At 72.2% G+C, this 102,401-nt stretch carries 92 protein-coding genes (1 of these 92 cut by a window edge); 51 read left to right on the plus strand and 41 right to left on the minus strand.

What is annotated here, in order from left to right:
• On the plus strand, positions 1-144 hold the final stretch of the coding sequence (gene arfB, locus ACFQW6_RS18705; protein ID WP_378548901.1) for an alternative ribosome rescue aminoacyl-tRNA hydrolase ArfB. Its footprint begins 300 nt before the window's first position; the window shows 144 of its 444 coding nt (coding positions 301-444); its start codon lies off the left edge, out of view; it ends in the stop codon at positions 142-144.
• Here the strand turns inward: arfB and purE are convergent.
• The 6 genes from purE to ACFQW6_RS18735 all read right to left on the minus strand — a co-directional run bounded on the left by purE (position 141) and on the right by ACFQW6_RS18735 (position 4,721).
• A complete protein-coding gene (gene purE, locus ACFQW6_RS18710; RefSeq protein WP_378548904.1) occupies positions 141-692 on the minus strand; it encodes a 5-(carboxyamino)imidazole ribonucleotide mutase in 552 nt (183 codons plus the stop codon). The two genes, arfB and purE, sit on opposite strands and share 4 nt — an antisense overlap.
• Positions 693-696: 4 nt before the next feature.
• A complete protein-coding gene (locus ACFQW6_RS18715) occupies positions 697-1,866 on the minus strand; it encodes a 5-(carboxyamino)imidazole ribonucleotide synthase (RefSeq protein ID WP_378548907.1) in 1,170 nt (389 codons plus the stop codon).
• Positions 1,867-1,964: 98 nt separating this feature from the next.
• Entirely contained in the window at positions 1,965-2,282 is a 318-nt protein-coding gene (locus ACFQW6_RS18720; protein WP_378548910.1) for a winged helix-turn-helix domain-containing protein, read from the minus strand.
• A 96-nt stretch (positions 2,283-2,378) separates the two neighbouring features.
• Positions 2,379-3,398 (minus strand): adenylate/guanylate cyclase domain-containing protein, encoded by a 1,020-nt coding sequence (locus ACFQW6_RS18725; RefSeq protein WP_378548913.1) that lies wholly within the window; start codon positions 3,396-3,398, stop codon positions 2,379-2,381.
• The gene (locus tag ACFQW6_RS18730; RefSeq protein WP_378548916.1) at positions 3,388-3,891 is read right to left on the minus strand and encodes a PH domain-containing protein; all 504 of its coding nucleotides are present in this window, start codon (positions 3,889-3,891) and stop codon (positions 3,388-3,390) included. The genes ACFQW6_RS18725 and ACFQW6_RS18730 overlap by 11 nt, the downstream gene beginning before the upstream one ends.
• 32 nt (positions 3,892-3,923) lie before the next feature.
• Positions 3,924-4,721 carry a biotin--[acetyl-CoA-carboxylase] ligase gene (locus tag ACFQW6_RS18735; RefSeq protein ID WP_378548919.1) on the minus strand — a complete coding sequence of 266 codons (798 nt, stop codon included), beginning with the start codon at positions 4,719-4,721 and terminating at the stop codon, positions 3,924-3,926.
• Between the two features lie 76 nt (positions 4,722-4,797).
• Between ACFQW6_RS18735 and ACFQW6_RS18740 the strand changes: the two genes are divergently transcribed.
• From ACFQW6_RS18740 to ACFQW6_RS18765, 6 genes are read left to right on the plus strand one after another with little or no spacing between them, the layout of a single operon-like run.
• Complete coding sequence (locus ACFQW6_RS18740) at positions 4,798-6,426, plus strand: acyl-CoA carboxylase subunit beta (protein WP_378548922.1); 1,629 nt, start codon at positions 4,798-4,800, stop codon at positions 6,424-6,426.
• A complete protein-coding gene (locus ACFQW6_RS18745; protein WP_378548925.1) occupies positions 6,423-6,662 on the plus strand; it encodes an acyl-CoA carboxylase epsilon subunit in 240 nt (79 codons plus the stop codon). Before ACFQW6_RS18740 ends, ACFQW6_RS18745 begins: the two co-directional genes overlap by 4 nt.
• A gap of 58 nt (positions 6,663-6,720) precedes the next feature.
• Complete coding sequence (locus ACFQW6_RS18750) at positions 6,721-8,409, plus strand: DUF885 domain-containing protein (protein ID WP_378548928.1); 1,689 nt, start codon at positions 6,721-6,723, stop codon at positions 8,407-8,409.
• Positions 8,406-9,038 (plus strand): Maf family protein, encoded by a 633-nt coding sequence (locus ACFQW6_RS18755; RefSeq protein ID WP_378548931.1) that lies wholly within the window; start codon positions 8,406-8,408, stop codon positions 9,036-9,038. The genes ACFQW6_RS18750 and ACFQW6_RS18755 overlap by 4 nt, the downstream gene beginning before the upstream one ends.
• Positions 9,039-9,056: 18 nt before the next feature.
• Entirely contained in the window at positions 9,057-9,695 is a 639-nt protein-coding gene (locus ACFQW6_RS18760; protein ID WP_378548934.1) for a CDP-alcohol phosphatidyltransferase family protein, read from the plus strand.
• Entirely contained in the window at positions 9,695-10,153 is a 459-nt protein-coding gene (locus tag ACFQW6_RS18765) for a VTT domain-containing protein (RefSeq protein ID WP_378548937.1), read from the plus strand. Before ACFQW6_RS18760 ends, ACFQW6_RS18765 begins: the two co-directional genes overlap by 1 nt.
• A gap of 28 nt (positions 10,154-10,181) precedes the next feature.
• On the opposite strand, the gene ACFQW6_RS18770 is transcribed toward ACFQW6_RS18765, so the two are convergent.
• From ACFQW6_RS18770 to ACFQW6_RS18785, 4 genes are all read right to left on the minus strand, one after another.
• Positions 10,182-11,393 (minus strand): ABC transporter permease, encoded by a 1,212-nt coding sequence (locus ACFQW6_RS18770; protein WP_378548940.1) that lies wholly within the window; start codon positions 11,391-11,393, stop codon positions 10,182-10,184.
• Positions 11,390-12,271 (minus strand): ABC transporter ATP-binding protein, encoded by an 882-nt coding sequence (locus tag ACFQW6_RS18775; RefSeq protein ID WP_378548943.1) that lies wholly within the window; start codon positions 12,269-12,271, stop codon positions 11,390-11,392. The genes ACFQW6_RS18770 and ACFQW6_RS18775 overlap by 4 nt, the downstream gene beginning before the upstream one ends.
• Before the next feature lie 92 nt (positions 12,272-12,363).
• Positions 12,364-13,050 carry a response regulator gene (locus ACFQW6_RS18780; protein ID WP_378548946.1) on the minus strand — a complete coding sequence of 229 codons (687 nt, stop codon included), beginning with the start codon at positions 13,048-13,050 and terminating at the stop codon, positions 12,364-12,366.
• Positions 13,050-14,390 carry a sensor histidine kinase gene (locus ACFQW6_RS18785; RefSeq protein ID WP_378548949.1) on the minus strand — a complete coding sequence of 447 codons (1,341 nt, stop codon included), beginning with the start codon at positions 14,388-14,390 and terminating at the stop codon, positions 13,050-13,052. Before ACFQW6_RS18785 ends, ACFQW6_RS18780 begins: the two co-directional genes overlap by 1 nt.
• A 155-nt stretch (positions 14,391-14,545) precedes the next feature.
• Here ACFQW6_RS18785 and ACFQW6_RS18790 point away from each other — a divergent pair, with 155 nt between their 5' ends.
• Entirely contained in the window at positions 14,546-15,877 is a 1,332-nt protein-coding gene (locus ACFQW6_RS18790; protein ID WP_378548952.1) for a DUF222 domain-containing protein, read from the plus strand.
• A gap of 27 nt (positions 15,878-15,904) precedes the next feature.
• Positions 15,905-16,240, plus strand: a complete 336-nt coding sequence (locus ACFQW6_RS18795) for a YnfA family protein (RefSeq protein WP_378548955.1) — start codon at positions 15,905-15,907, stop codon at positions 16,238-16,240.
• A 7-nt stretch (positions 16,241-16,247) separates the two neighbouring features.
• Here ACFQW6_RS18795 and ACFQW6_RS18800 read toward each other — a convergent pair whose 3' ends face one another.
• On the minus strand, positions 16,248-17,447 hold the full coding sequence (locus ACFQW6_RS18800; RefSeq protein ID WP_378548958.1) for an acyl-CoA dehydrogenase family protein: 1,200 nt from the start codon (positions 17,445-17,447) through the stop codon (positions 16,248-16,250).
• Positions 17,448-17,518: 71 nt separating this feature from the next.
• Here ACFQW6_RS18800 and ACFQW6_RS18805 point away from each other — a divergent pair, with 71 nt between their 5' ends.
• Positions 17,519-18,451, plus strand: coding sequence for an LLM class flavin-dependent oxidoreductase (locus tag ACFQW6_RS18805; protein ID WP_378548961.1), 933 nt, complete (start codon positions 17,519-17,521; stop codon positions 18,449-18,451).
• A 29-nt stretch (positions 18,452-18,480) separates the two neighbouring features.
• Here the strand turns inward: ACFQW6_RS18805 and ACFQW6_RS18810 are convergent, their stop codons facing one another.
• Entirely contained in the window at positions 18,481-19,395 is a 915-nt protein-coding gene (locus ACFQW6_RS18810; RefSeq protein WP_378548964.1) for a LysR family transcriptional regulator, read from the minus strand.
• An 82-nt stretch (positions 19,396-19,477) separates the two neighbouring features.
• On the opposite strand from ACFQW6_RS18810, the gene ACFQW6_RS18815 reads away from it, so the two are divergent.
• From ACFQW6_RS18815 to ACFQW6_RS18860, 10 genes are all read left to right on the plus strand, one after another.
• The gene (locus ACFQW6_RS18815; protein WP_378548967.1) at positions 19,478-20,578 is read left to right on the plus strand and encodes a class I SAM-dependent methyltransferase; all 1,101 of its coding nucleotides are present in this window, start codon (positions 19,478-19,480) and stop codon (positions 20,576-20,578) included.
• Between the two features lie 72 nt (positions 20,579-20,650).
• Complete coding sequence (locus tag ACFQW6_RS18820; protein ID WP_378548970.1) at positions 20,651-21,679, plus strand: iron ABC transporter substrate-binding protein; 1,029 nt, start codon at positions 20,651-20,653, stop codon at positions 21,677-21,679.
• 80 nt (positions 21,680-21,759) lie between these two features.
• On the plus strand, positions 21,760-23,235 hold the full coding sequence (locus tag ACFQW6_RS18825; RefSeq protein ID WP_378548974.1) for an ABC transporter permease: 1,476 nt from the start codon (positions 21,760-21,762) through the stop codon (positions 23,233-23,235).
• Entirely contained in the window at positions 23,232-24,296 is a 1,065-nt protein-coding gene (locus ACFQW6_RS18830) for an ABC transporter ATP-binding protein (protein ID WP_378548977.1), read from the plus strand. Before ACFQW6_RS18825 ends, ACFQW6_RS18830 begins: the two co-directional genes overlap by 4 nt.
• Positions 24,293-26,920, plus strand: coding sequence for an AMP-binding protein (locus ACFQW6_RS18835; protein WP_378548980.1), 2,628 nt, complete (start codon positions 24,293-24,295; stop codon positions 26,918-26,920). Before ACFQW6_RS18830 ends, ACFQW6_RS18835 begins: the two co-directional genes overlap by 4 nt.
• A gap of 69 nt (positions 26,921-26,989) precedes the next feature.
• Entirely contained in the window at positions 26,990-28,771 is a 1,782-nt protein-coding gene (locus tag ACFQW6_RS18840; protein WP_378548983.1) for an acetyl/propionyl/methylcrotonyl-CoA carboxylase subunit alpha, read from the plus strand.
• A 98-nt stretch (positions 28,772-28,869) separates the two neighbouring features.
• Positions 28,870-30,855 (plus strand): hypothetical protein, encoded by a 1,986-nt coding sequence (locus tag ACFQW6_RS18845; RefSeq protein WP_378548986.1) that lies wholly within the window; start codon positions 28,870-28,872, stop codon positions 30,853-30,855.
• A gap of 45 nt (positions 30,856-30,900) precedes the next feature.
• Positions 30,901-31,542, plus strand: a complete 642-nt coding sequence (locus tag ACFQW6_RS18850) for a TetR/AcrR family transcriptional regulator (RefSeq protein ID WP_378548989.1) — start codon at positions 30,901-30,903, stop codon at positions 31,540-31,542.
• Complete coding sequence (locus ACFQW6_RS18855; protein ID WP_378548992.1) at positions 31,539-33,245, plus strand: FAD-binding dehydrogenase; 1,707 nt, start codon at positions 31,539-31,541, stop codon at positions 33,243-33,245. The genes ACFQW6_RS18850 and ACFQW6_RS18855 overlap by 4 nt, the downstream gene beginning before the upstream one ends.
• A 60-nt stretch (positions 33,246-33,305) precedes the next feature.
• A complete protein-coding gene (locus tag ACFQW6_RS18860) occupies positions 33,306-34,172 on the plus strand; it encodes an ERCC4 domain-containing protein (RefSeq protein WP_378548995.1) in 867 nt (288 codons plus the stop codon).
• A 14-nt stretch (positions 34,173-34,186) separates the two neighbouring features.
• Here ACFQW6_RS18860 and ACFQW6_RS18865 read toward each other — a convergent pair whose 3' ends face one another.
• Complete coding sequence (locus tag ACFQW6_RS18865) at positions 34,187-34,909, minus strand: TetR/AcrR family transcriptional regulator (RefSeq protein ID WP_378548998.1); 723 nt, start codon at positions 34,907-34,909, stop codon at positions 34,187-34,189.
• Between the two features lie 125 nt (positions 34,910-35,034).
• Here ACFQW6_RS18865 and ACFQW6_RS18870 point away from each other — a divergent pair, with 125 nt between their 5' ends.
• Positions 35,035-35,973 carry an NAD-dependent epimerase/dehydratase family protein gene (locus ACFQW6_RS18870; RefSeq protein ID WP_378549001.1) on the plus strand — a complete coding sequence of 313 codons (939 nt, stop codon included), beginning with the start codon at positions 35,035-35,037 and terminating at the stop codon, positions 35,971-35,973.
• A 76-nt stretch (positions 35,974-36,049) separates the two neighbouring features.
• Entirely contained in the window at positions 36,050-39,442 is a 3,393-nt protein-coding gene (locus tag ACFQW6_RS18875; RefSeq protein ID WP_378549004.1) for a pyruvate carboxylase, read from the plus strand.
• Here the strand turns inward: ACFQW6_RS18875 and ACFQW6_RS18880 are convergent.
• Positions 39,429-40,373, minus strand: a complete 945-nt coding sequence (locus ACFQW6_RS18880) for an SGNH/GDSL hydrolase family protein (protein WP_378549009.1) — start codon at positions 40,371-40,373, stop codon at positions 39,429-39,431. The genes ACFQW6_RS18875 and ACFQW6_RS18880 overlap by 14 nt on opposite strands.
• Positions 40,370-41,611 carry a SpoIID/LytB domain-containing protein gene (locus ACFQW6_RS18885; RefSeq protein ID WP_378549012.1) on the minus strand — a complete coding sequence of 414 codons (1,242 nt, stop codon included), beginning with the start codon at positions 41,609-41,611 and terminating at the stop codon, positions 40,370-40,372. Before ACFQW6_RS18885 ends, ACFQW6_RS18880 begins: the two co-directional genes overlap by 4 nt.
• A 98-nt stretch (positions 41,612-41,709) precedes the next feature.
• Here ACFQW6_RS18885 and ACFQW6_RS18890 point away from each other — a divergent pair, with 98 nt between their 5' ends.
• Together ACFQW6_RS18890 and ACFQW6_RS18895 are read left to right on the plus strand one after the other, a co-directional pair.
• Complete coding sequence (locus ACFQW6_RS18890; protein WP_378549015.1) at positions 41,710-42,525, plus strand: hypothetical protein; 816 nt, start codon at positions 41,710-41,712, stop codon at positions 42,523-42,525.
• Between the two features lie 56 nt (positions 42,526-42,581).
• Positions 42,582-43,490 (plus strand): DNA-formamidopyrimidine glycosylase family protein, encoded by a 909-nt coding sequence (locus tag ACFQW6_RS18895; RefSeq protein WP_378549019.1) that lies wholly within the window; start codon positions 42,582-42,584, stop codon positions 43,488-43,490.
• Here ACFQW6_RS18895 and ACFQW6_RS18900 read toward each other — a convergent pair.
• Together ACFQW6_RS18900 and lpdA are read right to left on the minus strand one after the other, a co-directional pair.
• The gene (locus tag ACFQW6_RS18900; RefSeq protein ID WP_378549022.1) at positions 43,426-44,817 is read right to left on the minus strand and encodes an NAD(P)H-quinone dehydrogenase; all 1,392 of its coding nucleotides are present in this window, start codon (positions 44,815-44,817) and stop codon (positions 43,426-43,428) included. The genes ACFQW6_RS18895 and ACFQW6_RS18900 overlap by 65 nt on opposite strands.
• A complete protein-coding gene (gene lpdA / locus ACFQW6_RS18905; RefSeq protein ID WP_378549025.1) occupies positions 44,817-46,220 on the minus strand; it encodes a dihydrolipoyl dehydrogenase in 1,404 nt (467 codons plus the stop codon). Before lpdA ends, ACFQW6_RS18900 begins: the two co-directional genes overlap by 1 nt.
• Before the next feature lie 67 nt (positions 46,221-46,287).
• Between lpdA and ACFQW6_RS18910 the strand changes: the two genes are divergently transcribed.
• Genes ACFQW6_RS18910 through ACFQW6_RS18930 form a run of 5 tightly spaced genes read left to right on the plus strand, consistent with a single transcriptional unit; the run spans position 46,288 to position 49,879 of the window.
• Positions 46,288-46,740 carry a gamma-glutamylcyclotransferase gene (locus tag ACFQW6_RS18910; RefSeq protein WP_378549028.1) on the plus strand — a complete coding sequence of 151 codons (453 nt, stop codon included), beginning with the start codon at positions 46,288-46,290 and terminating at the stop codon, positions 46,738-46,740.
• 49 nt (positions 46,741-46,789) lie between these two features.
• On the plus strand, positions 46,790-47,614 hold the full coding sequence (locus ACFQW6_RS18915; RefSeq protein ID WP_378549030.1) for a purine-nucleoside phosphorylase: 825 nt from the start codon (positions 46,790-46,792) through the stop codon (positions 47,612-47,614).
• 8 nt (positions 47,615-47,622) lie between these two features.
• Positions 47,623-48,420, plus strand: coding sequence for an NAD-dependent epimerase/dehydratase family protein (locus ACFQW6_RS18920; RefSeq protein ID WP_378549033.1), 798 nt, complete (start codon positions 47,623-47,625; stop codon positions 48,418-48,420).
• Between the two features lie 33 nt (positions 48,421-48,453).
• Complete coding sequence (locus ACFQW6_RS18925; protein WP_378549036.1) at positions 48,454-48,828, plus strand: MerR family transcriptional regulator; 375 nt, start codon at positions 48,454-48,456, stop codon at positions 48,826-48,828.
• 58 nt (positions 48,829-48,886) lie between these two features.
• A complete protein-coding gene (locus ACFQW6_RS18930) occupies positions 48,887-49,879 on the plus strand; it encodes an aldo/keto reductase (protein ID WP_378549039.1) in 993 nt (330 codons plus the stop codon).
• Positions 49,880-49,914: 35 nt separating this feature from the next.
• Here the strand turns inward: ACFQW6_RS18930 and ACFQW6_RS18935 are convergent, their stop codons facing one another.
• Positions 49,915-51,234, minus strand: a complete 1,320-nt coding sequence (locus tag ACFQW6_RS18935) for a DUF2252 domain-containing protein (protein WP_378549042.1) — start codon at positions 51,232-51,234, stop codon at positions 49,915-49,917.
• A gap of 39 nt (positions 51,235-51,273) precedes the next feature.
• Between ACFQW6_RS18935 and tpx the strand changes: the two genes are divergently transcribed.
• A complete protein-coding gene (gene tpx, locus ACFQW6_RS18940; RefSeq protein ID WP_378549045.1) occupies positions 51,274-51,771 on the plus strand; it encodes a thiol peroxidase in 498 nt (165 codons plus the stop codon).
• A 65-nt stretch (positions 51,772-51,836) separates the two neighbouring features.
• Here the strand turns inward: tpx and ACFQW6_RS18945 are convergent, their stop codons facing one another.
• Both ACFQW6_RS18945 and ACFQW6_RS18950 read right to left on the minus strand, forming a co-directional pair.
• Positions 51,837-52,481, minus strand: a complete 645-nt coding sequence (locus tag ACFQW6_RS18945; protein ID WP_378549048.1) for an MOSC domain-containing protein — start codon at positions 52,479-52,481, stop codon at positions 51,837-51,839.
• A 16-nt stretch (positions 52,482-52,497) separates the two neighbouring features.
• Positions 52,498-52,869 carry a VOC family protein gene (locus ACFQW6_RS18950; RefSeq protein WP_378549051.1) on the minus strand — a complete coding sequence of 124 codons (372 nt, stop codon included), beginning with the start codon at positions 52,867-52,869 and terminating at the stop codon, positions 52,498-52,500.
• Between the two features lie 59 nt (positions 52,870-52,928).
• Between ACFQW6_RS18950 and ACFQW6_RS18955 the strand changes: the two genes are divergently transcribed.
• The 4 genes from ACFQW6_RS18955 to yidC are packed head-to-tail and all read left to right on the plus strand — an operon-like array spanning position 52,929 to position 56,950.
• Positions 52,929-54,593, plus strand: coding sequence for a phospho-sugar mutase (locus tag ACFQW6_RS18955; protein ID WP_378549054.1), 1,665 nt, complete (start codon positions 52,929-52,931; stop codon positions 54,591-54,593).
• A 1-nt stretch (position 54,594) separates the two neighbouring features.
• Positions 54,595-55,764, plus strand: a complete 1,170-nt coding sequence (locus ACFQW6_RS18960) for a right-handed parallel beta-helix repeat-containing protein (RefSeq protein WP_378549057.1) — start codon at positions 54,595-54,597, stop codon at positions 55,762-55,764.
• 20 nt (positions 55,765-55,784) lie between these two features.
• On the plus strand, positions 55,785-56,096 hold the full coding sequence (locus ACFQW6_RS18965) for a hypothetical protein (protein WP_378549060.1): 312 nt from the start codon (positions 55,785-55,787) through the stop codon (positions 56,094-56,096).
• Between the two features lie 56 nt (positions 56,097-56,152).
• Positions 56,153-56,950: a membrane protein insertase YidC gene (gene yidC, locus ACFQW6_RS18970; RefSeq protein WP_378549062.1), complete on the plus strand. Its 798-nt coding sequence runs from the start codon at positions 56,153-56,155 to the stop codon at positions 56,948-56,950.
• Between the two features lie 11 nt (positions 56,951-56,961).
• On the opposite strand, the gene ACFQW6_RS18975 is transcribed toward yidC, so the two are convergent.
• Positions 56,962-57,573, minus strand: coding sequence for a hypothetical protein (locus ACFQW6_RS18975; RefSeq protein ID WP_378549065.1), 612 nt, complete (start codon positions 57,571-57,573; stop codon positions 56,962-56,964).
• A gap of 78 nt (positions 57,574-57,651) precedes the next feature.
• Between ACFQW6_RS18975 and deoC the strand changes: the two genes are divergently transcribed.
• Genes deoC through ACFQW6_RS18990 form a run of 3 tightly spaced genes read left to right on the plus strand, consistent with a single transcriptional unit; the run spans position 57,652 to position 60,955 of the window.
• Entirely contained in the window at positions 57,652-58,644 is a 993-nt protein-coding gene (deoC, locus tag ACFQW6_RS18980; RefSeq protein ID WP_378549068.1) for a deoxyribose-phosphate aldolase, read from the plus strand.
• A gap of 5 nt (positions 58,645-58,649) precedes the next feature.
• Complete coding sequence (locus ACFQW6_RS18985; protein ID WP_378549071.1) at positions 58,650-60,098, plus strand: aldehyde dehydrogenase family protein; 1,449 nt, start codon at positions 58,650-58,652, stop codon at positions 60,096-60,098.
• A complete protein-coding gene (locus ACFQW6_RS18990) occupies positions 60,095-60,955 on the plus strand; it encodes an aldehyde dehydrogenase family protein (protein WP_378549074.1) in 861 nt (286 codons plus the stop codon). The genes ACFQW6_RS18985 and ACFQW6_RS18990 overlap by 4 nt, the downstream gene beginning before the upstream one ends.
• Positions 60,956-61,113: 158 nt before the next feature.
• On the opposite strand, the gene ACFQW6_RS18995 is transcribed toward ACFQW6_RS18990, so the two are convergent.
• Entirely contained in the window at positions 61,114-62,790 is a 1,677-nt protein-coding gene (locus ACFQW6_RS18995) for a substrate-binding domain-containing protein (protein WP_378549077.1), read from the minus strand.
• A gap of 97 nt (positions 62,791-62,887) precedes the next feature.
• Here ACFQW6_RS18995 and ACFQW6_RS19000 point away from each other — a divergent pair, with 97 nt between their 5' ends.
• Entirely contained in the window at positions 62,888-63,499 is a 612-nt protein-coding gene (locus ACFQW6_RS19000; RefSeq protein WP_378549080.1) for an ATP-binding protein, read from the plus strand.
• Here ACFQW6_RS19000 and ACFQW6_RS19005 read toward each other — a convergent pair.
• A complete protein-coding gene (locus tag ACFQW6_RS19005) occupies positions 63,489-64,565 on the minus strand; it encodes an adenosine deaminase (RefSeq protein WP_378549084.1) in 1,077 nt (358 codons plus the stop codon). The genes ACFQW6_RS19000 and ACFQW6_RS19005 overlap by 11 nt on opposite strands.
• A gap of 50 nt (positions 64,566-64,615) precedes the next feature.
• Here ACFQW6_RS19005 and ACFQW6_RS19010 point away from each other — a divergent pair, with 50 nt between their 5' ends.
• Positions 64,616-65,068, plus strand: coding sequence for a MaoC family dehydratase (locus ACFQW6_RS19010; RefSeq protein ID WP_378549087.1), 453 nt, complete (start codon positions 64,616-64,618; stop codon positions 65,066-65,068).
• Positions 65,069-65,072: 4 nt separating this feature from the next.
• On the opposite strand, the gene ACFQW6_RS19015 is transcribed toward ACFQW6_RS19010, so the two are convergent.
• The 3 genes from ACFQW6_RS19015 to ACFQW6_RS19025 form a co-directional block, all read right to left on the minus strand.
• Positions 65,073-66,671, minus strand: a complete 1,599-nt coding sequence (locus tag ACFQW6_RS19015; RefSeq protein WP_378549090.1) for a VWA domain-containing protein — start codon at positions 66,669-66,671, stop codon at positions 65,073-65,075.
• Between the two features lie 108 nt (positions 66,672-66,779).
• Positions 66,780-68,063, minus strand: coding sequence for a thymidine phosphorylase (locus tag ACFQW6_RS19020; RefSeq protein ID WP_378549093.1), 1,284 nt, complete (start codon positions 68,061-68,063; stop codon positions 66,780-66,782).
• On the minus strand, positions 68,063-68,506 hold the full coding sequence (locus ACFQW6_RS19025) for a cytidine deaminase (protein WP_378549096.1): 444 nt from the start codon (positions 68,504-68,506) through the stop codon (positions 68,063-68,065). The genes ACFQW6_RS19020 and ACFQW6_RS19025 overlap by 1 nt, the downstream gene beginning before the upstream one ends.
• A 234-nt stretch (positions 68,507-68,740) precedes the next feature.
• Here ACFQW6_RS19025 and ACFQW6_RS19030 point away from each other — a divergent pair, with 234 nt between their 5' ends.
• From ACFQW6_RS19030 to ACFQW6_RS19045, 4 genes are all read left to right on the plus strand, one after another.
• Positions 68,741-69,853: a BMP family protein gene (locus ACFQW6_RS19030; RefSeq protein WP_378549099.1), complete on the plus strand. Its 1,113-nt coding sequence runs from the start codon at positions 68,741-68,743 to the stop codon at positions 69,851-69,853.
• A gap of 140 nt (positions 69,854-69,993) precedes the next feature.
• Positions 69,994-71,517 (plus strand): ABC transporter ATP-binding protein, encoded by a 1,524-nt coding sequence (locus ACFQW6_RS19035; protein WP_378549102.1) that lies wholly within the window; start codon positions 69,994-69,996, stop codon positions 71,515-71,517.
• A gap of 49 nt (positions 71,518-71,566) precedes the next feature.
• Positions 71,567-72,859, plus strand: coding sequence for an ABC transporter permease (locus ACFQW6_RS19040; RefSeq protein WP_378549105.1), 1,293 nt, complete (start codon positions 71,567-71,569; stop codon positions 72,857-72,859).
• Positions 72,856-74,160 (plus strand): ABC transporter permease, encoded by a 1,305-nt coding sequence (locus tag ACFQW6_RS19045; RefSeq protein WP_378549108.1) that lies wholly within the window; start codon positions 72,856-72,858, stop codon positions 74,158-74,160. The genes ACFQW6_RS19040 and ACFQW6_RS19045 overlap by 4 nt, the downstream gene beginning before the upstream one ends.
• Before the next feature lie 46 nt (positions 74,161-74,206).
• Here ACFQW6_RS19045 and ACFQW6_RS19050 read toward each other — a convergent pair whose 3' ends face one another.
• Positions 74,207-75,487, minus strand: a complete 1,281-nt coding sequence (locus tag ACFQW6_RS19050; protein ID WP_378549111.1) for a CynX/NimT family MFS transporter — start codon at positions 75,485-75,487, stop codon at positions 74,207-74,209.
• A gap of 45 nt (positions 75,488-75,532) precedes the next feature.
• Between ACFQW6_RS19050 and ACFQW6_RS19055 the strand changes: the two genes are divergently transcribed.
• Together ACFQW6_RS19055 and ACFQW6_RS19060 are read left to right on the plus strand one after the other, a co-directional pair.
• Positions 75,533-76,171 carry a FadR/GntR family transcriptional regulator gene (locus ACFQW6_RS19055; RefSeq protein ID WP_378549113.1) on the plus strand — a complete coding sequence of 213 codons (639 nt, stop codon included), beginning with the start codon at positions 75,533-75,535 and terminating at the stop codon, positions 76,169-76,171.
• Between the two features lie 94 nt (positions 76,172-76,265).
• Entirely contained in the window at positions 76,266-77,420 is a 1,155-nt protein-coding gene (locus ACFQW6_RS19060) for a sensor histidine kinase (RefSeq protein ID WP_378549116.1), read from the plus strand.
• Positions 77,421-77,424: 4 nt separating this feature from the next.
• Here ACFQW6_RS19060 and ACFQW6_RS19065 read toward each other — a convergent pair whose 3' ends face one another.
• Genes ACFQW6_RS19065 through ACFQW6_RS19080 form a run of 4 tightly spaced genes read right to left on the minus strand, consistent with a single transcriptional unit; the run spans position 77,425 to position 83,686 of the window.
• The gene (locus tag ACFQW6_RS19065; RefSeq protein WP_378549118.1) at positions 77,425-78,612 is read right to left on the minus strand and encodes an amidohydrolase; all 1,188 of its coding nucleotides are present in this window, start codon (positions 78,610-78,612) and stop codon (positions 77,425-77,427) included.
• Between the two features lie 12 nt (positions 78,613-78,624).
• Positions 78,625-79,638: a methylmalonyl Co-A mutase-associated GTPase MeaB gene (meaB, locus tag ACFQW6_RS19070; RefSeq protein WP_378549121.1), complete on the minus strand. Its 1,014-nt coding sequence runs from the start codon at positions 79,636-79,638 to the stop codon at positions 78,625-78,627.
• On the minus strand, positions 79,638-81,857 hold the full coding sequence (scpA, locus tag ACFQW6_RS19075; protein ID WP_378549124.1) for a methylmalonyl-CoA mutase: 2,220 nt from the start codon (positions 81,855-81,857) through the stop codon (positions 79,638-79,640). Before scpA ends, meaB begins: the two co-directional genes overlap by 1 nt.
• Complete coding sequence (locus ACFQW6_RS19080) at positions 81,854-83,686, minus strand: methylmalonyl-CoA mutase family protein (protein ID WP_378549127.1); 1,833 nt, start codon at positions 83,684-83,686, stop codon at positions 81,854-81,856. The genes scpA and ACFQW6_RS19080 overlap by 4 nt, the downstream gene beginning before the upstream one ends.
• A 148-nt stretch (positions 83,687-83,834) precedes the next feature.
• On the opposite strand from ACFQW6_RS19080, the gene ACFQW6_RS19085 reads away from it, so the two are divergent.
• The gene (locus ACFQW6_RS19085) at positions 83,835-85,046 is read left to right on the plus strand and encodes a hypothetical protein (protein ID WP_378549130.1); all 1,212 of its coding nucleotides are present in this window, start codon (positions 83,835-83,837) and stop codon (positions 85,044-85,046) included.
• A 1-nt stretch (position 85,047) separates the two neighbouring features.
• Here ACFQW6_RS19085 and ACFQW6_RS19090 read toward each other — a convergent pair whose 3' ends face one another.
• Genes ACFQW6_RS19090 through ACFQW6_RS19105 form a run of 4 tightly spaced genes read right to left on the minus strand, consistent with a single transcriptional unit; the run spans position 85,048 to position 89,264 of the window.
• Positions 85,048-85,797, minus strand: a complete 750-nt coding sequence (locus ACFQW6_RS19090) for a glycoside hydrolase family 16 protein (RefSeq protein WP_378549133.1) — start codon at positions 85,795-85,797, stop codon at positions 85,048-85,050.
• A 4-nt stretch (positions 85,798-85,801) separates the two neighbouring features.
• Positions 85,802-86,578: a succinate dehydrogenase/fumarate reductase iron-sulfur subunit gene (locus ACFQW6_RS19095; RefSeq protein ID WP_378549136.1), complete on the minus strand. Its 777-nt coding sequence runs from the start codon at positions 86,576-86,578 to the stop codon at positions 85,802-85,804.
• Positions 86,578-88,422, minus strand: coding sequence for a fumarate reductase/succinate dehydrogenase flavoprotein subunit (locus tag ACFQW6_RS19100; protein ID WP_378549139.1), 1,845 nt, complete (start codon positions 88,420-88,422; stop codon positions 86,578-86,580). The genes ACFQW6_RS19095 and ACFQW6_RS19100 overlap by 1 nt, the downstream gene beginning before the upstream one ends.
• Before the next feature lie 20 nt (positions 88,423-88,442).
• Positions 88,443-89,264: a hypothetical protein gene (locus tag ACFQW6_RS19105; RefSeq protein WP_378549142.1), complete on the minus strand. Its 822-nt coding sequence runs from the start codon at positions 89,262-89,264 to the stop codon at positions 88,443-88,445.
• Positions 89,265-89,420: 156 nt separating this feature from the next.
• Here ACFQW6_RS19105 and ACFQW6_RS19110 point away from each other — a divergent pair, with 156 nt between their 5' ends.
• The 3 genes from ACFQW6_RS19110 to ACFQW6_RS19120 are packed head-to-tail and all read left to right on the plus strand — an operon-like array spanning position 89,421 to position 92,936.
• A complete protein-coding gene (locus ACFQW6_RS19110) occupies positions 89,421-90,134 on the plus strand; it encodes a succinate dehydrogenase cytochrome b subunit (RefSeq protein ID WP_378549145.1) in 714 nt (237 codons plus the stop codon).
• 40 nt (positions 90,135-90,174) lie between these two features.
• On the plus strand, positions 90,175-92,196 hold the full coding sequence (locus ACFQW6_RS19115) for a fumarate reductase/succinate dehydrogenase flavoprotein subunit (RefSeq protein ID WP_378549196.1): 2,022 nt from the start codon (positions 90,175-90,177) through the stop codon (positions 92,194-92,196).
• Positions 92,193-92,936 carry a succinate dehydrogenase/fumarate reductase iron-sulfur subunit gene (locus ACFQW6_RS19120; protein WP_378549148.1) on the plus strand — a complete coding sequence of 248 codons (744 nt, stop codon included), beginning with the start codon at positions 92,193-92,195 and terminating at the stop codon, positions 92,934-92,936. Before ACFQW6_RS19115 ends, ACFQW6_RS19120 begins: the two co-directional genes overlap by 4 nt.
• 163 nt (positions 92,937-93,099) lie before the next feature.
• Here the strand turns inward: ACFQW6_RS19120 and ACFQW6_RS19125 are convergent, their stop codons facing one another.
• The 3 genes from ACFQW6_RS19125 to ACFQW6_RS19135 all read right to left on the minus strand — a co-directional run bounded on the left by ACFQW6_RS19125 (position 93,100) and on the right by ACFQW6_RS19135 (position 95,901).
• Entirely contained in the window at positions 93,100-94,041 is a 942-nt protein-coding gene (locus ACFQW6_RS19125; RefSeq protein ID WP_378549151.1) for a hypothetical protein, read from the minus strand.
• 300 nt (positions 94,042-94,341) lie between these two features.
• Complete coding sequence (locus ACFQW6_RS19130; RefSeq protein WP_378549153.1) at positions 94,342-95,388, minus strand: YihY/virulence factor BrkB family protein; 1,047 nt, start codon at positions 95,386-95,388, stop codon at positions 94,342-94,344.
• Between the two features lie 3 nt (positions 95,389-95,391).
• Positions 95,392-95,901: a 2'-5' RNA ligase family protein gene (locus ACFQW6_RS19135; RefSeq protein ID WP_378549156.1), complete on the minus strand. Its 510-nt coding sequence runs from the start codon at positions 95,899-95,901 to the stop codon at positions 95,392-95,394.
• A gap of 51 nt (positions 95,902-95,952) precedes the next feature.
• On the opposite strand from ACFQW6_RS19135, the gene trpS reads away from it, so the two are divergent.
• Positions 95,953-97,017, plus strand: coding sequence for a tryptophan--tRNA ligase (gene trpS / locus ACFQW6_RS19140; protein ID WP_378549199.1), 1,065 nt, complete (start codon positions 95,953-95,955; stop codon positions 97,015-97,017).
• Positions 97,018-97,106: 89 nt separating this feature from the next.
• Here trpS and ACFQW6_RS19145 read toward each other — a convergent pair whose 3' ends face one another.
• From ACFQW6_RS19145 to ACFQW6_RS19155, 3 genes are all read right to left on the minus strand, one after another.
• On the minus strand, positions 97,107-97,265 hold the full coding sequence (locus ACFQW6_RS19145; protein ID WP_378549159.1) for a hypothetical protein: 159 nt from the start codon (positions 97,263-97,265) through the stop codon (positions 97,107-97,109).
• Positions 97,266-97,482: 217 nt separating this feature from the next.
• On the minus strand, positions 97,483-98,718 hold the full coding sequence (locus ACFQW6_RS19150) for an MFS transporter (protein WP_378549162.1): 1,236 nt from the start codon (positions 98,716-98,718) through the stop codon (positions 97,483-97,485).
• Between the two features lie 72 nt (positions 98,719-98,790).
• On the minus strand, positions 98,791-101,004 hold the full coding sequence (locus ACFQW6_RS19155; protein ID WP_378549165.1) for an NADP-dependent isocitrate dehydrogenase: 2,214 nt from the start codon (positions 101,002-101,004) through the stop codon (positions 98,791-98,793).
• Positions 101,005-101,132: 128 nt separating this feature from the next.
• On the opposite strand from ACFQW6_RS19155, the gene ACFQW6_RS19160 reads away from it, so the two are divergent.
• Positions 101,133-102,299 (plus strand): aquaporin, encoded by a 1,167-nt coding sequence (locus tag ACFQW6_RS19160; protein WP_378549168.1) that lies wholly within the window; start codon positions 101,133-101,135, stop codon positions 102,297-102,299.
• Positions 102,300-102,401 lie beyond the last annotated feature (102 nt).

Here is a 102,401-nt window from a genome sequence, read left to right on the forward strand (position 1 = left end):
GAGGCGCTGGCACCGCCCCCGCCACCGCGCCGGCCCACGCGGCCCTCCCGCGGGGCCAAGGAGCGGCGGCTCAAGGCGAAGAAGGAGCGGGGCTCGACCAAGGCCCTCCGCGGCCGGGTGCGGGACCGCGACCAGCCGGGCTAGAAGCCGACGCGGCGGCTGTCGCCGGCCGCGGCACGGCGTACGACGTCGCCCTTCGCGTGCGCGGTCTCGGCGAGCTGCGCCTGGTAGTCGACCAGGCGCTGCTGCAGGTCGGGGTCGCTGGTCGCGAGGATGCGCGCCGCGAGGATGCCGGCGTTCTTGGCGTTGCCGATCGCGACCGTGGCGACCGGGATGCCGCCGGGCATCTGCACGATCGAGAGCAGGGAGTCCATGCCGTCGAGGTACTTCAGCGGGACCGGCACCCCGATGACCGGCAGTGGCGTCACGGAGGCGAGCATGCCCGGCAGGTGGGCCGCTCCCCCGGCGCCGGCGATGACGACCGACAGTCCGCGGGTGTGGGCCTCCCGGCCCCACTCGATCATCTCGGTCGGCATCCGGTGCGCGGAGACGACGTCGGCCTCCCACGCCACGCCGAGCTCGGTGAGGATCTCGCCGGCGGCCTGCATGACCGGCCAGTCGGAGTCCGAGCCCATCACGATGCCGACCTTCACGGCCGCTGCCTCGTCCTGCTGGGGGTGCGTCTGGCTCATGTCCCTACTCGCTCTCGTTGCCCAGGTCGCCGCGGAACCAGGCGGCGGCGTGCCGCGCCCGCTCGAGGCAGTCGTCGAGGTCGTCGCCGTAGGCGTTGACGTGGCCGACCTTGCGCCCGGGGCGCAGGTCCTTGCCGTAGAAGTGGACCCGCAGCCGCGGGTCACGCGCCATCGCGTGCGGCAGGCCGTCGTAGAGCCGGCCGGTGTCGGTGGGGCCGCCGAGGATGTTGACCATCACGGTCCAGCGCTCACGCGGGGCCGGCGAGCCCAGCGGGAGGTCCATGACGGCGCGGAGGTGATTCTCGAACTGGGACGTCACGGCGCCGTCCTGGGACCAGTGGCCGGTGTTGTGGGGGCGCATCGCCAGCTCGTTGACCAGGATCCGGCCGTCGGTCGTCTCGAAGAGCTCGACGGCGAGGATGCCCGTGACGTCGAGCGCACCGGCGATCCGCAGGGCGATCTCCTGCGCCTGACCGGCGAGAGCGGGCGCGAGGTCCGGCGCGGGGGCCACCACCTCGTGGCAGATGCCGTCGAGCTGGGTGGAGGCGACGACGGGGTACACCGCCGCCTGGCCGCTGGGCGAGCGGGCGACGAGGGCGGACAGCTCCCGCCGGAAGTCGACGAGCTCCTCGGCCAGCACCTCCACGCCGGCCGCCGCGGCCGCGTCGAAGGCGACCCGGGACTCGTCGGCCGTGCGGACCACCCACACGCCCTTGCCGTCGTAGCCGCCGCGGGTGGTCTTGAGCACGCACGGGAAGCCGAAGGCCTCCACGTCGGCGGTCGAGGTGACCACCGCGTTGCGCGGGCACGGCACGTCGAGCTCGGCGAGCCGGCGCCGCATCACCGCCTTGTCCTGGGCGTGGACGAGGGCCTCCGGGCCGGGGCGCACGGCGACGCCGGCGTCGGCGAGCGCGTGCAGGTGGGCGGTCGGGACGTGCTCGTGGTCGAAGGTGACCACGGCGGCGCCGTCGGTGACCTTCCGGAGCGTCGGCAGGTCGGTGTAGTCACCCACCAGGTGGTCGGGGATGACCTGGGCGGCCGAGACGCCCTCGGCCTCGGCGAGCAGGCGCAGCGGTAGTCCGAGCGCGATGGCGGGCTGGGCCATCATCCGGGCCAGCTGGCCACCCCCGATGACGGCGAGCGTGGGAGCGCGGTGCGAGCCGGTCGAGGACACGACCGGAGCCTATGCGACCCCGGCTGTCGTCCCTGCTGTGGTCCCGGCCGTCGTCCCTGCTGTGGTCCCGGCCGTGGTCCCGGCTGTGGTCCCGCTGCTCAGCGGGCGACCGGGTCGGCGGCCGGCTCGAAGCGCAGGCCGCGACCGCGGTGGGTGGTGATCAGCGTGGGTCTGCGCGGGTCGTCGCCGAGCTTGCGGCGCAGCCAGCCGAGGTGCACGTCGATGGTCTTGGAGTTGGTGTAGAACGACGTCTGCCACACGTCGGCCATCAGCTCGCCGCGGGTGACGATGTCGCCCGGGCGCGCCATCAGGGCGTGCAACAGCTGGAACTCCTTGCGGGAGAGCCTGATCTCGCGGTCGCCACGCCACACCTGTCGCGAGGTGGGGTCGAGTCGTACGTCCTGCACAGCCAACACGCGGTGAAACGTAGGGACCGCCCGCCCCGCAGGTGGTCCTTATGGGTGAATTGTGGCGAACTGGTCTGGTCCACCTCGAGCGTGGCGTGCGCTGCGTCAGCGGCGGCGTACGGCCACGGGCTCCACGAGGCCGAAGCCGCGCACCGGGCGGGCGGGCAGCCGCCGGTCCTCCCACTCCTCGTCGGGAAGCAGGTCGGCGGTGTTCTGGTCCACGATCAACCGGTTGCGACGAGCGACCTGGGTCAGCCGCGCGGCCATGTTGACCGGCGGGCCGAAGATGTCACCGAGCCGCTGGACGACCGGCCCGCTGGCGAGGCCGAGGCGGACGTCGGGCATCTTCGGGTCGCGCCCGATGACGTTGATGATCCCCTCGGCGACGCCGACCGCCTCCTCGGCGGTGTTGGTGACGAAGAGGACCGAGTCGCCCAGGCTCTTGATGATCCGGCCGCCGTAGCGGGCGACGACGTCCTGGCAGCGGCTCTCGAAGACCTCGACGAGGTCGCCGATCTCGTCGCGGTCGAGGGTGTTGGACAGTGCGGTGAAGGAGACCAGGTCGGCGAACCCGACGCTGACGTCGATCGTGTGGAGGTCCTCGTCCTTCGCTCCCATCGCCTCGATCCGGCCCACCGCCGCGGCGAGGTGGCGGCGCCAGGCGTAGACGAGGAGTCGCTCGAAGGGCGGGTTCACCTCGTCGATGAGCCGCAGCGCCGACCCGATGCGCGAGCCGGTGGCCTCCTCGCCCGCCTCCATCTCCTCGACGCGGCTGACCAGCGTGGAGACCTCCCAGTCGGCGAGGCGGGCCATGGTCTGGCCGACGCCGCGCGTCAGGTTGACGGCCGTGTCGAAGTCGACGGCGCCCGAGTCGACGAAGCCCATGAGGGTGGAGACAGCCTTGATGTCGGCGGCCGTGTAGGCCTTCTCGCCGGTGAACTCGGGGAAGCCCAGCGCGCGCCACAGCCGGCGGGTCTGCTCGATCGTCACGCCGGTCTCGGCCGCGACCTCGAGGGCGTTGAAGGCCGGCTCGCTGCGCAGGATCGCGTGGTCGAGCTGCTCCCCCGGCGCCCCCTGTGGGCCGGTGTCGGGGAGGCCGCCGCGGCGCTTTCGGTCAGGCGCCATCGTCGCGGCGGTCACCACTCGCGAGGCGGTGGAGCTCGTCGGAGACCTGCAGCTGGACCTGCTCGACGTCGGGGATGTCGTGGAGCAGGACGCTGCCGGCGGTGCTGGCGTCGGAGACGACGAGCGTGCCGCAGCCGAAGATCCGGTCGATGACGCCGATCTGGAAGTCGACGCCGCTGATCCGGTTGAGCGGGATCGTGCGACCCTCCTTGGCGATGAAGCCGGAGCGCTTGACGAAGCGGCGGTTGGTGAAGGTGTAGGTCGTGGTCAGCCACGCCACGACGGGCCGCACCACGAACCACAGGAGGACCAGGACGGCCACGACGCCCGCGACCGCGCCCGCCAGGGTCGAGTCGGTGAGCCGGCTGAGCACCACGACGGCCGCGACGAGCAGCACCCCCACCAGAACGGGGCCGATCAGCGCCTTGACGTGGGACCGGGTCGAGACGACGACGTGCTCACCGGGGTTGAGGAGCTTGCTCGGGAACGCCACGCGCCGATCATGTCACCCGGTGTCCCGGGCTGCTAGGCGGGACGGACGTGCACGACGTCGCCCGCGGCGACCGTCAACGTGCCGTCGTCGGTGCCGACGACCAGGGCCCCGGTCGCGTCGATGTCGAGCGCCTCGCCGCGGCGCACGTCGCCCGCCGGCAGGTGGACGTCGACGGTGCGGCCGAGCGTCACGCACACGTCGGCGTACGCCCGGCGCAACGACTCGACGTCGTCGAGCAGGCCCTGGAGGCCGTGGAGCGAGCCGAGGACCTGGCCGAGGAGGCCGGTGCGCTCCACCGGCTCGCCGGTCTCGAGCGAGACCGACGTGGCCAGCGCGACGGGGAGCTCGTCGAGGGTCTGGTCGACGTTGATGCCGATGCCGACGACCGCCACCGGGCCCTCGGGGGTCTCGACCCGCTCGACGAGGATCCCGCAGACCTTGCGACCGACGCCCTCGGCGGCGTCGACCAGCACGTCGTTGGGCCACTTCAGGGCGATGTCGGGGAGCCGGTCGGCCAGCGCGGCCTGGACGGCGTACCCGGTGAGCAGCGGCAGCCACGGCCACGACGTCGCCGGCACGTCGGGGCGCAGCAGCACCGAGAACGTCAGCGACGAGCGGGCGGGCGTCTCCCAGGCCCGGTCGAGCCGACCGCGCCCGGACGTCTGGTGCTCGGTGACCAGCACCAGCCCCGGCTCGTCGCCGGCGCGGGCCCGCTCGGCGACCGCCGCGTTGGTCGAGGGGGTCTCCTCCTGCACCTCCACGCGCCAGCCGACGGGCACCGCGAGGCGCTCGGGGTCGAGGGGTGGGCGCGGTGCCGGGCTCTGCGTCATGGGTCTAGATTGCCCCAGAGGCAGATCCCAGCGCAGCCGACCAGCCAGCCAACAGCCGCCACAAGGAGGCCACCGCGTGAGTGCACAGCCGGGTGAGGGCACCGACGTCCCCGCCGCAGACTCCGACATCGACATCCACACCACCGCCGGCAAGCTGGCGGACCTGGAGCGGCGGCTCGACGAGGCGGTGCACGCGGGCTCGGCGAAGGCGATCGAGAAGCAGCATGCCAAGGGCCGCAAGACCGCCCGCGAGCGCATCGAGATGCTCTTCGACGAGGGCACCTTCGTCGAGCTCGACGAGCTCGCGCGGCACCGGTCCACCGCGTTCGGGCTGGAGAAGAACCGCCCGTACGGCGACGGCGTCGTCACCGGGTACGGCGAGGTCAACGGGCGCATGGTGTGCGTGTTCAGCCAGGACTTCTCGGTCTTCGGCGGCTCGTTGGGCGAGGTCTACGGCGAGAAGATCACCAAGGTGATGGACCTCGCCACCAAGACCGGCTGCCCGATCATCGGCATCAACGAGGGCGCCGGCGCGCGCATCCAGGAGGGCGTGGTCTCCCTCGGCCTCTACGGCGAGATCTTCCGACGCAACGTGCACGCCTCGGGCGTCATCCCGCAGATCAGCCTGATCATGGGCAACTGCGCCGGCGGACACGTCTACTCCCCCGCCGTCACCGACTTCACCGTGATGGTCGACCAGACCTCCGCGATGTTCATCACCGGGCCCGACGTCATCAAGACCGTCACCGGCGAGGACGTCACGATGGAGGACCTCGGCGGCGCCCGGACCCACAACACGAAGTCCGGCAACGCCCACTACATGGCCTCCGACGAGGAGGACGCCATCGAGTACGTCAAGGCGATGCTGTCCTACCTGCCGCAGAACAACCTCGATCCGGCTCCGACCTTCGACGAGGTCCCCGACCTCGGCTTCACCGACACCGACCGGACGCTCGACACCCTGATCCCCGACGGCGCCAACCAGCCCTACGACATGCACGACGTGATCACCGCCGTGCTCGACGACGAGGAGTTCCTCGAGGTCCAGGAGCTGTTCGCGCCCAACATCCTCATCGGCTTCGGCCGCGTCGAGGGCCAGTCGGTCGGCATCGTGGCCAACCAGCCGATGCAGCTCGCCGGCTGCCTCGACATCGACGCCTCCGAGAAGGCCGCGCGGTTCGTCCGGTTCTGCGACGCCTTCAACATCCCCGTGCTGACCTTCGTCGACGTGCCCGGCTTCCTGCCCGGCACCGACCAGGAGTGGGACGGCATCATCCGCCGCGGCGCCAAGCTGATCTACGCCTACGCCGAGGCCACCGTCCCGCTGATCACGGTCATCACCCGCAAGGCCTACGGCGGCGCCTACGACGTCATGGGCTCCAAGCACCTCGGCGCCGACATCAACGTCGCCTGGCCGACCGCGCAGATCGCGGTGATGGGCGCCCAGGGCGCCGCCAACATCGTGCACCGCAAGACCCTGAAGAAGGTCGCCGACGCGGGCGGCGACGTCGAGGCCAGGCGGGCCGAGCTGATCGACGAGTACGAGACCACGCTCGCCAACCCCTACATCGCCGCCGAGCGAGGCTACGTCGACGCGGTCATCGCCCCGCACGAGACCCGTGTCGAGATCGTCCGCTCGCTGCGCCTGCTGCGCTCCAAGCGGGAGACCCTCCCGCCCAAGAAGCACGGGAACATCCCGCTGTGACGGACGAGCAGGAGACCGCGAGGGACGAGCCAGCCGCGCCGGTCCTCCGGATCGTCAACGCCGACGCGACCCCCGAGGAGGTCGCCGCCCTGGTGGCGGTGTTCGCCGCGCTCGGGTCGGGCGGCGGCGGGGCCCCGAAGCGACCCCGCCCGGCGTGGAGCAACCCCGCTCGGGGCGTACGACGCACCCACCGCCACGGCCCCGACGCGTGGCGGGCCAGCGGCCTGCCGCGCTGACGGTGAGCGCGCACCCGGCGATCGTCGTACGTCGGAGCCGCGGTCTAGGGTCGCCCGCGTGACCGCACGCACCATCGACGCCCTCTGCGACGCCTACGTCGAGGACTTCTGCGCCCTCGACCCGCTCACCGCCACCTCGATCGGGGTGGCCGGGCACGAGCACGAGCTGACCGACTTCTCCCCCGCCGGCTTCGACGCCCGCGCGGCGCTGGCCCGGCGCGCGGTCGTCGCCGTCGACGCCGCGACACCCGTCGACGACCGCGAGGCGGCGGCCCGGGACGCGTTCCTCGAGCGGACCCGGCTGGAGATCGAGCTGGAGGAGGCGGGCGTCAACCGCTCGCGCATGTCGGTGCTGTGGAGCCCCCTGCACGAGATCCGCGGTGTCTTCGACCTGATGCCGACCGAGGGCGAGGAGGCCGTCGCGGCCATCGCGTCCCGCCTCTCCGGCGTACCCGCCGCCCTCGAGGGCCTGCGCGTGACGCTCTCCGACGAGGCGCGGAAGGGCAACGTCGTCGCGGCGCGGCAGTACGCCGAGGTGGCCGAGCAGGTGCGCCGCTGGACCGGGCAGTCCGGCGAGGCCGGCGACTTCTACCTCGGCCTCGTCGGGCGCCTGCAGGGCGGCGACCGCGCCGAGCTGCGCGCCCTGGCCGGTGCCGCGAGCGCCGCCACCGCGGCGTTCGGGCTCTTCCTCACCGACGAGCTCGAGCCGCAGGGCGCGGAGCGCGAGGGGGTCGGACGCGAGGTCTACGCGCTCGCGAGCCGCTACTTCCTCGGCGCGGAGGTCGACCTCGACGAGACCTACGCCTGGGGCTGGGCCGAGCTGCAGCGGCTGTCCGACCTGATGGACGCCACCGCCGAGCGGATCCTCCCCGGCGCCGGCGTCGACGCCGCGGTGGCCCACCTCGACGCCGATCCGACCCGCGTGGTCCACGGCCGCGAGGCGTTCCGCGCGTGGATGCAGGACCTCGCCGACCGCACCGTCACCGCGATGGCCGACGTGCACTTCGACATCCCGGCGCCGATCCGGCGCATCGAGTGCATGCTCGCCCCGACCAACGACGGCGGCATCTACTACACCGGACCGTCGGAGGACTTCGAGCGACCGGGACGCATGTGGTGGTCGGTGCCCGACGGCATCGACGACTTCCACCCCTGGCGTGAGGTCACCACCGTGTTCCACGAGGGCGTGCCCGGACACCACCTCCAGGTCGCCCAGACGGCCTACCGCAGCGACACGCTCAACCGCTGGCAGCGGCTGATGTGCTGGTGCAGCGGGCACGGCGAGGGGTGGGCTCTGTACGCCGAGCGGCTGATGGAGGAGCTTGGCTTCCTCGACGACCCCGCCGACCTCCTCGGGATGCTGGACGGCCAGTCCCTTCGCGCCGCGCGGGTGATCGTTGACATCGGCATGCACCTCGAGCTCACCATCCCCGAGGACAACCGGCTCGGACCGGGCGGGACCGCGTTCCACCCCGGCGAGACGTGGACCCCGGAGCTGGGGCTGGAGTTCATGCGGCTGCACTGCCGCATGGACGACGAGGTCATCCAGTTCGAAGTCAAGCGCTACCTCGGCCTCCCCGGCCAGGCGCCGTCCTACAAGGTCGGCGAGCGCATCTGGCTCGAGGCGCGCGCCGCGGTCCGACAGCGACACGGCGCCGACTTCGACCTCAGGGCCTTCCACCGCGCGGCCCTCGACCTGGGCTCGCTCGGGCTCGACCCGCTGCGCACGGCGCTGGAGCGCCTGTGACGACCGCGCGGGTGCCGCTGGTCCTGGCCTCGGCCTCCCCCGCGCGCCTGGCCACGCTCCGGGCGGCCGGGATCGAGCCGGTGGTCATCGTGAGCGGGGTCGACGAGGCACAGGTCGACGGGTTGCCGCCGGCCGAGCTCGCGCTGCAGCTCGCCGAGCTCAAGTGCGCCGCCGTCGCCGCGCGCGACGACGTACCTCCCGACGCGCTCGTCCTGGGCTGCGACTCGGTGCTCGAGCTCCAGGTCCCGCCCGGCGCCGACGGGCACGGCGAGGCGCTCGGCAAGCCGCGCGACGCCGCCGAGGCGCGCGAGCGGTGGCGCGCCATGCGCGGGCGCAGCGCCGTGCTGCACAGCGGGCACAGCCTGCGTGAGGTGGCCTCGGGGCGCGTGGCCGCGGCGACCGGTTCGACCCTCGTGCACTTCGCCGACGTGAGCGACGACGAGGTCGAGGCCTACGTCGCGACCGGCGAGCCGCTGCACGTCGCCGGCGCCTTCACGATCGACGGCTTCGGGGGCGCGTTCGTGCGCGGCATCGAGGGTGACCACCACAACGTGGTGGGCGTGAGCCTGCCGCTGCTGCGCGAGCTGGTCCTCGAGCTCGGCCACGCGTGGCCCGACCTGTGGACGTGACCCGCTAACATCCCGGGCGTGGGGAGCGGGGTGCAGGGCACGGCGGGAGGGCCGGAGGCCGATCCCGGCGACCGCTACGGCGTGCGCGAGGAACGCCTGCTCACCGGCGCGACGGTCATCACCGCCGTACGCACCGTCGCCTCGGTCGTGCTGGCGGCCATGGCCGCCCACCAGCAGAGCCTGACGCTGCTGGTCGTCGCCCTCGCCGTCTACTGGGTCGGCGACATGCTCGACGGCTTCTACGCCCGCGTGAGGGACTGCGAGACCCGCATCGGGGCCGTCCTGGACATCATGTGCGACCGGTTCAACGCCGCGGCGTTCTACATCGGCCTCGCGTGGCTGCAGCCCGACCTGTCGCCGGCGATCTTCGTCTACCTCGCCGAGTTCATGGTGATCGACTGCTTCCTGTCGATCGCGTTCCTCGCCTGGCCGATCCGCAGCCCCAACTACTTCTTCGTCGTCGACCGCACCATCTGGCTGTGGAACTGGTCCAAGCCCGCCAAGGCGGTCAACAGCGCGCTCTTCGCCGTGCTGCTGCTCGTCACCGGCTGGATGTGGGTGGGGCTGGTGATCGCCACCGCGCTGCTGGTCCTGAAGTGCGTGTCGCTGCGCCGCCTCGCGCAGCTCGGCCTGCCGGTACCGGGCGCCGCGGGCTGATGCTGTTCTGGAGCGTCATGGGCGCCTCGATCGCCTCCGCGCTGCTGCCGCTCATCAACATCGAGGCCATCCTCGTCGTCTCGGTCAGCCGGGCCCCCGGTCAGATCTGGGGGCTCCTCGTCGCGGCCACGATCGGGCAGATGCTCGGCAAGATCCTCTGGTACTGGGGCGGCATGCACCTCGAGCGCGCCCCGTGGGTCCATCGCCAGCTCGAGAAGCCCAAGGCGCGAGCGTCGCTGGACAAGTGGCACGAGCGCGCCGAGGGCCGGCCGTGGTTCACCGCCGGCCTGCTCTTCATCTCCGCCAGCACCGGCTTCCCGCCGTACGCCATCACGGCCGTGCTCGCCGGGACGCTGCGGGTGCCGTTCTGGATCTTCATGGTGACCGGCCTGGCCGGACGCGGCCTGCGGTTCTGGGCGGTGGTGACGGGGACCTCGTCACTGGTGCACCTGTTCTGAGGTCCCCGCCGACCCACCTGCCTGCGGGTCACTCGGCCGCGGACCACGCCTGACGGAGGCTGACCCGGCCGCCGGTCTGCAGCAGCGCCCGGCGGTAGAGGCGCTCCCCCACCCACACGGTGACCGCCGCGAACGCGGCCAGCAGTCCCAGGGCCAGCAGCGGCTCCCACCACTCCACGCCGCCGGCCAGGATGCGCTTGGGCATCACGACCGCCGAGACGGGCGGGACGAACGACGCGATCACCTGACCGCGGCCGTCGAGGGACAGGCCACCGAAGAACATCACGAGCATCAGCATCGTCAGCGGCGTCGACGTGGCCTGGAGGTCCTCGGTCCGCGAGGCGAGCGAACCGGCGACCGCCCACAGGCAGGCCAGGGCGATGAAGCCCGCGAGGAAGAAGCCGATGAACCATGCCGTCGGACCCGACAGCGCCGGGACGTAGGACTTGTAGGACGTGAACGACAGCCCCACGAGGCCGACCACCAGGTAGACCATCAGCTGGATCACCGCCAGGGCCGTGTTGCCGAGCACCTTGCCGGCCAGGAGGTGCCGCACCGGGATGGCGGCGGCGATGATCTCGACGATGCGGCTCTGCTTCTCCTCGATGACCGACGACGCCAGCTGCATGCCGAAGACGAGGGCCGCGAAGTAGAACAGGAAGACGAACACGAAGCCGACGGCCTCGGCCACGCCCGCCTTCTCGGCGTCGCCGCGCAGGAAGGCGGTGGTCACCGTGCTGCCGGCCTGGAGCGACTCGACCGTCGTACCGACCTCCGCGGCGTTGTCGGCCAGCACCTGCTGCTGCACGACCACCTCCACGACGTTGGTGAGAGAGTCCTGCTCGCTCGACTCCGAGGTCAGCTGCCAGCCGTCGTCGGTGGGGTGCAGCCAGGCGTCGGCCTCGTCCTCGCGCAGCGCCGACTCGGCGGCGGCCCGGTCGTCGACCTCGACGACCGTGACCTCGACGTTCTCGTCCACCTCCGGCGCGGCGTCGGCGACCGCCGTGGCCATCGCGGCCGCGTCGGGCGTGGCGGCCAGGGTCACCACGTCGGTGCGCTCCTCCTGCCAGGCACTGAACCCGATGAACCCCGCGATCAGCACCACCATGAACGCCGTGCCGAGGAGGAAGGACTTGTCGGTGATCCGCGAGACGACCTCGCGACGGGTCACGAGCAGCCACGCGGGCTCGTCGCGCCGGTCGCTGTCCCGGTTGTCGGGGCTCGAGGTGTCGGTGCTCATGCGGTGGCCTCCCGGTAGATCTCGCTGAGGGCCGGGCGGACCCGGACGAACTCGTGGACGTCGCCGCGCCTGGTGGCCTCGGCGACGAGGTGCTGCTCGGCGCCGTCCTGGCGTACCTCGACGAGGGCGCTCCCCCCCTCGAGGTCGAGGACCTCCAGCCCGCGCAGGTCACGGACCCAACCGGCGTCGCCGCCGAGGACGAGGCGGAAGCGCGGCACCCCCGCGTCGCGCAGCTCCGCAACCGTCCCGGCGGCGACCCGGCGTCCTTGGGACAGCACGACCAGTCGGTCGCACAGGCGCTCGACGAGGTCGAGCTGGTGGCTGGAGAAGAGGACCGGCACGCCGTCGCGGGTGTACTCGCGCAGCAGGTCGACCATCGAGTCGACGGCCCTCGGGTCGAGGCCCGAGAAGGGCTCGTCGAGCACGAGCGCCGCCGGGCGGGGCAGCACCGAGGCGATGATCTGCACCCGCTGCTGGTTGCCCAGCGACAGCTTCTCCAGGTGGTCCTTCGTCCGCTCCCCCAGCCCGAACCGCTCCAGCAGCTCGGTCACCTGGGTACGTGCTGCCACCCGGTCCATGCCCTTGAGCTGGGCGATGTAGACGAGCTGGTCGAGGATCGGCTGCTTGGGGTAGAGGCCCCGCTCCTCGGGCATGTAGCCGATGCGGCGGCGGTCCAGCCGGGTGATCGGCCGGCCCTGCCACAGCACCTCCCCCTCGTCGATGCCGAGCACCCCCATGACCATCCGCATGGTCGTGGTCTTGCCCGCGCCGTTGCCGCCGACGAAGCCGGTCATCAACCCGGCCGGCACCTCGAACGACACGTGGTCCACGGCGGTGTTCTCACCGAACCGTCTGGTCAGCTCCCTGATCTCCAGCATGACGACGACGCTAGTGACGCGCACTCCGGCCGGGATCCCCCGCGGGACGGAGCTGCGGGGTGGAGCTGCGGGGTGAGGCGCGACCCTCCTGGTCACTCCTCCGTCGGGAGGATGAGGCCGGCCTCGTAGGCGTAGATGACAGCCTGCACGCGGTCGCGCAGGTGCAGCTTGGCCAGCACGTTGGACACGTGCGTCTTGACCGTCGCCTCGCCGAGCACGAGCGTGCCGGCGATCTCGCCGTTCGACAGTCCCCGGCCGAGCAGCACGAGCACCTCCCGCTCGCGGGCCGTGAGCAGCGCCAGCTCCTTCGGCTCGGCCCGCTCGGTCGCCACCGGTCCCGCCCCCTTGCCTGCTCCCCCGGCCATCTTGCCGATGACGCGGCGCGTCACCTCCGGCGCGAGCAGCGCGTGCCCGCGGCCTGCGGCGCGTACGGCGTCGAGGAGCTGCTCCGGACCGGCGTTCTTCAGCAGGAAGCCGCTCGCGCCCGCCTGGAGGGCGTCGAAGAGGTAGTCGTCGCGGTCGAAGGTCGTCACGATGACGACGCGCCCGAGGTCGTCGGCGACGAGGTGCCGGGTGGCTTCGATGCCGTCCATCCGCGGCATCTGGACGTCCATCAGCACGACGTCGGGGCGGGTCGCGCGGGCCCGTTCGATCGCCTCGAGGCCGTCGGCTGCCTCGCCCACGACCTCGATGTCGTCCTCGACCGACAGGACCATCGCGAAGCCCGACCGCACCATGGCGTGGTCGTCGACGAGCAGGACCGTCAGTGGGCGCTCCATCACGAGGCTCCGAGGGGGTAGCGCACGCGGACCCGGTAGCCGCCCGTCACCCGGGGCCCGATGTCGACCTGCCCGTCATGGGTGGCCGCCCGCTCGCGGATGCCGAGCTGGCCGAGGCCGCTGCCGGACGTGCCGTGCCGCGGCCGGCCGTTGTCGACGACCTCGACCTCGGCGTACGACGTGGCCTCGTCGACCCGCACCACGACGGAGACGGCGTCGGCGGTGCTGTGGCGGCGTACGTTGGTCAGCGCCTCCTGGACCGTGCGGTAGATCGCGAGCCCGATGCCCCGCGGCAGCCGGCTCGCGGCGCACGTCGGGTCCTCGACGACGTCGAGGTCGATGGTGAGACCCTCCTGGCTCGCCTGGGCGACCAGCTCGGGCAGGTCACCCACACCCGCCTCGGACGTACGCGTCCCGCTGGTCGGGTCCGTCCCGTCCTCACTGCCCTCGGCGGGTCCTTCGCGGAGCGTGCCGAGGAGTCGCCGCATCTGCGCGAGCGCGTCGCGGGAGGCGTCCTCGACGTTCGCGAGGGCCGTACGCGCCGCGTCGGGGTCGCGGTCGAGTACCCGCCGGGCGGCGCCTGCCTGGATGCCCATCGCGGACACACCGTGGGCGACCACGTCGTGCAGCTCGCGGGCGATGCGCAGCCGCTCGTCGACGACGGCCTGCTCGCGCAGGCGGCCGGCCTGGGCGGTGATGGTCGCCGCCTGCTCCTGCAGCCGCATCCGTTGCCGGGCCGCTCGCCACGACACCCCGCCACCGACGATCGCCCCGCCGAAGTAGATGACGTTGACCAGCAGCGTCATCGCCACTGCGGACGGGATCGGCGCGAAGAACCCGACCCGCTCGGCCTGGTCCATCTCGTCGATCATGTCCTGCGCCGCCGAACCCACGGCGAACTGCCAGGTGATCCACGCGAACATGAAGAGCACGATCGTGCCGATCACGACCACCATCGCGCGCCGGTCGCGGGCGTACGCGACCCCGGACAGCAGGGCGACGAAGTAGACGATCTGGAGCGACACCTGCCCCATCACCTCCGGCATGGACACGCCGGCGACGAACATGTGCACCGCGGCGAGGCTCGCGACCACCAGCGGCCAGCGGCGACGGCCCAGGAGGAGCGCAGCCCCGGTCGACACGGCGAGCCACTGCGTCCATATCGGGACGTCGGTGTGCTCGAGCCCGCCCGCGCTGCGCACCAGCTCGAGCGCGAGCAGGCTGACGGCCTCGACGCCGGCGGCCAGGACCACGTCCTGCCGCCCGACCCGCGGCCGGGGCCGCTCCCACTCGTCGTCCACGCCGAACCACGTCAGGGCGCGCTGGCTCGTGCTGGGCATGGGCCGAGCGTAGGGGGAGTGCGGTGCGCGCGGATCCGTCGGGAGGCGGAGATGACGGACCACGAACCGTCCACAGGTGGCCGTTCCTGATCGCCGTCCACAGGCGTACGCCGCGCGTGGCCGTGGCTGTCCGGGCTCGCTGCTTCGGTGGTGCCATGACCACGAACCCGCTGCCGAGCGCCCCCGCGGCCGTCGCGGCGGTGCGTTCGGAGCTGCGGGGCGTCGTCGCTGCGGCGCTCGAGCTCGACGCCACCGTCCTGGTCGACGTCGTCGCTGAGCTCGAGACGCTCGGCCGCACGGTGTCCGCTGCGCAGGCCGAGCTGACGGCTCGCCTGGACGCGCTGCTCACGCAGGAGCAGGCCGACGCCGGGGTGAGGCCCGAGGAGCTCGGCAAGGGCGTGGGCCACGTGGTCGCCGCAGCCCGCCGGGAGTCACCGCACCGCGGCAGGCGGCACCTCAGCCTGGCCAGGGTCGTGCAGACGGAGCTCCCGCACACGTGGGCGGCCTGGCGGGACGGGCGCATCGACGAGTGGACCTCGACCGTGATCGCGCGGGAGACAGCCTGCCTGCCCCTCGCCCACCGCCTGGCCGTGGACGAGATCGTCGCCGGCGATCCCGACGCGCTCGAGCAGCTCAGCCCTCGCCGGCTGCTGGCCCGGCTGCGCACCGAGTCCGAGCGGCTCGACCCGGCGGCCTGCGTGGCCCGCCGACGCCACGCCGAGTCCGAGCGTCGCGTGACGCTGCGCCCGGCGCCCGACTCGATGACCTGGCTGACCGCGCTGCTGCCCGTCAAGGAAGGCGTCGCTGTCTACTCCACGCTTCTCCGCGAGGCCGACCGGGCACGAGCCGCAGGCGAGGAGCGCGGACGTGGCCAGGTGATGGCCGACGCGTTGGTCGCCACGATGCTCGGGGTCCCCGCGTCCGACACCGCCCCGGCCGTTCCGGCCACCCCTGTCGCCCTCGGCGTCGTGATGACCGACGCCGCGCTGTTCGGCGGCGCCGACGACGAGGCCCACCTCGACGGCTTCGGCCCGATCCCGGCCGAGCTGGCCCGGGAGATCGTGTGCGGCGCCGTCACCGCGGAGGAGGAGGTGAGCATCCGGCGGCTGTACTCCTCACCCACGACCGGCGAGCTCGTCAGCATGGACGCGCGCACCCGCACCTTCCGCGGCAACCTCGCCCGGTTCGTCCGCCTCCGCGACCGCACCTGCCGGACCCCCTGGTGCGACGCCCCCGTGCGGCACGTCGACCACGTCGAGTCCCGCCAGGACGGCGGCCCCACGTCGGCCCGCAACGGTCAGGGACTGTGCGAGGCCTGCAACTACGCCAAGACCGCGCACCGCTGGCGATCGAGACCCGAGCCGGACGGCAGTGTGACCACCACCCTCCCGACCGGCCACCGCCTCACCACCAGGCCGCCGCCGGTCGCGACGATCCGGCGCAGGGTCCTGCCGGCGCTGCACATCGAGTACGTCCTGACCGGCTGAGGCCGGGCGGCTGCCAGACTCCCGCCCATGCCCGTCGTCGCGTCGCTCGCCCTCTTCGTCCTCGCCGCGCTCGCCGAGATCGGCGGCGCCTGGCTGGTCTGGCAGGGCGTCCGCGAGGGACGCGGCTGGATCTGGGTCGGCGCCGGCTTCATCGCCCTCGGGCTGTACGGCCTGGTCGCCACGTTCCAGCCCGACGCCCACTTCGGACGGATCCTGGCGGCGTACGGCGGCGTGTTCGTCGCCGGCTCGCTGGCCTGGGGGATGGTCGTGGACGGCTTCCGGCCCGACCGGTACGACGTGACGGGCGCGCTGGTCTGCCTGGTCGGCGTCGCAGTGATCATGTACGCGCCGCGACCCGCCTGACGAACCGCTACTCGACCGGCAGCCCGAGGCCCCGCGCGATGAGCATCCGCTGGACCTCGGACGTCCCCTCGCCGATCTCGAGGACCTTGGCATCGCGGTAGAACCGGACGACGGGGTACTCCTCCATGAAGCCGTAGCCGCCGAACACCTGCGTCGCGATGCGCGTCGCGGTGACGGCCGACTCGGTGGCGTAGAGCTTGGCCACGGCGGCCGCCTGCTTGAACGACGCCGTGCTGACCGACGACGAGCCGGCGTCCATCGCGTCCTTCATCGCCGCCGCCTTGTAGGTCAGCAGCCGCGAGGCGTCGAGCATCACCTGCAGGTCCGAGACCTGGAACGCGAGACCCTGCTTGCGTCCGATCGGGCCGCCGAAGGTCTGCCGCTCGCCGGCGTACTGCAGCGACATGTCGAGGCAGGCCTGGATGCACCCGACCGCGAGGGCGGCGATCGCGACGCGACCGTCGTCCAGCGTCGCGAGGAACTGCGCGTAGCCGCGCCCCCGCTCACCGAGCAGGTGCGACTCCGGCACCCGCGCGTCGCTGAACGACAGGGGGTGGGTGTCGGAGGCGTGCCAACCGAGCTTGTCGTACGCCTTCTCCGCGGTGAAGCCAGGAGTGTCGGACGGGACGATGATCGTCGAGATCTCCGGACGCCCGTCGGCCCGCTCACCGGTGCGAGCGGTGACCGTGACGAGCGAGGTGATGTCCGAGCCGGAGTTGGTGATGAACTGCTTCGAACCGTTGACGACCCACTCGCCGTCGTCGAGAACCGCCTTGGTCTTCGTCGCTCCCGCGTCGGAGCCCGCGCCGGGCTCGGTGAGGCCGAAGCCCGCGATCTTGTCGCCGGCGACGAGCTCGGGCAGCCACGTCTTCTTCTGCTCCTCGGTGCCGTAGGTGAGGATCGGGTTGATCCCCAGCCCGACCGCGGCCTCGAGCGTGATGCCCATCGACTGGTCGACGCGGCCGACCTCCTCGATCGCCAGGCACAGCGAGGTGAAGCCGCCATCCTCGCCGGCCATGCCCGCGCCGCCGAACTCCTCCGGAGCCGTCAGCCCCATCAGGCCGAGCGCGCCCATCTTCTGGACCACGTCGGTCGGGAAGTGGTGGTCGCGGTCCCACTGCGCGGCATGCGGCGCGATCTCGGCCTCGGCGAAGTCGCGGACGCTGCGGCGGAACTGCTCGTGCTCGGGGGACAGCTCGAAGGTCATGCCTCGCACCCTAGCGCCGGAGGTTAGCGATCGCTAACCCCCACGACCGCTTCCTGTGGGACGCTCGCGGGATGGAGGTGGCAGCGCACCTGCCGCAGGTCGCGACGAGCGGCGACCGTCCCGACGTCGGCCGCGTGCGGGAGGTGGTCGATGCCGCCCGCGACCTCGGGCTGGCGGGGGTCTGCGCCAACGACCACCTCACCTTCCACCGTCCGTGGCTCGACGGGCCGACCCTCCTCGCCGCCGTCGCCGACCGGGCCGGCGGGATGGACCTCGCCACGACGGTCGCGCTGCCCTCGCTGCGCGGACCCGCCCAGCTCGCCGCGGCGCTCACCACCCTGGCCACCCTCGCGCCCGGCCGGGTGATCGCCGGCGTCGGGCCGGGCTCGTCGGCGACGGACCACGCCCTGGCGGGGGTGCCGTTCGACGACCGCTGGCAGCAGTTCGAGGAGTCGCTGCTCGTCCTGCGCGGACTGGTGGGCGCCGACCCGCTGCCGGCCAGGTGGGTCGAGATGCTGGACGGTTCCAGGCTGGTCGAACCACCCGCGCCGGTACCGGTCTGGGTCGCCAGCTGGGGGTCGCCGGCCGGGCTGCGGCGCGTCGCCCGGTGGGGCGACGGCTGGCTCGCGTCGGCGTACAACACCTCGCCGGAGGCGTTCGCCGAGGGACGCCGTCGGCTCGCGCGCGAGCGCGCCCGGCTCGACCGCCCCGACCTCCCGGACCTCCCGGACCTCCCCGCCGCGGTCGCGACGATGTGGACGTGGGTCACCGACGACCCGGTGGACGCCGAGCGCGTGCTCGTCGACGTGCTGGCGCCGCTCGTCAGGCGCGACCCGACCGAGCTCCGCGACCGGGTGTGCGTCGGGACCCCGGAGCACTGCGCCGACCTTCTGGGGCGGTACGCCGCCGCGGGCTGCTCGCGGATACACGTCTGGCCGCTCGGCGACGAGGTCGCCCAGCTCGCGCGGCTGGTCGACGACGTGCTTCCGCGGGTACGCGCCTGAGCCGAGCGCCCCGCCGGGACCCAGCGCCGTCAGCGGCGCGCCCGTGTGGCGCGCCGGAGCAGCTCCGTCATCCGGGTCGTCGCGTGGGTGCGGTAGTCGCTCGCGGGCATGGCGACCGCCAGCTGCCGCACCGGCCCCGGTCCTCGCAGGTCGCGCGCCGTCACGCCACGGATCCGCACCGATGCCGCGAGCCCGGGTACCACGGCCACGCCGAGGCCGGCGGCCACGAGCGCCTGCACGGCGACGTGGTCGTCGGACACCACGCCCACGTGGGGCGAGAAACCCTGGGCCTGACAGGCGTCGCGGACCACGCGGAACCACGTGCTGCCGCCGGCACCGCCGACCCAGGACTCGTCACGAAGGTCGCGCAGGCTCGGGTCGCGGTCGGCCCTCGCGAGCCGGTGCCCGCTGGGGAGCACCACCCGGTAGGCGTCGTCGAAGAGCGGGACCACCTCGAGGTCGCTGACCTGGTCCGGTACGGACAGCGAGGTGAACACGACGGCCAGGTCGAGCTCGCGCTCACGCAGTCGCGGGACCAGGCCCTGCACGTGGTCGTCGACCACCGTCAGCACGACGTCCGGGAGCTCGGCGCGCAGCCGGGCGATCGCTCCGGGCACGAACGACGCGAGGGCGGTCGGCACGCTGCCGAGGCGCAGACGCCTCTCCTGCCGGCCGAGGACGTCGAGGAGGTCGCGCTCGGCGGCATCGAGGCGGGCGACGACGGCCCGGGCGTGCTCGGCCAGGACGTGACCGGCGGGGGTCAGCTGCACCGGCCGCGCCGCACGGTCCACGAGACCGGCCCCGACCTGACGCTCCAGCGCGGCCACGTGCTGGCTCACCGCCGACTGGCTGACGCCGAGCGCCGCCGCCGCGCCGGAGAACGACCCCGCCGCCTCGACGGCGGCCAGGGCCTGCAGGCGCGGTCCGGCGGCTATCAGCCTCACTTATCGGACTGTAGCAATCACTCTCGTCACTGATGGTCCAACGGAGTGAGCGTGAGGGTCCACACCGATCGAGGAGGCAGCCATGACCACCACCGACCAGCCCGGCCAGCGACCACTCGCGGAGCCGCTCGACGAGCAGCGCCTGATGTCCTTCGTGCTCCGCGCCGTCGACGAGGTCGGCGCGACGCTCAACGCGGCGCTCGTCGTGCTGGGCGACAAGCTCGGCTGGTACGAGGCGCTCGCCGAGCGTGGCCCGATGACGGCCGAGGCGCTCGCCGACGCCGCCGGGACCGCCCTGCCCTACACCCGCGAGTGGCTCAACGCCCAGGCCGCCGGGGCATTCGTCGACTACGACGCGGCGACCGGTCGCTACACCCTCCCGCCGGAGCACGCCGTCGCCCTCACCGACGCAGACAGTCCGGCGTACCTCCCGGGGCTCTTCCAGATCGCCCTCGGGACCGTGGCCGACAGCCAGCACCTCGTCGAGGTCGTACGTCGCGGGGGCGGGGTGGGCTGGCCGGAGCACAGCAGCGACGTGCACGAGGGCTGCGAGCGGTTCTTCCGGCCGTCCTACCGCGCCCACCTGGTCGACTCCTGGCTGCCGGCGGTGGGGGTCGTCGACCGCCTGCGCGCCGGCGCAGCCGTCGCCGACGTGGGTTGCGGGCACGGCGCGTCGACCATCCTGATGGCCACCGCGTTCCCCGCGTCCCGGTTCGTCGGCTCCGACCCGCACGCCCCGTCGATCGACGTCGCGCGCCGGAAGGCCGAGGAGGCCGGCGTCGCGGACCGGATCCGCTTCGAGGTCGCCGACGCGTCCGCGTTCAGCGGCACGGGGTTCGACCTGGTGGCGACGTTCGACTCGCTCCACGACATGGGCGACCCGGTCGGCGCGGCGCGTCATGTGCGGTCGGCGCTCGCCGACGACGGCGTCTGGATGATCGTCGAGCCGATGGCCGGCGACCGCCTCGAGGACAACCTCACGCCGGTGGGCCGCGCGTACTACGGTTTCTCGACCCTGCTCTGCACCCCGGCCTCGCTCTCGCAGCCGGTCGGGCTGGCGCTCGGCACGCAGGCCGGGCCGGCGCGGATCCGGGCGGTGGTCGAGCAGGCCGGGTTCGGATCGCCGCGCAGCGCCGCCGAGACGCCGTTCCACCGGGTGATGGAGGTGCGCGTCGCGGTGTGACGGACGCGATTCCGCGCGCTCCGTCGCCCGGGTCTAGAGTTAGGCGAGCCTAAGCAAAGTAAGGACGCCCTCGTGACGACTCGCCCCCGCCGTACGACCACGCGCGCCAGCGTGGCCCTGGCCGCCACCCTCCTGACCGCCTCCACCCTGTCCGGGTGCGGCGTCTTCGGGTCGCCCGACCTCGTCGTCTACAACGCCCAGCACGAGGAGCTCCTCGACGAGATCGTGCCGCTGTTCGAGGAGGAGTCCGGCCTCGACGTCGAGCTGCGCAGCGGCAAGGACCTCGAGATGGCCAACCAGATCGTGGAGGAGGGCGGTGACTCCCCCGCCGACGTGTTCCTCACCGAGAACTCGCCCGCGATGAGCATCGTCGACAACGCCGGCCTGTTCGCGGAACTGCCCGACGCGGCCACGGCGTCGATCCCCGACGAGTACGTCCCCGCGGACCGCACGTGGACCGGCTTCCTGGCCCGCTCCACCGTCGCGATGTACAACACCGACACGATGACCGAGGCCGACATGCCCGACTCGATCCTCGACTTCGCCGACCCCGAGTGGAAGGGCCGCGTCGCCTTCTCCCCGACCGGCGCCGACTTCCAGGCGATCGTGTCCGCGGTCCTCGAGCTCGAGGGCGAGGAGGCCACGGCCGACTGGCTCGCCGGCCTCGAGGAGAACGGCGTCGTGGTGCAGAACAACCTCGTCGTGATGCAGTCCGTGGACTCCGGCGAGGTCGACGCCGGCATCGCCTACCACTACTACTGGTACCGCGACCGCCAGGAGAACGGCAGCGACTCCGACAGCTCGGCGCTGCACTTCTTCGGCAACCAGGACCCCGGCGCGTTCCTCAGCATCTCCGGCGCCGGCATCCTCGACAGCAGCGAGCACAAGGACGCCGCCGAGGAGTTCGTCACCTGGTTGACCAGCACCGACGCGCAGCAGGCGATGGCGGAGTCGTACGCCCTGGAGTACCCGCTCAACCCCGACGCGAGCCTCGACCCCGCGGTCAAGCCGTTCGACGAGCTCGAGCCGCCCACGGTCGACGTGGCGAGCCTCAACGGTCCGCAGGTGACCGAGCTGATGACCGCGGCAGGCCTCCTCTGACCACGTACGCCGCCCGCACAGGGCGTCGTCCACCGCGGCCGCTGCTCGTCGCGGGGGCGGCGGTCGCGCTCCTCGCGCTGGTGCCGTTGGCCTACGTGGCCTTCTACGTCGTGGTCATCGGGCCCGTCGACCTCTGGCACCTCCTGGCCCGTCCGCGCATCGCCGAGCTGCTGCGCAACACCGTCACCCTGGCGATCGCGTGCATGGCCGCCACCGCCGCCCTCGGCGTCTCGCTCGGCGTCCTCGTCGAGCGCACCGACCTGCCCGGACGCCGCCTGTGGCACGGCCTGCTCGTGGCACCGCTCGCCGTCCCCGCGTTCGTCAACGGCTACGCCTGGGTCTCGCTCGACCGCAGCGTCCACGGGTTCACCGGCGCCTTCACCGTCGTCACGCTCTCCTACTACCCGCTGGTCTACCTCCCCGTCGTCGCGATGCTGCGCCGCCTCGACCCGGCGCTGGAGGAGTCGGCCTGGTCGCTCGGCCACTCCCGGACGCGCACCTTCCGCACGGTCGTCCTCCCGCAGCTGCGCCCGGCCCTGCTCGGCGGCGCTCTGCTGGTCGGGCTGCACCTGCTGGCGGAGTTCGGCGCGCTGTCGCTGCTGCGCTTCCCGACCTTCACCACCGCGATCTACGACCAGTACGGCTCGACCTTCAACGGCGCCGCCGCCACCGCGATGGCCGTCGTGCTGGTCCTGCTCTGCCTGGTGCTGCTGCTCGCCGAGCTGCGTCTGCGGGGCAACCGGAGGTACGCCCGGCTGGGCCGCGGCGCCGCCCGCAGCGCCGTACCCGTCGCGCTCGGCCCGTGGCGGTGGCCGCTCGTCGCCGTCGTCGGCGCCGTGGTGGTCCTCGCCCTCGGCATCCCGGCCTTCTCGCTGCTGCGCTGGCTCGTCGTGGGCACCTCGACCGAGTTCCCGATGGCCGAGCTGGCCGAGGCACTCGTCGCCACGATCGCGCTCGCGCTCGCCGGTGCGGTCGTCACGACGCTCGCCGCGATCCCGGTGGTCTGGCTTGCCGTCCGCTACCGCGGGTGGGCGAGCACGGTGATCGAGCGCAGCACCTACATCGCCAACGCGCTGCCCGGCATCGTCGTCGGCCTCGCCCTCGTCGTGGCGTCGCTGCGCCTCGTGCCGGCGATCTACCAGACCGCCGCCCTGCTCGTGGCGGCGTACGTCATCCTGTTCCTGCCGCGAGCCGTGGTCACGGTCCGCGCCGGGCTGGAGCAGGCGCCCACCGTGCTCGACGACGTCGCGCACAGCCTCGGCACGGGTCCCCTCGCCACCGCCCGGCGGGTGACGCTGCCGCTCATCGCGCCGAGCCTCGGCGCGGGCACCGCGCTCGTCTTCCTCGCCATCTCCACCGAGCTCACCGCGACCCTCATGCTCTCCCCGATCGGCACCCACACGCTGGCCACCGAGTTCTGGTCGGCCTCCTCCGAGCTCCGCTACGGCGCCGCGGCCCCCTACGCGCTGCTGCTCGTGCTCGTCTCGATCCCCGCCACGGTGCTGCTGATGCGGTCCGACAGCCCGGCCACCCGCACGGAGAGGGTCCCGGCATGAGCTCGCTCACGATCACCGGCGTCACGAAGTCCTTCGGCTCCGGAGCCTCGGCCACCCGCGCCGTCGACGACGTCACCCTCCACGTGCCGCACGGCTCGTTCACGACCGTGCTCGGGCCGTCGGGCTGCGGCAAGACCACGCTGCTGCGGCTCATCGCCGGCTTCCTCGTCCCCGAGTCCGGCAGCATCGCCTTCGGTCGCACGACGGTCGCCGGCGACGGCGTACGCCCCGTGGCCCCGCAGGCGCGGCGGGTCGGCTACGTCCCCCAGGAGGGTGCGCTCTTCCCCCACCTCGACGTGGCCGCCAACATCGCGTTCGGCCTGCCGCGGGAGGCGCGTGGAGGCCAGGAGGGTCGCGACCGCGTCGCGGAGATGCTCGACCTCGTCGAGCTGCCCGCCGACTTCCGCCGGCGTCGCCCGGACGAGCTGTCGGGCGGCCAGCAGCAGCGCGTGGCACTGGCCCGGTCGCTCGCGCCGCAGCCCGCTGTCGTGCTGCTCGACGAGCCGTTCTCCTCCCTCGACGCCAGCCTCCGCGGCAGCACGGCGCGAGCCGTACGCCGCGCCCTCGATGCGACGAACACCACCGCACTGCTGGTCACCCACGACCAGAACGAGGCGCTCTCGCTCGCCGACCAGGTCGCCGTGATGCGCGCCGGCCGGCTGGTGCAGTCGGCGACGCCGAGCGAGGTCTACCTCTCCCCCCACGACCCGCAGGTCGCCGAGTTCGTCGGCCGTGCCGTCGTGCTGCCCGGCACCGCCACCGACGCCCGCGCGACCTGCTCGCTGGGCGAGGTCGTGCTGACCGAGCCGACCACCGGACCCGTCGCGCTGATGATCCGCCCCGAGCAGGTCTTCGTCGACCTCGCGCACGACGAGGGCGTGCGCGGAACGGTCGAGGAGGTCAGCTACTACGGGCACGACTGCGCCGTGCAGGTCCGCCTCGACGACGGCACCCCGGTCCTCGCGCGGATGGCGGGCGTGCGCCACCCCGGCCCCGGCGACACCGTCCACCTGCGCGTCACCGGCCTGGTCCGCGCCTACCACCCGGCGGGCACGCCGTGACGCTCACGTCGCCGCAGCCCAGGCTGCACCCCACGCCCGACCTGGACAGGAGGGTCGCACCGGCTGTCGGCCCCGTCCTCGACCACGCGCGCTTCGGCGCCGCTCCCGCCGTCCTCGCCGGCGACGCGGTCCTCACCCACGCCGACCTCGCCCGGCGCGTGGCGGACCGCGCGGCTGCCTGGGGCCCCGCCCGCCGGCTCGTGCTGGTCGAGGGCGCCAACGACCTCGACTCGCTCGTCGCCTACCTCGCCGCGCTCCAGCACGGCCACGTCGCCCTCGTCGTCCCCGACGGCCGGCACGCCCAGCGCGACGCGACCATCGCGGCCTACGACCCGGACGTGGTCTGCACCGCCGGCGTCGGCGACGACGTACGCCGCGCCACGAGCGCGCACGACCTGCACCCCGACCTCGCGCTCCTGCTGAGCACCTCCGGCACCACCGGCTCACCCAAGCTCGTTCGGCTCTCCCGCGACAACGTCGCCAGCAACGCGGCGGCCATCGCCGACTACCTCGCGCTCACCCCCGCCGACCGCGCGGTCACCACCCTGCCGCTGCACTACTGCTACGGCCTGTCCGTGCTGCACTCCCACCTCGTGGTCGGCGCGAGCGTCGTGCTGACCGGCCTGAGCGTCGTCGACGCGTGCTTCTGGGACCTGTTCGCGCGCACCGGGGTGACGGGTCTCGCCGGCGTGCCGCACACCTTCGACCTGCTCGCCGCCAGCGGGTTCGAGGACCGCGACCTGCCGACGCTGCGACGGATCACCCAGGCCGGCGGCCGGCTCGCACCCGAGGACGTGCGCCGCTGGAGCCGCTCCGGTCGCAGCCGGGGGTGGGACCTCGTGGTGATGTACGGCGCCACCGAGGCCACGGCCCGGATGGCGTGGCTGCCGCCGGACCTCGCCGAGGACCACGCCGACAGCATCGGCGTCGCGATCCCCGGCGGGCACCTGTACCTCGACGAGTCCGTCGACGACCGGCCGGGCGTCGGGGAGCTCGTCTACTCCGGCCCCAGCGTGATGCTCGGCTACGCCGAGGAGCCGGCCGACCTCGCGCTCCCCCGCGTGACGACCGAGCTGCGCACCGGCGACCTCGCGCGCGAGCACGACGGCCTGTTCTCCGTGGTGGGACGACGCAACCGCTGGGGCAAGGTCTTCGGCCTGCGCATCGACCTCGACGCCGTCGAGCAGGGCCTGCGCGCCGACGTCGACCGGCACGCCCGGGTCGTCGCGACGGGCCGCGCCGTCCACGCCTTCCTCACGAGCGGACGCGGCAGCGCCGCCGCGCGCACGCTCGTCGCCGACCGGTGCGGCGTCCCCCCGCACGCGGTGCGCGTCACCGTCGTGCCGCAGGTGCCGCTCACGAGCAGCGGAAAGCCCGACTACGCCGCCCTCGGCGCGCTCGCCACGCAGGTCGAGCGGGAGGAGGGCACCACTGCCACCTCCGCGTCAGGCCGCCACCCCCGCACCGTGCGCGCCGACGTCGTCCGCGTCCTGGGCCGCCCCGATGCCACCGACGCCGACTCGTTCGTCTCACTCGGCGGCGACTCGCTGTCGTACGTCGAGCTCGCGACTCGGCTCGCCGACCACTTCCCGCACGGGCTGCCCGCCGGGTGGCACGTGCGCGGCATCGGCGAGCTCGAGCGCCTCGCGGCCGAGGCCGATGTCGCGCCGGACGTCGAACGGACGAGCGGCGCGCCCACGGGCACGGGCCGCCGGCGGCGCCGCACGACGTACCTCGACACGACGGTCGCGCTGCGGGCGCTCGCGATCGTGCTCATCGTCGCCAGCCACGTGGACCTCGTCGGCCTCGAGGGCGGCGCCCACCTGCTCCTCGCGCTCGCCGGCTTCAACTTCGCGCGCTTCCAGCTCTCCGCGCCCGGCGGCGCCCGCACCCGGCTGCGGCACGGCCTCGCCGGCCTGGCCCAGCTCGTCGTACCGGCGGTGCTGTGGGTCGGCGGCGTCGCGCTGGTGCTCGGCAGCTACGACCTCACCACCGTCCTGTTCGTCCGGGAGATCGTCAACGGGTCGGTGTGGGACGACCAGTGGCAGCTGTGGTTCCTCGAGTCGCTCGTGTGGCTGACCGCCGCCGCGCTGGCCGCGACCACGCTGCCGGCGCTGCACCGGCTGGAGCGGCGTACGCCGTTCCGGTTCGCCCTCGGCGTGCTGGCCCTGGCCTCGGTGGCCAGGCTCGCCGAGGTCGGCTGGCGCGCCGGCCCGACCGAGCGCTACACCACGCTCGCCGTGTCGTTCTTCTTCGCCCTCGGGTGGGCGGGCGCGCGGGCGGTGACCAGGCGCCAGCGGTGGACCGTGACCGCGCTGGCCCTCGTGACGGTCGTGGGCTACTTCGGCGAGGTGCACCGCGAGGTCATCGTCCTGGGCGGCTTCCTGCTGCTGCTGTGGCGTCCGCACGTGCCCGTCCCGCCGCTGGTCGCGCGCGTCGCGGGAGTGCTCGCCACGGCGAGCCTGTTCATCTACCTGACGCACTGGCAGGTCTACCCGCCGCTCGAGGACGCGGGCCACCCGTGGCTCGCGCTTGTGGCGTCCCTCACAGTGGGCGTCGTCTACGCCTACCTCGTGCGGCCCGTGCACCAAGCGGTCGGTCGCGCCGTGCTCGGGTCGCGGTAGCCTGCCGAGCGGTACGCCCTCCGGCTACCCGTCGCCGCCCAGACCCGTGTCACCGCCAGGAGTCCTCGCGTGAGCTTGAAGAAGGTCCTCATCGCCAACCGCGGCGAGATCGCCGTCCGCGTCATCCGCGCCTGCAAGGACGCCGGGATCGGGTCGGTCGCGGTCTACGCCGACCCGGACCGCGACGCCCTCTTCGTGCGCCTCGCCGACGAGGCCCACTCCCTCGGTGGCGCCACGCCGGCCGAGTCCTACCTCGACATCGCGAAGATCATCAAGGTCGCCGCCGACACCGGTGCGGACTCCGTCCACCCCGGCTACGGGTTCCTCGCCGAGAACGCCGACTTCGCCCAGGCCGTCATCGACGCCGGGCTGATCTGGATCGGTCCCCCGCCCGCCGCGATCGAGGCGCTGGGCGACAAGGCCAGGGCCAAGCACATCGCCGACAAGGCGAACGCCCCCCTCGCGCCGGGCACCAAGGACCCGGTCAAGGACGCCGACGAGGTCGTCGAGTTCGCGAAGGCCAACGGCCTCCCGGTCGCGATCAAGGCCGTCTTCGGCGGCGGCGGTCGCGGCCTCAAGGTCGCCCGCACGCTCGAGGAGATCCCCGACGCCTACGAGTCCGCGGTCCGCGAGGCCGTCACCGCGTTCGGGCGCGGCGAGTGCCTGGTCGAGAAGTTCCTCGACAAGCCCCGACACGTCGAGACCCAGTGCCTTGCCGACCAGCACGGCAACGTCGTCGTGGTCTCCACCCGGGACTGCTCGCTGCAGCGCCGCAACCAGAAGCTCGTCGAGGAGGCCCCCGCGCCGTTCCTCACCGACGAGCAGGTCGCCGAGCTCTACGCCTCGTCCAAGCGGATCCTCACCGAGGCCGGCTACCACGGCGCCGGGACCTGTGAGTTCCTCGTCGCGCAGGACGGCACGATCTCCTTCCTCGAGGTCAACACCCGCCTCCAGGTCGAGCACTGCGTCTCCGAGGAGGTCACCGGCATCGACCTCGTCCGCGAGATGTTCCGCATCGCCGCCGGCGAGGAGCTCGGCTACGACGACCCCGAGATCCGCGGCCACTCCATCGAGTACCGCATCAACGCCGAGGACGGCGGCCGCAACTTCATGCCCGCCCCCGGCACCCTCACCCGGTGGCACGCCCCGGCCGGCCCGGGCGTACGCCTCGACGGCGGCTACGACCAGGGCGAGACGATCCCCGGGTCCTTCGACTCCCTCATCGCGAAGCTCATCGTCACCGGCCGCGACCGCACCCAGGCGCTCGAGCGCTCCCGCCGCGCCCTGGACGAGTTCGTCGTCGACGGCATGCCCACCGTCATCCCGTTCCACCGCGCCGTGGTGCGCGACCCCGCCTACGTCGGCGCCTCCACGCCCACCGGTGACGGCGAGTTCACCGTCTACACCCAGTGGATCGAGACCGAGTTCGACAACCAGATCGAGCCGTACGCCGGCGACGCGGGCGAGGCCGAAGAGGCTGGTGAGCGGCAGAAGGTCACCGTCGAGGTCGGCGGCCGCCGGCTCGAGGTCGTGCTGCCCGCCGGGCTGGGCGGGCTCGGCGCAGGAGGGTCGAACGCCGGCGGCGCGACGAAGACCGCGAAGCGCTCGGCGAAGAAGGCCGGTGCAGCAGCCTCCGGCGACGCCGTCACCTCTCCCATGCAGGGCACGATCGTCAAGGTCGTCGTCACCGAGGGCCAGGAGGTGGCGGAGGGCGACGCCATCGTCGTCATGGAGGCGATGAAGATGGAGCAGCCCCTCAAGGCCCACAAGGCCGGCACCGTCACCGGCCTGCAGGCCGAGGTCGGCGCCACCGTCACCAACGGCGCCGTCATCTGCGAGATCAAGGGCTGACGCACCCTACCCCTGAGGACAGGTGACACCCCGTGGCGTCAGGCCTAGCCTGACGCCACGGTCGGCGGCCGGCGCCGACACACGGGCGGGGGCGCAACATGTCGGTACGTCGCAGGGTCGAGCTGGCCGTCCTCGCGTTCGTGGGAGCGACGCTCCCGGTGCTGGTCTCCGGGGGCTCCACACCCGCGGCCGCCGACACCACCTCGGGCTACGTCACGATGGTCAGCGAGTCCGGTGACTACATCGGGCAGGGCATCGCACGCACCTACCGCAGCAACATCTCGTACTGGGTCAGCGAGACCACCGCCCACGTCTCGGCCGGTCCCTTCACCTTCGACTTCGCGGCGCCCGCCGGCTACGCGCTCACCCCCGCCCGCTACCCGGGCGCCACCCGCTACCCCTTCCAGGAGCCCGGCGAGCCCGGGATCGACGTGTCGGGCGACGGCCGCGGCTGCAACACCTCGACCGGCTTCTTCACCGTGCTCGACCTCGCGCCGGGCCGGCTCTGGATCGTCTACGAGCAGCACTGCGAGGGCGGCGACGCCGCCGTCTTCGGGGAGATCCGGCTCGGCTACGGCGAGGCCACCGCTCCGCTCGGGGTGGAGGCCGGCATCCTCGCCTTCCCGTCCGACTACCCGGGCGTCCCGGTGCGCCCCGTCCCGATCCGCGTGACCAACAACGGCGCAGCGGCGACCACCGTCACCAGCGCGATCAAGGCGGGCGCCGCCGACTACAGCATCGTCAGCAACGGCTGCTCCGCCTCGCTCGCCCCCGGGGCCAGCTGCACGGTCCACGTCGGGTGGACCGCCAGCAGGCCCGGCATGCGCCTCGGCCTGCTCGAGATCTCCGACAGCCGCGGAGGCTTCCGCGAGATCAGCCTGTCCGCGGTCGGCACGAGCGGCCGCACCCGCTGGCAGATGAGCGGCGACGCCGGTGACTACATCAGCCAAGGCAAGAGCTACACCTACACGCCGCAGATGGGCGCCCGGCTCGGCGGCGGGGGCACCGAGACCTACGCCTCCATGGGAGCCGACTACGGCAACGACTGGTGGGGCGCCACGTTCCAGGCACCCAAGGGCCAGATCCTCCTCCCCGGAAAGACCTACACCGGCGCCACCCGCTACCCCTTCAACTCCGGCAACGCCGGCCTCGACATCAGCGGCAGCGGTCGGGGCTGCAACACGCTCACCGGCCAGTTCACGGTGCACGAGGCGACCTACGACAACGGCATCCTGACCGGCTTCCGGATCTCCTTCGAGCAGCACTGCGAGGGCATGACTCCGGCCCTGCGCGGCGACCTGTCGTGGCGCGCGGTCGACCCCAGCGCCCCGACGCCCGACACCACCGCACCCGGACCGGTCACCGCCCTCACCGCCGGTGCCGCGGGCGCGTCGGTCCCCCTGACGTGGACCAACCCGACCGACGCCGACTGGGTCGACACGGTCATCCTCGGCGCGAGCGGCACGAGCGCGGTGACGGAGGGCCGGCTCGTGTACGACGGCCGGCGCACGTCGACGGTCGTGACCGGCTTCCCGACGTGGCTGCCCTACACGCTCACCGTCTTCACCGAGGACACATCGGGCAACCTGAGCCCCGTCCGCACGGTCACCATCCCGGCGACCACGACGGCACCGCCGCCCCCTCCGCCGCCGCCCACTCCGACGACGACGACGGCTCCCACCCCGACGCCCACCCCGACGCCCACCCCGACGCCCACCCCGAACCCGACCACCAGTGCCGGTCCCACCCCGGCCCCGAGTCCGGCCCCGAGCCCCACCCCGACGACCCAGCCCAGCCCGACCGCGCCGAGCCTGGTGCGCACGGTGTCGCTCCAGGCCACGCGTGTCGACCGGCGCGGCGCACGGCTGACTGGTCGCTCCGGCACCTGGGCCGCGGGCGCGCGGGCACTGCTCCAGCGCCGCACCGACCGCGGCTGGTCCACGGTGGCCACCAAGCGCTTCTCGCCGTCGGGTCGCGTCAGCTTCGTCGTGGACGCCCCGAGGCGGGGCGCGGTCCGCTACCGACTGGTGGCCCGGACGGACGGCCGGGCCGTCGTGTCCCCCGCGGTGCGGGTGCGCCGTTGAATTAGTTAGATAGCAAGCACTCACTTTCTATGTGACACTTGCGCGGTGACCACTTCCACCACCACCGCTCCGCGCCGCACGCAGGCGCAGCGCCGCGAGGGCACGATCGGCGCGCTGCTGGAGGCGACGGTGGCGTGCCTGACCGCGCGGGGGTACGCCGCCACCTCGACCGCCGCGGTCTGCGCGGAGGCGGGCGTGAGCCAGGGGGCGCTCTTCCGCCACTTCCCGACCCGGCAGGCGCTGCTGGTCGCCACCGCGGAGCACGTGGCGAACCGCAACGTCGCGGCCTTCCGCGCCACGACCGAGGGCGCTGCGGTCGACACCGTCGACGACGTGGCGGACGTGCTGACCCACCTGCGCGCGGCGGTGCTCTCCCCCACCAACCAGACCTGGCGCGAGCTCCTCGTCGCCGCCCGCGCCGACGCGGGCCTCCGCGAGGCGCTGCTGCCGGCGCGCGAGGTGCTGCACGCGCAGATGCTCGACGTCGCCGCCGACCTGTGGTCCGACCGCCTCTCCGCCGACGACCTCCCGGCCGTCCTCAGCATCGTGGTCAACATGCTCGACGGGCTCGCCTTCTCCGCACTCGACCCCGACCCCGCGGCCGCACCCGGCCGCACCGCCGAGCGGGCCCTGCGCCTGCTCGCGGAGCTGATCGTCCACCGCTACCCCGAGCAGGAGCCCCGATGACCGAGCCCACCCCCACCGACGCCCTCACCCCCGACGTCATCGTGGTCGGCGCCGGCCTCGCCGGGCTGGTCGCGACCCACGAGCTCGCCCTCGCCGGCAAGCGCGTGCTCGTGCTCGACCAGGAGAACCGCCACAACCTCGGCGGCCAGGCGTGGTGGTCCCTCGGCGGGCTGCTGTTCGTCGACAGCCCGGAGCAGCGGCGGATGGGCATCACCGACTCCCCCGAGCTCGCGTGGCAGGACTGGCAGGGCTCGGCCCAGTTCGACCGCCTCGGCGACGGCACCGACGGCCCCGGCCGCGGCGAGGACTTCTGGCCGCGGCAGTGGGCCAGGGCGTACGTCGACTTCGCGCACGGCGAGAAGCGCGACTACCTCCGCGCCCTCGGCCTGCGATCGCTGCCCTTCGTGGGGTGGGCCGAGCGCGGGGACGGCCGGGCCACCGGCCACGGCAACTCGGTGCCGCGGTTTCACCTGACGTGGGGCACCGGCCCCGAGGTGGTGCGGATCTTCGCCGAGCCCGTCGAGCGTGCCGAGGCGCACGGGCTCGTACGGCTCGCGTTCCGCCACCAGGTCGACGAGCTGGTCGTCGAGGACGGCGCGGTCGTGGGCGTGCGCGGCACCGTGCTCGCCGACGACGACGCCGCGCGCGGCGTGAGGTCCACCCGTGACCCGGCCGGCACCTTCGAGCTCCGCGCACCGGCGGTCGTCGTCACCTCCGGCGGCATCGGCCACAACCACGAGCTGATGCGGCGCAGCTGGCCCACCGAGCGCGTCGGCGCCGCGCCCGAGCACCTCATCTCCGGCGTCCCCGCGCACGTCGACGGACGGATGCAGGGCATCGCCGAGCACGCCGGCGCGACGATGGTGAACAAGGACCGCATGTGGGCCTACGTCGAGGGCGTCCACAACTGGGACCCGGTGTGGCCCGACCACGCCATCCGCATCCTTCCCGGCCCGTCGTCGATGTGGTTCGACGCCACCGGCAGGCGGCTCGAGGGCATGTCGGGCGTCCCGGGCGCGGACTCGATCGGGGCGATGAAGCAGATCCTGGCCACCGGCCACGACTACTCGTGGTTCGTGCTCACCCAGTCGATCATCGAGAAGGAGTTCGCGCTCTCCGGGTCCGAGCAGAACCCCGACATCACCGGCAAGGACCTGAAGTTCCTCGCCCAGAGCCGGCTCGCGAAGGGCGCACCCGGCCCGGTGGAGGCCTTCAAGGAGCACGGCGTCGACTTCGTCGTGGCCGACACCCTCGCGGAGCTGGTGACCGGGATGAACGAGCTGGCCCGCGGACCGGAGCTCGACACCGACGACCTCGAGCGGCACATCGTCGCGCGCGACCGCGAGGTCGACAACGCCTTCTCCAAGGACGTCCAGGTGATGGCGATCCACAACGCCCGCCGCAGCCGCACCGACAAGCTGATCCGCGTCGCCAAGCCGCACAAGATCCTCGACCCCGCCCACGGCCCGCTGATCGCCGTCCGCCTCAACATCTTGTCCCGCAAGACGCTCGGCGGCCTGGAGACCGACCTCGACGGCCAGTGCGTCGCGGCCGACGGCACCCGGGTCCCGGGGCTGTACGCCGCGGGCGAGGTCGCCGGGTTCGGCGGTGGCGGCGTACACGGCTACAACGCACTCGAGGGGACCTTCCTGGGCGGCTGCATCTTCTCCGGCCGCGCCGTCGGCCGGGCGCTCGCGCGCTGATCGCGGCAGGACCACCCTCGACGAGGCATGCCGGGATGTGCGGATGGGTAGCGTCGTGGCGTGCAGGTGACAGGCCCGGTACTGGTGGACCACCGCGAACGGGACAGCTCGATCCCCGACGCCATGGCAGCAGCGGGCGTGGACGTGCGGCTGGTGGACCTCCCGGTCGGGGACTACGTCCTCGGCCCGAGCCTGGCGGTCGAGCGCAAGGGGCCGGCCGACCTCGGTGCCTCCATCCGTGACGGCCGCCTCTTCGACCAGGCGGAACGCCTGCAGTCGGTGTTCCCGCAGGCGGTGCTGCTCCTCGAGGGCGAGCCGCGCATCGCCGAGGACGCCTGGCGCGGCGCCGTGTGCCGGCTCATCGAGGACGGCTTCACCGTCCTGCACAGCCTCGACGCCGACGACAGCGCCGCATGGCTCGTTCGGCTGGCCAGGCGCGCGCGCCGCCCCGCACCGACCATCCGCACCGAAGGACCCCGCCGAGCGCCGCGGCACCCGTCCGCGCAGGCCGAGGTGATGCTGTCCGTGGTCCCCGGCATCAGCCCAGCCATGGCCCGCAGCCTCCTCGCCTCGTACGGCAGCGTCGCCGCCATCGCCGACGCCGCACCCGGCGACCTCCGCCGCCACCCGGGCATCGGTCCCGTGCGAGCGGCTCGGCTGGCGCAGGCGCTGCAGGGCGACTACCTCGCACCTGCCGACCGGGAGCCCGAGCCCGACCGTGACACCGCCACGGCCAGGGCCCTGCGACGCTGGGTGATCAGCACACCCGACGACGACCCCGGAGGTAGGCCGTCGGGACGCACGGACCCGGAGTCCTTCAGCCGGAAGGCCATCGCCCTGCGCGCCCTGCGCGGCGCCTCCGCCGGTACCCAGCTGGTCGACAGCCTCACCGGGGAGGTCGTCGCGGAGGCCCCGGCCACCGACTGACCGCGGGAGGTGCGCTACTCCAGGCCGACGGCCTCGACGAGCGCAGCCAGGTGGTGCTCGAAGAGGTCGCGGGGGTCGCTGAAGGTGTCGGCGCCGTACTGCCCGAACACCTCGAACGACACGCACCCGAAGAGCGCGGCCCAGCCGAAGAGCCCGCGGGCGACGAGACGGTCGGGGGCGGTGATGCCCACCTCCTTGCGGATCCGGGCCAGGTCGCGCGACAGCCGGCGCGGGGCCACCGGCGCCTCGTCCAGCGAGATCGCGCCCGCCTGCCAGGCGTCCTCCCACACCTCGACCAGCCGGGTCACGACCCGGGTGCCGGGGCCGGTGGTCTGCTCGGCCGGCGCCTCGTAGCCGGGCACCGGGCTGCCGAAGAGCAGGGCGTACGTCGCCGGCTCGGCCAGCGCCCACGCGCGGGTGGCGCGGCCGATGGCGACGACCCGGCCCACGTGGTCGTCGCGGTCGACCTGCTCGAGCGCCGCGTCGACCGCGTCGCCGAGCTCGTCGTAGCCGTCGACGACGAGCAGGGTCAGCAGCTCGTCGCGGCTCGCGACGTAGCGGTAGACCGCCGACGACACCAGACCGAGGTCGCGGGCGACGGCTCGCAGCGACAGCGCCGCCGCACCCTCGGTCGCGAGGTGCTCGCGGCCGATGCGGACGATGTCGCGCATCGTCCGGACGCGCGCCTTGGCGCGCGGGGAGAGGTTCGCGGGGGTCCCGGCGGAGGTGTCGACCATCCGCCCATCCAAGCACAGCGAGCGAGCGGTGATGACAAATGTGAGCACCGCTCTTGTTTTGTCGCAACGACCGCGCCATGATGGTGGAACCGAGAGCACCGCTCTCCCAAACCTCAGGAGCCCACATGTCAGTGCACGTCGTCACCGGAGCCGGCCCCGTCGGCGCGACCGTCGCCCAGCAGCTCGCCGACGCCGGCGAGCAGGTCCGACTGCTGACCCGCTCGGGCAGCGGTCCGGTGCACCCGCTCATCGACCGCCGCCGCGTCGACGTCTCCCGGCCCGACGCGCTCGTCGCCGCCTTCGCCGGCGCGGCCGCGGTCCACCACTGCATCCACGGGTCGGCGTACGACGCCCGCGTCTGGCGCGCCGAGCTGCCGCAGGCCGAGCGGGCGGTGCTCGACGCAGCCGGGCGGGTCGGCGCGGTCGTGGTCTTCCCCGAGAGCCTGTACTCCTATGGCCCGGTCGACGGCACCATCGCCGAGGACAGGCCGCGCACCGCCACCACCGGCAAGCTCGGTGTCCGCACCGAGCTGCTCGCCCAGCGCGACGCATCCAGCACCCCGACCGTCAGCGTCGCCGCCTCGGACTTCTACGGCCCGATGGTGCGCACCGCGCATGCCGGCGAGCGGATGGTGCCCACGGTCCTGGCCGGGCGCACCATGCGGGTCGTCGGCAGCCCCGACCAGCCGCACTCCTTCACCTACGTCCCCGACCTGGCCGCCGCGATGATCGCCGCCGCCGCCCGGCCGGAGCTGTGGAACTCGTTCCTCCACGCGCCCACCGCTCCCCCGGTCACCCAGCGACGGCTCGTGGAGCTGGTCGCCGAGGCGGGCGGCGTCCCCACCCCGAGGATCTCCTCGGTCCCGGTGGGCGTCCTCAGCACCGCAGGCCTGGTCTCGCGCAGCATGCGCGAGATGGCGGAGACCGGCTACATGTTCGCGAAGCCCTTCGTCATGGACTCGTCCGCCAGCGAGGAGCGGCTCGGGCTGGCACCCACCACGCTGGCCGACGGCGTGGCCCGGACGGTGGCGTGGTGGCGGGCCGAGCAGGTGGCGGCCGCCTGAACGAGCACGGGCGCACGCCGACCGGCGTACGGACGGGTAACCCACGCCACACACGTCTCTCGATAGCGTGCGCCCCATGTTCTCCAAGGTGCTCGTCGCCAACCGTGGCGAGATCGCAGTCCGGGCCTTCCGTGCAGCGCGCGAGATCGGCGTGCGCACGGTGGCCGTCTTCCCGCACGAGGACCGCTGGTCCGAGCACCGCATGAAGGCCGAGGAGGCCTACCAGATCGGCGAGGAGGGCCACCCCGTCCGGGCCTACCTCGACCCGCAGGCCATCGTCGACGTCGCGGTCCGCTGCGGCGCCGACGCGATCTACCCCGGCTACGGCTTCCTCTCGGAGAACCCCGCCCTCGCCGAGGCGTGCGCGGCCGCGGGCATCACCTTCATCGGTCCCAGCGCCGAGGTGCTCACGCTCACCGGCAACAAGGCACGCGCGATCGCCGCCGCCAAGGCCGCCGGCGTGCCCGTGCTGGAGTCCGTCCCGCCGTCCACCGACGTCGAGGAGCTCCTCACGGCGGCCGAGCAGATCGAGGCACCGCTCTTCGTCAAGGCCGTCGCCGGTGGCGGCGGCCGCGGCATGCGGCGCGTGGAGGACCGCGCCGACCTGCGCGAGGCGATCGAGACCTGCATGCGCGAGGCCGAGGGCGCCTTCGGCGACCCGACCGTCTTCATCGAGCAGGCCGTCGTCGACCCGCGCCACATCGAGGTGCAGATCCTGGCGGACGGGACCGGCGAGGAGGGCGGCGTGATCCACCTCTACGAGCGCGACTGCTCGGTGCAGCGCCGCCACCAGAAGGTCGTGGAGATCGCGCCCGCGCCCAACCTCGACCCCGCGCTCCGCGACCGCATCTGCGCCGACGCGGTCCGCTTCGCCCGCGAGATCGGCTACAAGAACGCCGGCACCGTGGAGTTCCTGCTCGACCCCGCCGGGCGCTACGTCTTCATCGAGATGAACCCGCGCATCCAGGTCGAGCACACGGTCACCGAGGAGATCACCGCCGTCGACCTCGTGCAGTCGCAGATGCTGATCGCGGCAGGCGCCACCCTCGCCGACCTCGACCTCACCCAGGACTCGGTGCAGCCCCGCGGCTTCGCGCTCCAGTGCCGGATCACCACCGAGGACCCCGCCAACGGGTTCCGGCCCGACACCGGCAAGATCACCACCTACCGCTCCCCCGGCGGACCGGGCGTGCGCCTCGACGGCGGCACCACCTACTCCGGCGCCGAGATCAGCCCCCACTTCGACTCGATGCTGGCCAAGCTGACCTGTCGCGGCCGCACCTTCGAGGCGGCCGTGCAGAAGGCGCGCCGCGCCCTGCTGGAGTTCCGCATCCGCGGCGTCTCGACCAACGTCGGTTTCCTCCAGGCCGTGCTCGCCGACCCCGACTTCGCCGCCGGCGGCGTCACGACGTCGTTCATCGAGGACCACCCGTCGCTGCTCAAGGCCAGCCTCGGCGGCGACCGCGCCACCAAGCTCCTGGCCTACCTCGCCGACGTCACCGTCAACCAGCCCCACGGCGCCGCGCCCGTCACCGTCACCCCCGCCAGCAAGCTGCCGCCGCTCGACCGCAGCCAGCCGGTGCCCGACGGCACCCGCCAGCTGCTGCGGGAGGTCGGGCCCGAGGAGTTCGCCCGCCGGCTGCGCGCGCAGGACCAGGTCGCCGTCACCGACACCACCTTCCGCGACGCCCACCAGTCGCTGCTCGCGACGCGCGTGCGCACCCGCGACCTGCTCGGGGTCGCGGACCACGTCGCCAGGACGACGCCGCAGCTGTGGTCGGTCGAGTGCTGGGGCGGGGCGACGTACGACGTCGCGCTGCGCTTCCTGGCCGAGGACCCGTGGGAGCGGCTGGCGGCGCTGCGCGAGGCGATCCCCAACGTCGGCCTGCAGATGCTCCTGCGCGGGCGCAACACCGTCGGCTACACGCCCTACCCGACGCAGGTCACCGAGGCCTTCGTGCAGGAGGCCGCGGAGACCGGCATCGACGTGTTCCGGGTGTTCGACGCCCTCAACGACGTCTCGCAGATGCGCCCCGCCATCGACGCCGTCCGCGCCACCGGCACGTCGGTGGCCGAGGTGGCGCTCTGCTACACCGGCGACCTGTCCTCGCCCGACGAGCGGCTCTACACGCTCGACTACTACCTCCGCCTGGCCGAGCAGATCGTCGACGCCGGTGCCCACGTGCTGGCGATCAAGGACATGGCCGGCCTGCTGCGCGCCCCGGCCGCCCGCACCCTCGTGACGGCGCTGCGCGAGCGCTTCGACCTGCCGGTGCACCTGCACACCCACGACACCCCCGGCGGCCAGCTCGCCACGCTGCTCGCGGCGATCGACGCGGGGGTCGACGCCGTCGACGCCGCGTGCGCCTCGATGGCCGGAACGACGTCGCAGCCCGCCCTGTCGGCGCTGGTGTCGGCGACCGACCACTCCGACCGCGAGACCGGGCTCTCGCTCGCCGCGGTCAACGCCATGGAGCCCTACTGGGAGGCCGTGCGCCGGGTCTACGCGCCCTTCGAGTCCGGGCTGCCGTCCCCCACCGGCCGGGTCTACCGCCACGAGATCCCCGGCGGACAGCTGTCCAACCTGCGCCAGCAGGCGATCGCGCTCGGCCTCGGCGAGAAGTTCGAGCAGGTCGAGGACATGTACGCCGCGGCCAACGACATCCTCGGCAACGTCGTGAAGGTGACGCCGTCGTCCAAGGTCGTCGGCGACCTCGCCCTCGCGCTCGTCGCGGCCGGCGCCGACCCGGCGGAGTTCGAGGCCGACCCGGCGTCGTACGACGTCCCGGACTCCGTGATCGGCTTCCTCAACGGCGAGCTGGGCGACCCGCCCGGCGGCTGGCCGGAGCCGTTCCGCACCAAGGCGCTCGCCGGTCGCACCTGGAAGCAGCCGACCGAGAGCCTCACCGAGGAGCAGCAGACCAGCCTGGCGACCGACCGGCGCGCGACCCTCAACGAGCTGCTGTTCCCGGGCCCGACGGCCGCGTTCCGCGAGTCGCGCGAGTCCTACGGCGACCTGTCGGCCGTGTCGACCATCGACTACCTCTACGGCCTGCGGCGCGGCGAGGAGCATCCGGTGCGGGTGCGCGAGGGCCGCGAGATGCTGTTCGGCCTCGAGGCGATCAGCGAGCCCGACGAGCGCGGCATCCGCAACGTGATGGCGACCGTCGACGGCCAGATGCGGCCGGTGCAGGTGCGCGACCGCAGCATCTCCGCGGACGTCGTCTCGGCCGAGAAGGCCGACCCCACCGACAGCGGCCACGTCGCGGCGCCCTACGACGGCGCGGTGACGGTCACCGTCGCCGAGGGCGACAGCGTGGAGGCGGGCCAGACGGTGGCGACGATCGAGGCGATGAAGATGGAGGCCTCCATCACCGCACCGGTCGCCGGGACGGTCAGCCGGCTCGCGGTGCCCGCCACCCAGGCCGTCGAGGGCGGCGACCTGGTGCTGGTGATCAGCCCTCGTTGAGCACGACCACGTCGGGGTCGGGCTCGGCGTACTCCGTGATCTCCTCCGGGTCCTCCCCGGTCACCTGGCGGTACACCTCGGTGGCCACCGCGCGCATGCCGTTGATCTTGGGGTGGAACGGCGCCGCGATGCCGGCGCGGAACCGCGGGCCGTTGACCCACGCCCGGCCCTTGGCGCAGACGTCGTGGCCGTCGGACACCGCCGCCATGTCGACGTACGACGCTCCTGCCGCCCGGGCCCCGCGGCGGATCGAGGCGTTGAGCATGGCGGCGACCGCGGTGACCGGGGCCAGTACCTCGGCCGGCACGCCGACGGCGGGGCAGGTGCCCTCGGTGGGGAGGATGTCGGGGTAGCCGACGACGAGGACCTCGGCCTCGGGCGCGACCTCCACGATCCGCCGCACGGCGTCCTGGACCCGGCCGGAGACCTTGCCGGTGTCCGCGCGCAGCTGGTCGACCGGGCAGGCCACCGCGGGTCCGCGCTGGCACTGGATGAGCGAGTCGTAGATGCCGAAGTCGTTGCCGCCGATGCCGAGGGTGACCAGGTCGGTCCCGGCCGACAGCGCGTCGACCTGCGGCCCGGTGGTGTTGCCGTCGAACATCACCATCGGCGCGTAGAGGTCCCTGGTCGTGGCGGCCGAGCAGGTCACGTCGGTGTAGCTGGCGACGTCGAGCCAGTCGGCCAGGAAGGCCGGGTAGTTGTCCTGGGAGCGCGCGCAGCCCTGCGGGTCGGTGCGCATCGTGCCGATGAAGGGGCCGGCCGAGAACGAGTCGCCCATCGCGACGTAGTCGACGGGGGCGGTCACCTCGGTCTCGACGACGGGGTCGGGCAGGTCGACCTCGCGGTCGCCGGCCGCCTGGCCGGACTCGCAGGCGGACGCCGCGAGAGCGAGGGCGACGACTGCTGCCGCCAACGTGAATCGTCGGGTCACGGGCGCGCGGGGCCCTTCTGCCGCGGGATGACGCTGAACGTGAACCAGTCGGAGTAGAGGCCGAGATACGAGCGGGCGTCGTCCCCGCTCAGCGCCGCCCGGCCGCCGGTGAAGACGAACGCCATGTTGGTGACGCGTCCGCCCCACTCGCCGTTGCCGTCGCGCGTGACGACCTCGATGCCGGTGAGGTCGCCCAGGTCGGGCCAGTGCTTCTCGACCTGCGTGTCGTCGATGGTGGTGGTCCACGTCGAGTAGGTCGGGTTGACGAGCCCGTCGTAGGGATCGGGCTGCGCCACGAGGTAGGGCATGGAGCCGGCCGACGAGAAGCCGCCGTTGCTGGCGGAGAACTGCGTGAACGCCGGTCGCCCCTCGAAGAAGAGGCCCTGCCCGGCCGTGGCCTCGATGGCCGCGGTCGCCGCCGGGTGCTCCACGTCCGCGCCGCCGTAGACCTGGCACTGCGTGGTGTCGCAGAGGTCGTAGTGGGAGGCGCTGGGGTGCGAACGCTCGAACGCCGCGTAGGTGCGGGCCGCGACCGACTGGGCGCTGACCGCCGCCGGGGTCCACAGCGCGGGGACCTCCTCCGGCACGACGCCGCGCAGGTAGGCCTCCATGCCGACCCGGTTGACGGTCTCCCGCTTGCCGCCCAGGCGCGGGGCCACGGACTGCAGCGTGCCGCGGTAGTCGCGGCGGGCGCCGGGCAGCACGAGGGTCAGGCGGCCGTCCGCGGCGCCGAACTCCGCCTCGCCGCGGACCTTCTTCCAGGTGCGCCACGAGCCGCCCTTCGTCCACTGGACGGCGGTGTCGCGGCCGGCCGCGACGAGGCGCCACTTGCGCGCGCTGTTCGAGGGCAGGCGCCAGGTCCGCGAGCGACCCACCCGGCCGACCTTGAGGCCACGCTCGGCCGCGACCTGCACGTCTCGTCCGGTGTCGGCGGTGATGAGTACCCGGAGCTTGCCGCGGACCAATCCCCAGGTCGTGCCCGGGTAGTAGAACTCGTTGATCTGCTGCCAGGTCAGGCCCTGCTGGGCCGCACCCAGCGCGCCGTACTGCGACATGCCGTTGCCGTGGCCGAAGCCGTGGCCGGTGATGGTGATCGCGCTGCTGCCGGGGACGGTCCAGGCCTCGACCTTCTGGCGCGGGTCGGCTCCCGACGCCTCGGCCGCCGACGCCGGCAGGGCAGGCAGCAGCAGCGCGCTCGCGGCGAGCGCGATCGGCAGCAGGCGGGAACGGGTCAGCATGTGGTCTCTCCCCCGAGAACGGACGACGAACCTCCGAGGTTACAGGCGGTCCGGACATCCCGGGGTCGAGACGGCGCGATCGGTGGCACCATGGGGAGATGCTCGGACGGCGACGGCGCGACCGGCACGAGCGGGAGCTCGCCGAGCTCGACGCGTTCCGGCACGTCCGGCGGGCGGCGGACGAGGACGTCACTCGCTTCGGGGAGGAGCTGGCGACGCTGCACCTGGAGACCTTGGCCAGCCCGCTGGACGACGACGTGCGCGCCGACTACCAGCGCGCTCTCGACGCCTACGAGGACGCCAAGGCCGCGCTCGGGCGCGCCGGCACCACGGCCGAGATCACCGGCGTGACCCGCACCCTCGCCGACGGTCGCTTCTCCCGGGCGTGCGTGCTCGCCGCGCAGTCCGGCGCGCGACGGCCCGAGCGTCGTCCGCCCTGCTTCTTCGACCCGGCGCACGGCCCGGCGACCCGTGACGTTGCGTGGGCACCCGCGGGCGGCGTGACCCGCGACGTCCCGGTCTGCTTCCGTGATGCCGAGCGGCTCGCGGTCGGCGAGCAGCCCGACGTACGGCTGGTGCGCCTGGGCAACCGCCGCGTGGCGTGGTTCGCCTCCGGCCCGCTCTACGCGGCGTGGGCCGGTGGCTGGTACGCCGAGCTGGTCGACGAAGGCCGGATCGAGGCCGAGCGGCTCACCATGACGTACGCCGGCCCGCGGCCCGGGACGTCCGACACCCGGCTGCCGCTCGCCCTCGCCTGGACCGACCCCGGCGCGTGGGAGGGCGGCGGAATGATCGGCGGCCACGACTACTCCGGCTACGGCGACGGTGGCTGGGGCGGTGACGGTGGCGGTGGCTGGGGTGACGGCGGCGGAGGCGGTGACGGCGGCGGAAGCGGGGACGGCGGCGGAGGCTGACCCCTCGTTCGACTGCTGAGCATCCGGCTGTCCCACCCGCCTGTAACACTTGACTGGTGCCCGAGGGAGACAGCGTCTTCAAGCTCGCCCGCCGGCTGGACCGCCAGCTGGCCGGGCACACGGTCGAGCGCTCCGACTTCCGCACGCCCGGCCTGGCCACGCGCGACCTCTCCGGTCGCGAGGTCCTCGGTCACGACACCCACGGCAAGCACCTGCTGACCCGGTTCGGACCGACAGCGGGCTCCCCGCCGGCGACCCTCCACAGCCACCTGCGCATGGACGGGTCGTGGTCGACGCTGGCGCCGGGCAAGCGGCTGCCGGGCGCGGTCCGGCCGCACGTCCGGCTCGTGCTCGGCCTCGCCGACGGCCGCACGGTCCACGGCATCCGGCTCCACGACCTCGCCCTCGTGCCCACCGATCGCGAGTCGGACCTCGTGGGCCACCTCGGGCCCGATCCCCTGCGTGACGACTGGGACGCGGAGGAGGCGGTCCGCCGCCTGCTCGCCGCGCCGACCACACCGCTGGTGACCGCGCTGCTCGACCAGCGGTCGCTGGCCGGCCTGGGCAACCTCTGGGCCAACGAGCTCGCCTTCCTCAGCGGCGTCAGCCCGTGGACGCCGATCGGCGAGGTCGACGTCCCCCGGCTGGTCGAGCGTGCCGCCACCATGCTGCGCCACTCCGCGACCGTCCCGGGTGCCTACCAGGTGACGACCGGCTCACCGGTCAGGGGCGACGACCACTGGGTCACGGGCCGCCAGCGGCAGGGCTGCCGCCGGTGCGGCGGCCCGGTGAGCGTGCAGGCGGAGGTGGCCGGCGACGCCGCCAACCGCCGCACCTGGTGGTGCCCGGCGTGCCAGCCCGGCCCGGGCCCGGAGGCCCGCGTCGGGGACGGACCCGGGATCAGACGTGGTGCAGGCGCCGCGCGGCCTCGGCGACCGACCCGCTCATCGACGGGTAGACGGTGAACGCGTGGGCGAGCTGGTCGGCGGTCAGCGACTCCGCGACCGCGACCGACACCGGGTGGATGAGCTCGGAGGCGCGCGGCCCGACGACCACTCCTCCGACGACGATGCCGGTGCCCGGACGGCAGAAAAGCTTCACGAAACCGTCGCGCACGCCCTGCATCTTGGCGCGGGCGTTGCCGGCCAGCGGCAGGGTGACGACCTCGGCCTCGATCTCACCGGCGTCGACGGCCTGCTGCGACCAGCCGACGGTCGCGATCTCGGGCGACGTGAAGACGTTGGACGACACCTTCTTGAGGTCCAGCGGTGCGACCGCGTCGCCGAGGAAGTGCCACATCGCGATCCGGCCCTGCATCGCCGCCACCGAGGCCAGCATCAGCACACCCGTACAGTCGCCGGCGGCGTAGATCCCGCGCGCCGAGGTGCGCGAGACCCGGTCGACGGTGATGAAGCCGGCGTCGTCCACGGCCACACCCGCCTCCTCGAGGCCGAGATCGGCGGTGTTGGGCACCGAGCCGAGCGCGAGGATGCAGTGGCTGCCCGTGACGGTGCGGCCGTCGGTGAGGGTCACCGTGACCTCGTCGCCCTCCCGGGTCACCGACTGCATGCGTGAGCGGCTGAGCACCTTCATCCCGCGGCGGGTGGCCACGTCCTCCAGCACCGCCGAGGCGTCGGCGTCCTCGCCGGGCAGCACCCGGTCGCGGCTGCTGACCAGCGTGACATCGATGCCGAGCGCGAGGTAGGCGCTCGCGAACTCCGCGCCGGTGACGCCCGAGCCCACGACGACCAGCTTCTCCGGCACCTCGGTGAGGTCGTAGACCTGCTCCCAGGTGAGGATCCGCTCGCCGTCGGGCTGGGCGCTCGGCAGCGTGCGGGGCGCCGCGCCGGTCGCGACGATGACCGCGTCGGCCTGCAGGGTCTCCTCGCCGTCGGCCGTGGTGGCGACGACGGTGAGGTCCGGCCCGAGGCGGCCACGACCGGTGACGACGCGTACGCCGTCGCGGTCGAGGCGGGCCGCGATGTCGGTCGACTGGTCGGCCGCGAGCTGCTTGACCCGGGCGTTGACCCGGGCGAGGTCGACGCTGATGGTCGTCGCCGCGTCGCCCTGGTGGTCGTGGAAGTTGACCCCGAGCTCCTGCGCCGTCGACATGTCGGTCATCAGCTCGGCCGTCGCGATCAGCGTCTTGCTCGGCACGCAGTCGGTGAGCACCGCCGAGCCGCCGACGCCGTCGGTGTCGACGACGGTGACCTGCGCACCCAGCTGCGCGGCCACGTGGGCGGCCTCGTAGCCGCCCGGACCGCCGCCGATGATGACGATGTGGTCGGTCATCAGAGGTTGATCATGTGACCGGCGATGCCGTGGACGGCCTCCTTGACGGCCTCACCGAGCGTCGGGTGCGCGAAGACGTTGCGGGCCACCTCGTCGGCGGTGAGGTCCCACTTCTGCGCCAGCGTCATGACCGGCAGCAGCTCGGTGACGTCGGGGCCGATCATGTGGGTGCCGATGATCTCGTTGTGCTCGGCGTCGGCGACGACCTTCACGAAGCCGAAGGCCTCGCCGAGGCCCATCGCCTTGCCGTTGGCGGTGAAGGGGAACGTCGCGGTCTTGACGTCGTAGCCCTTCTCCTTCGCCTGGGCCTCGCTGTAGCCGAACGACGCGACCTGCGGCATGCAGTAGGTCGCGCGCGGCACGAAGTCGTACTCGACCGGCATCGTCTCGGCGCCGTTGATCGTCTCGGCGGCCACGATGCCCATCGCCTCCGCGACGTGGGCGAGCATCAGCTTGCCGGTGCAGTCACCGATCGCGTAGACGTTGTCGACGTTGGTGCGGCAGTAGTCGTCGATCTCGATCGCGCCACGCTCCGACACGCTGACGCCGATGTTCTCCAGGCCGAAGCCCGTGACCCGCGGGGCGAAGCCGAAGGCGGCGAGGAACTTGTCGGCCTCCAGCACCTGCTCGTCGCCACCCGCGGCGGGCGCGACGGTGACCTTGACGCCCGAACCGGTGTCCTCGACCTTCTTGACCGCCGTGGAGGTCAGCACCTTCACGCCGAGCTTCTTGTAGTGCTTGAGGAGCTCCTTGGAGATGTCGGCGTCCTCGGTGGGGACCATCCGGTCGAGGAACTCGACGATCGTGACGTCGACGCCGAAGTTGGCCATCACGTAGGCGAACTCGACGCCGATCGCGCCGGAGCCGCCGATGACGATCGAGCCGGGCAGCTGGTCGGTGAGGATCTGCTCCTCGTAGGTGACCACGTTGTCGCTCAGCTCGACGCCCGGCACGAGGCGCACGGTGGCGCCGGTGGCGAGGATCAGGTTGTCGAAGGTGTAGCCGGTGGTCTCGCCGTCCTTGCCCTTGACGTCGATCCCGGTCGCGCTGGTCAGGGTGCCCCAGCCGTCGATCTCGGTGATCTTGTTCTTCTTCATCAGGAAGTGGACGCCCTTGACGATGCCGGCGCTCACGTCGCGGCTGCGCTTGTGGGTCGGGCCGAAGGACATCGTGGCGTCGCCCTCGATGCCGAACTTCGCCTTCTCGTGCTGGAGCGTGTGCGCCAGCTCGGCGTTCTTCAGCAGGGCCTTCGACGGGATGCAGCCGACGTTGAGGCAGACACCTCCCCAGTACTTCTCCTCCACCACGGCCACCTTCTGGCCGAGCTGGGAGGCGCGGATCGCGGCGACGTAGCCACCGGGGCCGGCGCCGAGGACGAGGGTGTCGAAGTGGGTGTCGGTCACGCGCCCAGCCTAGTTGTCGGCCGTGCACGGGGAACACCCGAGGTCGGGGCTCGATACTGTGTGGCCCGTGACGCTGTACGCCGCCTACGGGACGAACCTCGATCCCGCCCGCATGGGCGAGCGCTGCCCGCACTCCATCCTCCACTCCACCGGGTGGCTGACCGGCTGGCGGCTCACGTTCGGGGGCGAGGAGCACGGCTGGGACGGCGCCCTCTCCACGATCGTCCAGGACCCGTTCGAGCAGGTCTTCGTGGCGGTCTACGACGTCACGCCGGAGGACGAGCGCTTGCTCGACGGTTGGGAGGCCGCCGACACCGGGCTCTACCGCAAGACCAAGGTGCGGGTGCAGACGCTGACCGGCGAGCAGGTCGTGTGGGCCTACGTCCTCGACGCCTACGAGGGGGGCCTGCCCTCGGCGTCCTACCTCGGGGTCCTCGCCGACGCGGCCGACGCCGCAGGTGCGCCCGAGGACTACGTCGCGGCCCTCCGTCGCCGCGCCTGCCGCTCCACCGGACTCTGAGCGACCACGCCCGGAGCACCGGCGGCGCGGTCCGTCTAGAGTTCCCGGCGTGACCCACGCAGCCCCCGTCCCCACCCCCTACGAGAGCGCCGCCGATGCGGCCGCCCGGCTCGCCGAGCTGACCGGCGTCGAGCGCCACGACATCGCGCTGGTGCTGGGCTCGGGCTGGCTCCCGGCCGTGGACGCGCTCGGCGAGGCGACCGCCGAGATCGACACGACCGACCTCCCGGGCTTCAGCGCCGCCGCCGTCGCGGGGCACAGCGGCAAGATCCGCTCGATCCGCCAGACCACCCCCGACGGCGACAGGAACCTCCTGGTCTTCCTCTCGCGCACCCACTTCTACGAGGGCAAGGGCGTCGCCGCCGTCGTGCACCCGGTGCGCACGGCCGCCGCGGCCGGCTGCTCGGCCATCGTCCTGACCAACGGGTGCGGCGGCCTCAAGCAGGGGTGGCGGCCCGGCCAACCGGTGCTGATCTCCGACCACATCAACCTCACCGGCACGAGCCCGATCGTGGGGGCCAACTTCGTGGACCTGACCGACCTCTACAGCCCGCGCCTGCGCGCGATGTGCAAGGAGGTCGACGACTCCCTCGACGAGGGCGTCTACGTGCAGTTCCCCGGCCCCCACTACGAGACGCCGGCCGAGGTCCGGATGGCCGGGATCATGGGCGGCCACCTCGTCGGCATGAGCACCACGCTGGAGGCCATCGCCGCCCGCGAGGCGGGCATGGAGGTCCTCGGCATCAGCCTGGTCACCAACCTCGCCGCCGGCCTGAGCGGTGAGCCGCTCAACCACGAGGAGGTCCTCGAGGCGGGTCGCTCCGCGGCCAGCCGGATGGGCGGCCTGCTCAGCCAGGTCGCGGCGAGGATCTGAGGCCGGCGATGCGTGTCCTCGTCACCGGTGCCGCCGGCAGCATCGGCCGGGTGGTCACCACCGGCCTGGCCGCCTCCGGCCACGACGTGGTGGGCCTCGACCTGGTCCCGCCGCCCGACGGAACGCCCTTCACCTGGCACGAGGGCGACTGTGCCGACGGCGACGCCGTCGAGGCGGTCTTCGCCGAGGAGCGGCTCGACGCCGTCGTGCACCTCGCGGGCATCCCCGACGAGGCGTCGCTGCCCGATGAGCTCACCTCCCACGTCGTGACGACCGCTGCGCTCCTCGACGCGATGGTGGCCCACGACGTGCCGCGCATCGTCTACGCCTCCTCCAACCACGCCGTCGGCCGCACGCTCCGGGCGGACGGCACCCTGACCGAGCGGGCCCTGCCCCGCGCGGACACCTACTACGGCGTCGCCAAGGTGGCGGCCGAGGCGCTCCTGCACCTCTTCGCCGACCGCCACGGCATCGACGCCGTCGCGTGCCGGATCGGCTCGTTCCTCGAGGAGCCCACCAGCGTGCGCGGCCTGTCGACGTGGCTCTCCCACGGTGACTGCGTGCGGATGGTCGAGGCGGCGCTCAGCACCCCCGCTCCCGGCTACGCCGTCCTCTACGGCATCAGCGCGAACACCCGCGCGTGGTGGGACCTCGAGCCGGGTCGCCGGCTGGGCTACGAGCCGCAGGACGACGCCGAGGCGTACGCCGACCGGGTCGAGCCCGGCCCTCAGGACGACGCGGAGGCCGCGTTCGTCGGAGGCCCGTTCGCGACGGCGCAGTTCCACCGTCCCGCCCTGGGCGCTTGACTTCGAGCACGCTCCAAGTCCGACACTGGTCCGATGACCAGCCTGAGCATCGCCGAGGCGGCCGAGAAGACCGGGCTCACGGCCCACACGCTGCGCTACTACGAGCGTGACGGACTGCTCCTGCACTCGGTCGACCGGGCCCCGTCCGGCCACCGTCGCTACACCGCCGATGACCTGCGGTGGATCCAGATGGTGACCCGGCTGCGCGCGACCGGGATGCCCATCCGGGACGTACGCCGCTATGCCGAGCTGGTGCGCGACGGCGACGGCAACGAGGCCGAGCGCCTGGGCCTGCTGCTCGCGCACCGCGAGGTCGTGGAGCGCCAGCTCGCCGAGGTGACGGGCCACCTGCGGGCCATCGACCACAAGATCGCGCTCTACGAGAACAAGGTCGCGCCGGGCGCCTGAGCCCGACCCCCGCCGGGGGGTTGACTTGGAGCGCGCTCGAAGGCGAAGGGTGGCAGGCATGAGCATCCAGACACGACAGATCGGCTCCCTCACCGTCTCCGCCCTCGGCCTCGGCTGCATGGGGATGTCGGAGTTCTACGGCACCCCCGACGAGCAGTCGGGCATCGACACGATCCACCGGGCCCTCGACCTCGGTGTGACCTTCCTCGACACCGCCGACATGTACGGCCCGTTCACCAACGAGCAGCTGGTCGGCCGGGCGATCAAGGACCGCCGCGACGAGGTCCAGCTCGCCACCAAGTTCGGCAACGAGCGCAACCCCGACGGCTCCTGGGTCGGCATCAACGGCTCCCCCGACTACGTGCGCCGCGCGTGCGACGCCTCGCTCGGACGGCTCGGCGTCGACCACATCGACCTCTACTACCAGCACCGCGTCGACAAGACAGTTCCGATCGAGGAGACCGTCGGCGCCATGAAGGAGCTCGTCGAGGCCGGCAAGGTGCGCCACCTCGGGCTGTCGGAGGCGTCCGCGGACACGATCCGCCGGGCCCACGCGACGCACCCGATCGCCGCACTGCAGTCGGAGTACTCCCTGTTCACGCGCGACGTCGAGGACGAGGTCGTCCCGGCGCTGCGCGAGCTCGGGATCGGGCTGGTCCCCTACTCCCCGCTCGGTCGCGGCATGCTGACCGGGGCGGTCACCCGCGAGTCGCTCGAGTCCGACGACTCCCGCGCCACCGGCCGCTTCCCGCGCTTCACCGGCGATGCCCTCGACGCCAACCTCGCCCTCGTCGACAAGGTCAGGGAACTGGCCGCCGACAAGGGCTGCACGCCCGGCCAGCTCGCGCTCGCCTGGGTGCTCGCCCAGGGTGACGACCGGCTCGGGGTCGCTCCGATCCCCGGGACGAAGCGGGTGCGCTACCTCGAGGAGAACGTCGGTGCGCTCGACGTCGAGCTCACCGCGGACGACCTCACCGCGCTGGAGCAGGCGGTGCCGCGCGACGCCGTGGCCGGTGACCGCTACGGCGACATGTCCACCATCGACGCCTGAGCGACGCCCCCGTCGGCTCCCGCGGGGGTCGGGTGTCAGGTCGACGCGATCCCCACCCGACCCTCGCGGAAGGCGTCGACGAAGAGCGCGTGGTCCTCGCGCACGCGGACGGCGTACGCGATGCCCCAGTCGCACAGCCACGACACGAAGTCGTTGCGGCGCCCGTCGAGCGAGCGACGGATCGCCTCCTCGACCTGGAAGTCGACGAGGTCCTGCTGGCTGTCCTCGTCGGAGGCGCAGTGGATCTTGGCGGTCGCGCGACCGAGCAGGTCCACCACGGCGCGCATGTCCCCGGGCTCGTTGATCTCGCTCCAGTCCAGGTCGACCTCGTAGGGGGAGACCTCCGCCACGACGTAGCCGACACCGTCGATGCTCGTGTGGCCGAGCAGCGGGTCGGTGTGCACCTGCAGCGCCCGCTGGCTCACCGCCGTGCGGTGGCCCTCGTGGTCGAAGTACGCGTCGACCTCGGCGGTGTCGACGAAGCGGCTCACGGCCGGGATGTTGGCCTGCTTCATGCTGAGCACCACGTCGTTGTCGAGCGCCTGGCTGTAGCCCTCGACCAGCACGTTGTACGCCGGCAGGCCGGCGCTCCCGATGCCGAAGCCGGACTTCCCGACGACGTCGCGCAGCTCGTAGAACAGGTCCCGGTCGAACCGCTTGGAGTCCGGGATCGTGTCGAGGTAGGCCCGGAAGGCCTCGACCACCTTCGAGCGCTCGGTGCTCGAGAGCCGTCGGGTCGTCCCGTCCTCGCTGAACTTCCGGGTGCCGTGCTGCATGCCTGTCACGCCGTCGAGCAGGTCGGCCCGCCGCTTCTTCCGCGCCGACTCCAGAGCCGTGAGGACCGGTCCGTGCGCGGTGTCGAGCCGGATCTCGAACTCCTCGTCGTCGTGCGTGCCCGTGTAGTGGTTGACCTGGGCGAGGTAGGAGCGCGCGTAGCGTGCGACGAGCTTGCGGATCGCGTCCTCGGGCAGCGCCTTCTGCCAGCCGAGCAGCGCCAGGCTGGCCGCGAACCGCTGCAGGTCCCAGGTGAAGCGCCCGACGTAGGCCTCGTCGAAGTCGTTGACGTCGAAGATCAGCCGGCCGTCGGAGTTGAGGTAGGTGCCGAAGTTCTCCACGTGCAGGTCGCCGTGGATCCAGATGCGCTCGGCCCCGTGGTCCGCCCAGGGGTCGTCCTCACCGGTGACGTCGCAGTAGAACAGGCAGGCAGACCCGCGGTAGAACGCCAGCGGGTCGCGCGCCATCTTGCGGTACTTCGCCCGGAAGGCTGCGGGGTCCGCCCGCATGAGCGGCGCGAACGCGTCCTGCAGCACGTCGATGATCACGTCGGCGCGGGCGTCGGTTCGCGAGGTGGCCATGCTGGGCACTCTAGGTCCGACGGCCAGTAGGTTGGGGCCATGGCAACCACACAACTCGGCCCCAACACCGTCAGCACCGTGGGCGAGCTCCCCGCGGTCGGCTCGAAGGCACCCGGCTTCGACCTCGTCGACTCCCAGTTCCAGGCCCTCACCGACGCCGACGTGTCCGGCAAGCGGATCGTGCTCAACATCTTCCCCAGCATCGACACCGGCGTGTGCCAGGCGAGCGTCCGGAGGTTCAACGAGCTCGCGGCCGGCCTCGACAACACGGCCGTGGTCAACGTCTCGGTGGACCTCCCCCTCGCCCAGGCCCGCTTCTGCGGCGCCGAGGGCATCGACGACGTCCTCGTCGGGTCGGCGTTCCGGTCCTCCTTCGGCGACGACTACGGCATCGCGATGGCCGACGGCGGGTGGCAGGGCATGCTCGCCCGCGCCGTGGTCGTCGTCGACACCGACGGCACCGTGCTGCACACCCAGCTCACCGACGCGATCGGCGTCGAGCCCGACTACGACGCCGCGGTGGCCGCTCTCGGCTGAGGCGAGCGACTCCTCCGACCGGTGGCCGCGGACCCGATGGGTCGGCGGCCACCGTCGTCCTTGCCCTACTGGCGCCGCGCGAGCCAGTCGTGCTCGACCCGCGGGAGCAGCCCCGAGGCCAGGCAGGCAGCGGCGAGGTCCCGGTCGCCCATGAGGGCCCGGAAGTACATCGGCAGGGTGAGCCCGTGGCCCGGCCGCTCGACGACCTCGACCGGGTCGCCCGCCCGGATCGCTCCGGGCTCGACCACGGCGAGGTAGGCGCCGGTCAGGCCGCGCTCGGCGAAGCGGCGTACCCACGCGCGCTCGGCCATGTGCTTGGCGAACGTCGCGCACGGGATGCGGGGCCCGCACACCTCGAGGAGCGTGCGGCCGACCTGCCACCGCTCCCCCACCTCGGCCGTGTCGACCTCGAGACCGAGGGTGGTGAGGTTCTCGCCGAACATGCCGTCGGGCAGGTCGCGGCCGAGGTGCTCGCTCCACCAGTCGAGCTCCTCGCGGGCGACGGCGTAGACCGCCTGGGTCGTCCCCCCGTGGTGCCGGCGACTGATGATCGCGTCGCCGACGACTCCGCTGCCGAGCCCACCGCGCTTCGGCCCGGGGTCGCGCACCTCGATCACGTCGACCGGGCGCTTGTGGATCCCGCTGGGCCGCTTCAGGCCCTGGACCGGCGAGGCCGTGCCGGCGTTGACGGAGCGGACGACGGCTGGCACGCCGCCACGCTAGCCGTCAGGAGTCGCCGGTGTGGCAGACGGCCTCGATGTTGTTGCCCTCGGTGTCGCGGACGAACGCGCCGTAGTAGGCCGGGTGGTACTCCGGCCACAGCCGCGGCTCGTGGAGCGACTCGGCCCCGGCGGCGACGGCCTCGGCGTGCCACGCGCGGACGGTGGCGGCGTCGGGGGCGCGGAAGGCCACGTGGACCTCGCGGTTGGGACCGACGCCCTCGAAGGTGCTGATCCAGAAGTCCGGCTGCTCCGTGCCGTAGCCGATGGCCACCTCGACGTCCATCACGCGTCGGTGCCCCAGCACGCCCAGGACCCGGTCGTAGAACGCCGCCGCGCGCGGCAGGTCGGTGCAGTTGATGCCCAGGTGATCGATCATGCCCTGATCGTGGCACCGCCCACCGACACCGTCACGCCCCGTGGGGATAGCGTGCGTCCATGACCGTGTCGACCGACCAGACCGCCCTGCTCGAGGCGGCCCGCGCCTGGGCAGCAGAGGACCCCGACGACCAGACGCGCGCCGAGCTGGAGGCGGTCGTCGCCGATGCCGAGCGCGGCGCGGAGACCGACCTCGCCGACCGCTTCGCCGGCACCCTCGAGTTCGGCACCGCCGGCCTGCGCGGGCCGCTGGGCGCCGGCCCCAACCGGATGAACCGGGTCGTGGTCACGCGCGCGGCGGCCGGCCTGGCGGCGTACCTCCGCGACACCGGCCACAGCGGCGGGTCCGTCGTGATCGGCTTCGACGCCCGCCACAACTCCGACGTCTTCGCCCGCGACACCGCGGAGATCATGACCGGCGCCGGCTTCAAGGTCCTCGTGATGCCGCGGACGCTGCCCACGCCGCTCCTCGCGTTCGCGATCCGCGAGCTGGGCTGCGCGGCCGGGGTGATGGTCACCGCGAGCCACAACCCGCCGCAGGACAACGGCTACAAGGTCTACCTCGGCGACGGCAGCCAGATCGTCCCGCCCGCCGACACCGAGATCGCGGCCCGGATCGCCGCAGTCGGCCCGCTCGCGGACCTCCCGCGCGGTGACGCCGGCCGCCTCGTCGGCGAGGAGATCGTCGACCGCTACCTCGACACGGTCGCGGGCCTGGCCGAGGACGGCCCGCGCGACCTACGCATCGTCTACACCCCGCTCCACGGCGTCGGCGGCACCACCGTCGCGCAGGTGCTGGAGACCGCCGGCTTCGACGCCCCGCACGTCGTCGAGCAGCAGGAGCACCCCGACCCCGACTTCCCGACCGTCTCGTTCCCCAACCCGGAGGAGCCGGGCGCCATGGACCTGGCGATGGCGCTCGCCGCGGAGCACAAGGCCGACCTGGTGGTCGCCAACGACCCCGACGCCGACCGCTGCGCCGTCGCGGTGCCCGACGTCCACGGGTGGCGGATGCTGCGCGGCGACGAGGTGGGCGCCCTGCTGGCGCACCACCTGCTCGCCCGGGGGCGGCAGGGCACCTACGCCAACTCCATCGTCTCCTCCAGCCTGCTCGGCAAGATGGCCGCCGCGGCCGGGCAGCCGCACGAGGAGACCCTGACCGGCTTCAAGTGGATCGGCCGGGTCGAGGGCCTCGCCTTCGGCTACGAGGAGGCGCTCGGCTACTGCTGCGACCCCGAGCACGTGAGGGACAAGGACGGCGTCTCGGCGCTGCTGCTCGTGTGCGAGCTCGCCGCGCAGGCCAAGGCCGAGGGGCGCGGCCTCACCGACCTCCTCGACGACATCGCTCGTCAGCACGGCCTGCACGCCACCGACCAGCTGTCGGTGCGCTTCGACGACCTCGCCGCCATCCCAGCCACCATGGATCGGCTGCGCAGCGCTCCGCCGACCACGCTCGGCGGCCTGGCGGTCGAGCTGGTGGAGGACCTCTCCGAGGGATCGGCCGCACTGCCGCCGACCGACGGGCTGCGCTACACCCTCGCCGAGGGCGCCCGGGTGATCGTGCGTCCCAGCGGCACCGAGCCCAAGGTCAAGTGCTACCTCGAGGTGGTGATCCCGGTGGAGACGGGGCCCGACGGGGCCGGCGCGGACGCGGCCCGGATCTCCGCCGCGGGCCGGCTCGACGCGATCAAGGCCGACCTGCGGGGCGCGGCCTTCGGGGGCTGACGTGCGCGCCGCGACGCCGCTCGCCCGCGCCCGCGCCCTCGGCCTCGCCGCCGCCCTCGCCGCCGGCCTGCTCGCCGCGGCGCCCGCCACGACGTCGTACGCCGACGTGGGTCCGCGCACGTGGCGCGTCGGGCCCGACCGCGAGCTGACGACCCCCAGTGCGGCCGCGGCGGTCGCCCGCGACGGCGACACGGTGCTGATCGACCCGGGCACCTACTCCGGCGACGTGGCGACCTGGACCCAGGACGACCTGACGCTGCGCGGCGACGGCGGGCGGGCCCACCTGCGCGCCGACGGCAGCGACGCGCAGGGCAAGGCGATCTGGGTCATCGCCGGCGACCGGGCGACCGTCGACCGGATCGAGCTCAGTGGTGCCGCGGTGCCCGACCGCAACGGCGCGGGCATCCGCCAGGAGGGCACCGACCTCACCGTCACGCGCAGCTGGTTCCACGACAACGAGAACGGCATCCTCACCGGTGCCGACCCCGGGAGCGACATCGTCATCCAGCGGTCGCGCTTCTTCCGCAACGGCTACGGCGACGGCTACTCCCACAACCTCTACGTCGGCGCCGTCCGCTCGCTGACGGTCACCGGCAGCTGGCTCTCGCGGGCCGACACCGGCCACGAGCTCAAGTCCCGCGCGGCCCGCAACACGATCGTCGCCAACCGCATCAGCGACGGCGACGCCACCGCGAGCTACTCGATCGACCTGCCCGACGGCGGGCTGTCGCTCGTCGCCGGCAACGTCGTCGTCCAGGGCCCGCGGTCGGAGAACCCGGCGCTCGTCTCCTACGGCGCCGAGGGCCTGACCAACCCGAGCCGCACGATCTGGGTCGTCAACAACACCTTCGTCAACCAGCGCACCTCCGGCACGTACGTCGCCCTCGCCGACGGGAGCCGGGCCCACCTGCGCAACAACCTCCTGGTCGGATCCGCTGAGCTCACCAGCGGCGCGGCCCGCGACGCGCGGGCCAACCGCCGCGTCGGCCTCGGCGGCTTCGTTGATCCCGCCCGCGAGGACTTCCGGCTCACCGCGTCGTCGCCCGCCGTCGACCGAGGCGTCCGCGTCCCCCGCCGCTGGCGGCCCCGTCTCGAGCACGCCGCCCCGACCGGGCTCGTGCGGCGTCGCACGTCGGGACCGGTCGACCTCGGAGCCCACGAGCTCCGTTGACCACCCGATACCCTCGGACCATGGTCCGGACCGTCGCCGACGTGGCAGCACGTGCGCGCCTCGCGCTCGTCCTGACCCTGCTCGGCGTCGCATCGCTCCTCGCAGCCGCCTCGCTGGACCCGACCGCGACCGCCCAGACCGTCGTGGTGGTGACCGCGCTCTCCGCGGCCACCGCCCTCGCCGGCGTGCACTGCCTGCTGGCCGTGCCCGACGCCGGGATCCACTCGCTCCGCCCGCGCCGTCGCGCCGCCGACATCCCGCTCGTGCTCGCCGGACGGACCACCGACGTGGTCCACCACCCGGTGCGCCCGCGCGCTCCTGGACGCGTCTGACCCGTCGCCCCCGCGCGACGTCGTACAGACCCTTCCGCCCGATCCAGGAGACACCCATGTCACTGCTCGCCCCGCTCAAGCACGCCCTCGCCGCCGCCCTGGCCACGACCCACGACGCCCTCGCCGCCCTCGACGCCCCGGCCGACTCCGCGGCCGCCTGGGTGCTCGGCATCGCCTCGCTCGTCGTCCTCGTGCGGCTCCTGCTGCTGCCGTTCGTCGTGCACGGCGTCCGCCAGGCCCACGCCGGGGCCCGGGCCCGGCCGCACCTCAAGGGGGTCACGGAGCGCTACCGCGGCCGCACGGACGCCGAGAGCCTGCGCGCCCACATGGAGGAGCGCCGCGCCGTCTCGGCGGAGCACGGGGTCAGCCGGCTCGGCTGCCTGCCCGTCCTGGTGCAGCTGCCGGTGTGGCTGGCGCTCTACCACCTCGTCTCCGACGTGGCCCACGGCACGGCCGTCGGCGCGATGGGACCGGGGCTGGTGTCGTCGTTCGGTGCCGCCTCGCTCGTCGGCGTCTCGCTCGCCGGCCACGGCTACCTCGGCTCCGGTGGCCTCCACCTCGCCGTCGTGGCCGGGCTCGCGCTGACCGCGGCCGCGCTGTCGTACGTCACCCAGCGGTTCGTGGTCGCGCCCAACACGTCCGTCGAGGGCATGCCGGAGGCGATGGTCGCGGCGCAGCGCATCATGCCCGCGATGTCGGCCGGCGGGATGCTGCTCGCAGGAGGAGTGGTGCCGGTGGCGCTGCTCGTCTACTGGGTGTGCAGCTCGACGTGGACGCTGGGCCAGTCGGCGGCCATCGCACGCTGGTGGCCCACCCCCGGGACGGCAGCGGCCGCGCGCCACGTCATGGCGTGACGACCGCTGGCTCAGAGGAAGAAGCTGACCACCATCAGCAGGGCCGCGACCGCGATCAGCGCCAGGGGCACCAGCGCGGGCTCACGTCGTACGGCGTCGGGCAGCGCGCGCTGCTCCTCCGAGCCGGCGGTGACCCCGGCGTGGTCGCGGGCGGCGTCGACGAGCTCGCGGAGCCGGTGCTCGGCCCAGTCGACGTAGCGCATCCCCTCACGTGTGCCGTCCTCGGACGCCGGGGCGGCGCGGTGGGACGTCATCGCCCTGCGCCACGTGCGGCCCAGCACCGTGCTGACCAGCCGTCGGTCGCCGGCGCGGACCGCCAGGAACTGGCGCACGGCCAGCTCCTCGACCGCGGCCAGCCGGATGTGGACCGTCTCGGCGAGGTTGCGCATCACCAGGTGCTCGTCGGTGGCCCACAGCGCCGGGCGGAGCATCGCGGCCCAGGCGAGGACACCGACAAGCAGGGCGACGCCGCCCACCCACGCGGGAAAGCCGTCGTCCAGGTAGACCACCATGGCGACCAGGACCGCGGCGCTCAGCAGCACGGCCGCCCAGCCGGAGAACCGTCCACTGGTGGGCCGGAACCGCTCCACGACGGCCTCGCCGTCGTCCTGCAGGCGTGCCATGGTCTCCTCGCCGTTTTGGGCAGACATTGGCCCCCTCTGGATTGCCGGGGGCGTCCGCGCCAACTCTATGCTGGGTCGGTGACACCCACTGCCAGCTCCACGGCGAGCACGACCTCCTCGCACGCCGTCTTCGACGACGTCGTGCGCTCGGACTCCACGCTCCGCCGATTCCTCCACGGCCTCCCCGGCGTCGACCAGGTCGGGTGCGAGGCCCGCGCCGCCGGTCTGGCCACGCGGTCGATCAAGACCACGTCGAAGGCGTACGCCATCGACCTGGCCATCCGGATGGTCGACCTGACCACGCTCGAGGGCCAGGACACCCACGGCAAGGTCCGCGCGCTCGCGTCCAAGGCGATGCGCCCCGACCCCGCCGACTCGACCTGCCCGCCCACGGCTGCCGTGTGCGTCTACCCCGACATGGTGGCCACCGCCAAGCAGACGCTCGGCGACAGTGGCGTCAACGTCGCGGCAGTCGCCACGGCCTTCCCCAGCGGTCGCGCGTCGATGGACATCAAGCTCGCCGACACCCGTGACGCCGTCGAGGCCGGCGCCGACGAGATCGACATGGTCATCGACCGGGGGGCGTTCCTCTCCGGCCGCTACCTCGACGTCTTCCAGGAGATCGCCCAGGTCCGCGAGGCGTGCGCCAGGCCTGACGGCACCAGTGCGCACCTCAAGGTGATCTTCGAGACCGGCGAGCTGCAGACCTACGACAACGTCCGCCGGGCCAGCTGGCTGGCGATGATGGCCGGGGGCCACTTCATCAAGACCTCCACCGGCAAGGTCCAGCCCGCCGCGACCCTCCCGGTCACCCTCATCATGCTCGAGGCGGTCCGCGACTTCCGCGAGCAGACCGGTCAGATGATCGGCGTCAAGCCGGCCGGTGGCATCAAGACCACCAAGGACGCCATCAAGTACCTCGTGATGGTCAACGAGATCTGCGGCGACGACTGGCTCGACCCCGACTGGTTCCGCTTCGGCGCCTCCACGCTGCTCAACGACCTGCTCATGCAGCGCACCAAGATGACGACCGGGCGCTACTCCGGTCCCGACTACTTCACGTTGGACTGATCACCATGACCTTCGAGTACGCCCCCGCGCCCGAGTCGCGCGCCATCGTCGACATCAAGCCGTCCTACGGGCTGTTCATCAACGGCGAGTTCGTCGACGGCAACGGCACGTCGTTCAAGACGATCAACCCGGCCACCGAGGAGGTGCTGGCCGAGGTCGCCGAGGCCAGCGACGCCGACGTCGACGAGGCCGTGAAGGCTGCGCGCCGTGCCTACACCCGCGTGTGGTCGCGGATGTCCGGCGCCGAGCGCGCCAAGTACCTCTACCGGATCGCCCGGATCATCCAGGAGCGCGGCCGCGAGCTCGCCGTCCTGGAGTCGATCGACAACGGCAAGCCGATCAAGGAGTCGCGCGACGTCGACGTCCCGATCGTTGCCGCCCACTTCTTCTACTACGCCGGCTGGGCCGACAAGCTCCAGTACTCCGGCTACGGCTCGACCCCGCTCGGCGTCGCCGGACAGGTCATCCCGTGGAACTTCCCGCTGCTGATGCTGGCGTGGAAGATCGCCCCGGCCCTGGCCTGCGGCAACACCGTCGTGCTCAAGCCCGCCGAGACCACCCCGCTCACCGCGCTGCTCTTCGCCGAGATCTGCCAGCAGGCCGACCTGCCGCCCGGCGTCGTCAACATCGTCACGGGCGCCGGTGACACCGGCCGCGCCATCGTGTCGCACCCCGACGTCGACAAGGTGGCCTTCACCGGGTCCACCGAGGTCGGCAAGGCGATCGCCCGCGCCGTCGCCGGCAGCGACAAGAAGGTCACCCTCGAGCTCGGCGGCAAGGCCGCCAACATCGTCTTCGACGACGCCCCGCTCGACCAGGCCGTCGAGGGCATCGTCAACGGCATCTTCTTCAACCAGGGCCACGTCTGCTGCGCGGGCTCGCGCCTGCTGGTGCAGGAGTCCGTGGCCGACGAGGTGATGAGCCGGCTCAAGCGACGCATGGCGACGCTGCGCGTGGGTGACCCGCTCGACAAGAACACCGACGTCGGTGCGATCAACTCCGCCGAGCAGCTCGCCAAGATCCGCGAGCTCTCCGAGATCGGCGAGTCCGAGGGCGCGGAGCGCTGGTCGGCCCCGTGCGACCTGCCGTCCAACGGCTACTGGTTCGCCCCGACCGTCTTCACCGGCGTCTCGCAGGCCCACCGGATCGCCCGCGAGGAGATCTTCGGCCCGGTCCTGTCCGTGCTGACCTTCCGCACGCCCTCCGAGGCGATCGAGAAGGCCAACAACACGCCGTTCGGCCTGTCGGCAGGCGTGTGGACCGACAAGGGCTCGCGCATCCTGTCGATGGCCAACCGCCTGCGGGCGGGCGTGGTCTGGGCCAACACGTTCAACAAGTTCGACCCCACCTCGCCGTTCGGCGGATACAAGGAGTCCGGATACGGCCGCGAGGGCGGCCGCCACGGTCTCGAGGCCTACCTCAAGGGAACCAGCCCGAAGGGAGCGGACGCGTGAGCCGCATCGACGTGCGCAAGACGTACAAGCTCTACATCGGCGGCCAGTTCCCGCGCTCGGAGTCGGGCCGCTCCTACGTCGTCAACGACGCCAAGGGCCGCCTGCTCGCCAACGCCGCCCAGGCCTCGCGCAAGGACGCCCGCGACGCGGTCGTCGCCGCCCGCGCCGCCTTCGGTGGCTGGTCCGGCAGGACCGCCTACAACCGCGCGCAGGTCGTCTACCGCGTCGCCGAGGTGCTCGAGGGCCGCCGCGAGCAGTTCGAGGCCGAGCTCCGCGCCGCGGAGGGCATCACGCCGGCCCGCGCCCGCACCTACGTGGACGCCTCGATCGACCGCCTCGTCTGGTACGCCGGCTGGGCCGACAAGATCACGCAGGTCGTCGGCAACGCCAACCCGGTCGCCGGCCCCTACTTCAACCTGTCGACCCCCGAGCCCAGCGGCGTCATCGCCGTCGTCGCCCCGCGCGGCCCCCTGCTCGGCCTCGTCAGCGTCGTCGCGCCGCTCATCATCACCGGCAACACCGTCGTCGTGATCGCCAGCCAGGACAACCCGCTGACCGCGATCACGCTCGGCGAGGTGATGGCGACCAGCGACCTCCCGGGCGGCGTGGTCAACGTGCTCACCGGCTCGCAGACCGAGATCGCCCCGTGGCTGGCCTCGCACATGGACGTCAACGGCATCGACCTCACCGGGGTCGAGGACGTCGAGCTCGCGACCGAGCTCGAGGTGGCTGCGGCCGACAACCTCAAGCGCGTACGGCGTCCCGCTCCCGACACCGACTGGCTCGCCGAGCCCGCGCTGGACCGGATGACGCAGTTCCTCGAGACCAAGACCGTCTGGCACCCGATCGGCGTCTGAGCCACGCAGTCACCAAGCTCGAAGTTCGCTCGTACCTGGTACGAGCGGACTTCGAGCTTGTTCGCTGTAGCCACACGCCGTGGTCGCGAGCACGGCAACAGGGATGGCCCCCACTCCTGCGAGTGGGGCCCATCCCTGTCAGGTCGAGCCGTGCGTGATCAGCGGTTGAGCAGGGCCGAGGCCAGCACGCCGAGGATCTCGTTGGGGTTGGTCACCAGGTAGTTCTGGCCACCGGTGGCGGCGGCGATCTGCTCGAGCTCACCGGTGTCGGCGTCCTGCGAGATGCCGATGACGATCACCTTGACCGGCTTGGCGGGGTCACGCAGCGACTTGAGCTGGTTGACGAGGGACTCCAGCGACAGCGAGCTCGAGTCGTCGCTGGCGCCGTCGGTCATGATCACCACGGAGTTGAACCACGCCGGGTCCCACATCTCCTGCGCGTGCTTGTAGGCCGCGAGGGTGGAGTCCATGACGCCGGTGCCGCCGCGCACGCGGCCGGGCAGGGCGTCGGCCATGGCGCGGACCTCGTCGCCGTGCGTCTTGCCGTCGGCCGCAGGGGCGTCGAGCCGCTCGAGCGCGGCGTACTCGGCGTACGAGGCGCCGTTCTCGCCGCGGTTCTTGGAGAAGCCCCAGATGCCGATCCGGGCCTGCGCCGGGAAGGCGTCGAGCGCGAGCTGGGACGCGGTCACCGCCAGACCGATGCGGGTGGTGTCGCCGATGGCCATCTTCATCGAGCCGGAGAGGTCGACGACCGCCAGGATGCTGGAGGGCACCGACAGCACGCGCCACTGGCGCAGGGTGTCGTCGGTGGTCTTCTGGGCGACCTTGGCGAGCACCGGGGCGCTGCCGAGGCCGATGTCGTTCGGCAGCGCGGCGCCGTCGGGGCCGCGGAGCTCGGCGGCCGCGATGGCCTCCACGCCGGCGCTCGAGGCGAACCAGCGACCGAGGGCGCGGCCCACGCGTGCCGAGAGGTCGCCGCCGGAGTCGAGGATGTCCTTGCTGCCACGGTTCACGTCGATCAGGGGGTACTGCAGCATCGGCACGCCGGTCTTCGGCGCCACCAGGGCGAGCTGGTCGTTGCTGCGGCGGGCGGCGAGGTAGGCCTGCTCGGTGGCGGGCACCAGCTGGGTGCTGGAGGCCGTGATCGTGGACAGGTCGGTCTCGGTGGTGCCGCCGGCCACGGCGCGCTCGCCGTAGGTCTGGGCGACCGGGACGGTCTTCTCCTCGATGGACAGCGCGGTCTCGCCGGTCTTCTTCATCTCGGCGTACGGCGCGAGCAGCGCGAGCGCGGAGGCGCCCTCGGCGCTGGGGTCGGCCATCGCCAGGCTGCCGCCGTCGAGCAGGGAGGACCAGGACGTCGGGGCCTCGGCGGCCGGGCCGCCGATGAGGCCGACCGGCGTCTGGGCGAGGACGTCCGCGATCGGCGTACCGGTCCAGCCGGCGCTGGTGAGCTGGCCCTTCCAGGTCGGGCTGTCCGGGATCCAGATTTCGGGGAGCTCGGCGTTGGGGTCGCTCAGCAGGGCGACGACGTCCTTCACGGTGCCCGCGGTGACCTGGATGTCGATGCAGGGCTCGTCGGCGTTGACGTCCTTGACGGCCTGCTTGACCAGGTCCTCCATGACCGGGGCGGTCGTCAGCGTGACCACCTCGGAGATGCAGTCGGCACCCTCGGGCTCGCCGCTGGCGCCGCGCACCGCGAAGAAGCCGATGAGGCCCACGACGAGCGCAAGCGCGAGTCCGCCCAGCACGAAGGTCTTGGCGGGCCGTCCGGCGGCGCCGGAACCGTCCGCGGTGTCGGGCGCGGTCTCGGCCGCGGTCGAGTCGTCGAGACTCATGAAGGTCCTCCCACAGAGGTGTCGATCCAGGGTCTGGGCGAGACTAATGTCCAGCCTTTACCTCCCGTGGCCGAACGACGAAATGAGTTCGCAACAAATGAGCACTGCCCAGGTGGTCGTCCTGGCCGGACCCAGCGGCGCCGGGAAGTCCCGGCTCGCGGAGCGCCTCGGACTCCCCGTCCTGCGCCTCGACGACTTCTACAAGGACGGCGACGACCCCTCGCTCCCCCGCATCACCACCGGCGCCAACGCCGGGCTCGTCGACTGGGACCACCCGGACTCGTGGCACGAGGCCGATGCCCTGGCCGCGCTCCGCGAGCTGTGCGCCACGGGGCGCAGCGAGGTGCCGATCTACGAGATCGCGCAGAACGGACGCTGCGGCTCCCGCACCGTCGACCTCGGCGGCAGCGGCCGGTTCGTCGCGGAGGGCATCTTCGCGCCCGAGGTGGTGTCTGCGTGCCGGGAGGCGGGCATCCTCGCCGCGGCCTACTGCATCACCCAGCACCCGCTCGTCACGTTCTGGCGGCGCCTGACCCGCGACCTGCGCGAGCACCGCAAGCCGCCGCTGGTGCTCGTACGCCGCGGACTGGCGCTGATGCGCGACCAGCAGCGGGTCGTCGCGCACGCGGTGCGCCAGGGCTGCCGGCGAGCGACGGGCGACCAGGCGTACGCCGAGCTGACCGCCGCCAGCCGCGCCGCTAGCCGTTGATGAGCGCGGCGTAGCCCGGCTTGACGACCTGGTCGATGATCGCGAGCCGCTCGTCGAAGGGCAGGAACGCCGACTTCATCGCGTTGATGGTGAACCAGCGCAGGTCCTCCAGCGAGTAGCCGAACGCCTCCACCAGCCCGAACATCTCGTGCGTCATCGAGGTGCCGCTCATCAGGCGGTTGTCGGTGTTGACGGTGACGCGGAACCGCAGGTCGGTCAGCAGCCCGATCGGGTGCTCGGCGAAGGACTCCGCCGCCCCGGTCTGGATGTTCGAGCTCGGGCACATCTCGAGCGGGATCCGCTTGTCGCGGACGTAGGCCGCCAGCAGGCCGAGCTCGACGGACCCGTCGTCGTTGACCGTGATGTCGTCGATGATCCGCACGCCGTGGCCGAGCCGGTCGGCGCCGCACCACTGGATCGCCTGCCAGATCGACGGCAGGCCGAAGGCCTCGCCGGCGTGGATGGTGAAGTGGGCGTTCTCGCGCTGCAGGTACTCGAAGGCGTCGAGGTGCCGGGTCGGGGGGAAGCCCGCCTCCGCGCCGGCGATGTCGAACCCGGCGACACCGCGGTCGCGCCACGCGATCGCCAGCTCGGCGATCTCCATCGACCGGGCCTGGTGCCGCATCGCGGTCAGCAGCTGGCGTACGACGATCCTGCCGCCGCTGGCGGCCATGCCGGCGTCGAAGCCCTCCTGCACCGCCGCGACGACCTCGTCGAGGGTCAGCCCGCCGCTGACGTGCTGCTCCGGGGCGTAGCGCACCTCGGCGTAGACGACACCGTCGGCGGCGAGGTCCTCGACGCACTCGCGGGCGACACGGGCGATCGCCGGACCGCTCTGCATCACCGCGACGGTGTGGTCGAAGGTCTCGAGGTAGCGCACCAGCGAGCCCGAGTCGGCCGACTCCGCGAACCAGCGCCCGAGCGACTCCGCGTCAGAGGCGGGCAGCTCGTGGCCGGCCTCGGCGGCCAGCTCCACGATCGTCTGCGGACGCAGTCCGCCGTCGAGGTGGTCGTGCAGCAGGACCTTCGGGGCGGCGTGCACCTGGTCGCGGGTGGGAGTGCTCATCGGCACATCCAAGCAGGCTCGCCCAGGGTCAAGCACTACTGTTCGTGCGCATGCGCACCTTCACCACGCTCGACGAGGTCGCCGCCGCGTCCGGGTCCGAGATCGGCACGAGCGAGTGGCTCGACGTCGACCAGGCGCGGATCGACGCGTTCGCCGACGCCACGCTCGACCACCAGTGGATCCACGTCGACGTCGACGCGGCGGGCAAGGGACCGTTCGGCACCACCATCGCCCACGGGTTCCTCACGTTGAGCCTGCTCCCCCACTTCGCCTCGCAGGTCTTCCGGCTCGAGACCCCGGGCGCCCGGCTCAACTACGGCCTGGAGAAGGTCCGCTTCCCCAGCCCGGTGCCGGTCGACAGCCGGCTGCGGTCGCACGTGCGCTTCGGGGAGGTCCGCGACCTGGCGGCCGGCAAGCAGCTCGTCGTGGAGCACACCGTCGAGATCGAGGGCAACGACAAGCCGGCATGTGTGGCCGCCCACGTGGTGCTGCTCCTCGCCTGAGGCGTCACCGCGACAGCACCGCCTGGGCGAACACCCCCAGCACGTCCTCGGGCTGGGCGGCGAGGTAGGCCTCGCCGCCGGTGACCCGCGCCATCCGGCGCAGGGCGGCGAGGTCGGCGTCGCCGCTGATCGCGATGCCCACCATGCGCACCGGCCGGTCGGGGTCCTTCAGCTGCTCGAGCTGCTGCAGCAGCTGCTCGAGGCTGATCGAGCCGGGGTCCTCGTTGCGACCGTCGGTCATCAGCACCACGGAGTTGGAGTACTTCGGCCGGTAGTTCTTCAACGCCTCGCGGTAGGCGGCCAGCGCCGTGTCGTAGAGCCCGGTGCCGCCGTCGGTCAGGCTGGACATCTCGTCGGCGCGCTCCCGCAGGGCGTAGCGCTGGGTACGGCCGAAGCGCAGGTCGTCGAGGCGACGGATGGGCTCGAGCTCGCGCCAGTCCTTGCCCGGCCCGCCCTTGTCGATGGAGAAGATCCACAGGCCGACCCGCGCGTGGTCGGGCAGGAACCCCAGCCCGATCCGGGCGGCGTCGGCCAGGAGGTCCATGCGCGACCCGTTGCCGGCGTCGGCGTCCATCGAGCCGGAGGCGTCGACGACGGCGAGCATGGCCGACGGCACGCTGAGCTGGCTCCACGAGAAGACCGCCTCGGCGATCGCCTTGGCCGCGGGCGGTCGAAGGGAGGCCTCGTCGTCCTCGCCCGGTGCGCGGAGTCCTTCGTCGGAGATCAGTGAGCGCCCCACGTCGCCCTCGAGGTGCTCGGCGAGCGCCCGCGCCAGGGCACGCGATCCGGGTGCGGCGTCGGCGGCGACCATGAGGGGGAAGTCGAGGACCGGGGCACCCACGGCCGGGGTCAGATCGCGGAGGTCGGCACGACCGTCCACCGTCTCCAGCTGCTGCTCGGTGGCGACCACCAGCCTCGGCGAGCGGCGCGCGAACATGGCCGGCTGGACGGTGGCGTCCTCGCCCGCCACGGTGCGGGCGCTCTGGGCCTGCGCGAAGGGGACCAGGAGCTGGCGTGCGGCGTCCCGGGTCCGGCCGACCGCCCGGGCCTCGGCCTCCGGAGCGGTCACCGCGAGCGCGCCTACGACGGACGACTCCGGGTTGGGCACGGACACCAGGCCCGACGCCTCGGCGTCGCCCCACGTCGCGAAGCGCTGCGCTGCGTCGCCGCCCACGAGGACCACGGGCGTCCGGGCCAGGCTCTTCACCAGCAGCCTCGGTCGGGTGGCCTGACCGAGGAAGGCCTCGGTGGCCACGAAGTGCGCCTCCGGGATCCAGACGTCCGGCAGCCCACTCCCCAGCGACGCGCCGCGGGCGACCTCCATGCCCGGACGCAGCGCGGGGTCGACCTGCACGCAGTCGGGCGTGACGTCCGCGAGGGCAGCCACCACCACGCTGTACATCTCCGGCGCGACGACGAGGTCGACGCTGCGGAACTCGGCGCACCCGTCGGGCGAGGCGGCGACCCCGTCGTCGTCGCGGGACAGGGCCAGCCACGTCGCGCCCGCGCCGACGGCCAGCCCTGTCATCAGCACCAGGACCACCATCGCGGCGGTCGAGGTCATCGTGGCGCGGCCGGGTCCGCGCTGGTCGTTGCTCTGCATCGGGTTCCCCCAAGATCCCTAAGGTAAAGAAACGCTAGGAGGAGGCCCGGGCAACCCGGTTGTTACTGGCCGGTCATCGTCAGAGTTGGGGAGGACGCCGAGCGGGCGTCAGCCGATCCGGTCGAGCACGATGTCCGTTCCGACGCCGCTCGCGTCGCCACCGATGTCGAAGCCGCCCTCCAGCGAGGCCAGCGCCCGCTCGAAGCGCTCGGGCTCGTCGGTGAGCAGGGTGAACAGCGGCTGCCCCTCGGTGACCTCGTCGCCGGGCCGCGCGTGCCAGACGACGCCGGCACCCGCCTGGACCGGGTCCTCCTTGCGCGCCCGCCCGGCACCGAGGCGCCACGCGGCCATGCCGACCGCCATCGCGTCGAGCCGGGTGAGGGTGCCGCTCGCCGGCGAGGTGACGACGTGGGACTCCTTCGCCTCGGGGAGTGCGGCGTCGGGGTCGCCACCCTGGGCGCGGACCATCGCCTTCCAGGCGTCCATCGCCGAGCCGTCGGCCAGCTTGTCGGCCGGGTCGACGTCGTCGCGGCCGGCGCCGGCGAGCATCTCGCGGGCCAGGGCAAGGGTCAGCTCCACCACGTCGGCCGGACCGCCGCCAGCGAGGACGTCGACGGACTCCTGCACCTCGACCGCGTTGCCCGCGGTCAGCCCGAGCGGGGTGGCCATGTCTGTCAGCAGCGCGACGGTGTGCACCCCCGCGTCGGTGCCGAGCGCCACCATCGTCTCGGCGAGCTCGCGCGCCGAGTCGAGGTCCTTCATGAACGCGCCGCTGCCGACCTTGACGTCCAGCACGAGCGCCCCGGTGCCCTCGGCGATCTTCTTGCTCATGATCGAGCTGGCGATCAGCGGGATCGCCTCGACCGTGCCGGTCACGTCGCGCAGGGCGTACAGCTTCTTGTCGGCCGGGGCGAGGCCGTCGCCGGCGGCGCAGATCACGGCGCCGACGTCCTCGAGGATGCCGAACATCTCCTCGTTGCTCAGCGCCGCGCGCCACCCGGGGATCGACTCGAGCTTGTCGAGCGTGCCACCGGTGTGGCCCAGGCCCCGCCCCGAGAGCTGGGGGACGGCGACGCCGCAGGCAGCGACCAGAGGGGCCAGCGGCAGGGTGATCTTGTCGCCGACGCCGCCGGTGGAGTGCTTGTCGGCCGTCGGGCGCGAGAGGGAGGAGAAGTCCATCCGCTCCCCCGAGGCGATCATCGCGCCGGTCCAGCGCGAGATCTCCCTGCGGTTCATGCCGTTGAGGAGGATCGCCATCGCGAGCGACGACATCTGCTCGTCGGCGACGTCACCGCGCGTGTAGGCGTCGATGACCCAGTCGATCTGGCTGTCGGACAGCTCGTGCTTGTCGCGCTTGGCGAGGATCACCTCGACGGCGTCGTGGGCAGCCACTAGTCGGTTCCTTCCGCTGCTGCGTCGGCCGGGTCGGCCATGTGGGTGAGGTCGTCGGGTCCGAAGGCGTCGGGCAGCACCTCGGACATGGGCCTGACCCCCGAGACGGTCCAGACCAGCAGGTCACGACCACCGTGCTCGAACAGGAGCTGTCGGCACCGGCCGCACGGCATGATGATCTCACCTCCGCCGTTGACGCAGACGAAGTGCGTCAGCCGACCGCCGCCGGTGGCGTGCAGGTGGGACACCAGGCCGCACTCGGCGCACAGCACGACGCCGTACGCCGCATTCTCGACGTTGCACCCGATCACGACCCGGCCGTCGTCGGCCCGCGCGGCCGCGCCGACCTTGTAGTGGGAGTAGGGGGCGTAGGCCCGCTGCATCACCTCGGTGGCCGCCGCCCTCAGCTCGTCCCAGCCCTGTTGGTCCAACGTGTCGTGCACGGCGTCCTCCACCTTCTCCTCCGGCTCTGAACCTCCACCGTCCCCTGCAAGCGGCCACTATGGCGCATACCGGGAGCCAGCGGTCTTTGGCAGGTTCCGCCGAAAGTCGTCCGGCGACTTTTATGTCTCAAACGCATTTCAGAAGTTCCGAACCTCGTGACGGGGTGCGCCACGGGAGGCATCATGCTCCCGGAAAGCTGACCCCAGTCCGGGGTGACGAACTTGGAGGCATTTGTGTTGAAGACGAGGAAGGTCGTCTCGAGCGGCCTCGTGGCGCTGCTCGCCGCCGCGACCCTGGCTGCGTGTGGTGACGCGCCCGAGGAAGACACCACCGGGACCGAGAGCAGCGGGGAGGCCGCCAGCGACTTCCTGCCGTGCATCGTCTCCGACGCGGGCGGGTTCGACGACAAGTCGTTCAACCAGCTCGGCTTCGAGGGCGCCACGCAGGCGGCCGACGAGCTCGGCGTCGAGCTGAAGGCCGTCGAGTCGAACAGCGAGAACGACTACGGCCCCAACCTGGAGAGCCTGGTCGGCGAGGGCTGCGACGTCATCGTGACCGTCGGCTTCGCCCTGGCGGCGGCCACCAAGGAGTCGGCCGCGGCCAACCCCGACATCGAGTACGTCCTGATCGACGACTCCGCCGACGGCGGCGAGGACGGCGAGACGTTCGACGGCAAGGCCGACGAGGAGAACATCAAGCCGCTGCTCTACAACACCGCCGAGGCCGCGTTCCTCGCCGGCTACGCCGCTGCCGACTACACCAAGACCGGCAAGGTCGGCACCTACGGCGGCATGCCCTTCCCGACCGTCACCATCTTCATGGACGGCTTCAAGCAGGGTGCGGAGTACTACGCCAAGGAGAAGAAGAAGGACGTCGAGGTCGTCGGCTGGGACGGCGAGAACGGTTCCTTCACCGGTGGCTTCGAGGCCAACGAGGCCGCGACCAGCACCGCCAAGCAGATCCTCGACCAGGACGTCGACGTGATCCTCCCGGTCGGTGGCCCGATCTACCAGGGCGCGATCACCGCGATCGAGGACTCCGGCAACGACGTCGCGATGGTGGGCGTCGACGCCGACCTCTTCGAGACCGACCCGACCACTCAGGACTACGTCATGACCTCGATCCTCAAGGGCATGAAGGTCTCGACCTACGAGGCCGTCCTGGCCGCGGGCAACGACGAGTTCGACTTCGAGCCCTACATCGGCACCCTCGAGAACGACGGCGTCGGCATCGCGCCGTTCCACAACTTCGAGGACAAGGTCAGCCCCGAGCTGGCCGGTGAGCTCGACGAGGTGAGGGCCGGCATCATCGACGGCTCCATCACGGTCGAGTCCTACCTGGGCTGATCACCAGCACGCTCCACGACGGAGGGAGGCCGACGGTTTTCGTCGGCCTCCCTTCTCCGTGTCGAGGCCTCCCCGGCCGACCCCGTACCAGACCCCCGGTCCAGACCTCCGGACCGTCCCGACCCCTAGGATGCGATGCCATGAGACTCGTCCTGCGAGGCATCACCAAACGCTTCGGCAGCGTGGTGGCCAACGACTCGATCTCCCTCACGGTGGAGCCCGGTGAGATCCACTGCCTCCTCGGCGAGAACGGTGCCGGCAAGTCGACGCTGATGAACGTGCTCTACGGCCTCTACAAGGCCGACGAGGGCGAGATCGAGCTCGACGGCGAGGTCCAGCACTTCACCGGCCCCGGCGACGCGATGGCGGCCGGCATCGGCATGGTCCACCAGCACTTCATGCTCATCCCCGTCTTCACCGTGGCGGAGAACGTCATGCTGGGCAACGAGACCACCGGCTTCGGCGGCACGCTCGACCTCGACGAGGCCGGCAAGCGGGTCACCGAGATCTCCGAGCGCTTCGGCTTCCACGTCAACCCGGACGCCCTGGTCGAGGACCTCCCGGTCGGCGTGCAGCAGCGCGTGGAGATCATCAAGGCCCTCTCCCGCGACGCCGAGCTGCTCGTCTTCGACGAGCCCACCGCGGTGCTCACCCCGCAGGAGACCGACGAGCTGATGGACATCATGCGTCAGCTCAAGGAGGCCGGGAAGGCCATCGTCTTCATCACCCACAAGCTCCGCGAGGTCCGCGAGGTCGCCGACCGGATCACCGTCATCCGCCACGGCAAGGTCGTCGGCGAGGCCGAGCCCACCGCCAGCAACGCCGAGCTCGCCTCCATGATGGTCGGCCGCCCGGTCGAGCTGGTCGTCCACAAGGACGAGCCCCAGCTCGGCGGCGAAGCCCTCGTGGTGAAGGACCTGCGCGTCACCGACCTGGCCGGCCACACGCAGGTCGACGGCCTGAGCTTCACGATCCGCGCCGGCGAGGTCCTCTGCGTGGCAGGCGTGCAGGGCAACGGCCAGACCGAGCTCACCGAGGCCATTCTGGGCCTGCAGGACGACGTCAGCGGCTCGATCGTGCTCGACGGCCTCGAGCTGGTCGGTCGCACGACGCGCCAGGTGCTCGACGCCGGTGTGGGCTTCATCCCCGAGGACCGGCAGGTCGACGGCCTGGTGCCCGGCTTCACCATCGCCGAGAACCTCATGCTCAACCGCAGCTTCAAGTCCCCCTTCGTCCGGAACGGCTCGCTGCGTCTCGGCGCCCTGCGCGAGTTCGCCCAGAAGAAGCTGACGGAGTACGACGTCCGCGCCCGCGACATCGACTCGCTCGCCGGGAACCTCTCCGGCGGCAACCAGCAGAAGGTCGTCGTGGCCCGCGAGCTCTCGCGCGACCTGCGACTGCTCGTCGCCGCCCAGCCCACCCGCGGTGTGGACGTCGGGTCGATCGAGTTCATCCACAAGCAGATCGTCGCGACCCGCGACAGCGGCATCCCGGTCCTGGTGGTCTCCACCGAGCTCGACGAGGTGGTCGCGCTCGCCGACCGCATCATGGTGCTCTACCGCGGCAAGGTCGTCGGCATCGTCCCGGCCGACACCCCCCGCGAGACCCTCGGCCTCATGATGACCGGCGAACGCCCGAAGGACCTGAAGGACGTGCCCGCATGAACACCCCACGAAACTGCTCGCTTCGCTCGCACTTCCGAGGGGACCCCGCGTGAGTGACACCCCCAAGCCCCAGCCCGAGAAGCCCGACGCGCCGGTGACGGACGACGAGGCGGCCCGCGGCACGACGACCACGGACCCGGCGGCCGAGACGCCCGAGGCCGACGCCCACGACGCACGGGGCGACCGGTCACGGTCGCTGCTGCGCGAGATCGCGTCCGGCGACGCCCTGGCCGGCGTGCTGGCCGTGCTCCTCGCGGTCTTCGTCGGCTCCGTGATGATCGCCGCGACCGACGACACGGTGCGCGAGACCGCCGGCTACATCGGCGCCCGCCCCTCCGACTTCTTCACCGCCGTGTGGGAGGCCGTCTCCGGCGCCTACAGCGCGATGTTCCGCGGCGCCATCTTCAACTACAACCTCACCGAGCCGGCCCAGCAGTGGCGCCCGTTGACCGAGACCTTCAAGTTCGCCGGCCCGCTGATCCTCGGCGGCCTCGGCGTCGGCCTCGCCTTCCGGGCGGGACTGTTCAACATCGGTGGCCGCGGCCAGATGCTCATCGCCGGTGGCGCGGCCGGCTGGGTCGGCTTCCAGCTCGACCTGCCGCTCGTCATCCACCTGCCGCTCGCGATCCTCGTCGGCATGGTGTTCGGCGCACTGTGGGGCGGCATCGCGGGTGTGCTGAAGGCGCGCACCGGCGCGCACGAGGTGATCGTCACGATCATGCTCAACTACGTCGCCTACTACCTGCTCTTCTGGGCCCTCACCAAGGAGTGGCTGCTCAAGACACCCGGCTCGGTCAACCCGAAGTCGCCGCCGATGAAGGACTCGGCGACGTTGCCCAAGGTGCTGGGCGACCAGTTCAACCTCCACCTCGGCTTCGTGATCGCGCTCGTCGCCGTCGCTGTCGCTTGGTGGTTGCTCAACCGCTCCACCCTCGGCTACCGCGTCCGCGCCGTCGGTGAGAACCCGCACGCGGCGCGCGCCTCCGGCATCAACGTCGGCAAGACCTACGTCGTCGTGATGATGATCTCCGGCGCCCTGCTCGGCCTCGCCGGCATCAACCAGGTGCTCGGCACGGTGTCCAGCGGCGTCTCGCTCGACCTCGACGCGGCGATCGGCTTCGACGCCATCACCGTGGCGCTGCTCGGCCGCTCCCGCCCGCTCGGGATCCTGGCCGCCGGGCTCCTGTTCGGCGCGTTCAAGGCCGGTGGCTTCACCATGCAGACCTCCGAGAACATCTCGGTCGACCTGGTGCTCGTGGTGCAGTCGCTGATCGTCCTCTTCCTCGCCGCCCCTCCCCTGGTGCGCGCGATCTTCCGGCTCCCCGCCCAGGAGGCCAAGTGAGCACCGTGACCGCCCAGCCGACCCCCGAGAGCGGCGGCCTGGCCCCCGACACCGTCGTGACACCCACCCGCGGCTCGGGCGCGCGCAAGCTCCCGGTCGTGCTCGGCGTGCTGACCCTGCTCCTCGCCGGAGTCCTGCTCCGCTCCAGCCCGTCGGGCGACACGACGTTCCAGCTGTCGGCCGCGACCGACTTCGTCACCCTGCCCGACATCGTGGTGCCGTCCGGCCCCACCGCCTGGCTGATGGTGGTGATCTGCCTCGGGCTCACTGCGGAGGCCGTACGCCGCATGCTCACCCGCGTGCGCCAGCCGATGTGGATCCCGATCACCTTCGCGATCGTCTGGATGATCGGCTTCCTCAGCTGGGCCGCCGCGGGCGACCGGATCCGGCTCGTCAGCCTGCTCGGCGGCGCCGTCGCCCTCGCGATCCCGCTCGTCTTCGGCGCGCTGGGCGGCGTGCTCGGTGAGCGCGCCGGCGTGGTGAACATCGCTATCGAGGGTCAGCTCCTCCTCGGCGCGTTCGCCGCTGCCGTCACCGCCTCGATGACCGGCTCGGCGTGGGCCGGCGTGGCGGCTGCCGCGGTGGCCGGCGCGCTCGTCGCGCTGATCCTCGGCCTGTTCGCCATCACCTACTTCGTCGACCAGGTCATCGTCGGCGTCGTCCTCAACGTGCTCGTGGTCGGCCTGACGAACTTCCTGTTCCGCCAGGTGCTCACGCCCAACGCCGAGTCGCTCAACTCCCCCGAGCGCCTGCGCGCGGTCCCGATCCCGATCCTCGGCGACATCCCGCTGATCGGCCCGATCTTCTTCCGCCAGACCCCGCTCGTCTACCTGCTCTACGTCGTCGTCGCGGTCGTGGCCTACGCGCTCTACCGCACGCGCTGGGGCCTGCGCCTCCGCGCGGTGGGCGAGCACCCGAAGGCCGCCGACACCGTCGGCATCAAGGTCAACCGCACCCGCTACCGCACGATCCTGCTCGCTGGTGCGATCGCGGGCCTCGGCGGCGCCTACTTCAGCCTCGTCTCGGTCGCCGGCTTCAACCGCGAGATGACCGGAGGCGCCGGCTACATCGCGCTGGCCGCCGTCATCTTCGGCAAGTGGGACCCGATCCGCGCAACGCTGGCGGCCCTGCTCTTCGGCTTCGCGACGAACCTGCAGGGGGTGCTCTCGGCCATCGGCTCCCCCGTGCCGAGCCAGTTCATGCTGATGCTCCCCTACCTCGTCACCATCTTCGCGGTGGCGGGCCTGGTGGGCCGCTCGCGGCCGCCGGCCGCGGACGGCGTCCCCTACCGACAGCAGTAGGTCCGGCTGGTCGGGGCCCGACGGCGTGCGCCGGGCCCCGACCAGCTCATCCGGCGACGCGCGCGGAGTCCTCGACGAACCGCGGCTGGCAGGCGAACCAGCCGGCGAGCACCCCCGGGACGGCAGTGACGGCGAGCACGACGAGTGGCGTCGTCCACGAGCCCGTCGCCTCGCGGAGCAGGCCGAGGCCGATCGGCCCCAGGCAGGCCAGCCCGTAGCCGATGCCCTGGACGAAGCCCGACACGGTCGAGGCCGACTGCGGGGTCCGCGTCCGGTGGTTGATGAGCGTCATGCAGAGCGGGAACGTGCTCACGCCGATGCCCAGCGCGCACACCCACAACACGGTGCCGTCGAGCGGCGAGACGGCCAGGCCGAGGTAGCCGAGGACCAGGACGATCGAGCACCCCACGACGACGACGAACGGGTTCCGCATCCGCGTCGCGACCTGCGGGACCACCAGGGCGGCGAGCACTCCCCAGGCCGAGTAGAGGCCGACCATCGTCCCGCCGAGCGACGCACTGCCACCGGCGTCGGTGAGCACCGCCGGCACCCACGTGATGATGCTGTAGTTGGACAGCGACATCATCGCGAAGAGGACCACCAGCCCCCAGACCGTCGACGACCGACCGACCCTGAGCCGGTCGGTGGGCGCCGCGGTGACGGCCGGCACGTGGTGGTCGGCGGGCAGCTTCACCGCGAGCACGCACCACACCACCGCAGCCACCGCGGCCGGGACCGCCCAGATCCCCACCGATACCCGCCAGCCCGCTGCCTCGGCGACCGGCACGGCCAGGAGGGGCGCCACGAACTGACCGGTCTGCATCAGCAACAGGTACGACGAGGTCCACAGGGCGATGCGATCGGCGAACCACGCCTTGATGAGCGGCACGAGCACGACGTTGGCGGCGCCGATGCCCGCCAGCGCCAGGACGGTCGACGCGACGAGCGCCGCGGGCGTCGGGGAGAGCGCCCGCAGCACGAGCGCGAGTGCCGAGAGGGCGAGGGCAGCGGTGGCGGTGCGCTCGAGTCCGTACCTCCTCGTCACGACCGGGGCCAGGAAGCCGAAGACGGCGAACGTCGCCGCCGGCACCGTGCCCAGCAGGCCGGCGAGGGCCAGCCCGAAGCCGAGGTCCGAGCCGATGGTCTCCAGCAACGGCGTGAAGCCCGTCACCGCGGTCCGCAGGTTCAGCGCCGTCAGGGCGATCGCCAGCCCGGCCCACAGCGCGAGGCGCGCGCGGGTGGCCGGTCCTGACGGGGTGGGCGTGGGTGCGGTGGCGGCGGGGATGGTCAACACTTGCTCCGAGGTCGCGACGAATGATGGGATCATGGGATGAATCACGGTGAGTCTGGCACACCCCCTCCGGTGCGTCGAGTGGGGCTGATCGACCAGGTCGCCGCGCGGTTCCAGGAGGAGATCGCCTCCGGTCGGTGGCCGGTCGGCGAGCGGATTCCCGTCGAGGCCGACCTCGTGGCGGCGTTCGGAGTCGGGCGGAACACCGTCCGCGAGGCGTTGCAGTCGCTCGTCCACGCCGGTCTCCTCAGCCGGGAGCAGGGCCGCGGCACGTTCGTGATCTCGACCTCCGAGCTCAGCGGGTCGCTCGCCCGGCAGCTGGCCGGCGGCAGCAGGCACCACTACCTCGAGCTGCGCCTGGCGCTCGACAGCACCGCGGCCTCGCTCGCGGCGCTGCGCCGCACGGACGCCGACATCGAGCTGCTCCGCGACCTGAGGGCCCGGCGCGAGGAGAGCTGGTCGTCGGACGACCCCGACGTCAGGGCGGGTGCGGACCTCGCGCTGCACCGCGCGATCGTGGCGGCGACGCACAACCCCCTCTACCTGCAGCTCTACGCCAGCATGACGGACGTCTTCGCGAGCCACATGCGCCACGAGGAGTCGGGGGACGACGACGCGGCGCACCGCCACCACCACGACCTCGTCGAGGCGGTCGCCGAGGGGGACCCGGACCGTGCGTCCGCCCTCGTCCGGTCGATCTTCGACCCCTTCATGCGCTGACGCGGCAGGCCGCGTGCGGGGACCGGCCCCGTGCGTTCGGGGTCACCCGATCGGGGTACGGTGCCCTGCACCCGATGGACACTCGGAGGTTCTGATGGTTCCCCACGACAGCGGTCTCGCCCCGGCCGCGGGAGAGACCCTCGGGGACGGCGCCCGGGCCCAGAGCGGCGAGCGCTACGCCTCGATGTTCACCCACCACCCCCATGCCGCCTACTCGGTGGACACGCGCGGCTACTTCACCGACGCCAACGACCGGGCGCTGGACATGACCGGGCTGAGCCTCGAGGAGATGCGGCAGACCCACTTCGGACAGGTCATCCACCCCGACGACCTGCACCTGATCCAGGACGGCTTCGACCGGGCCATGGCGGGTGATCCGCAGGTGGTCGAGGCACGAGTCGTGCGCGTCGACGGCGGGGTCGTCGACATCCGCTGCACGGCGATCCCGGTGATCGTCGCCGACGAGGTCGTCGGCGTGCACGGGGTGAGCGAGGACGTCACCGACGCCAAGCGGGTCCTGCGCGAGCTCGAGGAGGCCAACGCCGCCAAGACGCTGTTCCTGGCCACGGTGAGCCACGAGGTCCGTACGCCGCTCGCCGCGCTCCTGGGGGCGTCCGAGCTGCTGATCGACACCGACCTGCCGCCCGAGCCCGAGCACTTCGCGCGGATCGTGCACCGCTCCGGCGAGCGCCTCCTGCACCTGGTGCAGGAGATCCTGGAGTTCTCCGGGCTCGAGGCGCGCCAGACCGTGCTGCGGCGGGCGCCCGTCGACGTACGCGCGATCGTCGACGACGTGGCGTCGTGGGCGGTCCCCCTCGCCGAGTCGCAGGGCCTCACATTCACCCTGACCGTCGACGAGGGAGTCCCGGCGACCGGCCTCGGCGACGCGCGGCGGATCACCCAGGTCGTCACCAACCTCGTCCAGAACGCCATCGCCTACACCGAGCAGGGCTCGGTCGACGTGCGCGTCAGCGGTCGACCGTGCTCGGCGGACGGCCCGGGCGTCGGCAGCTGGGTGGACTTCCGGGTCCGCGACACCGGGATCGGGATCGCGGACGACGACCTCAGCACGCTCTTCGACCCGTTCGTCCAGGCCGACCCGCAGTCCGCCGGCGACCGCCTCGGGGTCGGTCTCGGCCTGGCGATCTGCCGCGAGCTGGTCGACCTGATGAGCGGTCACCTCGGCGTCGGGTCCACCCTCGGTGAGGGCAGCACCTTCACCTTCGGCCTCCCGCTGCCGCCCGCCTGAGGCGTCAGTCGCTGAGCGCCGTCACCGCGGCCTCGGCGAGCACGCGGGCGGCGATGCCGGTGGCTGCCTCGTCGATGCGGAGGTTGCCCTGGTGCAGGTCGTACGTCGGTCCGCCCGGCGTGCGGGTGCCGAGGCGGGCCATGGCCCCGCGGACGGAGTCGAGGTACCACCCGAAGTCCTCGCCACCCAGGCTCTGCGCGGTGGAGACGTGGCCGTGCGGGCCGAGGACGTTCTCGACCGCGGTGCCGAGCAGGCGGGTGGACTCCTCGTGGTTGACGACCGGCGGCACGCCACGCTGGTAGGTCACCTCGGCGGTCACGCTGTAGGGCGCCACGATGGAGGTGATCAGCTGGCGGATCAGGTGCTCGGCGTCGGCCCAGGCGACGGCGTCGAGCATCCGGACCGTGCCGGCCACCACGCCGCCGTGCGGGATCACGTTGTGGGCGGAGCCCGCGCGCACCATGCCCCAGACAACGCTGACCCCCGCACGAGGGTCGAGGCGGCGGCTCAGGATCGCCGGGAGCTCGGTGATGACCTTGCCCAGGGCGAAGGTGAGGTCCTCGGTGAGGTGCGGCCGCGAGGTGTGGCCGCCCTTGCCGATCAGCCGCACGGTGAGCGCGTCAGCGGCACCGGTGAGCGGCCCCTCACGCAGGCCGAGTCGGCCGACGTCGAGGCTCGGGTCGCAGTGCAGGCCGAAGACGTGGGAGACGCCCTCGAGCGCACCGGCGGAGATCAGCTGCAGCGCCCCACCGGGCATCACCTCCTCGGCGGGCTGGAACAGCAGTCGTACGCGCCCGGGCAGCAGGCCGCGGGCGGCGACCTCCGCCAGCGCGAGCCCTGCCCCGACGAGCCCGGCCGTGTGGACGTCGTGGCCGCAGGCGTGGGCGACCCCCGGGGTGGTGCTCCGCCACGGGTCGGAGATGAGGTCGTCCACCGGCAGCGCGTCGAGGTCGGCGCGCAGCGCGACCAGCCGGCCGCTGTGGCCGATCTCGGCGAGGACCCCGCCGCCCTCGGGCCGCCGCACGGTCCAGCCGACACCCTCCAGCGCGGTCACGACCGCCTCGGAGGTGCGCTCCTCGGCCCAGCTCAGCTCGGGGTGGGCGTGGAGGTCGCGGCGGAGGGCGACGAGCTCGTCGGCGTACTTGTCGACGACCTCGGCGATGACGTGGGTGGCGGGGAGTTCGGGTGGCATGACCGGCCCAGTCTACGGGCGGGCCTGCTCCCCCGGGGCTGCTACGCGGCCATCGTAGGCCGCGAGGAGCCGGTCCGCGGCCAATGGCGCCGGCAGCTCACCCGACAGAACGGCACGTCGTACGTCGTCGCGCACCGCGGCGACCCCGGGCGAGGAGCGCAGCCGCTGGTCGAGCTCGTCGCGCACCAGGGCCCAGGTGAACTCGAGCTGCTGCCCCGCGCGCTTGTGGGCCAGGCCGTCGACGCCGAGGTGCTGGCGGTGGGCACCGACGCGTTGCCACACGTCGTCGACCCCGGTCCCGGTCAGCGCGGAGCAGGTCACGACGGGCGGGGCCCACTCGGCGTGGCCGCGGACCATGCGCAGCGCGCCTGCCAGCTCGCGCGCGGCCACGCGCGCGTCGGCCTGGTGCTCGCCGTCGGCCTTGTTGACCGCCACCACGTCGGCGATCTCGAGGATGCCCTTCTTGATGCCCTGGAGCTGGTCGCCGGTGCGGGCGAGGGTGAGGAACAGGAACGTGTCGACCATCCCCGCGACGGTGACCTCCGACTGCCCCACGCCGACCGTCTCGACGAGCACGACGTCGTACGCCGCCGCCTCGAGCACCAGCATCGCCTGGCTGGTCGCGCGGGCGACACCGCCCAGCGTCCCGGCCGAGGGCGAGGGCCGGATGAAGGCGTCCGGGTCGACCGACAGCGTGGCCATGCGGGTCTTGTCGCCGAGCACCGAGCCGCCGGTGCGCACCGACGACGGGTCGACGGCGAGGACGCCGACGCGGTGGCCCGAACCGGTCAGCCGGGTGCCGAGTGCCTCGATGAACGTCGACTTGCCGACGCCGGGGACGCCCGAGATCCCGACGCGGGTCGCCATCGGTCGCACGGTCGCCGCGAGCGCGGTGAGCAGCTCACGCGCGGCCGCCCGGTGCTCGGGACGCGACGACTCCACGAGGGTGATCGCGCGCGCGACCGCGGCGCGGTGCCCTGCCTGCACGCCGGCGACGAGGGCCTCGACGTCGATCGGGCGTGGCATCAGCCGGCGTGCTGTTCCCGCAGGCGCGCGATGAGGTCGAGGGCCGACTCCGCGATGACGGTGCCGGGCAGGAAGACCGCCGCGGCGCCCATCTCGTGGAGCCTCGCCACGTCGTCGGGCGGGATGACGCCGCCGATCACGACCATGATGTCGGGCCGGCCCAGGTCGGCGAGCGCCTGCTTGAGCGCGGGCAGGAGGGTCAGGTGGCCGGCAGCCAGCGAGGAGACGCCGACGATGTGCACGTCCGCGTCGATCGCCTGCTGGGCGACCTCCTCGGGCGTGGAGAACAGCGGCCCCACATCGACGTCGAAGCCCAGGTCGGCGAAGGCGGTGACGACGACCTTCTGGCCGCGGTCGTGGCCGTCCTGGCCCATCTTGGCGACGAGGATGCGCGGGCGGCGGCCCTCCTCGGCCTCGAACTCCTCGGTCGCCTGCAGCACCGCGGCGACGGCACTGCCCTCGGCGGCGCCTGCCTCGTCGCGGTACACGCCGCTGATCGTACGGATCACCGCCTGGTGGCGGCCGTAGACCTTCTCCAGCGCGTCGGAGATCTCCCCGACCGTGGCCTTGGCGCGGGCCGCGTCGACGGCCAGCGCGAGGAGGTTGCCCTCCAGGGAGCCGCCGCCGACCGGGCCGCGCTCGGCCGAGGCCGTCAGCGCGTCCAGGGAGCGGCGTACGGCGTCGTCGTCGCGCTCGGCGCGCAGCCGCTCGAGCTTGGCCACCTGCTGGCGGTAGACGTCGTCGTTGTCGACGCGCAGCACGTCGAGCTTGTCCTCGGCGGCGAGGCGGTAGGTGTTGACGCCGATGACCTTCTGCGCCCCGGAGTCGATGCGCGCCTGGGTGCGGGCGGCCGCCTCCTCGATCCGCATCTTGGGGATGCCCTGCTCGATCGCCGCGGCCATGCCCCCGGCGCGCTCGGCCTCCTGGATGTGGGCCCAGGCGCGCTCGGCGAGGTCGTGGGTGAGCTTCTCGACGTAGTAGGAGCCGGCCCACGGGTCGATGACCTGCGTGGTGCCGCTCTCCTGCTGCAGCAGCAGCTGGGTGTTGCGGGCGATGCGCGCGGAAAAGTCGGTGGGGAGCGCGATCGCCTCGTCGAGGGCGTTGGTGTGCAGCGACTGCGTGTGGCCCTGCGTGGCGGCCATCGCCTCGATGCAGGTGCGGCCCACGTTGTTGAAGACGTCCTGCGCGGTCAGCGACCAGCCCGAGGTCTGGCTGTGGGTGCGCAGCGACCGTGACTTGGGGTTCTGCGGGTCGAAGTCGTCGACCAGCCGCGCCCACAGCGCCCGGGCCGCGCGCATCTTCGCGACCTCCATGAAGAAGTTCATGCCGATCGCCCAGAAGAAGGACAGGCGCGGTGCGAACTGGTCGATCGTCATGCCCGTGTCGAGGCCGGCGCGGATGTACTCCACGCCGTCGGCGAGCGTGTACGCGAGCTCGAGGTCGGCCGTCGCCCCGGCCTCCTGGATGTGGTAGCCGGAGATCGAGATGGAGTTGAAGCGCGGCATCCTCTGCGAGGTGAACGCGAAGATGTCACTGATGATCCGCATGCTCGGTGACGGCGGGTAGATGTAGGTGTTGCGGACCATGAACTCCTTGAGGATGTCGTTCTGGATGGTCCCCGCCAGCTGCTCCGGCTTCACCCCCTGCTCCTCCGCCGCGGCGATGTAGAGCGCGAGCACGGGCAGCACGGCGCCGTTCATCGTCATCGACACCGACATCTCGTCGAGCGGGATGCCGTCGAAGAGCGTGCGGGTGTCGTAGATCGAGTCGATCGCCACGCCCGCCATGCCGACGTCGCCGCGCACCCGTGGGTGGTCGGAGTCGTAGCCGCGGTGGGTGGCGAGGTCGAAGGCGACGCTCAGGCCCTTCTGCCCCGCCGCGAGGTTGCGGCGGTAGAACGCGTTGGACTCCTCCGCGGTGGAGAAGCCGGCGTACTGCCGGATCGTCCACGGCTGGGTCGTGTACATCGTGGGGTAGGGGCCACGCAGGAACGGTGCGAGGCCCGGCCACGTGTCGAGGCCGTCGAGGCCCTCGAGGTGCTCGGGGCCGTAGACCGGCAGGACGTCGATGCCCTCCGGGCTGGCCCACGGCTCGGCGTGGTCGTCGGCCGAGGCGGTGTCCTGAGGAGGCGCGACAGCGCCGTCTCGAAGGGAAGGACGAAGTCCTGTCACGAGACCGGAGGACAGTCCCACCTCGGCGAAGTTCTTCGGGATGCTCATCGGGCGAGCTCCTCTCGGATCCGGCGGAGGAAGCCGAGCGCATCGACTCCCATGGCACACGAGTCGTCGACGTCGGTCACGGTCCGCTCCCCCGGCTTGCCCGCCAGGACGAGGTACGTCGCCCCTGCCGCACGCAGCGCTGCCACGAGCTCGCCGCCCCACTCGGCGTACGCCGCGTCGGTGCCCGCGAGGCACACGACGCGCTCGCCGGACCAGGCGGAGACCACGCCGTCGACGTCGGCGGTCGCGCCGGCCGCCTCCACGGCGACGCCGCCCGCGGCGAACAGGTTGGTGGCGAAGGTCGCCCGCGCGGTGTGTGCCGCGATCGGCCCCATCGTCGCGAGGAAGACCGGCTGCGCGGCAGGCTCGGCCCGCATGTCCTCGTAGGCCCAGCCGTAGCGGTGGACGTAGCGGTGCGGACGGTGCTCGCGCTCGGGCAGCACCTCGGCGAGGTTCGGGAACTCCGAGACGCCGGTGAGCGGTCGGGAACGGTCGGCGACCTGCGCGTCGCGCTCGGCGCGGACCGCCCTGACGCGCTCCTTCACCCCCCGCCGGGCATCGTCCGCGAGGGCACCCCCGTCGGCGTCGATGCGCCCGAGCTCGGCCCAGGCGGCGACGGCGAGGTCGTCGGTCAGCCTCTCCACGGCGTACGCGCCACCGGCGGGGTCGGTGACGGCGGCGACGTGGGACTCCTCGATCAGCAGGGACGAGGTGTTGCGGGCGATCCGGCGGCCGAACGCGTCCGGCACACCGAGCGGCTCGTCGAACGGCACGACCGTCACGGCGTCGGCGCCGCCCACGCCCGCGGCGAAGGCCGCGACGGTGCCGCGCAGCATGTTGACCCACGGGTCGCGCCGGCTGGTCATCGGCCGGCTGGTCACGGCGTGGAGCGCCATCTCGCCCTCGGCTCCGGACGTCTCCAGGACGCGGCCCCACAGCCGCCTGGCCGCACGCAGCTTGGCGATCGTCGCGAACTGCTCGTCCGTGGCGGCGAGCCGGAACTCGACGAGGCGGGCCGCGTGATCGACGGAGAAGCCGGCGTCGGCGAGCAGCCGGAGGTAGGAGACGCCGGTCGCGATCGCCCAGCCGAGCTCCTGCGCGTCGCTCGCGCCCTGGTCGTGCAGCGCGGTGCCGTCCACCACGAGCGCGCGGACACCGAGCTGGAAGGCTCGTCGCGCGAGGGGGGCGAAGATGTCGCGAGCCTGCACCCCGTCCTCGCGAACGCGGTGCGTCAGCATCTCGAGCGTCTGCAGGTCGAAGGAGAGGTTGGTGGCCGGGTGCAGCGCACCCTCCACGCCCTCCAGGAAGGCGGCGAACGCCTCGACCTGCTCGGTCGAGGGACGGTCGAGGACGACGGGCGCCAGGTCGAGCAGCACGCCGTCGAGCAGCGTGGTCCAGTCGTGCCCACGCTCCTCGTCGAGGTGGAGCACGAGCGAGGTGCCACCGTTCTCGAGGTCCTGCAGCACCGCCTCGTTGGCCGCCTTGTCGTCGACCACCTCGACCTGGGTCCGCACGTCCCACGCGCCGCGGCGCACCGGGCGCCCGCTGGTCGTGAGCCCGTCGAGGTCGGAGGGCTGCCCGATCGGTGCGACGTCGATGCCGTCGAGGGTCGCGCGCGTGAGGGCCGCCCAGACGTCGGAGTCGGGCGCGTCGTCGCCGAGGCGGCGGACCTTGCGCAGCACGGCGGCCGTGGCGGCCTCCCACGCCGCGGCGTCGTACGCGTCGTGGTCGCTGACGAGCCGGAGGGAGCCCTCCGCGGGCTGCAGCTCCTCGGGCTCGTCGAGGCCACCGTCGAGGTCACCAGGGAGGCCACCAGGGAGGTCGGTCATGCTGCGCAGGATAGGCCCGCGCAGTGGCGAGGGTCACTGGCGCCGGCTATGGGATAGGTCACCGTCCCGGCACGCCTGCCCGAGATTCCCGACCCGCCGGGACGTCGGCCCCATGTGCCGGCCGCCGCCGTTTCCTAGCGTCGTCGTCATGCCGGACGTCTTCCTCCACGTGGGTCTGTACAAGACAGGGACGACCACGATCCAGGGCGCCCTCGCGGCCACGGCGGAGCAGCTCGCCGCCGCGGGGGTGCTCTTCCCGGGGGGCCACCGTGCCCAGCGTCTCGCGGCCTACGACCTGCTCGGCCAACGTGTGGGCGGCGAGCAGCGTGGCGAGGCCGCCGGGGCGCTGGGCCGGCTGGTCGACCTCGTGGCGGCCCACGACGGTCCGACCGTGGTCGTCTCCGAGGAGGAGCTGTCCCTGGCGCGGCCGCGTCAGGCGCGCCGGCTGGTGCGTGCGCTCGCCGGCCACCGGGTGCACGTCGTGATCGGTGCGCGCGACATGGCCCGGACGGTGGTGTCGGCCTGGCAGCAGACGATCGTCAACGGGGGCAGCACCGCCTGGGCGGACTTCGTGGCGTCAGTGCGGGGACAGGAGGGCGCGCCGCCGAGCGAGGGCGTGTCCTTCCACTGGCGCCACGACCTGCTCCGCGTGGTCGACAGCTGGTCGTCGGCGGTGCCGGTCGAGCGGATCCGGCTGGTCACCGTGCCGCCACGGGGCGCACCGGGCACCGCTCTCCTGGCCCGCTTCGCCGCGGCGGCGGACCTGCCCGTCGGCTGGCCCGGCGATCAGCAGCTGGTCCGCAACGCCTCGCTCGGCGCTGCCGAGCTCGAGGTGGTGCGCCGGCTCAACGAGGCGGTGGGCGGGACGTTCAACGCCACCCAGCACCGGTTCGTCATCGAGGCCGGCATCCGGTCGCGGCTCGTCGGCGCGACCGCCCGGCCGCTGGAGCTGCCGCCGGAGCACCTCGCGTGGGCGCGGTCGTACGGCGAGCGGCTGGTGGCCGAGCTCGTACGCCGCGACCTCACGGTCCACGGCGACCTGTCCGACCTCGTGCCGAGCGACGTCGCACCCGCCGGCCCCGCCCTCGACGACGTCACGGACGCCGAGCTGCTCGCCGCCACCCGGGCGGCGCTGGTGTCCATGGCCCTCGACCACGGGCAGCTCTTCCGCCGCTACCGGCGCGCGTTCGTCGAGCGGGAAGGTCGGCTGCCGGGACCCGCCGAGGTGCTGACCAGCGAGCTGCGGGCAGGAGCGTTCTGGGCGCGCAAGCGGGCCGTGCACCACGCCGACCGGCACCCGCTCCTGGCGCGCGCCTCGAACCTCTACCTGCAGCGGACCTCGCCGACGTCGCGCTGGTGACCTACCAGCCGGCGACGTGGTCGACGACCAGCCGCGGCACGAGATGGTGGTCGTCGCCGGTGGAGTCGGCCGGGAAGTCGAAGACCGCGACCATGAGCTGCAGCGGGTACGTCGGCGGGCGCGGGCAGCGACGCAGCTCCTCGCCGTCGAGGGTGAACACGGCGACGTCGGCGTCCCAGTCGACGGCGTAGGCGTGGAACCCGGACACGTCGACGTCGACCCGGGGAGCCGCGAAGTCCTGGGTGAGGGCCGGGTCGCGGAACGCCTTGATGCCCACGCCCACCTCCGCGGAGCCCGGCCGCAGCGCGTTGCCGAAGACCTCGACGACGCACAGCTCGCCGCAGCGCAGCTGCTCCTCGTCGTCCTCGAACCCCGCCATCCAGAGGGCGGCCATCGACCGGTGCGACAGCTCCATCGCGCACCGGATCTCGACGTGCCCGGACGCCGGCAGCCACCCCTCGAAGCGCGGCTGCTCCTCCTTGACCGTCAGGCCGTCGGCGAACCGCTGCTGCCCGCGGGTGCTGCCGACCGGTCCCGACCAGCTGCCCGACTGGATGCCGGAGACGCGCAAGGGTGGGGCGTGGTCGTCCGGGCACCACACCGGGTGGTCGACCGGGACGTCGAGCACGAGCCGGCCGTCCTCGAGCCGGTGGCTCGCGAACGTCGCCGCGCGTGAGCTCCACGCCGGAAGGTAGTGCGGCAGCCAGACCGAGCGGTCGAGACCGTCGCCGTCGAAGTCGTCGCGGAACACGGCCTCAGACCTCCGTGCGGCCCTCGTCGTCCTTGTTGCGGATCCCGATCTTGTTGCCGAGCCACACGAGCGGGTCGTACTTGCGGTCGACCACGCGCTCCTTCATCGGGATGATCGCGTTGTCCGTGATGCGGATGCCCTCCGGGCACACCTCGGTGCAGCACTTGGTGATGTTGCACATCCCGAGGCCGGCCGCGCCCTGCGCGAGCGCGCGACGGTCGTGGGTGTCGAGCGGGTGCATGTCGAGCTCGGCGTAGCGGATGAAGAAGCGCGGTCCGGCGAAGTGCTGCTTGTTGTCCTCGTGGTCGCGCACGACGTGGCAGACGTCCTGGCAGAGGAAGCACTCGATGCACTTGCGGAACTCCTGGCCGCGCTCGACGTCGACCTGCGCCATCCGCCGCTTGCCGTCGGCGTCGCGGGGGCCCAGCTCGGCGTACGGCAGCTCGCGGGCCTTGCGGTAGTTGAACGACACGTCGGTGACGAGGTCGCGGATCACCGGGAAGGTGCGCATCGGCGTGACCGTGATCGTCTCCTCGGGCTCGAAGTCGGAGAGCCTGGTCATGCACATCAGCCGCGGGCGGCCGTTGATCTCCGCGCTGCACGAGCCGCACTTGCCGGCCTTGCAGTTCCACCGGATCGCCAGGTCCCCGCTCTGGGTGGCCTGCAGGCGGTGCAGGGCGTCCAGCACGACCTCGCCCTCGGACACCTCGACGGTGTAGTCGGTGAGGTCACCGCCCCCGGCGTCCCCCCGCCACACGCGCAGCTTCAGGTCATAGGCCATCAGGACTCCTCGAAGTACTTCTTGAGCTCGTCGGGCATCACCGGCAGCGGCTTCTCCGTGAGGTCCACCCCGGTGCCGGCCTCGTCCAGGGTGACGACGAGGTTCTTCGTCCCCCACACCTCGTTGTCCGGCTTCGGGAAGTCGTCGCGGGTGTGGCCCCCGCGGGACTCCTGCCGGGCGAGCGCCGCCTTGGCGATCGACTCCGAGACGATCAGCATGTTGCGGAGGTCGAGGGCGAGGTGCCAGCCGGGGTTGTACTGCCGGTGGCCCTCCACCGACATCTGCTGGGCCCGCTGCTTGAGCTCCTCGATCCGCGCCAACGCCTGCTCGAGCTCCCCGGCGGTGCGGATGATGCCGACCAGGTCGTTCATCGTCTGCTGGAGCTCCTGCTGGATCGTGTAGGGGTTGTCGCCGCCCTCGACCTGGAACGGCGTCAGGGCCGACCACGCACCGGCCCGGACCGACTCGTCGGTGACGGCAGGACGTTGCGCGAGGCCGGCGACGTACGCCGCTGAGGCCTCGCCGGCGCGCCGACCGAAGACCAGCAGGTCGGAGAGGCTGTTGCCCCCCAGCCGGTTGGAGCCGTGCATCCCACCCGAGCACTCGCCGACGGCGTAGAGGCCGGTGACGGCGCTGAGCTCGGTGTCGGGGTCGACCTCGATGCCGCCCATCACGTAGTGGCAGGTGGGTCCGATCTCCATCGGCTCCTGGGTGATGTCGACGTCGGCGAGCTCCTTGAACTGGTGGTACATCGACGGCAGCCGCTTGCGGATGAACTCCGCGTCACGCCGGCTGGCGATGTCGAGGAAGATGCCGCCGTGCGGTGATCCGCGACCGGCCTTGATCTCGGAGTTGATGGCCCGGGCCACCTCGTCGCGCGGCAGCAGCTCGGGTGGGCGCCGGTTGTTCTTCTTGTCGTCGTACCACCGGTCCGCCTCCTCCTCCGTGTCGGCCGTCTCGGACCGGAAGTAGTCGGGGATGTAGTCGAACATGAACCGCGTGCCCTCGGAGTTGCGCAGGATGCCGCCGTCGCCGCGCACCGACTCCGTGACCAGCAGGCCCTTCACCGACGGCGGCCAGACCATCCCGGTCGGGTGGAACTGCACGAACTCCATGTTGATCAGGGACGCCCCGGCCCGCAGGGCCAGCGCGTGGCCGTCGCCGGTGTACTCCCAGGAGTTGGACGTCACCTTGAACGACTTCCCGATCCCGCCGGTGGCCAGCACGACCGCCGGGGCCTCGATCGTCACGAACCGGCCGGTCTCGCGCCAGTAGCCGAGGACGCCGGAGATCGCGGCGTCCTCGTCGCCGGGCGACTGCAGCAGGTCGGTGATCGTGCACTCCATGAACACGTCGATCCCGACCTGCACCGCGCGCTGCTGCAGGGTGCGGATCATCTCGAGACCGGTGCGGTCGCCGACGTGGGCGAGGCGGGCGTACCTGTGGCCGCCGAAGTCGCGCTGGCTGATCAGCCCGTCCTCGGTCCGGTCGAAGAGGGCGCCCCAGTCCTCGAGCTCCATCACCCGCTCCGGCGCCTCCTGCGCGTGCAGCTGGGCCATCCGCCAGTTGTTGAGCATCTTGCCGCCGCGCATGGTGTCGCGGAAGTGGACCTCCCAGTTGTCCTCCGGCCAGCGGTTGCCCATCGCCGCGGCGATGCCGCCCTCCGCCATCACCGTGTGCGCCTTGCCGAGCAGCGACTTGCACACGATCGCGGTCTCCGCGCCCGCCTCGTGCGCGGCGATCGCGGCCCGCAGGCCCGCCCCGCCGGCGCCGACCACCACGACGTCGTACCGGTGACGCTCCATGCCACCCTCGGCGTAGTAGGACATCTCGTTGCCCGTCATCGGATGCCTTGTGTCGCTCACTAGAAGAACCTCACGTCCTGGATGGTGCCCGTGGCGAGCAGGAAGACGTAGAGGTCGACGATCGCGACCGAGAACAGCGAGTACCAGGCCCACGTGCCGTGGCTCTCGTTGAGCCGCGAGGCCCAGGTCCACAGCCGGTAGCGGACCGGGTGCTTGGAGAAGTGGCGCAGCCGACCGCCGACGAGGTGGCGGCACGAGTGGCACGACAGCGTGTAGAGCCAGATGAACACGATGTTGACGATCATCAGCAGCGTGCCGAGGCCCATGTGGATGCCGCTGGTCTCCCCGTCGCCGACGGCGTACTCCGCCGGCATGGGTCGGAAGGCCAGCACCGTGTCGAAGGTGAGCACCAGGCCGACCAGCACGGCGGCGTACCAGAACCAGCGGTGGACGTTCTGCAGGATGAGCGGGAACCGCGTCTCGCCGGAGTAGGACCCGTGGGGCTCGGCGACGCCGCAGGCGGGCGGGCTCAGCCAGAACGCCCGGTAGTAGGCCTTGCGGTAGTAGTAGCAGGTCATCCGGAAGCCGAGCGGGAAGATCAGGATGATCAGCGCCGCGGACAGCGGCCACCACGCGAACGGCTGGCCGAAGTCGGAGGCGCCCTCCACGCAGTCGCCCAGGCACGGGGAGTAGAACGGCGACAGGTAGGGGGTGGCGTAGTAGTCGCGGCCCATGAACGCGCGGACCGTCGCGTAGACGACGAACGCCGAGAACACGACGAACGTCGTCAGGGGCGAGAGCCACCACCGGTCCTGGCGCAACGTCCGCGCGTCGATGCGCGCGCGGGTCGGACTGGTCACGCCGCGGTCGGTTGTCGCCATGCGTCCTCCGTGAAGGTCCCGGCAATCCGGGAGGCGGTCCCGGACGACGGTCCCGACTATGACCTGTGTCACGCCTGAGCGGAAGACACCGCGCCCAGCAAAACGTCACACGGCCTCGGCGCGTCGTGCGCCTGAACGCCGCGATACCGTGGCGGGGTGGCAACCCAACTCAATCCCCCTCGGCTCGTGAAGGGCGCGCGGGCCTCGCGCACCACCATCGCGCTCAAGCTGGGCATGGCGGTCAGCGGCTTCATCTTCCTCGGCTTCGTGCTCGCGCACATGTACGGCAACCTCAAGGCGTTCGCCGGACACGACGCGTTCAACGAGTACGCCCACCACCTGCGCGTGCTCGGCGAGCCGATGCTGCCGCACGAGGGCGCGCTCTGGATCATCCGGCTCGGCCTGATCCTGTCGCTGGTGGTGCACGTCTACTGCGCAGTCGTGCTCTGGCGTCGCGCGGCTCGAGCCCGCACCACGAAGTACGTCATGAAGAAGGACACCGGCGCGACGCGGGCCAGCCTGATGATGCGCTGGGGCGGCGTGACGATCCTGGTCTTCCTGATCTGGCACCTGCTCAACTTCACCATCGGCAAGGTCAACCCGCAGGGCGGCGCGACCAACGACCCCTACGACCTGATGGTCGACACGTTCGACGTGTGGTGGATGACGCTGATCTACATCGTCGCGATGCTCGCCCTCGGCGCGCACCTCCACCACGGCATCTGGAGCGCCGCTCAGACGCTCGGCTGGACCGGCACCGCGGCCAAGCGCCAGCGCGCCAAGGTCTTCGGCTTCGTCACCGCGCTGATCGTCTCGGTCGGCTTCTCCCTCGTCCCGCTCGCCGTGCTCGCGGGCATCATCACCAAGTAAGGGGTCATCGCACGTGAGCCACGACAGCCACGACATGGACATGCCCGACACCGTCACCTCGACGGAGGCCTCGCCCTCGGGTGTGCTCGACGGCGAGTACGACGACGCCATCGGCTACTACACGCCCGGCGAGCCGCTGGTCGACGCCAAGGCGCCCTCGGGCCCGATCGCGGACCGCTGGCAGAACCGGAAGTTCGAGGCCCGCCTCGTCAACCCGGCCAACCGCCGCAAGCTCTCGATCATCATCGTCGGCACGGGCCTGGCCGGCGCCTCGGCGGCCGCCACGCTCGGCGAGGCCGGCTACAACGTCAAGACGTTCTGCTACCAGGACTCCCCGCGCCGCGCGCACTCGATCGCCGCGCAGGGCGGCATCAACGCCGCGAAGAACTACAAGGAGGACGGCGACTCCGTCCACCGCCTCTTCTACGACACCGTGAAGGGCGGCGACTACCGCTCGCGGGAGTCCAACGTCTACCGCCTCGCCGAGGTCAGCACCAACATCATCGACCAGTGCGTCGCGCAGGGCGTCCCGTTCGCCCGGGAGTACGGCGGCCTGCTCGACAACCGCTCCTTCGGCGGCGTCCAGGTCTCGCGCACCTTCTACGCCCGCGGCCAGACGGGCCAGCAGCTGCTGATCGGCGCCTACCAGGCGCTGGAGCGGCAGATCGCCGCCGGCACCGTGTCGATGTTCGCCCGCCACGAGATGCTCGAGCTGATCGTCGCTGACGGCAAGGCCCGCGGCATCATCGCCCGCGACATGGTCACCGGCGAGGTCCAGACCCACCTCGCCGACGTGGTCGTCCTCGCCTCCGGCGGCTACGGCAACGTGTTCTACCTGTCCACCAACGCGATGGGCTCCAACGTCACCGCCGCCTGGCGTGCGCACCGCAAGGGCGCCTACATGGCGAACCCCTGCTACACGCAGATCCACCCGACCTGCATCCCCGTCTCGGGCTCCCACCAGTCCAAGCTGACGCTGATGTCGGAGTCGCTGCGCAACGACGGCCGCATCTGGGTGCCGAAGAACCAGGCCGACTGCGACAAGGACCCGCGCGAGATCGCCGAGGAGGACCGCGACTACTACCTGGAGCGGATCTACCCCTCCTTCGGCAACCTGGTCCCCCGCGACATCGCCTCGCGTGCCGCGAAGAACGTCTGCGACGAGGGCCGCGGCGTCGGCCCCGAGGTGGACGGCGTACGCCGCGGTGTCTACCTCGACTTCGCCGACGCGATCGACCGCCTCGGCCGCGACGCCGTCGCCAACAAGTACGGCAACCTCTTCGACATGTACGCCCGCATCACCGGCGAGGACCCCTACTCGGTGCCGATGCGGATCTACCCGGCCGTCCACTACGTCATGGGCGGCCTGTGGGTCGACTACGACCTGCAGTCCACGATCCCCGGCCTGTTCGTCACCGGTGAGGCCAACTTCTCCGACCACGGCGCCAACCGCCTCGGCGCCTCGGCGCTGATGCAGGGCCTGGCCGACGGCTACTTCGTGCTGCCCCACACCATCCGCGACTACCTCGCCGACGGCCCGTTCGAGGCCATCGGCGAGGACCACCCGGCGGTCGTCGAGGCGCGAACGTCGGTCGAGGACCGGATCAAGCACTTCCTGTCGGTCAACGGCACCCGCAGCGTCGACTCGTACCACCGCGAGCTCGGCAACATCATGTGGGAGTACTGCGGCATGGAGCGCACGGAGACGGGCCTGAAGAAGGCGATCGACCTGATCCGTGGGCTGCGCGACGACTTCTACCGCAACGTCAAGGTGCTCGGCACCAGCGAGTCGCTCAACCAGTCGCTCGAGAAGGCCGGCCGCGTGGCCGACTTCTTCGAGCTCGGCGAGCTGATGTGCATCGACGCGCTCAACCGGCGCGAGTCCTGCGGCGGCCACTTCCGTGGCGAGTCCCAGACCGAGGACGGCGAGGCGCTGCGGCACGACGACGAGTTCGCCTACGTCTCTGCGTGGGAGTGGGCCGGGCTCGACGAGCGACCCGTCCTGCACAAGGAAGACCTGGTCTACACGGCCATCGAGATGAAGCAGCGGAGCTACAAGTGAACCTGACCCTGAAGATCTGGCGTCAGCCCGACGCCGTCAGCACCGGTGCGATGCACACCTACCAGCTGGCCGACGTCTCCCCCGACATGTCGTTCCTCGAGATGCTCGACGTGCTCAACGAGCAGCTCAACGACCAGGGCGAGGACCCGATCGCGTTCGACTCCGACTGCCGCGAGGGCATCTGCGGCATGTGCGGCCTGATGATCAACGGCGACGCGCACGGGCCGGAGGTCACCACGACCTGCCAGCTCCACATGCGCTCGTTCAGCGATGGCGAGACCATCACGATCGAGCCGTGGCGCTCCGACGCCTTCCCGGTCATCAAGGACCTCGTCGTCGACCGCGGCGCCTTCGACCGGATCATCCAGGCCGGCGGCTACGTCTCGGTCAACACCGGCTCGGCGCCCGAGGCCCACTCGGTCCCGGTCCCCAAGGACGACGCCGACCGCGCCTTCAACGTCGCGACCTGCATCGGCTGCGGCGCCTGCGTCGCGGCCTGCCCCAACGGCTCCGCCTCGCTGTTCATGGGCGCCAAGGTCACCCACCTCGGCCTCCTCCCCCAGGGCCAGCCCGAGCGTGACGAGCGCGTGGTCAACATGGTCGCCCAGCACGACCACGAGGGCTTCGGTGGCTGCACCAACATCGGTGCCTGCACCGCCGCCTGCCCCAAGGAGATCCCGCTCGACGTGATCTCGCAGCTCAACAAGGACCTCCGCACCGCGATCAAGCACGGTCACTGAGCGACGTACTGCCGCACGAGCGGTGCGCGAGGGGGATTCTCGCCGCGAGGAATCCCCGTCACGCACCGCTCGTCGGCGTTTCTCGTGTTGGCTCGCCCACGGGCGGTGCGGGAGGGGCATCCGGACCGCCGGGACTCCCCCTCCGGCACCGCTCGTCAGCGGATCACGCAGCGCGAAGGTTGCGTACGACGTCCCTGAGCGGCATGAACAGCATGGGCCACAAGCCGTCGAAGTCGGGCGGCGGTCCGTCGTAGCCGCAGCGGACGAGGGCGCGGTGCACCATCCGAACCGTGGCCTTGGGTGAGCGCAGGCGCTCCTTGGTGACTTGTTCGTAGGGGACGCGGTTGCGGCGGTACGCGGCGTACCGGTCGATGTCGGCGTTGTACTGCCTCCGGTCCTCCTGGTGGTGGCTCCCCTCGTACTCCAGGACGAGGTCGTAGTCAGGGAACCGTTGGTCTGGTGTCAGTACGGTGCCGTCCGCAAGCGTGACCTTCTCGTTCACCTCCGGCATCGGCAGGCCGGCAAAGACGACGAATGTCAGGAGCTCCGCCTCCGGCAGCGACCGGCAACGCGCGTCGAGGAACGGCAGCACGTACGACGTCTCCGGCACGCCTCGGCGCCATCGCTCCTCCGTCAGCAGCTGCTCGAGCCGCTGCACGTCGAGTGCCATGCGATGGAGGAGCACCGAGCCGACTGCGATCGCATCGATGGTCAGCGCTTCGGCGCAGAACGCCACGAAGGCGGCCTCAGCGCTCACCCCGTCGTCCTGGTGTGGTGGCATCTTCGTCGTGCGGTGCAGGAACACGCCTTCGAGCGTGAGGTGGAGGTCTCCGTCGACGACGAAGTGCAACGGATATCGCTCACCGACATCGAGGCCGAGCTGCGGGAGGCGTGTCGCACCAGTCGTGCGAGCGCCCGGGGGCAGCGCCAACGCGGCAGCACGCAGCCGGTCGTCCCACGTCATCTCGTGGTCGCGATGGCAGTAGACGCCCTGGTGAAGTCGGCGGAACCGTGTCCCTTCCAGGACGTCGCGGGTGAGACCCAGCTCGAGCGCCCGTAGACGCGTGAACGGGCCCTGGCAGAGTTGGTGCGGTACGGGGCGCATGCCCCAAGTCAGCCGCCGGAGACCCCCACGCTTCGAGCGCCTGCTGTCGGAGCTGTGGATGACGCGGCTCGGGCGTCGGTTGTGGACGGTCTGCGGTCCGCGACAGCCGTCCACCGTTGTGCAGCCGGTGGGCCCAGCGGTGCGCCAGGAGGACTTTGCGAGGTGCGACTGCCCCTCACTCACCGCTCGGTCTGAGACACGCCGGTTGAACGTGCGTAGCGGTGCGCCAGGGGGACTTCCTGTCGACCGAATGCCCCTCACGCACCGCTCGGACCGGCGCACCGTCCGCAGGCGAGAGCTTCAGCCCCGGCGGCGGAGGAGGGCGACGAGCCCGAGCATCGAGGCGGCACCGGCGGCGAAGGCGGCCTTCGGGGAGGAGGCAGGAGGGGAAGAGAGTACGCCGGGCGCTGCCGCGGCGAGGTCGATGCGGGGTCCCTCGGGCATCTGGTCGGCGACCCGGTTCGCGTCGCGGAGGGCGCGGGCCTCGGGCGAGGTGTGGGCCCAGGCTGCGGAGAGGACGACGACGCGGGAGGTGTAGTTGATCCAGACCATCAGGATGAGCGCGATGCCGAAGGCCTGGAACGCCTCGGACTCGGCCGTGGCCTTCAGCAGGAAGGTGGAGAGCTGCTTGAGGGCCTCGAACAGGAGAGCACCCAGGAACGCGCCGGACCACAGCGACCGGCTGGGGGTGTTCGGTTGTGCGAGCAGGCGGAAGAAGGCGAAGAAGAGCACTGTGCTGGCCGCCAGGCCCAGGCACAGGGCGAGCACCCAGAAGAAGGTCTCCGCGACCACACCGAGGTCGAGCCACTCCATGATCGGGGTGAGCACCTTGGTCGCGACGCCGGACACCGCCACGCTCGTCACGAGCACCGAGCCGAGCGCCAGCAGCGCGAGCACGTCACGCAGCTTGCCGACGATGAAGTTGGGCTGCTCGCGCTCGGGCTCCTCGAAGATCGTCATCAGAGCGGTGCGCATGCCGGACAGCCACCCCAGGCCGGCGTACAGCGTGAGCAGGATGCCGACGCTGAAGATCCCCGGAGCGGCTGCCTGCAGGGTCTCGAGCGGGACCCCGTTCTCGCCGCCGACCAGCCCGGGCAGGACGGAGTTGGCCGCGTCGACCAGCGTGTCCTCGGCGTCCTCGTAGACCTTGGTGACCTGGCCGAAGATCGCGAAGGCGAGCGCGAGGATCGGGAAGAACGACAGGAAGGCGAAGTAGGTCACCGCGGCCGCGAGGGCACTGCCGTTGACCAGTCCGTAGTGCCCGAGGGCGCGCACGAGGTGGTCGACGAACGGACGTCGCTCCCTGAGGTCGGACACGCGCTGCTTCACGCCGTCGAGGAGGGGCACCGCTCAGCCCAGCGCGAAGTGGTCGGTGGCCCGCCAGCCGGCGTCGGCGTCGTGGACGTAGAGGCTGAACGCGTCGACGGAGAAGCGGCACTCGAACTCCGCGAGCTCCGCGAACGCCCGGTCGAGCGTCTGGTCGTCGAGGTGGTGGGCGATGGTGACGTGCGGGTGGTAGGGGTAGTGCAGCTCGACCTCGAGCGGCCCCTGTCGTACGGCGCTCGCGAGCACCTCGCAGCCCGAGATCCCCTCGGCCAGGGTGACGAACACGACCGGCGACACCGGACGGAACGTGCCGGTGCCGCGCAGGTGGATGTCGAAGGGCGGGACCGCGGACGCCGCGCGGGCCAGGTGCGCGCACACGGCGTCGAGGTCCGGGCCGGGCACCTCGGTCGGCGGGACCAGCGTGATGTGCGTGGGGATCTGCGTCGCCGTCGTGTCGCCGACGCTGGTCCGGTAGTCCTGGAGGTCGCTCGCCCAGGGCTCGGGAATCGCGATCGCTACTCCGATGGTGGGCACCTCCGAAACCCTACAGAACCCGATCGCGGCGTCGATCGCCCCCGTGAAAGGATCGACCGCGTGAGTGACACCTTCCGCGCCGCACAGGCTCGCAGCGACGCCATCGAGGAGCAGATGGCGAAGGACCCGGCCTCGCTGCGCATGCTGACCGGGGACCGTCCGACCGGGGCGTTGCACATCGGCCACTACTTCGGCTCGATCCGCAACCGCCTCCGCCTCCAGGACAGCGGCGCCGAGATCTGGCAGCTGATCGCGGACTACCAGGTGATCACCGACCGCGAGGTCGCCGGCGACATCGCCGGCAACGTGCGCAACCTGCTGGTCGACAACATCGCCGCGGGCCTCGACCCCGAGAAGGCGACGATCTTCACGCACTCCTCGGTGCCCGCGCTCAACCAGCTCATGCTGCCCTTCCTCAGCCTGGTCAGCGTGGCCGAGCTGCAGCGCAACCCCACCGTCAAGGACGAGGCCAGGTCGGCCGGCATCACCTCGATCGGCGGGCTGCTGCTCACCTACCCCGTCCACCAGGCCGCGGACATCCTGTTCTGCAAGGCCAACGTCGTCCCCGTCGGCCGCGACCAGCTCCCCCACCTCGAGCAGACCCGCGTCGTCGCGCGCCGCTTCAACGACAGGTACGCCCCCGTGTTCCCCGAGCCGGGTGCGCTGCTGTCCGAGGCGCCGCTGATCCTCGGCACCGACGGCACCAAGATGAGCAAGTCGAAGGGCAACGTCGTCGAGCTCCGGATGAGCGCCGACGAGACCGCCAAGAAGCTCAAGGGCGCCAAGACCGACAGCGACCGGGTCATCACCTACGACCCGGAGAACAGGCCCGAGGTCGCCAACCTGCTCACCCTCATCGGCCTCTGCGAGGGCGTCGACCCGGCCGCGGTCGCCGAGGAGATCGGCGACGGCGGTGGCGGCGCGCTCAAGGGTCGCCTCACCGAGGCGATCAACACCGAGCTGGCCCCGCTGCGCGCCCGTCGAGCCGAGCTCGAGGCCGATCCGGGCTTCCTCGACGAGGTCCTCCGCCGCGGCAACGCCCGGGCCAACGAGGTCGCCGAGGAGACCCTCGACGAGGTCCGCGCGGCGATGGGCATGGTCTACGGCTGGGCCTGACCCCGGTCACCCACTCGGTGCTCGACGACACCGTCCCGTACGGCGTCGACCGGGCGCTGCCGAGGCGCTCCGGGGTCAGGCCGGCCGGCTCACACGACCCAGCCGACGTTCTCCGCGACCAGGTCGGCCGCGGGGTAGATGCCCTTCAGCTCCTCGCGTCGCCTCAGCAGCTCGACCACCGCACCCACGTTGCGGTCGGCGAGCTGGCGGCGGCGCTCCATCTGGCGTGCGATCGTGTCCTCGTCCATGACTCCCCCATCCGGAGATCCTGTGGCGGCTGACCCGCCCTTCCTGGATTGGATCGTTACAAGCCAGGGCTACGCAACAGTTCCGCCCGTGTTAACACCACGCAACATCAGCGGAAAAGGCGTGCACGGTTCTGCGCTCAAGGCAGCGCAGATCAGGCTCGGTCCGACGCAGCCCAGACCCGGACCAGACCCGGACCAGACCCGGACCAGGCTCGTGTCAGGCGGGTACGGCGTCCCGCTGGCGCACGTGCAGCGCGGCCGAGAACAGCAGGATGGCCACGCCCGCGATCGAGAGGCCGAGGCCGACGAGGGCCGGGGCGCGAAGTCCCCAGCCGGCGGCGATGACGATTCCGCCGAGCCACGCGCCGAGGGCGTTGGCGATGTTGAGCGACGCGTGGTTCATCGCGGCGCCCAGGGTCTGGGCGTCGCCGGCCACGTCCATCAGCCGCAGCTGGAGGTTGACGACGAGCACCGAGCCGAGCGTCGTGATGAGGAAGACGACGGGCAGGGCGGCCCAGCCGTGCGGGGCGGCGACCCAGAAGGCGAGCATGGTGGCGGCCATGCCGACGCCACCGATGATGAGCGAGCGGAAGATCGACCAGTCGGCCATCACCCCGGCGAGCCCGGTGCCGGCGACCATGCCGAGGCCGAAGGCCAGCAGGAAGACCGCGACCGACCGCTCCCCCAGGCCCGCCACGTCGGTGACGACGGGTGCGATGTAGGAGTAGACGGCGAACATGCCGCCGAAGCCGACCGCGCCGGCCAGCAGTGTCAGCCACACCTGCGGTACCCGGAACGCCGACAGCTCGCGGCGACCGCTCGCGCCGGGGTCGCCGGGGCACGACGGCACGAACCACGCAACGAGGCCGAGGGTGACCACCGCCAGGCCACCGGCAGCCCAGTAGGCCGCGCGCCATCCCAGCTCCTGGCCGAGCACCGTGGCGGCGGGTACGCCGATCACGTTGGCGACCGAGAGCCCGAGCATCACCAGGGACACCGCGCGGCCCTTGCGCGAGGGCCGGGCCATGCTCGCCGCCACCAGCGAGGCGACGCCGAAGTAGGCGCCGTGCGGCAGACCGGCGGCGAAGCGGGCCACCATCAGCTGCTCGTACGAGGTCGCGAGCGCGCTCAGGCCGTTGCCGACGGCGAAGGCCGCCATCAGGGCCACCAGGAGGCCGCGCCGCGGAAGGCGGGCGCCGAGGAACGCCAGCACCGGTGCGCCGACGACCACCCCGACGGCGTACGCCGAGATGACGTGGCCGCCGGTCGGGATCGAGACGTCGACACCGCTCGCGATCTGCGGCAGCAGCCCCATCGTGACGAACTCGGTGGTGCCGATGGCGAAGCCGCCCATCGCGAGCGCGAGCACCGCCAGTCCGAAGTGGCGGGCGCTCACCGACGGGACGTCGAGGTCCTCAACGGTCAGCTCGGTCGGTGGGGCACTCGTCGTCATCACCTCCTGCAAGACAGGACCCCCGGGGAGGTATTCCCCGGGGGTCCTGGATGTGACGTGGGTCGCTGGTGCTCAGCCCAGCGAGGCGAGGGCCTCGTTGAACGTGGCGGACGGCCGCATCACCGCGGCGGTCCTCTCGGCGTCGGGACGGAAGTAGCCGCCGATGTCGGCCGGCTCGCCCTGCACGGCGAGCAGCTCGTCGACGATCACCTTCTCCTTGTCGCGCAGCGTGCTCGCGAGCGCGGCGAACGCAGCGGCGAGGTCGGGGTCCTCGGTCTGCTTCGCGAGCTCCTCGGCCCAGTAGAGGGCGAGGTAGAAGTGCGAGCCGCGGTTGTCGATCGTGCCGAGCCTGCGGCCGGGCGAACGGTCCTCGTTGAGGAACGTCTCGGTGGCCTTGTCGAGCGTGTCGCCCAGGATCCGGGCGCGCGCGTTGTCGTCGTAGCCGGCGAGGTGCTCGAGCGAGGCGGCCAGGGCGAAGAACTCACCGAGGCTGTCCCAGCGGAGGTAGTTCTCCTTGACCAGCTGCTGCACGTGCTTGGGCGCCGAGCCGCCGGCGCCGGTCTCGAAGAGGCCGCCGCCGTTCATCAGCGGGACGATCGAGAGCATCTTGGCGCTGGTGCCGAGCTCGAGGATCGGGAACAGGTCGGTGTTGTAGTCGCGCAGCACGTTGCCGGTCACCGAGATGGTGTCCTCGCCACGGCGGATCCGCTCGAGGGAGTACGTCGTCGCCATCGCAGGCGCCATCACGTGCAGCTCCAGGCCCTCGATGTCGTGCTCCTCCAGGTAGTGGTGCACCTTGGCGATCAGGTTGGCGTCGTGGGCGCGGGTCGCGTCGAGCCAGAAGACGGCGGGCGTCCCGCTGGCGCGGGCGCGGGTGACGGCGAGCTTGACCCAGTCGCGGATCGAGGCGTCCTTGGTCTGGCAGGCGCGCCAGATGTCACCGGCCTCGACGTCGTGCGACATCAGCACGTCACCGGCGGCGTTGCGGACCTCGACCTTGCCGTCGGCGGGGATCTCGAAGGTCTTGTCGTGGGAGCCGTACTCCTCGGCCGCCTTGGCCATCAGGCCCACGTTGGGCACGGAGCCCATGGTGGAGGGGTCGAGCGCGCCGTTGGTCCGGCAGTCGTCGATCGCCGCCTGGTAGACGCCGGCGTAGGAGGAGTCCGGGATGACGGCGAGGGTGTCCTGCTGCTCGCCGTCCGCGTTCCACATCTGGCCCGAGGTGCGGATCATCGCCGGCATCGAGGCGTCGATGATGACATCGGACGGGACGTGCAGGTTGGTGATGCCGCGATCGGAGTCGACCATCGCGAGCGACGGCCCGTCGGCCAGGCCCTTCTCGAAGGCGGCCTTGATCTCCGCGCCGCCGTCGACCTTGTCGAGGCCCGAGAGGATGGCGCCGAGGCCGTCGTTCGCGGACAGACCGGCGGCGGCGAGCTGCTCGCCGTACTGGGCGAACACGTCGGCGAAGTAGGCGCGCACGACGTGGCCGAAGATGATCGGGTCGGAGACCTTCATCATCGTGGCCTTGAGGTGGGCGGAGAACAGGACGCCGTCGGCCTTGGCCTTGGCCACCTGCTGCTCGAGGAACTCGTCGAGGCGGGCCGCGCTCATGAAGGTCGCGTCCACGACCTCGCCCTCGAGGACCTCCAGGCCCTCCTTGAGGACCGTCTCCTGGCCGTCGGCACCCACGTGCACGATCGCGAGGGTGTCGTCGGCGGGGAGGACCACGGACTGCTCGTTGCTGCGGAAGTCGTCGTGGCCCATCGTCGCCACGGACGTCTTGGACTCGCTGCTCCAGGCGCCCATCGAGTGGGGGTGGGCCTTCGCGTAGTTCTTGACCGAGGCGGGCGCGCGGCGGTCGGAGTTGCCCTCGCGCAGCACCGGGTTGACCGCGGAGCCCTTGACCTTGTCGTAGCGGGCGCGGGTCTCGCGCTCCTCGTCGGTCTGCGGGTTCTCGGGGTAGTCGGGCAGGTCGTAGCCCTGCGACTGCAGCTCGGCGATGGTGGCCTTGAGCTGCGGGATGGAGGCGGAGATGTTGGGAAGCTTGATGATGTTGGCCTCGGGCCGGGTCGCCAGCTCGCCGAGCTCGGCCAGCGCGTCGTCGAGGCGCTGCTCGTCGGTGAGCCGGTCGGGGAACTGGGCGATCACGCGGCCGGCCAGCGAGATGTCACGGGTCTCGACGTCCACACCGGCGGTCTTCGCGTAGGCGGCGATGATCGGCAGGAACGAGTACGTCGCGAGCAGCGGCGCCTCGTCGGTGTGGGTGTAGATGATCTTGGCCATGGGTACGACAGCTCCTGTAGATCGCGATCTGATCCGGGCATAACTCTTGACGTCAAGATACCTGACGCCGGTGGTGGGTGGCGACTCGCCTACCCTCGCACCCCTCCTGTGACGCCGCTAGGCTTCGCGTGGCCTACGAGGGGTACGGCCACCTGACCCTGGAGGGACTCGCGATGAGCGACACCGTCGAAGACACACCGACCACCGGACAGAAGTTCACCGCAGAGGTCCTGGGCACCTTCGTGCTCGTCTTCTTCGGCTGCGGCGCCGCCGTCTACAGCGGCGGCGACCTCGTCGCGACGGCCCTGGCCTTCGGTCTCACCGTGCTCGTGATGGCCTACGCCGTGGGTCGCATCTCCGGTGGTCACTTCAACCCCGCCGTGACGCTCGGCGCCGTGCTGAGCGGGCGCCTGCCGTGGAGCCAGGTCGGGCTCTACATGGCCGCGCAGCTGCTCGGCGCCCTGCTCGCCGGCGCCGTGCTCTTCGGCCTCGGCCACGGCTTCGAGGGCTTCGTCGCCGAGGGCAACATGGGACAGAACTTCTTCGGCGACCAGGGCTCCGGCTTCGCCTGGTGGGCCGCCCTGCTGCTCGAGCTGCTGATGACCGCCGTCTTCGTGTGGGTCATCCTCTCGGTCACCGACGCGCGCAACGAGGTCAACGTCGCGCTCGGCCCGCTCGCGATCGGCCTCTCGCTCGCGATGTTCCACCTCCTCGCGATCCCGCTGACCGGCACCTCGGTCAACCCGGCGCGCTCGATCGGCGTCGGGGTCTTCGCCGGCACCGACGCGATCGTCCAGCTGTGGCTCTTCGTGCTCGCTCCGCTGCTCGGCGCCGCGATCGCCGGACTCACCTACCCGGTGCTCTTCGGCCACGGCGCCGCCCCGGTGGCCGGCTCGGGCCTCAACTTCGGCGGTGGGAGGAAGGACCAGTTCGTGCCGGGCAACTACGAGGCCCAGTGGAACCAGGGCCAGCCGGCCAGCTGGGGACAGCCCGGTGCCCCGTGGGGCGCTCCCCCGCAGCAGCAGTGGGGCCAGCCCGACCCCTACCAGCAGCCGCAGCAGCAGCCCGACCCCACCTACGCTGCACCCCAGTCCTCCCCGCCGCAGCAGCCCGGCCAGTGGGGCCAGCCGGCCCCGCAGCAACAACCGGCGCAGCCCGCTGAGTCCCAGCCCGGCCAGTGGGGCGCTCCCCAGCAGCCCGGTCCGCAGCAAGGTCAGCAGCCCGGACAGCCCGGTCACTGGGGCAACCCCGACGGCGACGACGACGGCCGCACCCAGGTGCGGCGCCCCGACTGAGACCGGACCGCTCGACCAGCCCTCGACCAGATCTCGGCTAGCTGTAATTCCCACAGAGGTTGTGAACGTCGAGGCGTAGACGAATAGCGAGGACCTCCAGTA

The organism is Nocardioides sp. GCM10028917 (genome assembly GCF_042666175.1).
Lineage (GTDB): Bacteria > Actinomycetota > Actinomycetes > Propionibacteriales > Nocardioidaceae > Nocardioides.

Bases quoted from the DNA above. Each gene is read 5' to 3' on its own strand.
- purE (WP_378548904.1), bottom strand. From the start codon at position 692: ATGAGCCAGACGCACCCCCAGCAGGACGAGGCAGCGGCCGTGAAGGTC.
- ACFQW6_RS18725 (WP_378548913.1), bottom strand. From the start codon at position 3,398: ATGGCGCCTGACCGAAAGCGCCGCGGCGGCCTCCCCGACACCGGCCCA.
- ACFQW6_RS18735 (WP_378548919.1), bottom strand. From the start codon at position 4,721: ATGACGCAGAGCCCGGCACCGCGCCCACCCCTCGACCCCGAGCGCCTC.
- ACFQW6_RS18765 (WP_378548937.1), top strand. From the start codon at position 9,695: ATGCTGTTCTGGAGCGTCATGGGCGCCTCGATCGCCTCCGCGCTGCTG.
- ACFQW6_RS18770 (WP_378548940.1), bottom strand. From the start codon at position 11,393: ATGAGCACCGACACCTCGAGCCCCGACAACCGGGACAGCGACCGGCGC.
- ACFQW6_RS18775 (WP_378548943.1), bottom strand. From the start codon at position 12,271: ATGCTGGAGATCAGGGAGCTGACCAGACGGTTCGGTGAGAACACCGCC.
- ACFQW6_RS18780 (WP_378548946.1), bottom strand. From the start codon at position 13,050: ATGGAGCGCCCACTGACGGTCCTGCTCGTCGACGACCACGCCATGGTG.
- ACFQW6_RS18785 (WP_378548949.1), bottom strand. From the start codon at position 14,390: ATGCCCAGCACGAGCCAGCGCGCCCTGACGTGGTTCGGCGTGGACGAC.
- ACFQW6_RS18790 (WP_378548952.1), top strand. From the start codon at position 14,546: ATGACCACGAACCCGCTGCCGAGCGCCCCCGCGGCCGTCGCGGCGGTG.
- ACFQW6_RS18795 (WP_378548955.1), top strand. From the start codon at position 15,905: ATGCCCGTCGTCGCGTCGCTCGCCCTCTTCGTCCTCGCCGCGCTCGCC.
- ACFQW6_RS18800 (WP_378548958.1), bottom strand. From the start codon at position 17,447: ATGACCTTCGAGCTGTCCCCCGAGCACGAGCAGTTCCGCCGCAGCGTC.
- ACFQW6_RS18805 (WP_378548961.1), top strand. From the start codon at position 17,519: ATGGAGGTGGCAGCGCACCTGCCGCAGGTCGCGACGAGCGGCGACCGT.
- ACFQW6_RS18815 (WP_378548967.1), top strand. From the start codon at position 19,478: ATGACCACCACCGACCAGCCCGGCCAGCGACCACTCGCGGAGCCGCTC.
- ACFQW6_RS18830 (WP_378548977.1), top strand. From the start codon at position 23,232: ATGAGCTCGCTCACGATCACCGGCGTCACGAAGTCCTTCGGCTCCGGA.
- ACFQW6_RS18845 (WP_378548986.1), top strand. From the start codon at position 28,870: ATGTCGGTACGTCGCAGGGTCGAGCTGGCCGTCCTCGCGTTCGTGGGA.
- ACFQW6_RS18855 (WP_378548992.1), top strand. From the start codon at position 31,539: ATGACCGAGCCCACCCCCACCGACGCCCTCACCCCCGACGTCATCGTG.
- ACFQW6_RS18865 (WP_378548998.1), bottom strand. From the start codon at position 34,909: ATGGTCGACACCTCCGCCGGGACCCCCGCGAACCTCTCCCCGCGCGCC.
- ACFQW6_RS18870 (WP_378549001.1), top strand. From the start codon at position 35,035: ATGTCAGTGCACGTCGTCACCGGAGCCGGCCCCGTCGGCGCGACCGTC.
- ACFQW6_RS18875 (WP_378549004.1), top strand. From the start codon at position 36,050: ATGTTCTCCAAGGTGCTCGTCGCCAACCGTGGCGAGATCGCAGTCCGG.
- ACFQW6_RS18885 (WP_378549012.1), bottom strand. From the start codon at position 41,611: ATGCTGACCCGTTCCCGCCTGCTGCCGATCGCGCTCGCCGCGAGCGCG.
- ACFQW6_RS18890 (WP_378549015.1), top strand. From the start codon at position 41,710: ATGCTCGGACGGCGACGGCGCGACCGGCACGAGCGGGAGCTCGCCGAG.
- ACFQW6_RS18900 (WP_378549022.1), bottom strand. From the start codon at position 44,817: ATGACCGACCACATCGTCATCATCGGCGGCGGTCCGGGCGGCTACGAG.
- ACFQW6_RS18920 (WP_378549033.1), top strand. From the start codon at position 47,623: ATGCGTGTCCTCGTCACCGGTGCCGCCGGCAGCATCGGCCGGGTGGTC.
- ACFQW6_RS18925 (WP_378549036.1), top strand. From the start codon at position 48,454: ATGACCAGCCTGAGCATCGCCGAGGCGGCCGAGAAGACCGGGCTCACG.
- ACFQW6_RS18930 (WP_378549039.1), top strand. From the start codon at position 48,887: ATGAGCATCCAGACACGACAGATCGGCTCCCTCACCGTCTCCGCCCTC.
- ACFQW6_RS18935 (WP_378549042.1), bottom strand. From the start codon at position 51,234: ATGGCCACCTCGCGAACCGACGCCCGCGCCGACGTGATCATCGACGTG.
- tpx (WP_378549045.1), top strand. From the start codon at position 51,274: ATGGCAACCACACAACTCGGCCCCAACACCGTCAGCACCGTGGGCGAG.
- ACFQW6_RS18950 (WP_378549051.1), bottom strand. From the start codon at position 52,869: ATGATCGATCACCTGGGCATCAACTGCACCGACCTGCCGCGCGCGGCG.
- ACFQW6_RS18955 (WP_378549054.1), top strand. From the start codon at position 52,929: ATGACCGTGTCGACCGACCAGACCGCCCTGCTCGAGGCGGCCCGCGCC.
- ACFQW6_RS18965 (WP_378549060.1), top strand. From the start codon at position 55,785: ATGGTCCGGACCGTCGCCGACGTGGCAGCACGTGCGCGCCTCGCGCTC.
- yidC (WP_378549062.1), top strand. From the start codon at position 56,153: ATGTCACTGCTCGCCCCGCTCAAGCACGCCCTCGCCGCCGCCCTGGCC.
- ACFQW6_RS18975 (WP_378549065.1), bottom strand. From the start codon at position 57,573: ATGGCACGCCTGCAGGACGACGGCGAGGCCGTCGTGGAGCGGTTCCGG.
- ACFQW6_RS18985 (WP_378549071.1), top strand. From the start codon at position 58,650: ATGACCTTCGAGTACGCCCCCGCGCCCGAGTCGCGCGCCATCGTCGAC.
- ACFQW6_RS18995 (WP_378549077.1), bottom strand. From the start codon at position 62,790: ATGAGTCTCGACGACTCGACCGCGGCCGAGACCGCGCCCGACACCGCG.
- ACFQW6_RS19000 (WP_378549080.1), top strand. From the start codon at position 62,888: ATGAGCACTGCCCAGGTGGTCGTCCTGGCCGGACCCAGCGGCGCCGGG.
- ACFQW6_RS19005 (WP_378549084.1), bottom strand. From the start codon at position 64,565: ATGAGCACTCCCACCCGCGACCAGGTGCACGCCGCCCCGAAGGTCCTG.
- ACFQW6_RS19010 (WP_378549087.1), top strand. From the start codon at position 64,616: ATGCGCACCTTCACCACGCTCGACGAGGTCGCCGCCGCGTCCGGGTCC.
- ACFQW6_RS19015 (WP_378549090.1), bottom strand. From the start codon at position 66,671: ATGCAGAGCAACGACCAGCGCGGACCCGGCCGCGCCACGATGACCTCG.
- ACFQW6_RS19035 (WP_378549102.1), top strand. From the start codon at position 69,994: ATGAGACTCGTCCTGCGAGGCATCACCAAACGCTTCGGCAGCGTGGTG.
- ACFQW6_RS19050 (WP_378549111.1), bottom strand. From the start codon at position 75,487: ATGATCCCATCATTCGTCGCGACCTCGGAGCAAGTGTTGACCATCCCC.
- ACFQW6_RS19060 (WP_378549116.1), top strand. From the start codon at position 76,266: ATGGTTCCCCACGACAGCGGTCTCGCCCCGGCCGCGGGAGAGACCCTC.
- ACFQW6_RS19065 (WP_378549118.1), bottom strand. From the start codon at position 78,612: ATGCCACCCGAACTCCCCGCCACCCACGTCATCGCCGAGGTCGTCGAC.
- meaB (WP_378549121.1), bottom strand. From the start codon at position 79,638: ATGCCACGCCCGATCGACGTCGAGGCCCTCGTCGCCGGCGTGCAGGCA.
- scpA (WP_378549124.1), bottom strand. From the start codon at position 81,857: ATGAGCATCCCGAAGAACTTCGCCGAGGTGGGACTGTCCTCCGGTCTC.
- ACFQW6_RS19080 (WP_378549127.1), bottom strand. From the start codon at position 83,686: ATGACCGACCTCCCTGGTGGCCTCCCTGGTGACCTCGACGGTGGCCTC.
- ACFQW6_RS19085 (WP_378549130.1), top strand. From the start codon at position 83,835: ATGCCGGACGTCTTCCTCCACGTGGGTCTGTACAAGACAGGGACGACC.
- ACFQW6_RS19095 (WP_378549136.1), bottom strand. From the start codon at position 86,578: ATGGCCTATGACCTGAAGCTGCGCGTGTGGCGGGGGGACGCCGGGGGC.
- ACFQW6_RS19100 (WP_378549139.1), bottom strand. From the start codon at position 88,422: ATGACGGGCAACGAGATGTCCTACTACGCCGAGGGTGGCATGGAGCGT.
- ACFQW6_RS19105 (WP_378549142.1), bottom strand. From the start codon at position 89,264: ATGGCGACAACCGACCGCGGCGTGACCAGTCCGACCCGCGCGCGCATC.
- ACFQW6_RS19115 (WP_378549196.1), top strand. From the start codon at position 90,175: ATGCCCGACACCGTCACCTCGACGGAGGCCTCGCCCTCGGGTGTGCTC.
- ACFQW6_RS19125 (WP_378549151.1), bottom strand. From the start codon at position 94,041: ATGCGCCCCGTACCGCACCAACTCTGCCAGGGCCCGTTCACGCGTCTA.
- ACFQW6_RS19145 (WP_378549159.1), bottom strand. From the start codon at position 97,265: ATGGACGAGGACACGATCGCACGCCAGATGGAGCGCCGCCGCCAGCTC.
- ACFQW6_RS19150 (WP_378549162.1), bottom strand. From the start codon at position 98,718: ATGACGACGAGTGCCCCACCGACCGAGCTGACCGTTGAGGACCTCGAC.
- ACFQW6_RS19155 (WP_378549165.1), bottom strand. From the start codon at position 101,004: ATGGCCAAGATCATCTACACCCACACCGACGAGGCGCCGCTGCTCGCG.